The organism is Bacillus sp. JH7 (assembly GCF_001563515.1).
Classification (GTDB): Bacteria; Bacillota; Bacilli; order Bacillales; family Bacillaceae_G; genus Bacillus_A; species Bacillus_A cereus.
In genome coordinates this window covers 863193-978535 of sequence record NZ_LPUS01000001.1, presented here as the reverse complement: position 1 = coordinate 978535, position 115343 = coordinate 863193, and the positions used below count along the sequence as shown (strand labels likewise).

Below are 115343 nucleotides of genomic sequence, written 5' to 3'. Positions count from 1 at the left end.
TCCCATCAATAGCTTGAATTGTATCATTCTCTTTCAATCCAGCTTCCTGTGCTGCACTGTTATCCATCACTTTTCCGACCATTGGTTTGTCAATAGGGACCCCTTGTACAAATCCAAGAATCACAAAAATAACAAATGCTAAAATGAAGTTCATTGCAGGACCCGCAAAGATTGTTAAAGCGCGTTGCCCTAGTTTTTTCGAGCCAAATTGTCTATTATACGGGGCAATTTGAATTTCTTCCCCCGCAGTAATAATACGAGCCTTTTCATTCACTCGGAATGTTTGAAGCTCTTCCTCGTACTCTTCATAGCCCGAAATTGTTAAATTATGCTCCAAATCAGCTTGTTCGACTTCAATAACACGAACATTTGGATACTTTTCATATCCATCAAAAACTAATTTCACAACTTCGTCTTTTTCATTTAATACAAGGCCAACCTTTTTCCCAGGCTTTAACTCAACTGTGTCCGCATCCTCGCCAGCCATTCTTACATAGCCACCAAGGGGCAGTAATCGAATCGTATACACCGTTTCATTCTTTTCAAATGAGAATATTTTCGGACCAAAACCAATCGCAAACTCGCGGCATAAAATACCTGCTCTTTTTGCGAAATATAGATGCCCTAGCTCATGGAAAAATACGAGTGCACCGAAAATTAATATAAAGGCAATCGCTGTATTCAATTCCATAACCACCTTTGCTAAATTTGTTCCATCACAAACCGTCTTGTGGCCGCATCAATTTCCAAAATTTCCTCTAAGCTCGGTCGTGCAATGACATTGTGATGGTTCATTGCTTTTTCAATGAGGTCTTCCACTGTTAAGAAATCAATTCTCTTTTGTAAAAAGGCTTCAACAGCTACTTCATTCGCTGCGTTCATTACAGCTGGCATACTTCCACCTGCTTTTCCAGCTTCATACGCAAAACGTAAACAACGGAATCGTTCTTGGTCCATTTTCTCAAAATGCAACGTCCCTATTTCCCATAAGTTTAACTGTTTTGTGTCTGAAAGAGGCAATCTATCAGGATATGTAAGTGCGTATTGAATTGGTACTCGCATATCAGGTGAACCAAGCTGCGCCATTACACTACGATCTTCAAATTCAACCATAGAATGGATAATACTTTCTTTATGTAAAACAACATCGATTTGCTCATAAGGGATACCAAAAAGCCAATGTGCTTCAATTACTTCTAGTCCCTTATTCATCATTGTAGCAGAATCAATTGTAATTTTCGAACCCATTGACCAGTTTGGATGTCGAAGCGCATCTTCTACGGTCACACGATGCAATTCATCCCTCGTTTTATCGCGGAAACTTCCACCAGAAGCCGTTATAATAAGACGAGAAATTCTTTTTTCATTTTCACCATTCAAGCATTGAAAAATAGCCGAATGTTCACTATCAACTGGAAGTAACGAAACATTATGTTTTCGTGCTGCTTCCATTACAAGATGTCCTGCAGTTACTAACGTTTCTTTATTTGCAATTCCAATTGTTTTTTTCGCCTCAATTGCACGAAGTGTTGGTAACAACCCTACGCTACCTACAACAGCATTTACTACAATCTCCGCATCTGGATGTAATGCTACTTCTAAAAGTCCTTCACTACCATATACAATTTTTGTATTACCAGAAACAGATTGTAATTTTAAAACATCTTCCTCTCTTTGCACAGAGACGATTTGCGGAGAAAATTCTTGAATTACCTTTACTGCGTAGTCAATATTTTTCCCTACAGAAAAAGCAACGAGACGGAATTGGTCTGGGTGCGAGCGTAATACATCTAAAGTTTGTGTACCAATTGATCCGCTTGCACCTAATAAACTAATGTTTTTCATGACTCCAACCCCTCGTTCATTTATTAATTGTATTGTAATAAGAAGTAGAGAATTGGTAAAACGAATAACCAACTATCTGTTCGGTCTAATATACCACCATGCCCAGGTAAAATTGTACCTGAATCCTTTACGCCATAATGACGTTTAAAAGCAGATTGTACTAAATCACCAATTTGTCCAAAAATAGAAATGATAATTGTCAGCACAATTAAAATTACTACATTCGATTCGACTGGGAAGAACACGTTGTAAACAAGTGCCACAATAATTCCACAAACGATGCCCCCTAATGAACCTTCAATCGTTTTATTTGGACTGATTTCTGGCCACAATTTTCTCTTGCCCAATGCTTTTCCTACGAAATATGCGCCTGAATCAGTAGCCCATATAACAAATAATGCGCAAAATACATATTTAATTCCTAATATTCTCGTTTCATTTAAATATAAGAATCCCATTGCCACATATGTCGTTGCCATCAGTAAAAATGAAGCATTATCAAAAGTAAATGTATTCTTAGAAAGGACTGTATATGATAAAAGTAATAAAACAATCACAAATGTGATTTCCAATTTACCTAATCCAATCCATGTAAACAGTTCTGATGCACTACTTGGAATTAAAAGAATCCACAATAATACTGCAGCTAAAACTGTCGGTACTGAAATAAGCGTAAGCTTATTCATACGAATTAATTCATATAAACCTATAGAAGCAAGTGCATACACTAAAACCGTAAAAGGCACGCCACCGTATATTACGATGGGAATGAATAGCGCGGCAGCAACCACTCCAGTAATAATTCTCTGTTTCACTACCAAACCCTCTCTTTCTACACGCCTCCGAATCTGCGCCCTCTATGTTGAAAGTCAGTAATCGCATTTAGCAAATGTTCTTCTTTGAAGTCTGGCCAATACACGTCTGTAAACCAAAACTCCGAATATGCAATTTGCCATAACATGAAATTACTAATACGTAGCTCTCCGCTTGTTCGGATTAACAACTCTGGATCAGGTAAAGAACTCGTCATTAAGTAGGAGGAAAGCATTTCTTCACTTACCTCTTCAGAACGAATTTTTCCTTCCTCATTATCTTTCATCATATGTTGCACAGCAGAAACGATTTCATCTCGACTTCCATAGTTTAACGCGAAATTAAGAATTAATCCCGTATTCTCTTTCGTATCTTCCATGGCTTTCTCCATCGCTCTGCGTGTATGCGTAGGAAGACGATCTTTTTGCCCTATTACTCGGACTTGTACGTTTTCTTCAATCAATTCTGGTAAAAATGTACCTAGAAATTCTTCTGGAAGCTTCATTAAATAATCAACTTCCTTTTTCGGTCTTTTCCAGTTCTCAGTTGAAAAAGCATAAAGAGTTAACACTTTCACATTAAGTTTACTTGCAAATTTTGTAATTTTCTTTACAACTTGCATACCTTCATGATGTCCCGCAATACGAGGCATTGCTCTCCTCTTTGCCCATCTTCCATTCCCATCCATAATGATGGCAATATGTTCTGGGATATATCCTTTTTTCACTTCTTCAACGAGATGATCAAACGATGTGTCCTTTTTACCTTTAAAAAAAGGAAAGTTTTTAAACATCATTCATACCCTCCAGCAAGCAGACGTATGCCTAAAAGTGTAAAAAGACCCCCTTAAGAAGAGGGTCATAATTGCGAAGTTATCGCTATTACACTTCCATGATTTCTTTTTCTTTGTTTTTTGCGATTTCGTCAACTTTTGCAATATATTTATCTGTTTCTTTTTGGATATCTTCAGTATATCCTCTTAAATCATCTTCTGTAATCTCGCCAGCTTTTTCAAGCTTCTTAAGATCATCATTTCCGTCACGACGTACGTTACGAACAGCAACTTTAGCTTCTTCAGCATATTTTTTCACAACTTTTACAAGATCACGACGACGTTCTTCTGTTAATGCAGGGAATGCAATACGAATTACAGTTCCATCATTAGAAGGATTTAAGCCTAAATCTGCTTTTAAAATTGCTTTTTCAATATCACCGATAGAAGTTTTATCATAAGGTTGAATTACTAGTAAACGCGCTTCTGGAACTGTAATGTTCGCTAATTGCACAACTGGTGTTGGTGCACCATAGTAATCAACTTGTACCTTATCTAATACAGACGCGTTTGCACGGCCAGCACGAACTGTTGCTAATTCACGAGAATAAGCAGCAACTGCTTTTTCCATTTTTTCATTTGAAGACTTCAATACTTGTTGTCCCATATTTATTTCCCCCTTACCACTGTTCCGATATTTTCGCCTAAAACGGCACGTTTAATATTACCTTTTTCCATAACTGAGAATACAATTAATGGAATATCATTATCCATACATAGAGAAGAAGCTGTAGAATCCATTACACCTAAACCTTCTTTTAATACGTCTAAGTAAGTAAGCGTTTCATATTTCGTAGCTGTTGGATCAATAGATGGATCCGCATTATATACACCATCTACATTGTTTTTTGCCATTAAAATTACATCTGCTTCAATTTCTGCCGCACGTAATGCTGCTGTTGTATCTGTAGAGAAGTATGGGTTACCTGTACCTGCTGCAAAGATAACAACACGTTTTTTCTCTAAGTGACGAACTGCTTTACGACGAATGTAAGGTTCTGCAACTTGACGCATCTCAATTGAAGTTTGTACACGAGTTTGAATTCCGATATTCTCCAAGCTATCTTGAAGAGCTAATGAATTCATAACTGTCGCTAACATGCCCATGTAATCTGCCCCTGCACGATCCATGCCCATTTCACTTCCAATTTTCCCACGCCAAATGTTACCGCCACCAACAACAACAGCAACCTCTACATCAAGTTCTGCAATTTCTTTTACTTGTTCCGCAACTGACTTAATAACAGTTGGGTTAATTCCAAATCCTTGCTCTCCAGCTAAAGCTTCTCCACTTAGCTTTAAAACGACACGATTATATTTCGGTTTACTCATAATGAACCTCCAATTGCTTACATCTTTATTTTAAAAAAGGGAACACAATGTGTTCCCTAATCTGTATTAGTTGCTACCTTTTACTTGGTTCATTACTTCTTCAGCAAAGTTGTCTTCGCGTTTTTCGATACCTTCACCAACAGCGTAGCGAACGAATCCTTTTAATGTTCCGCCTTTAGACTCAACGAACTGACGAACTTTCATATCAGGGTTTTTAACGAATGCTTGGTCAAGTAAGCAAATCTCTTCGAAGAATTTGCCTAAACGGCCTTCAACCATTTTTGCAACGATTTTCTCAGGCTTGCCTTCGTTTAATGCTTGTTGTGTTAATACTTGACGCTCATGCTCAACTTCTTCAGCTGTTACAGCATCGCGGTCGATGTATTTAGGGTTAACTGCAGCGATGTGCATTGCAACATCTTTAGCAGCAGCTTCATCAGTAGAACCTTCAAGAACTGTTAATACACCAATGCGTCCACCCATGTGTAGGTAAGCGCCGAATGCATCTGCATCAGTTTTTGATACGATTTCGAAACGACGAAGTGTAAGTTTTTCACCAATTTTAGCGATTGCTTCGTTGATGTGCTCTTCAACTTTTTTACCGTTTTCCATTGTTTGAGCCATAGCTTCTTCAACGTTAGCTGGTTTGTTAGTTAATAAGTGAGCAGCTAATTCTTTAATTAGTGTTTGGAAACCTTCGTTTTTCGCAACGAAATCAGTTTCAGAGTTTAATTCTAAGATTAAAGCATCGTTACCGTTTGTTTCGATGAAAGTTAAACCTTCAGCAGCAATGCGGTCAGCTTTTTTAGCAGCTTTCGCAATACCTTTTTCACGTAAGAAGTCAATTGCCTTCTCCATGTCGCCGTTAGTTTCTGTTAAAGCTTTTTTGCAGTCCATCATACCTGCGCCAGTTTTTTCACGTAATTCTTTTACCATTTGAGCAGTGATTGCCATACTTTTCATCCTCCTAAAATATGTATTTATACCTTTTATAAAGGTGTTTATACCTTAAAAAAGGTGATAAAAGGCCGAACCCCTTATCACCTTTCCAACTTTGTTACGCAGTAACAGTTTCTTCACCTTGTTTTGCTTCAAGGATCGCGTCTGCCATTTTAGATGTAAGAAGTTTTACAGCACGAATTGCATCATCGTTTGCTGGGATAACGTGATCGATTTCGTCTGGATCACAGTTTGTATCAACGATACCGATGATTGGAATGTGTAATTTGCGTGCTTCAGCAACTGCAATACGCTCTTTACGAGGGTCTACTACGAATAATGCACTTGGAAGACCTTTCATATCTTTAATACCGCCTAAGAATTTCTCAAGACGCTCTAACTCTTTTTTAAGTTGAACAACTTCTTTCTTAGGAAGTACTTCGAAAGTACCATCTTCTTGCATTCTTTCGATGTCTTTAAGACGCTTGATACGCTTTTGGATTGTTTGGAAGTTTGTTAAAGTTCCGCCTAACCAACGTTGGTTAACGAAGTACATACCAGCACGAGTTGCTTCTTCTTTAATAGCTTCTTGTGCTTGTTTTTTAGTACCTACGAATAAGATGTCTCCGCCTTCAGCAGCGATGTCGCGCATCGTTCTGTAAGCTTCCTCAACTTTTTTCACAGTTTTTTGTAAGTCGATGATGTAGATACCGTTACGCTCTGTGAAAATGTAACGCTTCATTTTTGGGTTCCAACGACGAGTTTGATGTCCGAAATGAACACCAGCTTCAAGCAATTGCTTCATAGAAATTACTGACATAATATAGTTCCTCCTAAATGGTTTTTGATATCCTCCGTTTACTTCATCTCTAAGCGAAACTACAAACGTAGCACCAACACTTAAATCAGTAAACGTGTGTACTTTGTACTGACACCACTGCTTACTATATCATACTGAAATATTACAATCAAGTCGAAAATGCGAACAATGTAAAACTTTCTTTGTGCATACTCGAATTCTAGTATTACCAACCTTCATTTCTTTTAAGCAAAAAAATAAATACAATTAATAGTTTTCTCAGAAAACACGCTTATGACACTTTTCACAAGCACCATCTATCCATTGCACATAAAAAACTCTCCTCGATTGAGGAGAGTTTTTTACAAATTAGTTTGTTTTTAATTTAGCAAGTTCCTGTAGAAACTTGTCGTTTAGCACTTTAATGTATGTTCCTTTCATACCTAAAGAACGAGACTCAATAACACCAGCACTTTCTAATTTACGTAGTGCATTTACGATTACAGAACGAGTAATTCCTACGCGATCAGCAATTTTACTTGCAACAAGTAAACCTTCTGTTCCATTTAATTCTTCGAAGATGTGCTCAATCGCTTCTAACTCACTGTAAGATAATGAGCTGATTGCCATTTGAACAACAGCTTTACTACGTGCTTCCTCTTCGATTTCTTCTGCTTTTTCACGTAAGATTTCCATACCTACAACAGTTGAGCTGTACTCAGCAAGGATTAAATCATCATCTAAGAACTCTTGACCAAGACGAGCTAATACTAATGTACCTAGACGCTCACCGCCACCAACGATTGGTACGATTGTAGTTAAACCTTGACCAAATAATTCTCTGTTTTCTACTGGGAATGCTGTGTAAGCACTGTTCACATCTAAGTTTGAAGATGTTTCTGTAATGTTGAATAAGCTTTGTGTATATTCTTCTGGGAATTGACGTTCTGCAAGCATTTGCTTCATGCGTTCGTTTTCGATTTGTTGGTGAATTGCATAACCTAGTAATTTACCACGACGGCTAACTACGAATACGTTTGCTTCGATTACTTCACACATTGTGTCAGACATTTCTCTAAAGTTTACAGGCTTCCCTGCTGCGCTCTGTAATAACGCATTTAATTTTCTCGTTTTTGCTAATAATTCCATTTCAAAAGTTCCTCCTACATGTTACTCACATATTTTTTCATCACTTGGAAACTAGGGCGAGTCACCTGATGACACTATTACAAAATAAACTGGCTCACATCTTTATTTTTAGCAATTGTTGCTAATTTCTCCTCAACGTATTGAGGTGTTATCGTTATTTTCTCTAACGTAATTTCAGATGCTTCAAACGATAAATCTTCAAGGAGCTTCTCCATAATCGTATGAAGTCTTCTTGCTCCAATATTATCTGTATCCTGATTAACTTGATAAGCAATCTCAGCAATCTTACGAATAGCTTCGTCTGAAAATTCAATTTCTATACCTTCAGTCGCTAATAATGCCATATATTGTTTAATTAACGCATTGTCAGGCTCGATTAGTATTTTAACAAAATCGTCTGTCGATAATTTTGTTAATTCTACTCGAATCGGAAATCTCCCTTGCAATTCCGGAATTAAATCCGACGGTTTAGACATATGGAACGCTCCAGCTGCAACGAATAAAATATAATCCGTTTTTACTGATCCGTATTTTGTCGCAACATTCGACCCTTCTACAATCGGCAAAATGTCACGTTGCACACCTTCACGTGATACATCTACGCTATTCGACTGCTTACCAGCAATTTTGTCAATTTCATCGATAAAAATAATCCCGAGCTGTTCAGCACGATAAACAGCCTCTTGTGTAACTTCATCCATATCAATTAAGCGCTGTGCCTCTTCATTTGTCAAGAGTTTTCTTGCTTCTTTTACAGAAAGTTTACGTTTTTTCGTTTTTTTCGGCATAAAACTTCCTAGCGCATCTTGGAAATTCATTCCCATTTGCTCCATGCCAGTTCCTTGTAACATATCAAACATGGAAGACTGTTGTTCAGTCACTTCAATCGATACAATTTCGTCTTCAAGAAGCCCTGCAGCAAGCTTTCTCTCCACATCTTGACGCTTCTTTTCGATTTCAACATCTTCTTGTGTATCAGACGTTTGATTCGAATTTTGAGTGCCTCCAAAAAGCATCTCTAATGGATTTTTGAATCCAGATTGTTTCTCTGGACTCGGCACTAAAATTTCAACAAGACGTTGATTCGCTTGCTCTTCGGCTTTATCTTGAACTTTCACTACCATTTCTTCTTTTACGATACGAACCGATGTTTCCACTAGGTCACGTACCATCGACTCTACATCTCTACCCACATATCCAACTTCTGTGAATTTTGTAGCCTCAACCTTAATAAAAGGTGCTCCAACGAGTTTCGCCATTCGTCGTGCTACCTCTGTTTTCCCAACACCTGTCGGTCCAATCATTAAGATATTTTTAGGTGCAATTTCGTCACGTAAATTTTCAGCTAATTTACTGCGACGATATCGATTTCTCAACGCTACAGCAACCGCTTTCTTTGCGTCTTTTTGACCGATGATGTATTGATCTAATTTTTCCACAATTTGGCGCGGAGTAAAATGTAAATGCATATAAAATGCCTCCCTTACGATTCTACAATTCTTCAACAATTATGTTGTGATTCGTATAAACACAAATATCGCCAGCAATCTCTAAACTCGCTTTCGCAATTTGCTTCGCTGTTAAGTGTTCACTTGCATATTGCTTTAAAGCACGACCTGCAGAAAGTGCATAATTCCCACCAGATCCAATTGCTAAAATACCATCATCCGGTTCAATTACTTCTCCTGTACCTGAAACAAGGAGCATAGTTGTTTTATCCATGACAATGAGCATTGCTTCTAGCTGACGTAACATTTTATCGCCACGCCATTGTTTGGCCATTTCAACAGCAGCACGCTGCAAGTTGCCATTATACTCTTCTAATTTCCCTTCAAACATTTCAAAAAGAGTAAATGCGTCAGCAACTGATCCTGCGAAACCAGCCAAAACTTTACCTTGGAAAAGTTTACGAACTTTACGAGCTGTATGTTTCATTACAACAGCATTTCCCATTGTCACTTGGCCATCTCCAGCCATTGCACATTCTCCATTATGATGAACTGCAAATATCGTTGTAGCGTGGAAATTTCCCATAGAAAAAACTCCTTTATTTGTTTTTATAGCTTTTAAAGCAATTTATGCCCGCGGGTGATGCTTCATGTAAACAGAACGCAATCTTTCTTTAGAGACATGCGTATAAATTTGTGTCGTCGACAAATTTTCATGGCCTAATAACTCCTGTACAGTACGTAAATCCGCCCCTTCATCTAGCATATGTGTAGCAAATGTATGCCTTAACATATGGGGACTTATCCGCATTGTCAGCGAAGCCTTTTTAATGAGTTCATTTAAAACATAACGAACTCCACGACTTGTTAGCGGTTTACCTTTCGCATTTAAAAATACCATATGAGAGTCTTCGTCAGTCTTATTAACTAACTGTTTTCTCCCATTCTCTATATAAGTAATTAAAGAATCTTGCGCATAGCTTCCGAACGGAATATACCTTTGTTTTTTTCCTTTTCCCATTACTAAAATTGTTCCCACCGCAAAGTCAATATCGGTAAGTTGTAAATTGACACATTCACTCACACGGATCCCAGTCGCATACATCAACTCTAACAAAGCTTGATTCCTTTGACCTAATGGTGTTTCTGTGTCAGAAACTTCAAATAATTCCTCTAACTCTTCAGCATATAAAAACTTTGGGATTGACAATTCTTTTTTGGGGAGTGACGCAAGTGCAAACGGATTATCCTTTCGATAACCTTCACGCATCAAAAAACGATATAAACTTCGTAAGCTTGATACTTTTCTTGCGACAGATTTACGGGCTAACTTCTCATCGTGCAACGTCGTTAAGTACAAACGAACATCCGCGTATGTAACGTCTAAAAAAGAGGATATGCCTTCTCGTTCCATAAATTGCACAAAATGTTCTAAATCATTTTGATAACTTGCAATTGTATATTTTGAATAATTTCTTTCAATTTGTAAATATCCAACGAATAATTGTAACAATTTCTTCACATTCACACAACTCACCTCAATAAAGGCTACTAAATCGTATCACAACTTAGTAGCCTTTGCAAGAAATTTAACTAAATATTTACAAAATTTCGAATCGTTTCTAAAGCGCGTGCTGCGTACGCTTCATTTCGTTCTGCTTTCTTTTTAATCTTCTTCTCTAACGGTGCAAATAGACCGAAGTTCGCATTCATCGGTTGGAAGTTTTTAGCGTTCGTTGCCGTAATGTAATTTGCCATGCTACCCATCGCAGTTACTGGCGGTAATACAACTGGCTCTTCACCTTGCACAAGACGCGCAGCATTAATTCCTGCTAATAATCCTGATGCTGCCGATTCAACATATCCCTCTACTCCAGTCATTTGACCAGCGAAGAATAAATCATCCCGTTGTTTATATTGATACGTTGGACGAAGCAAATTAGGTGAATTAATAAACGTATTACGATGCATTACACCATAACGTACAATCTCTGCATTTTCCAATCCTGGAATTAACTGTAGCACTTCTTTTTGCGGTCCCCACTTTAAATGTGTTTGGAAACCTACGATATTGTATAAAGTTCCCGCTGCATCATCTTGACGTAACTGAACAACAGCATATGGCGTTTTCCCTGTTTTTGGATCTTCCAATCCAACAGGTTTCATAGGTCCAAATACTAACGTCTGTCTCCCTCTACTTGCCATAACCTCTACTGGCATACAACCTTCAAAGAAAATTTCTTTTTCAAACTCTTTTAAAGGCACTGTCTCAGCAGCAATTAGAGCCTCATAAAAACGATCAAACTCTTCTTCTGTCATTGGGCAATTTAAATATGCAGCTTCACCTTTGTCATAACGCGATTTTAAATATACTTTATTCATGTCAATGCTGTCTTTTTCTACGATTGGGGCTGCAGCATCATAGAAGTAGAAATAATCTTCTCCTGTTAATTCTTTCAATTTTGCAGAAAGATCAGGAGATGTTAATGGACCTGTAGCAATAATTGTCGGTCCCTCTGGAATATCTGTAATTTCTTCATTCATTACAGTTACATTTGGATGGTTCTTTACGTATTCTGTTACTTTAGCTGCGAACTCATGACGGTCTACAGCTAAAGCGCCTCCAGCTGGTACAGAGCACTCATCCGCCGCACGAATAATTACAGAATCCATTAAGCGCATTTCCTCTTTAATAACTCCAACTGCATTTGTTAAAGTGTTTGCACGAAGTGAGTTACTACATACTAATTCAGCGAATTTATCTGTGTGATGAGCTGGCGTTTGCCTTACCGGTCTCATTTCATATAATCTAACTTGGACACCACGTTTTGCAATTTGGTAAGCTGCTTCACTTCCTGCAAGACCTGCGCCAATGACGTTTACTACTTGTGTTGTCATTTATATCACCTTTCCTTTTCTTCCCGAAAAAAATGTGAGCAGTTACGCTCACATTTGTTGTTCTTCTTCATAATCGCACGAAATACATTGTACTTGCACGCCTTTTTTCAACTTTTTCTCTACAAGCATGCCTTCGCACTTCGGACACTTACGACCAATTGGCTTATCCCAAGATACAAAGTCGCATTCCGGATACGTACCGCACCCATAGAAAAGACGTTTCTTTTTATTACTACGGCGTTCAATAATTTGACCCTTATCACACTTTGGACAAGTAACACCGATTTCTTTCACAATCGGCTTTGTATTACGACAATCTGGGAAATTCGAGCAAGCCATAAATTTCCCGTATTTACCCATTTTAAAGACCATTGGGTGATTACATAATTCACAATCTTCCCCAGCTGGTTCATCTTTAATTTCCACTTCACGCATTTCTTTTTCCGCTTTTTCTAAACGCGGTTCAAAACCTACGTAGAAATCATCAACAATTTTTACCCAATTCGCATTTCCTTCTTCTACTTCATCAAGGCTTTGCTCCATATTGGCAGTAAATTCAATGTTAATAATTTCTGGGAAAAACTCTAAAATAAGTTCAATTACTATTTCACCAAGTTCAGTCGGAACGAAGCGTTTATTATCCAAGCCTACATACCCACGCTTTTGAATCGTTTCAAGTGTAGGTACATATGTCGACGGTCTTCCAATTCCAAGTTCTTCAAGTGTTCTTACTAGGCGAGCCTCTGTATAGCGCGGAGGAGGTTGTGTAAAATGTTGCTTTGGTTCTAAATCCTTTGAAAATACAGTTTCCCCTACTTCTAAAGGCGGCAACATCTTATCCTTTTCTTCAGCACCATCATCTTTTGACTCTACATACACTTTCATAAATCCTGGGAACTTTACAACCGATCCACTTGCACGGAACTGAACATTGTTATTAATGAGTCTCGCTGTCACAGTATCCATTATAGCAGACGCCATTTGACTTGCAACAAATCGCTCCCAAATCAATTTATATAATCGAAGTTGATCACGACCTAAGAAACTTTTTAGTTCCTCTGGCTTTCTCATTACCGAAGTAGGACGAATTGCCTCATGCGCATCTTGTGCATTTGACTTTTTCGTTTCTTTCTTCTTTTCTGTTCCTATGTATTCCGTACCATACGCTTCAGTGATGTAAGTACGAGCCTCTGTTTGAGCTGTTTCTGAGATACGTGTTGAATCAGTTCTCATATACGTAATAAGACCTACAGTTCCTTGTTTTCCAAGATCTATCCCTTCATACAATTGCTGTGCAAGCATCATTGTTTTCTTTGCTCGCATGTTTAACTTACGGGCTGCTTCTTGTTGCAAGGAAGATGTTGTAAACGGTAATGCAGGGTTACGTTTTCGCTCTTTGCGCGTTACATTGTCAACTGAAAACGCATTGTCTTTCATCTGTTCAATTATTTCATTCACTTGCGTTTCATTTGTTAATTGAACTTTTTCACCATCTACACCGTAAAAGCTTGCTTCAAATGTGTCTTTTCCTTTTACAAATTCTGTTTTAATTGTCCAGAATTCTTCAGGTTCAAAGTTTTGAATTTCCCTTTCACGCTCGATGATTAAACGAACTGCTACAGATTGTACACGTCCTGCACTTAATCCTTTTTTTACTTTCTTCCATAATAAAGGACTAATATTGTAACCAACAAGACGATCAAGTATACGTCTTGCTTGTTGTGCATCCACTAAATCCATATTAATTGCACGAGGATGTTTAAATGATTCTTTGATTGCATCTTTCGTAATCTCATTAAACACAACCCGACAATCTGATTCAACGTCCACATTTAACGTATTCGCTAAATGCCAAGCAATCGCTTCCCCTTCACGATCTGGATCGGCCGCGAGATAGACTTTCTTTGCTTTTTTGGCCGCTGATTTTAAATCTTTTAAGACGGGACCTTTACCACGAATGGTAATATACTTCGGGGTGAAGTTGTTCTTTACTTCTATCCCCATTTGACTTTTTGGCAAATCGCGAACATGTCCCATAGACGCGACAACTTTGTATTTTTTCCCTAAATATTTCTCAATGGTCTTCGCCTTAGAAGGCGACTCCACGATTACGAGGTAATCTGACATGCTAGTGCCTCCTTAAGAGGTGGATTCAAGTCTTCATTAATCTTATTGATTTCTCTTGTTTTTGTCAATCAAGAATGAATATACCATACAGTGCCAATCTACCATTTGTCAATAATTGTTTAATAAAAACATAAAAATATAAAGTTAATTTAAAATCTCTTCCAAGATATCTTCTGCATTTCTTACTAGTTTTGCTCCTTGCTGAATAAGATGATTCGTTCCCGATGCCCCCTCTATAAATATAGGTCCAGGAAGCGCAAATACCTCTCTACTTTGCTCTAACGCAAGGTCCGCAGTAATAAGTGTTCCACTTCTCGATTTCGCTTCTACAACTAAAACACCTTTACTTATACCACTAATAATCCGGTTTCTTTTTGGAAAATACCATTTTTTCGGTGCATAGTGCGGCGGATACTCTGTCAATAACAATATATATTCCTTCCACATTTCATATAAAGGTCTATTTTCTTTCGGATACATAAAAGACAATCCATGCCCTAATATCGCAATAGTCGGGCAATGATGCCTTACTGTAATCTCATGAGACATTGTATCTATCCCTTTTGCAAACCCACTGACAATAAGCCACTCTCTTTCTAATAAAGGGTGTAAAATAAACTTCAAACTCTCATGACCATATAATGATGGTTCTCTCGTTCCAACAACTGCTAATTTATTTACTTTATTCAGGAAATCTTTCTCTCCTTTTCCATATAAAACGAAGGGAGGATCTTGTATTTCACGTAATAATTGCGGATAATTTTCATCCCATATCGTTATATAAAAAATACGATTTTTCTCTAAATAAGATATATATTGCGGAAGATTTGAACTTTGAAGAAATTTTACTAGTTCTGAAGATTTTTTCGAGGATATTCCAGTGTAGTGTTCCATTTGTTTTTCGTTAAAATTATATATGTTCTCTAATTCTGGATCGACATATAGTAGCCTCTCCATCGCTTTCCAATAATCTGCTAGCAAGTAATGAAGATGTAATAATCTCTCTCTTTTCATCTTGGTTCTCCTTACCCATAATTTTTATTATGTAAACAGAAAAAGTCTAAAAAGACACCCTCAAGTAAGAAGGTGTCTTTCAACAGATTAATAGTTTTTACAAGTCTCAAATAAACCTTTTTCTTTTAAAACAGAGATTAGCGTTTCTCCCATAACTGCTGGAGTTTCAGCTACTTTAATGCCACAAGCTTCCATTGTTTTAATCTTTTCAGCAGCAGTTCCTTTACCGCCAGAAATGATTGCACCAGCATGGCCCATACGTTTGCCAGCAGGCGCTGTTTGACCACCAATGAAGCCTACAACAGGTTTTGTCATATTAGCTTTTACCCATTCAGCTGCCTCTTCTTCTGCTGTACCGCCGATTTCACCAATCATAATTACAGCATGTGTTTCTTCATCTTCATTAAATGCTTTTAAAGCATCAATAAAGTCTGTACCGTTAACAGGGTCTCCGCCGATACCTACAGCAGTAGATTGGCCAATACCTTCTTGTGTTAACTGATGTACAGCTTCATACGTTAATGTACCAGAGCGAGATACGATACCAACATGACCTTTTTTATGAATATATCCTGGCATAATACCAATCTTACATTCATCCGGTGTGATTACACCTGGGCAGTTTGGTCCAAGTAAACGTGTATGTTTACCCGCCATATATCTCTTTACGTTTACCATATCTAATACAGGAATCCCTTCAGTAATACATACTACTAAATCAATTTCTGCATCAACAGCTTCCATAATTGCATCTGCCGCAAAAGCGGGTGGAACGTATACAACTGAAGCGTTTGCGCCTGTTGCTTTCACTGCATCTTCTACTGTATCAAATACTGGTACACCTTCAATATCAGTGCCGCCCTTACCTGGTGTTACACCACCGACAATTTTCGTACCGTATTCAATCATTTGTTTTGTATGGAATAAACCTTGAGAACCTGTAATACCTTGAACAATAACTTTTGTATCTTTATTAACTAATACGCTCATTTTTCTCCCCCGCTTTCTATTAGCCCACTAGTGAAACAATTTTTTGTGCACCGTCTGCCATAGATTCTGCTGCAACAATATTTAAGCCAGACTCATTTAAAATTTTCTTACCTAGTTCTACGTTTGTACCTTCAAGACGTACAACTAAAGGTAACTCAAGACCTACTTGTTTCGTTGCTTCAATAACACCTTCTGCAATAACATCACACTTCATAATGCCACCAAAAATGTTAACAAAGATACCTTTTACATTTTTGTCAGAAAGGATAATTTTGAATGCTTCTGTAACTTTTTCTGCAGTTGCACCGCCACCAACATCTAAGAAGTTAGCTGGGTCACCGTGGTAATGTTTAATGATATCCATTGTAGCCATCGCTAAACCTGCACCATTAACCATACAACCGATATTTCCATCTAAAGGAATGTAGTTTAAGTCGTATTTTGAAGCTTCAATTTCTTTTGAATCCTCTTCATCAAGATCACGAAGCTCTAAAATGTCTTTATGGCGATATAATGCATTAGAATCAAAGTTTAATTTTGCATCTAATGCCATAACTTTACCTTCACCTGTTGTAACAAGTGGGTTAATCTCAGCGATAGAGCAATCTTTTTCGATAAACGCACGGTATAAGCCCATCATAAACTTCACAGCTTGTCCTACAAGCTCTTTTGGAATATTGATGTTAAATGCGATTCGGCGCGCTTGGAAACCTTGTAAGCCTACTGCTGGATCAATATATTCTTTAAAGATTTTTTCAGGTGTTTTTTCTGCTACTTCTTCAATTTCTGTTCCGCCTTCTTCAGACGCCATTAAAACAACTTGAGAAGTTGCACGATCTAAAACTAGACCTACATAATATTCTTTTTTAATATCGCAACCTTCTTCGATAAGTAAGCGTTTTACTTCCTTACCTTCAGGACCTGTTTGATGTGTCACAAGTGTAGTTCCTAAAATGCTTTCTGCATATGTACGAACTTCATCTAAATTTTTTGCAACTTTTACTCCGCCAGCTTTGCCGCGTCCACCAGCGTGAATTTGTGCTTTCACTACACATACATCTGTTCCTAATTCTTTCGCCGCTTCTACAGCTTCTTCTACTGTAAATGCAACCTTCCCGTTCGGAACGCTAACCCCATAGCTTCTAAGGACTGCCTTACCTTGGTACTCATGGATATTCATGGTCCCATCCTCCCCTGTTTTCCTGTTTTACTCGAAAAGTTTTTTAATGTTTAAAAAACATTACATTGCCATTGTATAAGATGATTGGCACGCTGTCTACAATAAAGTGTCAGAAAACTGAAATCGCTTTATTCTTTTTCGGAAATAGTAATGTTTATATGCCAAAATAAAAAAATAAGCTGTATATTTACAGCTTATTTTTGAATCATATCTTTAATTGGTGCGAATGACTTGCGGTGTTCATCTAGTACTCCATGCACTTGAATTGCCTCTAAATGTTGCTTTGTGCCATATCCCATATGTTGCTCAAATCCATATTGAGGATACTTCTCTCCCAGTTCTTTCATCATACGATCTCTCGTTACTTTTGCGATAATGGATGCTGCTGAAATCGAAACACTTTTCGCATCACCTTTAATAATTGATGTTTGCGGAATTGGTGTAGGAAGCTTCATCGCATCAATTAATAAATGTTGGGGTGTACAAGATAAATTTGCAACTGCATCTAACATCGCTTGTTTCGTTGCTTGGTAAATATTAATGTCATCAATAACTTCTGGTGATACAATTCCTACTCCAATTGCAATTGCTTGTACTTTTATTTCATCATAAAAACGCTCACGTTTCGCTTCACTCAACTTTTTCGAGTCATTTAACCCTGGAATATAAAAATCCTCAGGAAGAACGACAGCTGCCGTCACAACAGGCCCAGCCAATGGCCCGCGCCCTACTTCATCAATACCCGCGATATATGTGACCCCTTTTTCACGCAAAGCATTTTCATACTTGGACATTTCAAAAAACTTCTCTTTTTCTTTCTGTTCTAACTCTTTTTGTTTATACCACTTCAAAACGAGCTTTTGAACACCTTTTCGATCATCTTTCATTAACAGTTGAAAGCGATCATCTTCTTCATTCATAATTTCTTTCAATACATTTTCTGCTTCTTTTATCGTCATAGTTTGCATTTATACAAGCTCCTTTTTAAACATATCCAAAAAGAAAAGACGCACAAACGCACGTCTTATACTTCTTCTATTTTTTCCACATCTTCTACTTGCTCTGCAAACTCTTCCGGTGTTTCAAACGTCATTTTTCCCAGTTTGCCACCACGAAGCTCACGAAGCACAAGCTCAGATGTCTTATCATAATCAATCATTCCGCCGCCCATTAAGCAGCCTCTATTTTTTCCAATTGCATCGAATAATTCCACAATATCTTCTGGAATCTCATTTAAATTATAGCGTTCTTTCAAGCGTTCTGGATAATGTTTCTCCATAAAACGTAATGCGTAAACAGCTACATCTTGTAAATTTAAAATTGAATCTTTAATTGCACCCGTTGTCGCTAAGCGAAGACCCACTAATTGATCTTCAAATTTAGGCCACAGAATACCTGGTGTATCTAACAATTCCATTTCCTTCCCAACTTTAATCCATTGTTGAGCTGTTGTCACACCTGGACGATCTCCTGTTTTAGCAATATTTTTCTTTGCCAATTTATTAATCAATGTAGATTTACCAACATTTGGTATGCCTACAATTAATGCACGAATCGCTCTCGGTCTAATACCTTTTGCAACCATTTTATCAAATTTTTCTTTAACAAGCACTTTACAAGCTGCTGCAATTTCCTTCATACCTTGTCCAGCTTGCGCGTTAATTGAAATTGCCATATGGCCTTTTTCTTTAAAATATGCGATCCATTGTTTTGTTAAACGATCATCTGCCATATCCGCTTTATTTAAAACAACAAGCCTTGGCTTATGTGTAATGATTTCATCAATCATTGGGTTTCGAGATGATAATGGTAATCGAGCATCTACAAGTTCAATTACAACATCAATTAATTTTAATTTCTCCGTTACTTGGCGTCTAGCCTTCGCCATATGCCCTGGAAACCATTGAATTACCATGTTGCCACCTTCTTTTTCATTTATTTCACAATACGTGCGTCTTCTAACGGCCAATATAACATATTAGCTTTACCAATTACTTGATCCATTGAAATCGTACCGATTGAACGGCTATCTTTACTAAAACGACGATTATCACCTAAAACAAATAATTGATCTTTTGGAACGGTTTTCTTGCCTGTCATTTCTTCAAGATTAAAATCATATGTAAGCGGTCCGTCAGCAATTTGCTTTTTCTGCTTGTCTAAATACGGCTCCTCATAAGCCTTTCCGTTAACATACAGTTTATCATTACGATACTCTATTTCATCGCCTGGCAGGCCTATAATGCGCTTAATGTAATCTTTATCTTCTGTTGCTCGAAATACGATAATATCAAAGCGTTTTGGATCTCCAATGTGATAACCAATTTTATTCACAATCATTCGATCACGATCATGTAAAGTAGGTGCCATCGATACCCCGTCTACGAGAATTGGCGCAAAGAAAAACTGTCTAATAACACCAGCTAATACAACAGCAATCAAAATTGCTTTAATCCATTCCCAAAGTGAACTCTTCTCTTTTTTCATGCATTTCCCCTCCACGGTTATGTAAACTGCTCGTATTATACCAAAATTTCATATAGATTGGAAAAAGGGAGCTTGTGCATTTACAAGCTCCCATACATGTCTTATCGAATTTCTTTAATACGTGCTTTTTTACCGCGAAGGTTACGTAAGTAGTATAACTTAGCACGACGTACTTTACCACGGCGAAGTACTTCGATTTTCGCGATTCTTGGCGTGTGAACTGGGAATGTACGCTCAACACCTACACCGTAAGAAATCTTACGAACTGTGAATGTTTCACTGATTCCGCCACCACGACGTTTAATTACAACACCTTCGAAAAGCTGAATTCTTTCACGAGTTCCCTCAACAACTTTTACGTGTACACGTAAAGTGTCACCAGGACGGAATGAAGGAAGGTCAGTTTTTAATTGGCCTTTTGTAATTTCTGCGATTAATTGTTGCATATTAAATTCTCTCCTTTAAACAGATGCTCTTATAAAGTCTTAATAAATTACAGCGGAACATCGTTAATACGGCTACTGATTTCAGTAGCACAAATGTTATAATAGCATATTACTAGGCCTGTTGCAATAGCAAATATATGAAGTTATTACTGCTCTCGCTTTATTTCCTCAAGCCATTTTTTCTCTTGTTTAGATAGCTCTCTCTCATCTAATAAATCAGGTCTACGCGTATACGTTCGGCGCAAAGATTCCTTATGTCGCCATTCATCAATGTTTTTATGATTCCCTGACATTAATACATCCGGTACCTTCATACCACGAAAATCAGCTGGACGTGTATAATGAGGATGCTCTAATAAACCTGTACTAAACGAATCCTCTACTTGTGAAGCATGATTTCCTAGCACACCTGGCAAGAGACGTACCACACTATCAGTAATAACCATAGAGGCTAATTCTCCGCCCGTTAATACATAGTCACCAATAGAAATCTCATCCGTTACGAGATGCTCACGAATTCGTTCGTCATATCCTTCATAATGCCCACATACGAAGATTAAATGTTCTTCCCCTGCAAGCTCTTCCGCTTTCTTCTGCGTAAATCTTTCGCCCTGCGGACACATTAAGACAACTCTCGGCTTACGCTCTGTCTCTTTCGTCAAATCTTCTACAGCATCAAAAATAGGCTGAGGAGTAAGCACCATACCAGCTCCTCCGCCGTAAGGATAATCGTCTACGCTATTATGCTTACTTGTTGTATAATCACGAAAGTTAACAACACGAAGGTTTACCGCTTCTTTTTCTTGCGCCTTCTTTAATATAGAAGATCCAAATACACCGGTAAACATGTCTGGGAACAACGTTAAAATATCAATTTTCATTATAGCAGCCCTTCCATTACATGAATGGTTACTAATTTATTTTCAATATTAACTTGAAGTACAACATCATCGATATAAGGAATTAAGAGATCTTGACCCTTCGGGCGTTTAATTACCCAAACATCATTTGCACCAGGAGATAGAATCTCTTTGATTGTCCCTAGCGCTTCTCCTTCTTCCGTTACAACACTGCAACCAATAATTTCATGATAGTAGTATTCACCTTCAGCAAGTTCGCCTAACTGCTCTTCTGGTACTTTTATTAAAGAACCTTTAAACTTCTCTACTTCATCTACATTGTTATATCCTTCAAATGTTAATAAATCGAATGTCTTATGTTGGCGATGAGAAGTTACCTTCACCGGAAGATAGTCTGTGCCTTTCTCATTCGATATGTATAGCGTGTTTCCTACTTTATATCGCTCTTCTGGAAAATCAGTACGAGAAATAACACGGATTTCTCCTCTTACGCCATGAGTATTTACAATTTTCCCTACGTTAAACCATTTTGTCATAAATAGTATGTCACCCCTGGTTTCTATATAAATTAAGCATCTCCATTTCGCAGATGGAACATGCAATCTCTATTTAAATGTTAAAAAAGGGAGAGGAATAACTCCTCGCCCTTTTTACGTTTATTGAATTTCCAGTGTTACTTTTTCATCATTATGATGTCCCACTGAATACAAGAGCATTCGAATCGCTTTCGCAACTCTCCCTTGCTTTCCAATGACTTTTCCAACATCCTCAGGATGTACAGTTAATCGATACTTTATCTCTCCGTTGCAAAGTTCCTGTGTAACTTTTACATCTTCAGGATAATCGACAAGAGGCTTGACAATCGTCTCGACTAACTTCTTCATAGTCATTGCCTCAATTACTTACCTTGTTTAGATAAGTGGAATTTCTCCATGATACCTTGGTTAGAGAATAAGTTACGAACTGTATCAGATGGTTTAGCACCATTTCCTAACCATTTTAATGCTGCTTCTTCGTTGATCTTAACTTCAGCTGGTTGAGCAACTGGATTGTAAGTTCCGATTTCCTCAATGAAACGTCCGTCACGAGGAGAACGAGAATCTGCAACAACTACACGATAGAAAGGAGTTTTTTTAGCTCCCATACGTTTTAAACGAATTTTAACTGCCATTTATAAAGCACCTCCGAATTTATTTCACACAGATAATTATATTAGCAAAAAGACTATTGCTTTGTAAAGTATTTTTTCTTAACAGAGCCATCTTTTTTTCCTTACATGAATGGAAACTTCAATCCACCTAGTCCTTTTTTCTTACCTTTTTGCATTCCCGTCATCGTCTTCATCATTTTTTTCATGTCATCGAATTGCTTAATTAGACGATTGATTTCTTGTACAGTTGTACCGCTACCTTTGGCAATGCGCTTTTTGCGACTAGCATTGATTATTTCCGGTTGTTCTCGTTCTAATTTAGTCATAGAACGAATAATTGCCTCAATATGCCCAATTTGTTTTTCATCAACTTGCGCATTTTTCAGCCCTTTAATTTTATTTGCACCAGGAAGCATTCCTAACAATTCATCAAGCGGCCCAAGTTGGCGCACTTGTCCAAGTTGTTCTAGGAAATCGTCAAGCGTAAACGAAAGCGTACGCATTTTTTGCTCAAGTTCTTTTGCTTTCTCTTCATCAACTGTAGCTTGCGCTTTTTCAATTAACGTTAAGACATCGCCCATCCCTAAAATACGGGATGCCATACGCTCTGGATGGAACGCTTCAATTGCATCTAGTTTTTCACCCATACCAGCAAATTTAATCGGCGTGTTTGTTACAGCCTTAATAGATAATGCAGCACCACCGCGCGTATCACCATCTAATTTCGTTAATACAACACCTGTTAAACCTAACTGTTCATGGAAACTTTGTGCAACATTTACCGCGTCTTGCCCCGTCATCGCATCGACAACAAGGAAAATTTCATCCGGTTTCGCAACTTCTTTCACTTTCGCTAATTCATCCATTAATTCTTCATCAATATGCAGGCGACCCGCTGTATCGATTAAAACATAATCGTGATGATCTTCTTTTGCTTTTGCAATCGCTTGTTTCGCAATTTCAACAGGACTTACTTGATCTCCTAAAGAAAATACAGGCATGTCCAATTGCTTCCCTAATGTTTCAAGCTGTTTAATCGCTGCTGGACGGTAAATATCCGCTGCAACAAGCATCGGTTTACGATTATGCTTTTTACGAAGCAAATTCGCAAGCTTACCTGTCGTCGTTGTTTTACCCGCACCTTGCAGACCAACCATCATAATAACAGTCGGTGGCTTATTAGCAACAGCAATTTTGCTTTGCTCTCCGCCCATAAGTTCTGTAAGTTCTTCCTGTACAACTTTAATTACTTGTTGTCCAGGTGTCAAACTTTTCATTACATCTTGTCCGACAGCACGTTCAGACACACGCTTCACAAAATCTTTTACTACTTTAAAGTTAACATCCGCTTCTAAAAGAGCTAGACGAACTTCTCTCATCATTTCTTTCACATCGGCTTCAGAAACTTTTCCTTTGCCGCGGATTTTTTGCATTGTCTGTTGAAGTCGGTCGGCTAATCCTTCAAATGCCATATTGCCGCCCTCCTAATCTAATTTTTCGATAGCTTCAACAACTTGTTTCATTTCTTCATTCACATGCTCTTCTTCGCTGATTAGCTGTTTTAGCTTTGCAACAAGTCGCTGTCGCTCTTGAAACTTTTGAAGTAATACTAATTTTTCTTCATATTCTTCAAGCATCGCTTCAGTCCGTTTAATGTTATCATACACGGCTTGGCGACTTACATCAAATTCTTCCGCAATTTCACCAAGAGATAAATCATCTAGATAATAAAGCGACATATAACTTCTTTGTTTTTGCGTTAACAACGATTGATAAAAATCAAATAAATAGTTCATTCTCGTTGTTTTTTCGAGCATGTTGGATCATCCTTTGTTAAGTGATTTCCCTTTACATGAATTAGTTTACATGTAGTCCAAAAGAGTGTCAAGTTTTTTTCTTAACATCATATATTTTTTATAGAAAAAGAAGCGGAAATACCGCTTCTTTCGCTTATACTTCTTCTGTTTCTACTAAGTTCGCAAATAAACCATACACATATTGTTCTGGATCAAACTGCTGCAAGTCATCCATTTGCTCTCCTAATCCAACAAACTTCACCGGTACATCCATTTCGTTACGAATCGCTAATACAATACCACCTTTAGCAGTTCCATCTAACTTCGTTAAAACAATACCAGTTACATTCGTTGCTTCACGGAATGTTTTCGCTTGGCTTAAACCGTTTTGTCCTGTTGTTGCATCAATAACAAGCAATACTTCATGAGGAGCACCTGGTACTTCACGCTCAATTACACGCTTCACCTTCTCTAACTCTTTCATTAAGTTCACTTTATTTTGCAAGCGTCCTGCTGTGTCACATAGTAATACATCTACCTTACGTGCTTTCGCTGCTTGTACAGCGTCATACATAACCGCCGCTGGATCAGATCCAGATCCTTGTTTAATCACTTCTACACCAACGCGATCGCCCCATACTTCTAATTGTTCAATCGCTCCAGCACGGAATGTGTCTCCTGCCGCCAATAGGACTGACTTACCTTCTGATTTAAACTTATGCGCCAGTTTACCAATTGTCGTCGTTTTTCCTACACCATTAACACCAACAAATAAAACAACCGTTAATTGGTCCTCTTGCATATTAATTTCGTTACTAAAATCGCTGTCACCTTTGTAAATTCCTACTAGTTTTTCTGAAATAACAGCTTGTACTTCTTTTGGATCTTGAATGTTACGACGTTGTACTTCTTCTTTCAATTGGTCAATTAATTCCATTACCGTCGCAACGCCAACGTCTGCACCGATTAAAATTTCTTCTAACTCTTCGAAGAAATCTTCGTCCACTTTACGGTAACGATACACTAAATCATTCACTTTATCCGCAAATGAATTTCTCGTTTTTTCTAATCCTTGTTTAAATTTCTCTGTAACTGTATCCGTTTGTTTTGAAATTTTTTCTTTTAGTTTTTTAAAAAAACTCATACTTTCCCATCCTTCCTATTCACTTGCAATAAGTTCTTCTCCGGCGTCTAAACGAACCGAAACAAGTTTAGATACCCCCGATTCTTGCATTGTTACACCGTACAACACATTAGACTCTTCCATTGTACCTTTTCTATGTGTAATTACAATAAACTGCGTCTCATCACTGAATTTCTTTAAATACTGTGCAAAACGAGCTACATTCGCCTCATCAAGGGCTGCCTCTACCTCATCTAGTACACAGAACGGTACTGGGCGTACTTTTAAAATACCAAATAAAAGCGCAATTGCTGTTAAAGCACGCTCTCCACCTGAAAGTAAACCTAAGTTCTGCAATTTCTTCCCTGGCGGTTGTGCTACAATATCAATACCCGTATTTAGTAAATCCTCTGGATTAGTCATTACTAAATCCGCTCTACCGCCTCCAAATAATTCAGAGAATACCGATTGAAACTCCATTCTAATGCCTTCAAACGTAGTAGAAAAGCGTTTTTTCATTTCTTCATCCATTTCGGTAATAAGCTGGTGCAATGTCGCTTTCGCTTCTTCTAGGTCGTCTCTCTGCTCTAGTAAGAATGTATGACGCTCCGCTACACGTTCATATTCATCAATTGCCCCTAGGTTCACTGTACCTAACTCTTCTATGGATAATTTGATTAATTTTACTTTCTTACGCGCATCTTCTGCAGGCATTGTCATTGTATATTTTAGTTTTGCCGCTTCAAATGAAATCGTATATGTTTCACGTAAATGTTGTAATCTATTTTCCAACTCTACATCCAGTCGATTTATTCTCACTTCTTGATCTTTCAACATTTCAAGAACATATTTATGTTTACCTGTCGTTTCTTTCAAATTGCGCTCTAAATGTTCTACTCTCTCTTGCAACGATACACGTTGTTCACGACGAGAGCGAATTAATTCTGAAGTTTGATTACGATCATATGCTTTCTTCTCAATCATATTCGTAATTTGCTCTTCACCACTTGAATTAGATGTCATTTCTTGTTTTAAGAACGCTAAATCCTCTTTCGTTTTTACAAGTGTCGCATCCGTTTCTTTTTTTTCCTTCGTCAATCGTTCAACTTTTTCTTTTTGATTAGATAAGCGTTGTTGCTTTTCAGCTGCCAGCACTTTTAACTCAGTCATTTCTTTTTGAACTTTTTCTTTCGAAGAATGTTGCTCACTTTTTTGTTTTGTTAAAGCTACAATTTTACTATCTAACTTAGTGATTTCAGCTTGAAGATTCGTTAAAACCCCTTCTAACTCCTCTTTACGCCCTTGCATTTTTACTCGATCTTGTAAAAACCCTTCAATCTCTAAATCATAAATAGACAACCGATCATTAATACGATGTTCTTCTAATTCTAAACGATTAATCTCTTCTCTTAATTTCTGCTCATCTACACGATCTGCTTCTACAGTTTGCCTTAGTTCGCGTATTTTCACTTCTTTTTCTTGAATCTCTTGTTTTACTGCTTTAACAAAGTTTTCTAACTTCGTTGTTTTTTCTTCCATATCAGTTAACTTGCGAGTCCACTCTTCCAGTTCACGTTGGCGTCCTAATAAAGAAGATTTCGCTTGCTTTACCGCCCCACCAGTCATAGAACCGCCAGGATTCACTACGTCACCTTCGATTGTTACAATGCGATAACGGTATTGCAGTTGTTTCGCCAACTCATTTGCTCCACGTAAATCTTTCGCAACAATAACAGTACCTAATAAATTTGAAACTACATTTTCATATTTATTGTTGTACTGCACAAGTTCTGCCGCCACACCTACAAACGATGGGTGTTGATTTGCAATGCGTAATTGCTCAAATGATAACGATCTGCTTTTAATAACAGCTTGCGGTAAAAACGTTGCACGTCCATGTTTATTTTGCTTTAGAAATGCAATCGCATTACGAGCATGTTCCTCTGTTTGTACAACAATATGCTGCATCGCTGCACCTAGAGCGATTTCCATTGCAACTTCGTATTCTTTCGGTACCGTTAACAGTTCCGCAACAGCACCCTCGATACCTTGCAACCTATTTTCTCTAGCTTTCAATACTTCACGTACACCTTGATAGAATCCAGAATAATCTTCTTGCATCTCTTCAAGCATTTCTTTTCGAGAACGTGCCTGTTGCACAAATTGATATGCTTGATACAGTTTTGTTTCATTTTCACTATACTGCGTCTTACATTTCCCAAGCGCCGCCTCTGTCTTCTGTATATTTGAGAGAATGCCAGCTACTTTTTCTTTCGCTTGTTCGTAACTTTCTACAAGTTTCGTCTTTTTCGCTGTAATTCCCATACGCATTTCTACATATTTCGCATTCTCTTCATCTAGACGCTCGTTTTTAGACGTTTGCTGTTTCGATTGTTCTTCAATCATAGATAATTCATTACGATGACTAGCTTGTTGATTTAAAAGCTCAATATAGTCACCTTTTAAATTCTCAATCTGTTCCTCTAAATTGTCAGCAAAAGTAGCAAGCAGTTGCTCATTATCATGCAATTTTTGCTCCAACTCTTTTACTTCATTCACAAATTGCATTAAAGATTCTGTACTTGACTCAATCTCACCATCGTAACTTTTAGCTTTCTCAGTTAATTCAACAATTAACTGCTCAAGTTGCGCACAATGCGTCGTAGCATTTTGCTTTCTTTCTTTTAACAACTCACGCTGCCCTTCTAGTTTTTCTAGCTCTTTACTAGAAAGAAGAAGTACTTCTTGCAACGAGTCTACAGACTCGTCTACCGCTTGTAATTGTCCTCGTAATTCCTCAAGCTCTTCTTCACTTTTTTGTAAATCCGTTGACATTTTAGCTTCTTCGTTTTTATTATGCCCAAACTGATTTCGAAGCGCTTCCCATTTCTCATGCAATTCTTCAATTTCATGAACAATAAGCGCAGCTTCTACTTTCTCTAATTCTTCTTTATTCTCAAGATAATCTTTCGCAATAGAAGCTTGTCTTTCTAAAGGTTCTACTTGACTACTTAATTCATGAATTATATCTTGTACACGATTTAAGTTTTCTTGTGTTTCTGCTAGTTTCCCTTCAGCTTTCTTTTTGCGAAGTTTGTATTTTAGTACGCCTGCCGCTTCTTCAAATACACCTCGACGCTCTTCTGACTTACTACTTAAAATCTCTTCCACTTTCCCCTGGCTAATAATTGAAAAAGCTTCTCTTCCCATACCAGAGTCCATAAATAAATCGATAATATCTTTCAATCTACATGATTGTTTATTAATATAAAAATCACTATCACCTGAACGAGATACACGACGTGTTACACACACCTCATTGTATTCAATTGGTAAACGTTGATCTTCATTATTTAAAGTTAATGTTACTTCAGCAACATTAACCGCTCTCCTCGTATCACTGCCTGCAAAAATAATATCCTCCATCTTTGCACCACGTAATGATTTTGCAGATTGTTCACCAAGTACCCAGCGAATTGCATCAGTAATATTACTTTTCCCGCTTCCATTAGGTCCTACTACAGAAGTTACACCTGGGACAAAATCAACAGATACACGCTCAGCAAAAGACTTAAACCCTGCTATTTCTAATCTTTTTAAAAACACGAAAGGCCTTCCTCCTATTCTCCGTCGTTATAAATGTTCTCTATACAAAAACAAGTATTATACGGATTTACCTTCTTTTTCTTTATAAACAAAAAGAAAGTTTCATTCTATGCATAAGGAATCCCCCTCATTCAAAGGGGGATTCCTTATAGTTGTTCTTTTAATTTTTTCAATGCTTCTGCAGCAGCTTGTTGCTCTGCTTCTTTTTTCGACTTACCACTACCAAGACCTAAAGCTACGTTATTTAACGTAACACGTGACACAAATTCTCGATTGTGAGCTGGTCCTTTTTCTTGCAAAATTTGATACTCAACATTGCCACTGCCATCACGCTGAATCAATTCTTGCAACTGACTCTTATAATCCATCACATGAGAAAAAGCACCCTCATTAATTTTCGGATATACAATTTCTTTTAAGAATTCCCAAACTGTTTCTAGCCCTTGATCAAGATAAAGGGCACCAATAAACGCTTCAAAGACATCCGCTAATAAAGCTGGTCGTTCACGTCCACCTGTCATTTCTTCACCTTTTCCTAATAAAACGAGGCTGCCAAATGACAATTCGTTCGCAAAACGAACAAGAGATGGCTCACATACAATAGCTGCACGTAGTTTTGTTAACTCTCCTTCGCTCATTGTCGGATATTTTTGAAACAGATACTGTGATACAGTCAGTTCCAATACTGCATCTCCAAGAAATTCAAGACGCTCATTATCTTCATGCGGTTTTTTTCGATGCTCATTCACATACGATGAATGCGTAAATGCTTGAATCAATAATTTTTCATCTGTAAACGTAATACCTATCTTTTCTTGAAACACTTTAAATGCTTCACGATATTTTGTTTCGTATTTTTTTTCTCTATATTTTCGGTACGGCATAGGTCCCTCCAGATATAAGCCAGAAAGCCCCGCTAAAAAACGGGACTTCACTTAAGCATTATAGATGACTCTCTATGTAAGTCACAGCATCGCCAACAGTAGCAATCTTTTCAGCATCTTCATCAGAAATTTCCATTTCGAATTCATCTTCTAATTGCATTACAAGTTCTACTACATCTAGGGAGTCTGCTCCTAAATCTTCCTTGAAGCTTGCAGCTGGTACTACCTCAGTCTCTTCTACTCCTAAACGATCAACGATGATTTTTGTTACGCGCTCTAAAACATCTGCCATTCCATTCACCTCCCCTCAAATATTATATTAAATATTGACCAAAAAAACTAGGTGAAATCGATTCTTTTATTACATTACCATACCGCCATCAACATTTAACGTTTGACCTGTAACATATTTGCTTTGATCAGAAGCAAAAAACGTTACAGCATTCGCGATATCTTGCGCTTCACCAAATTGAGCAGCTGGAATAACTTTTAACATTTCGGCTTTAATATTCTCATCTAGTACATCCGTCATATCAGTCGCAATAAAGCCTGGCGCAATTGCATTCACAGTAATATTTCGACTTGCTAACTCTTTTGCAGATGTTTTTGTTAATCCAATAACACCCGCTTTAGCAGCAACATAATTAGCTTGCCCTGGGTTTCCTATAACACCCACAACAGAAGCGATATTTATAATTCTACCGTGACGTTGACGCATCATATAACGAGATACTGCTTTTGTACATAAGAATACACCTTTTAAGTTTGTATTAATAACTGTATCCCATTCTTCTTCTTTCATACGCATTAATAAATTATCTTTTGTTACACCAGCATTATTTACAAGAATATCAACTTGTCCAAATGTATCTACTGTTTGTTTCACCATATTTGTAACATCATCAGCATTTGCAACATCTGCTTTTACCGCAATTGCATCAGAACCTAATTTCTTAATTTCATCTACTACTTCATTTGCTTTTTGTTCATTACCTGCATAATTTACTACTACATTTGCCCCTTGTTTCGCTAAATCGATCGCAATCGCGCGACCAATTCCACGTGAAGCGCCAGTTACTAATGCTACCTTCCCTTTTAACATCAGTTTTCTCCTCTCAAATTTGAAATGGTATCTTTTAATGTCTCTTCATCGTATATCGCATATGCTTTCACTGATGAATCAATTGACTTCATAAGTCCAGCAAGTACTTTTCCAGGCCCAATTTCAATAAATGTATCTACTCCCTGCTTCACCATACATTCAATAGACGGGTACCATAATACAGGCGAATAAAGCTGTTCGATTAACTTTTCTTGAATGTCGGCACCACGCGTAATAACATCCGCCGTAACATTTGCAATAACAGGAATATTCGTATCATGAATTGTAATTTCATTTAAAACACTTTGGAACTTCTCAGCTGCCGGCTTCATAAGTGAAGAATGGAATGGCCCACTTACTTTTAGTGGAATTGCTCTCTTTGCACCATTTTCTTTCGCTCTTTGAGAAGCAACCTCTACGCCTTGCTTCGTTCCAGAAATTACAATTTGCTTCGTACTATTCATATTAGCGATTTGCACTGCATATCCTTCACTTGTTACTTCTTCTGTAACTTGTTTCAGCATATGTGGGTCAGCACCTAATATAGCTGCCATTGCACCTTCCCCGCCCGGAACAGCTTCTTCCATATATTCCCCGCGTTTCCTTACAGCATATACCGCATCTTCAAAAGTTAATGCACCAGCTGCTACAAGAGCGCTATATTCACCTAAACTATGACCAGCGACAAAGTCAGGTGTAATGTCATACTCTTTCAAAGCTGTCAAAATAGCAAAACTCGTTGTTAATAATGCAGGCTGCGCATTTGTTGTTAATGTAAGCTTTTCCTGCGGGCCTTCAAAAATCACTTCTGAAAGTGACTCTTGTAACACCTCATCTGCTTTTGCAAACACTTTTGCAACCTCTTTATTATTCTCTGCTAATTGTTTACCCATTCCAACTGCCTGTGAACCTTGGCCCGGAAAAAGAAATGCTATTTTTCCCATTTCAAATCCTCCTCTTATTGGAGTGACTCTTTCTCCATTACGCTTGAAATTGTAGGAATTACTTCTTTCGCTACCATTTCTCTCGTTTGACGAATCGCACTAAATATCGACTGGTCATTAGAAGAACCGTGAGCCTTAATGACAGGTGCTTTCAATCCAAATAATGCAGCTCCCCCATACTCCGAATAATCCATTTTATCTTTTAATACCATAAGTTTTGGCTTTAATACCGCCGCTGCTAATTTGCTCGTAAACGAACTCATTAGTTGTTCTTTCAACATAGAGAATAGCGCAAGTGCTGTTCCTTCTAATGATTTCAACGCTACATTCCCTGTAAAACCATCACATACAACAACATCTGCTACACCTTGCAATAAATCTCTCGATTCAACGTTCCCAACGAAATTAATTGGCGCATCTTTAAGCATTGCAAATACTTGCTTTGAAAGCTCGTTTCCTTTTCCATCCTCTGTTCCAACGTTTAATAGTCCAACACGAGGATTTTCAATTCCTCTTACCTTCTCAGCATAAACAGATCCCATTACTGCATATTGATATAAATGAATTGGTTTTGCATCAACATTTGCTCCAACATCTAACATAACAAAACCTTTTCCATCTACAGTCGGCATTGTAGGCGATAAAGCTGGTCGCTCAATTCCTTCCATACGACCGACAACAAATAATCCAGCTGCCATTAAAGCTCCTGTACTACCTGCGGATATACAAGCGTCTGCTTCTCCATCCTTTACTTGTTGTGCCGCAAGCACCATTGAAGCTTGTTTTTTTCGACGAACCGCTCTTACTGGTTCCTCCGTTGATTCTATTTTTTCGTCTGTATGAAGAATAGTAATTCGTTCATCACTCGTTAAGTATTGACGAATTTCCTCTTCTTTCCCTACTAACGTAATATGTAAATCAGAATATTCCTTAATAGCTTTCATTGCCCCTAATACTACAGCCTTTGGAGCGTGATCTCCGCCCATTGCATCTATTGCGATTTTCATAAGTTGTTACCTTCCTCACTATAATTACTAGATCGATACATTTCAAAAGTGCCTGTAAAAACAAGTTCTTCTCCAACGAAGCTACGCACTTTGACAACCGTCCGTCCCTTATCATTCTCTACATCTTCAACGCGCGCTTTTGCAACAACACGCTCTCCTAATTTTACAGGGCGAATGTATCGAATGGTAGACTTTGCAGTTAAAGCTAATTCTTCATCAATAACCGCAACAGCTAGTGAGTTTGCTTGCGCAAACAGATGATGCCCACGGGCAATTTGATTTCTTTTAAATACATGTTCTACCTTTACTTCAAAGATAGAGATTGCATGTCTATCTAATTCAATATCAATAATTTCTCCAACAACCTCTTCTAACGGTAAAGATTTCACATCTTCTTCATGTTGCTTTGTAGCTACATGTTTAATTCTCTCTCTTAATTCAGGAATAGACAATTCCATACGATCAAGTCGTACTGTCTGTATACTCACTTGAAATTTTTCCGCTAAATCTTCATCCGTAATAAAAGGATTTGATTCGATTGTTTGTTGTAATAACTCTTGTCTTTCTTTTTTACTTCTTCTTTTTTTCATACCGCACCATCCATTTTTATGACTAGGTACTAACAGTAGTATATAATCATTAAAAGTAGAATGCAACAAAAACTTTTGTTGACTCCCTTTAATCGAGCTTCTCTCCTTGGAACACACCTGTCCCATCAAGATACGTACGCAAGGCAGCGTACTGATCATTGTGCCAAAACGCTTCTGAATCTACTAGTATCGCCGCATCTTGCCTTGCTGTTTCTAACGCTCGATAATCATGTACCATGTCAGCAACCTTAAATTCTGGTAAGCCACTTTGCTTACTCCCAAAGAAATCTCCAGGACCTCGTAATTCTAAATCTTTTTCTGACAATACAAATCCATCATTTGTTTCAGTCATTATGCGCATTCTTTCTTTCCCTGTTTCTGATTTAGGGTCTGCTATTAATAAACAATATGATTGTTCACTACCACGGCCGACACGCCCTCTAAGCTGATGAAGCTGCGATAAACCGAAACGTTCTGCATCATAAATAACCATTACAGTCGCATTCGGTACGTTCACACCTACTTCAACAACTGTTGTCGATACAAGAATTTGCACTTTATTTTCACTAAACTGTCCCATTATCTCTTCTTTTTCCTGAGACGATAATCTCCCATGCATCAATCCAACTTGGCATTTCCCTTGGTAATGATGCGTCAGCATACTATGTAAGTCGATAGCATTTTGCACATCAAGTTTCTCAGATTCTTCAATTAGAGGACAAATAACGTATGCCTGTCTTCCTTTTTTTATCTCCTTTTCAACAAAACCGAGAACGCGATCTAACATATCATGTTTTGCCCAATATGTTTCAATCACCTTTCTACCTGCTGGCATCTCATCGATTATCGAAACATCCATCTCTCCAAATGCAGTAATTGCAAGCGTACGCGGAATTGGTGTCGCTGTCATAAATAATACATCTGGACTTTCACCTTTCTCCCGTAAAACTCGGCGCTGCGCTACACCAAATCGATGCTGTTCATCTGTAATAACGAGACCCAATCTATGAAATATAACTTCATCTTGAATTAAGGCATGCGTTCCAACAAGAATATCTATTTCTCCTTGTTCTAACTTCGCTAAAATTTCTCGACGTCTCGCACCTTTAACAGAACTTGTTAACAGTTCCACCTTCATACCAAAATGCGAAAACGTTTCAGCAAGCGACTGATAATGTTGCTCAGCTAAAATTTCTGTAGGAACCATTAAAGCACCTTGATAATGAGCTAATTTCGATGCATAAAGGCTAATCGCAGCAACAACTGTTTTCCCAGAACCAACGTCACCTTGCAATAGTCGGTTCATCCGATAAGGAGATGTCATATCTTTCAAAATTTCATCTACAACTCGGCGCTGCGCACCCGTTAATGGAAACGGCAGTGCATCGATAAATTCTTGTAATTCTACTGACGGAATCTCTTTCTTCGTCCCTTTTGAATTTTCCCTCTCCATTTTCCGGAGCGTTTGCATTTTCAGCTGAAATAAGAAAAATTCTTCATATACAAAACGGCGACGCGCTTGCTTCAAATCTTCCTGTCCTACCGGAAAATGCAATGCCCTAAGCGCTTCATATCTTGGTAATAATTTATATCGCCCTAACAAACCATCCGGTAACACTTCGACTATAGAATCTCCATATTCCTTTAACGCTTGAGCAATAAAACGACGCATCTGTTTTACTGTAAGTTTCCCCTTTACTGAATAAACAGGTTCCACTTCTTGTTGACGTACAACCGGCCCAAAATGAAGTTCTGATACAGCAATTGTTTGACGATGTTGATCCCATTTACCAGTAATCGTTACCGTTTCATCTAACTTTAATTTTTGCTTATAGTAAGGCCTATTAAAACATACCGCCGTAATTAAATAACGACCAACGAGAACACGAACTGTTAAACGCGATTTCTTCTTACCATAATATTGCAGCAAAGGAGCACTATGAATCTTCCCTTCAACCGTTACACGTTCATCATGCTTTACTTCAGCAAGATCTTTCATCGCATAATCTTCATAACGGTACGGAAAATGTTCTAATAGATGAGAAACTGTATAAATACCCATCTCATGTAGTAACTCAGATGTTTCTCCTCCTATCCCCTTTACATCCGTAACAGGAACTTGTACAACATCATTCAAGATTCTCACACCCCGTCACATTATTTTCTTTATTGCATTTTATTTGAGTACCAATTAGCATCTGTAATCGCTCTCTTTCACCTTATATATTCTATCATAGGCATTCTAAGAGAAACTACTCAAATCCCTTATATAAAACAAGTAAAAAAGAGCCTCACTATTAGCAGCAAGGCTCTTTTCTCTCTTCAATATGCTAGCCTTTTGAATAAAAACTAGTAATAAACTTCATATTACTACTTCTTATCCATTAGCAAGTAAGTAATCCATTTATTTTCAAAACGAATCTTATCTTATTCTACAGAGAAGATGAAAGAATACACTGGTTGGTTTCCAGCATGCACTTCTACTTCTGCATCTTCAAATTTCTCTTCTACAAATTCAACTAACTCCGCTACTTCTTCGTCAGTTGCATCTTCACCTTGTAGAATCGTTACGATTTCAGAATCTTCATCAATAAGCGCTTCTAGCAATTGCTTCGCAGCTCCTACTTTTTCAGCATTTGTAGATACAATTTTCCCATCTGCAATACACATGAAATCATCTTTTTGAATTGCTACACCATCAATTTCCGTATCACGTACAGCATACGTAATTTGACCTGTTTTCACATGAGATAAAGCTTCTTGCATGTTTTCTTCATTCTCTTCTAACGTTCCAACTGGGTTAAATGCTAACATTGCTGCCATACCTTGAGGAACTGTTTTCGAACGAACAACAATAACTTCTTGATCTACAACTGATGCCGCTTGTTCTGCTGCCATTACAATATTTCCGTTATTCGGTAAAATAATGATTTTTTCAGCATTTGCTTCTTCAATTGCCTTCACGATATCCTCCGTACTTGGATTCATCGTTTGACCACCTTCGATAACTTTCGTTGCGCCGATGCTCTCAAATAAAGTTTTAATACCAGACCCCATAGCTACAGTTACGATACCATATGGTTGTTTTTCTTTCGATTGAGCTGGTTGTTCAGGAACCATAGTAGGTTCATCTAATAAAGCAGTATGCTGTTCACGCATATTTTCTACTTTAATCTTAATTAAACTACCGTATTTTTGCCCGTAGTTCATAGCGTCTCCAGGATGTTCTGCATGGATATGAACTTTTACAATTTCATCATCAGACACAACTAGTAGAGAATCACCATATACACTAATATCTTCACGGAATTTTTGTTCAGAGAAATTATGCTCTTTCACCTTTTCAGCCTCTAATTTCACCATGAATTCCGTACAATATCCATACTTAATATCTTCTGTACTCAATTGGCTTTGTACACTACGGTGATGTTCTGCGCGTACCATTTCATTCATAGATGGTTGCGTCGGTGCATCAGAAGAAATCGTTTCTCCTTTTAAGTCAGCTAAAAATCCTTCGTATACCACTACAAGACCTTTACCACCGCTATCTACAACGCCAACTTGTTTTAATACAGGTAATAAATCTGGCGTACGATTTAACGATGCGTTTGCTTCTTTCACAACGTCTTCCATAAACAAAACAAAGTCGCGCTGTTTTTTCGCAACTGTTACTGCATATTTACCCGTTTCTCTTGCAACCGTTAAAATCGTTCCTTCAATCGGTTTCATAACCGCTTTATAAGCCGCCTCTACTCCAGCTTCTAGTGCTGCAGCAAAATCAACTGTTGTTAATTCTTCTTTTTGTTCAATGGATTTAGAGAAACCACGGAACAACTGAGATAAAATAACTCCAGAGTTACCACGAGCTCCCATTAATAATCCTTTGGCTAAACTTACGCCGACTTTACCAGCATGCTGTGAAGAGTTTGCTTTCACTTCACGCGCACCTGAAGTCATAGATAAGTTCATGTTTGTACCGGTATCGCCATCTGGAACTGGAAATACGTTTAATGCATCAACAAGCTGAACATTGTTTGTTAAATTATTCGCTCCTTGCATGATCATTTGTGATAAACGTTTTCCATCAATTTTTTGAATTGACACAGATTTTCCTCCTTAATGCACATTACAAGTTTATTACTTTAACTCCTTGTACGTAGATGTTTACAGAATCTACTGCTAGTCCTACAGTTTGATCTAATGTATATTTCACTTTCGTCTGCACATTATGTGCCACTTCTGAAATTTTCGTACCATAGCTCACAATAATATACATATCAATATGTACTTCATCTTCATCTTTACGAACAATAACACCTCTAGTGAAGTTTTCTTTTCGTAAAATGTCTGTTAATCCATCTTTTAACTGATTTTTTGATGCCATACCTACGATACCGTAGCAATCTACCGCGGCACCTCCAGCAATTGTTGCAATTACATCTGTACTAATATCAATTTGACCGTACTTCGTTTTAATTTCAATTGACATCTCGTTTCCCCCTTCATAAATGGTGAAAGTGAGCTAGACTACTTTAGTTACTATCATATAATCTTTTTAAAGAAAATTCCATCGTTCTTTCTTTTCACTCTCATATTTTATGTTTTAAATTACACTTTTTTATGATGAGCAAAATAGTCCATTGTTATTATACAACATGTACCACTATAATATGTCAAGCAATTTTTATGGATTTCAACTTTTCTTCATTGACATATAGTGTCAAGTAAATTTTCTTGATTTCTTTTTTCTACGGTGTTGCATTCTCTTTTTAGTTGTGTTAAATTATAGTAGTGTTTTTAGCATCGCATAAAAGACTAACATTGAAAAATTACGTATGGTAAGGTATCAAGGGAGGGAAATATAAATGGCTCGTGTTTGTGCTATTACTGGAAGAAAAGCTCGTTCTGGTAACTCTCGTTCTCACGCAATGAACGCTACAAAACGTAAGTGGGGCGCTAACCTTCAAAAAGTTCGCGTACGCATCGACGGAAAAGTTCAACGTGTTTACGTTTCTGCTAGAGCATTAAAATCTGGCAAAATCGAACGTGTTTAATAATAAAAAAAAGAGCCGATAGGCTCTTTTTTTACTATAACAATGGAAAAAGCACCGGTGATAGGTGCTTTTTTTAATCTTTTTTGAAGGTATTTAACATTGCACGAACTATTCCACCAAGAAATTTAGGTAACTTAATTGTATAAAATCTCATGGTTTCCCTCCTAATCCCCATTACTCCACTTGGTCACTATATGATGTAAGGAGCAAAATTGTTTCTTCAATCAGTGCTTCTTATCAACATTAATATGCCAGAAGTAAATGAAAAAGTACCTTTTTCCTCAACGAGTTCGTTACTAATACAAAGTGTTGATCCCCACTCTATTGTTTTATTAGTAAGAGGGTACTTAAAACCAAACAATGTAATCCCTTCCACTATTTCAGTAACTGGTACAAAAGATACATAAGGAAAATTTTTATTTTCTTCAATTATATGTGTACCCATTTTTTTAACTGTTATTTCATTTTTATTGTCCACAATACACATTTCTATCTCTACTTCTAACCCTTTTAAAAGCATCTGTATATTTGCCAAACCGTGATCAAGCCTTCCACCAGTAGCACCAAAAATACGAATTAGTGCCGGCTTCTGTTCTAATGCCCAGTTGATTGCAATTTCTAAATCCGTTTGATCTTTTTCCCGCGGAACAATATGTAATTCGTTCGTTTGCTGTCCCATCCATACTAATTCTTCTTCAGTAACTGAATCGTAATCTCCAAACGCAACAGCCGGGATAATTCCTTTCTTTAATAGACGGTATACTCCCCTATCAACCGCTGCCCACACTACTTCCTCATTCTCGTATCGAGCAAAATCTGCGCAATATTCCGAAGGTCCTCCTGCCAAAATATGAATAATCATTTTTTCTTCTCCTTCCATTGTAAAAAGGCAATCTGCCATTCGGTAGATTGCCTTTTTACATATTTTTATCCTATCCTATAAATGCCTTACTAGGATAAAAGTTCATCACTACCCACGAATTACGCGAATTGCTTCACCGCGGTCTTTTTGATTGTATACTGCTGACCCAGCTACAAGTACATTTGCTCCTGCTTCCACACAAAGTCTTGCTGTTTCAGCATTTACACCACCATCAACTTCAATTTCCACTTCTAGATTGCGCTCTTTCACCATGTCTGCAACTTGTTTAATTTTCGGTAATACAGAATGGATAAACTTCTGTCCACCAAATCCAGGGTTTACTGTCATAAGTAATACCATATCTATATCTTCTAATACATGCTCAATCACTGAAACTGGCGTATGTGGATTTAATACAACGCCCGCTTTAATACCATGAGATTTAATTAACTGAATTGTACGATGTAGATGCGGACACGCCTCTACGTGAACAGTAATAATATCCGCTCCCGCTTGTGCAAAAGTCGGGATATAGTTATCAGGATTTTCAATCATTAAATGTACATCTAATGGTAATGATGTAATCGGACGGATTGCTTCTACAATTAACGGTCCAATCGTAATATTTGGTACGAAATGTCCATCCATTACGTCAACGTGAATGTAATCCGCTCCGCCCTTTTCTACATCTTTAATCTCTTCCCCTAATTTTGAAAAATCTGCTGATAAAATCGATGGTGCAATTTTAATCATAACTAATACCTCGGCTTTCTCTCTCTAATTTCTTCTACGAATTGTTTATAGTTCTTATAGCGATATTCTGTAATCTTCCCTTCTTCAACCGCAGCTTTCACCGCACATTTCGGTTCAGAAAGATGTGTACACCCTCTAAATTTACAGTATTGGCTCGCTTCTTTCAACTCTGGAAAACAATATGTAAGATCTTCTACTTCTATATCAATGAAATCTAGTGAACTAAAACCCGGTGTATCTGCTACAAGTCCACTCCCAATTGCAATTAATTCTACGTGTCTTGTCGTATGCTTCCCGCGTCCTAAATGGGAGGAAATATCATTTGTTTTCAGCTCTAATTCTGGACGTAGCACATTAAGCATTGAAGATTTCCCAACACCAGATTGACCCGCAACGACAGAAACACAATTTTCTAAGTATGGTTTTAATATATCAATACTTTCTGACGTATTAATAGAAGTAAATAAAACATCATAACCCATCTCACGATAATCATTCGCATAAGCTTCAACAGTTGCTTTCATCTTTTCATCTACTAAATCCATCTTGCTAATACAAATAATTGGCTTAATGTTATGATATTCAATCAGCACTAAAAATCGATCTAACAGTCCAGGATTAAAATCTGGTTCTACTGCAGAGAACACAAGGATCGCTTGATCGACATTAGCAATAGGAGGTCTAACAAGTTCATTTTTTCGATCAAACACTTCAAGCACATAACCTTCAGTTGGATTATCTGCCTGAAAAACAACTTGGTCTCCTACAAGTGGTGTAATTTTATTTTTTCTAAATACACCTCGCCCACGACATTGCGTAACCCCTTCTTCATGCTGCACGTAATAAAACCCACTTAAAGCTTTTATAATTTTTCCTTCTGGCATAGAATTCTCCTTTTTTGTATAAGGTGATGCTGAATTTAAAAATGAATGGATTTAAATTTTCCAAATAACGATTTCAAAACCTACCATATATACTTTCGCTAATATACATTGAATTTCCCATTAAATGCAAAAAAATATTTACAGCTGCATCACTTTACTAGCTTTTTGAATCATATATTTTTGCCTGCTATACCGTCCACTTTGTAGACAGCATAACAGGCAATAATAATAAGTAGACTTTCACTATTATTGAGTTGGATATGGTACTTCTTTATCAATAATCGTTACTCCATCCCGTACAATTTTATAGTGTCCCTTTGAACCTTCTTGAATTACAAATTCTAAAGAAATAGTCGCTGATTCAGTAATTGTTCTCGTTTCAACCGGTCTATCCATTTTTTGCTGCATGTCTTCTTTATAAATTTCTATTGTTTGCGGCTTTTTTTCACCTGTTACAGCAGGCTCATATGGGATAGAGATATTGTCCACTTTTACCGTTTTAGTCACTTTAGGCTTTTGACCATCAGAGATAATAATAGTTACTTTATCTCCCTCTTTTAATGGTGTACCTGGTTTTGGAAATTGCGAAATTACAAGTCCTTTTTCGACTGTATCTGAATACTCTCGTTTTATATCTGACGTTAGTTTTCTCTCATTCAAATAACCAGTTACACTATTTTCAGTCCACCCCGAAAAGTCACCTGGTCTAATTTGATAAGGCCCTTTACTTACCCAGATTTTCAGTTCTTGCTCCGCTTCTATAACCATCTGATCAGGCGTCGGAATTTGTTCTACAATTTCACCTTTCGGCTTATCATTTTCAATATAATTTACCGTAACTTGTTTATATTTTTCTTCTAACTCAGCTTTTACACTCTCAAAGTTTTGACCTGTGAAATTTGCCATCTTACTTTTCTTTTTTCCACCTGATTGATAGATAGTAATTTTAGCGTTTTCTTTTACGACTCTTCCTGCTACAGGGTCCGTTTTTATTACATCCCCAACTTCAACATCATCTGTATATACAATATTAGGCTCCGTCACCTCAAAGCCCTTTTCTACTAATGTATTTACAGCTGTCGTGTATTTCATACCAGCCACATCAGGAACTTTCACATCTTTCGGAATAAATAATCCTGGAATAACCGTAAGTGCTAATGTTATTCCTATTGCTAAAAATAAAAATGTTGAAATTAAAACTTTAAGCCACTTGTTACTCCGTTTTTTCTTCTTATCTAACTCAGCTGCTTCTGCTCTTATCGGTTCTTCCACCTTACTCCCTTTTAAAACAATCGTTTCATCACTTACATTTTCAAATAATTGTTCTTGTTGAATAATCGGAATCGCTTTCGTCGCTTCCATATCTTCCGGTATGTAAAATGGTTGCTCATTTATCCTCTCTGGATATAGCGCAGTTTCAATATCTCGCTTCATCGCATTGGCAGATTGATATCGGTGAAACGGATCTTTTGCAGTTGCCTTTAATATAATATTTTCAACACTTTGCGGAATATTTTCATTCCATCTTTTTGGTGATGGGATTTCACTTTGTAAATGTTTTAAAGCTATAGCAACAGCAGATTCGCCAGAAAACGGTTGTCTTCCTGTTAACAATTCAAACATAACTATTCCAAGAGAATAGATATCTGATTGTTTATTTGCTATCCCGCCACGTGCCTGTTCTGGTGATAAATAATGGACTGAACCGAGCACTGAATTTGTATGTGTAATTGTTGTTGCACTTGTAGCTGTCGCAATTCCAAAATCTGTTACTTTTATTATTCCATCAGCTCGAATTAAAATATTGTGCGGCTTTATATCACGATGCACAATTTCAAAATGATGGGCATGTGCCATAGCGGATGTTAACTGCTCCATAATATCAAGAGCTTCTCCTATAGGTAACATCCCTCGCTCAATTATGTATTGCTTCAATGTTTGCCCTGGTACATATTCCATGACAAGATAGTATATACCATCTTCTTCTCCGACATCATACATATTCACAATATTTGGATGCGACAACGTTGTAACAGACTGCGCTTCTCGATGGAAACGTTTAATAAACTCTTCGTTATTTGAGTAGTCGAGTCTTAATATTTTTACCGCTACATCTCGGCCAAGTATATCATCATGAGCTAAATATACATTGGCCATTCCGCCACCACCAATCATTTTCAGCAGCTTATAACGGTCATTTAAGCGTTTTCCAATCAGCACGTTGCACTTCACCTACTTTCGTTTGTCGAACCCGCATAATCAATAAGAACAAGTGTGATATTATCTTCTCCACCGCGATCATTTGCCAATTGAATGAGACACTGCCCTTTACCTTCAAGCTGTTCATTTAACTGTAAAATTTGTCGCATATCATCAATAGAAACTTTGTTTGATAACCCATCAGAGCAAAGAAGTAATTGATCATCTTCCTCAACCACCAACGTTTTAACATCTAACCCAACTTTTTCTTCTGTTCCTAATGCTCTTAATAACACATTCTTTTTCGGATGATACTCTGCGTCTTCCTTTGAAATTTCACCATGTTTCACAAGCTCATTTACAAGTGAATGATCTTCCGTTACTAGCGTCATTTCTCCTTCTGATACCATATAGCAACGACTATCTCCTATATGCCCTATTGTCACAAAGCTTGGTGTACAAACAGCTATTATAAGCGTTGTTCCCATACCATTACATTCTGCATTTTGCTGAGCGTATTCATATATACGCTCATTAATAATCCCAACACTAGTATGTAACCATTGTTCTACTTTTTTCGGCTCATTCATATTATGTGTTTGCTTCCAATAATCATGGAATAATTGAATGGCCATCGAGCTAGCTACATCACCAGCTCGATGACCTCCCATTCCATCTGCTACTACCGCTAATACATTTCCATCTAAATTGTGAAAAACTCCTGCACTATCTTCATTATGTTGACGAACTTTTCCTTTATCCGATAGAAATACGGCTTTCATCTCGTCACCTCGTCTCTTCTTTGCGCTCCTTCGCACGCAACTGACCGCAGGCTGCATCAATATCATGACCTTGTTCACGGCGAATCGTTACATTCACTCCACGATCTTTTAACGTTTTCTCGAACAAGAAAATTTGTTCACGTGGCGTACGTACATAATCACGTTCAGGTACGTAGTTTACCGGAATCAAGTTCACATGACATTTTACACCTTTTAAGAGCGCAGCAAGCTCTTCAGCATGCTCTACTTGGTCATTTTCTCCTCCAAATAATCCATATTCAAAAGTAATACGACGCCCTGTTCTATTTACATAGTATTTAATAGCTTCCATTAAATCTGGTAATTTATAAGCACGGTTAATCGGCATTAATTTTGAACGTAATTCTGAGTTTGGAGCATGCAATGAAATCGCAAAATTAATTTGTAGATCTTCTTCAGCAAACTTATAAATTTTCGGGATAATTCCACTCGTCGAAACAGTCATATGTCTCGCACCAATATGAAGTCCTTTTTCATGGTTAATGATGCGTAAGAATCCCATTAAATTATCATAGTTATCAAATGGTTCTCCAATCCCCATAACAACAAGAGAACTTACACGTTCTTCTGTTTCATCAAGCGCGCGCTGAACTTCTACTACTTGCGCTACGATTTCTCCAGCTTCTAGGTTTCGCTTTAATCCACCAAGTGTCGAAGCACAGAACGTACACCCAATACGACAACCAACTTGCGTTGTTACACAAATGGAATTTCCATATTCGTGTCGCATTAATACCGTTTCAATAGAATATCCGTCATATAATTGGAATAAGAATTTAATTGTTCCATCCGAAGACGTTTGTTTTACTAACGTGTTTAAAGTAGTAATATCAAAGGAATTCGACAATTTATCACGCAATCCTTTAGAAAGGTTTGACATATCCTCATAATTTTTTACACGTTTTTTATATAACCAATCAAAAATTTGTCCAGCACGGAACTTCGGTTCTCCTTGTTCCTTTAACCAATCTTGCATTTCATGAAGTTGTAAAGAGTAAATTGATGGTTTCTTCGTTTCTAAATTTTTCTTTTGTTTTCTTACAGTCGTTTCCATGATGCTACACCTTCTTCCTTAAACAAGCAATATAAAAGCCATCCGTCGCAAAATAATGCGGTAAAATTTGTACTTGACCTTCATCAATATACGGAGTTAATTTTTCTGGCATACGCTCTTTAAGCGTAGTATCCCATTCAAATTCAGGATGTTCTTGTAAAAATTTCTCTATTACTTGTTCATTTTCTATTTTCTCAATTGTGCACGTACTATAAACAAGACGACCGCCTTGTTTTAATAATGGTGCTATTTTTTCTAGTATTGCAATTTGAATCGTCGATAATCTTTCACTATCACCTTTATCTTTTCCTAACTTAATATCAGGTTTACGTCTAATTACACCAAATCCAGAACACGGTGCATCTACCAATATTTTATCAAACGTTTCATTTGCAAAGTGCTCTTGCACTTTTCTAGCATCTAGCGCTTTTGTTTCGACATTTTCTAGACCAAGTCGCTCTGCTTGCTGTTTAATTAAACGTACTTTGTGTGCATGTAAATCAAGGGACATGACCTTACCAGTTCCCTTTAATCGTTCCGCGATATGCGCTGTTTTTCCGCCTGGAGCAGCACAACTATCAAGAACTGCATCTCCCGTATTCGGTTCTAAAGCGCGTGCTACAAGCATAGAACTTTCATCTTGAATAGAAAGAAATCCTTTTTTAAACGCTTCTGTATGCGCTACATTTCCTCTTTCAATCTGAATTGCATCATCTGACAAGTCACCACGTTTTGCTTCTATACCTTCACTTGCCAACAACTCAATCGCTTCTTCTACCGTTACCTTATCAACATTCACACGTGCTGTTGGTACAGGTGGTAACATGTTTACTTCGCACATTTTCTCTGCAGTTTCTAAGCCATATGCAGAAGTCCACTCTTGTACAAGCCAAACTGGATGACTCGTCGCAATTGCAAGACGTTCTACTGGATCCTTGATTTCATCTACAGAAGGTACACCTTCTCTCTGAATCGAACGTAATACACCGTTCACCATACCAGCAATTCCTTTATGCCCGCGACGCTTTGCAATCTCAACCGCTTCATGAATAGCCGCTCTTTCTGGCACTCGGTCTAAATAAATCATTTGATATAAAGATAAGCGAAGCAATACTCTTACCCACGCCTCAACCTTCTTTTTTAAAAAAGGCTGTAAATAATAATCTAATGTGTCACGACGTTGAATCGTTCCATATACAATTTCAGTTAATAAACCAATATCTTTTCTATCAATTGTACTTTTTTCAATTAGATTATTTAAAAGTAAGTTGCTATATGCACCACTTTTTTCCACTTGAATTAAACCATCAAGAGCTAATTCACGAACATTTTGTCTCATGCATTTTCTCCTAACTTCGTTCCAATTTCAGGTTTTGTTCCACGTAAAAATTGTGAACAACTCATACGCTTTTTACCAGAAGGTTGCAATTCAGTAATTTTAACACCTGTTTCATTACTAGTTGCTACAACAAAACCATCTTCTTCGATTGCAACAATCGTACCTGCTTCAGCCGGTTCAGTTACAGGCACTTTTTCTCCCCACCATACTTTAACAACTTGTCCTGCTAAAGTTGTATAAGCAACTGGCCATGGATTCAATCCGCGAATGTGATTGTATACTTCTTCACCTGTTTTTGTCCAATCAATTTTCTCTTGCTCACGTTTTATATTGTACGCAAACGTTACTTCTTCTTCGTTTTGTTTAATCGGTTCTAACTTACCTTGGATTAATAAAGGTACTGTTTTAGATAGAAGGTGTGCTCCTGCTTCACTTAATTTATCAAATAATGAGCCTGTCGTTTCACGCTCTTCAATTTCAACTTCCACTTGCGTTAAGATATCACCAGCATCCAATTTTTCTACCATATACATAATTGTAATACCTGTTTTTTCTTTACCTTCCATAATTGCATAATGAATTGGTGCACCACCACGAAGTTCAGGAAGTAAAGAAGCGTGAACATTAATACATCCATACTTCGGTGCTTCTAAAATTTCATTTGGTACAATCTGCCCAAATGCAGCTGTTACAATTAAATCTGGCTCTAATGCCAATACTTTTTCATATTCATCTTTTTCACGAATTTTTAACGGCTGTAACACAGGGATACCATGTTTTTCCGCTTCAACTTTAACAGGTGTAGGTGTTAATACTTTTTTTCTACCTACTGGACGATCAGGTTGCGTCACAACACCTACTACCTCATAGCCATCTTCAATAAGACGACGAAGCACCGGCACTGAAAAGTCCGGTGTTCCCATAAACACTACTTTTATCATTTAAAAACCGCTCCTTTTAACACCTATTCTAGTTCGTTTTCTTCATAATATCTTGTCACTTTCGATGTAAATAAAACACCGTGTAAATGATCGATTTCATGTTGAATTGCACGCGCTAAAAATCCTTCCGCTTCTAATAAGAATACTTTCCCACGGCGATTTTGTGCTCTTACTTTAATATAATCGGCACGTTCTACTTCACCATAAAGTCCCGGGAAGCTTAAACAGCCTTCGGGACCTACTTGTTCACCACGTTTTTCTAATATTGATGGATTGATTAACTCGATTTTCCCAGTATCATCATCGACATCAACAACCGCTACTTGCAAGCTTACACCTACTTGAGGCGCAGCTAAACCGACTCCGTCCGCAATTAACATTGTTTCATGCATATCTTTCAACAATTTCACTAACTTTTTATCAAAGTTAATTACTCTTTCGCATGGTGTTTCTAACACTTCATTTGGATGCTTTATTATTTCTAAAACTGCCATATTTCCCTCCGCTACATTAACATTGTTGGATTAAAATCAATTGAGATTTGTAGCTCTTTTTGCATTTCTGCTTGATAATGTTCATTTACCATTTTGAGCACGTTCTTTAAGTTTGGTTCCCGTTTGTATTTTATCATGCATTGATAACGATATCTATCTTTTATCCTTGGAATCGCTGAAGCAACTGGTCCTAGCACCATTGTTTGCTGTGAGCAATGCGTTCGTAAATACGAGGCAATTTTTTCCGTCACTTGTACCGCTTTTAATAATTCAGGATGAGATACAGTTACGAGTACAACATAGTAATATGGGGGATATTGTCTTGTTCGTCTCATTTGCATTTCTTGGTCAAAAAACACATCATATTGTTGGTTCTTCGCTAACTCTATACTGTAATGTTCTGGCGTATACGTTTGAATCACAACTTCCCCTGGCAATTCATGTCTACCCGCTCGTCCACTTACTTGCGTCAATAGCTGATATGTCTTTTCACTCGCCCGAAAATCAGGTAAGTGAAGCATCGTATCTGCAGTTAACACCCCAACAAGCGTTACTTTCGGAAAATCTAATCCTTTAGCAATCATTTGTGTTCCGAGTAATATATCTGCTTTTTCTTCCCCGAACGCCTTTAATAATTTTTCATGCATTCCTTTTCGACTTGTCGTATCTACATCCATTCGAATGACTCGTGCCTCTGGAAATAGTTTTGTAATTTCTTCTTCTACCTTTTGTGTACCTGTACCAAAGAAACGAATGTATGTACTTTGACAAGCTGGACACTCAGTTGGCATATTCTCTTCGTAACTACAATAATGACATTTTAAACGATGATTCATTTTATGATATGTCAATGAAATATCACAATGCGGACATTGAACAACATACCCACAATCACGGCACATAACAAATGTAGAATGACCTCTTCTATTTAAAAAGAGTACCATTTGTTCTTTCTTTTCTAATCGATCTGCTATTTTTTCATGCAGCGCCTTAGAAAACATTGATCGATTCCCGTCACGAAGTTCTTCTCGCATGTCAACAATCTCTACCGTTGGTAAAGCTTGTTCATTCATACGTTTTTCCATTGTTAATAGTTCATAAACACCTTTTTTCGCCCTTGCAAACGATTCAAGTGTTGGTGTCGCACTACCAAGAACGATAGGACATTTATGATATTGTCCTCTCCAGACAGCTACATCTCTTGCATGATACCTCGGATTATCTTCTTGTTTGTAACTTGATTCATGCTCTTCATCAATAATAATAATCCCTAAATTCTCAAAAGGCGCAAAAACAGCTGAACGCGCACCAACTACAACTTTCACTTCTTTTCTTAAAATCTTACGCCACTCGTCATACTTTTCTCCAACAGACAACGCACTATGAAGAACTGCAACTTGTGAGCCAAACCTACCTTTAAAACGATCCACCATTTGGGGCGTTAGTGCAATTTCAGGAACAAGAACGATAGCTTCTTTTCCTTTCTTGAGCACTGCTGCTATAGATTGTAAATATACTTCTGTCTTTCCACTTCCTGTAACACCATATAGTAAAAATGGATTATAAGTTTCATTTGTAATTGATGATAAAATCGGTGTAATAACTTGTTTTTGTTCCTCCGTAAGCGGAAATGGTTTTGTTTGTTCAAAATCATCATCGTCATACGGATTTCGGTATACTTCCACATACTTTTCTGAAATGAATCCCTTTTTAACAAGTGCTTTTATTGGAGCATCTGTTATTTGTAACTCTTCTGTAATTACTTTCAACGGTGCACTTTTATAATTTTCCACAAAATAATAAAGTACATCTTGTTGTTTTTTACTTTTCAGTTCAAATGCCGCTAATTCCAATTTATCTTCTGGCAACTCCGGCTGAACCACTCTTTGCTTCTTCTTTTGTACTTTATCTTTCACTTGATAAACGACTTCAACCGTACCATTTTTAATTTCTTGTTGAATAGTTCGGTATAAATGTGGCTGTTGCTCGATTACTTCAAAATCAATTGCTTCTTTATCCTGAAATAAATATAGTATTTCAGGTGCTATTTCTTCCTGTTTACAAAGTTGTAGACGTTTTTTATACGTTGCTTTTATCGCAGTTGGAAGCATCACTTGAAAAGCTGAAATCATGTAGCATAACGTTTCACTTGTAAGCCAATATCCAAGCTTTAATAATTCATCATTTAAAACCGGTGTTACATCTAATATTTCATGGATTGTCTTTAACTTCTTACTTTCTACATCCACCGAATCTTTAATCCCAATAATAAAACCTTGCAATTTTCTTGGGCCAAACGGAACTACTACACGCATTCCTGTCTGTACAATATCTTCCCATTTTTTAGGGATAATGTAATCAAATGGTCGATCTGTCTGACGAGCAGGTACATCAACAATTACACTTGCAAATTTCATAAACGATCATCTTCTAACATCATTTCAATTTGCTTCAATATTTCACGAGCTACCTCTTTTTTCATTAAAAGTGGCAACTCAATAACTTTTCCATCTTTTCTATACATTGTTACAATATTCGTATCCGTGCCAAATCCAGCTCCTTGCGCTTTTACATCATTCGCGACAATCATATCTGCATTTTTCTCACGTAGTTTTTTCGTTGCATATTCCTCTACATTTGTCGTTTCAGCAGCAAAACCGATAAGTAACTGTTTATCCTTTTTCTGACCTAACGTTTTTAAAATATCCACCGTTCTTTCAAGTTCAATGACAGCATCACCATTTTGCTTTTTCATTTTATTCTCATGAACATATTTCGGACGATAATCTGCAACTGCTGCTGTTTTAATGACAACGTCTACGTTTTTATAATGTTGAAGAACCACTTCTAACATATCTTGTGCAGATTCCACTTGCACTGTCGTTACATGTAACGGTGGATTTAATGCTGTCGGTCCTGAAACGAGTATAACATCAGCGCCTAAATTCGCTGCCACTTCCGCAATCGCATACCCCATTTTTCCAGAAGAAAAATTTGTCATAAAACGAACTGGATCAACCTTTTCACGTGTTGGGCCAGCAGTTATTAATATTCTTTTTCCCTGCAATGGTTTGTGTTCTGAGAAAGCTTCCTCTAACCGTGCAATAATTGCTTCAGGTTCTTCTAGTCGTCCCTTCGCTACATATCCACATGCTAAAAAGCCTTCCCCAGGCTCAATAAATGTATATCCTAGCGTTTTCAATGTCATCATATTTTTTTGAACTATTTTATTTTCATACATATGCACATTCATAGCAGGCGCAATCCATACCGGAGCTGTAGTAGCTAACAAAGTAGTTGTAATCATATCATCTGCAATACCACCAGCTAACTTTCCAATACAATTGGCAGTAGCAGGTGCGACAAGTACAACATCCGCCCAATCTGCTAAATCAATATGAGCAATAACAGCTGAGTCTTTCTCATCAAATGTATCCGTATATACATCATGGCGAGAAAGCGCTTGGAATGTAAGAGGCGTAACAAACTTCATTGCCGACTCACTCATCATTACTTTTACAATCGCGCCAGATTGTGTCAATTTACTCGTTAACGCAGCTGCTTTAAAAACCGCAATGCCTCCTGTTACACATAGAAGTATCTTTTTCCCTTTTAGCATATGACTCGTCCTCTTTCTTTTTCAAACTTATAATACTGAAATAGAATTCTCAGCTCGTCAGTACCAATATTTCATTCCTTTCGTAAAAAAATAACAACCTACTTGTAAATAGGTTGTTACCGTTACATAGAAAATTATAAAGTCTATGTTTTATTTTGTCGAAGGCAAAGGCTTATTCAGCTACTTTATCTTCACTTGGTACGTAGCTTAATGCTTCTGCATCGATTTCTTCTAATGCTTTACCTACACATTTATGAGAAACAGGTTTTTCTACAACACAGTTATTAGCAAGTTGCATTTCACGCGCGCGTTTTGCAGCTACTGTTACTAATGTGTACTTAGAATCGATTTTTTGTAGTAATGAGTCAATTGATGGATTTAACATAATTATAGACCCTCCGTCATTTCTTTATAATATTTTGCTACCCTTTCGCGGCGGCAATGTTCGCCAACCACAATTGCTTTAATTCTATCACAAGCTAATTCAACTTGATCGTTTTCTACTACATAGTCGTAAGCGTCCATCATCTCGATTTCTTCTTTCGCTACAGTTAAACGATTTTCAATAACATCTTCAGTCTCTGTACCACGTCCGACAATACGGCTTTTTAGTTCAGATAAACTTGGAGGTGCTAAGAAAATAAATACACCTTCTGGGAAAGCTTTCTTAACTTGAATTGCTCCTTGCACTTCAATTTCTAAGAATACATCTTTTCCTTCTTGTAATGTTTTTTCAACATAGTCAATCGGTGTTCCGTAATAATTACCTACGAACTCAGCCCACTCAAGTAATTTTTCATTACGAATCATTTCCTCGAATTCTTCTCTTTCTTTAAAGAAATAATCCACACCATCTACTTCACCTTCACGCGGCTTACGTGTCGTTACTGAAATAGAGTACTGAAAACGTGTATCCTCATGGCTAAACAGCTCTTTACGAACCGTCCCTTTTCCAACCCCAGAAGGCCCTGAAAGAACGATGAGCAATCCTCTTCTACTTCTCATAAATATGTAAAACCTACCCTTCCTCACTTAAATCTTCTTTATTATTCAAACGATGTGCAATCGTCTCTGGTTGAATTGGACTTAATACAACATGCCCATCATCCATAACAATAACCGCCCTTGTTTTTCTCCCATACGTAGCATCAAGCAAAGCATTATGTTCGCGTGCTTCCTGTACTGTTCGTTTAATAGGAGCTGACTCCGGACTTACAATAGCAATAATTCGATGAGCAGATACAATATTTCCGTATCCAATATTTAAAAACCGCATGGCCATAGTTTGCGCCTCCTAGTAAGTCTATCCGATTTCTCCACCACGTATAACTTTATATATTTTTTGAAAGCTACTCAATATTTTGTACTTGTTCACGAATTTTTTCAAGGTTATTTTTCATTTCTACAACATATTTTGAAATTGTTAAGTCATTTGCCTTAGAACCAATCGTATTAATTTCTCTATGCATCTCTTGCACGATGAAATCCATTTTCCTTCCAACAGGCTCTTCAATCTGCAATGTTTCACGAAATTGCTCTAAATGACTTTGCAAACGAACTAACTCTTCATGAATATCACAACGCTCTGCAAAGATTGCGACTTCTGTTAGCAATCTTTGTTCATCTAGATCTTGATTATGTAATTCTTTTAAGCGATTTTCTAATCGTTCACGATATTTTTGTGTAACAATTGGTGCATGTGGAATAATTGCATTTACACAATTGCTAATCTCTTGTAAACGATACGCTATATCTTTATGTAATCGTTCTCCTTCGCCATCTCTCATCGTTTTCAACATATGAGCAGCTTGACGAACAGCCTCATATAAACTGTTCTCAAAATGTTCATTTACATTTTCTATTTCTTCAATTGCTGTTACTTCTGGCATTGCCATTAATTGCTGAAGTGTAATAGAATCTTGTAATTGAAATTTCCCTTTTATATCTTCCATCATCGATTGGTACTGCTCAAGAAGTGACCAATTCACACTTAATTTTCTTTCAACAAGTCCTTCACCCGCTATACTAATAGACACTTCAATGCGTCCACGTCGAACTTGCTGTGCAATTATTTTACGAATTTTGTCCTCAAATACCATCATTTGCTTAGGAAGTCGAATACTCATCTCTAAAAAACGGTGGTTCACCGATTTCATTTCTACTGTAATTTGAAAAGTATCACTTTCTACTTTCGATCTTCCAAACCCTGTCATACTAGAAATCATTTTTATCACATCCAAGCCATAAAATAACTCAATGAAAAAGGTAATAGAGACAAGGCTCTACTACCTTCTGTAAATTATATCACATTTTCATAACATTGACTATTTCAAGTTTAATCCCTTCTTATATAATATCGGCTTTTTCTTCTTAGTCTTTTTCCCTGTTAATAAAGAACCTACTAGTAAGAAAGTCGGAATTGATGATAAACCTCCAATTAATAACCAATCTCTTGCTTGTATCGGCATTGTGCTAAAGATTGGTTGTAACGGTGGATAATATATAACCACTAGCATGAGTAGTAACGAAATAATAACCGCCCCTACTAAATACACGTTCCCAAATGGATTACGGTGAAAGACAGAATGCTCACTACGACAATCAAATACATGAATAAGCTGAGCAAGTACCAACGTCGCGAACGCTACAGTTTGTGCATATTTCAGTTCATTTGGATGTTGGTTATACGCAATAATAAACGCCACTAACGTCACTGCTCCAATTAAAAACCCTCGACTTATTATTTTCCACGCAAGCCCTCTAGCGAATACCCCTTCTTTCGGGTGACGCGGTGTTCTCTTCATCACATCTCCTTCAGCCTTATCCAAACCTAATGCCATCGCTGGTAAACCATCAGTAACTAAGTTCACCCATAAAATTTGAATAGGAACCATCGGCAGTGGTAATGCAAGTAACATCGCAAATAACATAACTAAAATTTCTCCAACATTTGACGCCAATAAGTAGCGAATGAACTTACGTATGTTCTCATATATATTTCTTCCTTCTTTAATTGCTGATTTAATTGTAGCAAAATTATCGTCTAGTAAAACAAGTGAAGAGGCTTCTTTCGCAACATCTGTCCCTGTAATTCCCATCGCTATCCCAATATCCGCTGTTTTTATCGCTGGAGCATCGTTCACTCCATCACCTGTCATCGCTACTATATGTCCTTGATTTTGCAGTGCCTTAACAATTTTCAATTTATGCTCAGGTGATACACGAGCGAATACATACGTATCTTCTACAACATTTTCTAATTCCTCCACATCCATATTCGCGAGTTCTACTCCTTCAACAACGCGTCCATCTGGTGGTAAAACTCCTAATTGTTCAGCAATCGCCATTGCTGTCACTTTATGATCACCTGTAATCATTACTGTTCGAATACCAGCTTCTTTACACTCTTTTACCGCCTGCGCCACTTCTGGCCTTGGCGGGTCAATCATACCTTGTATTCCAACCAACATAAAATCTTTTTCAACGTCTCTTTCATGTTCAATAGAATCCGTGACTTTTAAAGGTTTAAACGCAACTGCAATTGTTCGAAGCGCTTGACTACCTAAGCTATGAATAGCCGCCTGTACTTCTTTTCTATATAGCTCACTTAACGGCTGCTGCTTATCCCCCCATAAGATTGTTTGACTCAGTTGCAAAAGAACATCCGGTGCTCCTTTCGTAACAATAAACTTTTTCCCCTCTCGATCTCGTACAATAACACTCATCATTTTTCGAGTTGAATCAAAGGGGAATTCACGAATAATTTCAAATTTCCCTTTTAATGCCTCACGTGTTATCCCAGCTTTCATTGCTGCAGCTACAAGCGCTCCCTCTGTCGGATCTCCATCTAATACGTACGCCTTTTTCTTTTGAATAATATTTGCATTGTTACATAGTGAACCAAATGTAAGTAGCTGATAAAGTGATTTTGTCTTAGCTGGATTCACTTCTTTTTCACCTTTCATAAAAGAGCCATTAGGTTCATATCCTTGCCCTGTCACTTTCCACAATTCTCCGCCTGACCACATATGTGTTACCATCATTTTGTTTTGCGTCATTGTTCCCGTTTTATCAGAGCATATAACAGAAGCGCAGCCTAACGTTTCTACGGCCGGTAACTTCCTTACAATTGCTCTCTTTTTTATCATACGCTGTACACCAAGTGATAAAGCTACTGTAACAATTGCTGGCAATCCTTCTGGAATAGCCGCAACAGCTAGCGATACGCCAGCTAAAAACATATGATATACTTCATTCCCTTGATACACACCAGCCAATACAACGAGCGCTGTCAAAATAAGAGCTACAATAATTAATATTTTTCCGAGCTGTTCTAACCTTCTTTGCAGTGGTGTTTCCATTTGCTCTGCATTTTGCAACATATTTGCAATTTGCCCCATCGCTGTATTCATACCAGTTGCTACAACGACTCCTGTACCAGATCCTCGCGTAATCATTGTCCCCATAAAAGCCATATTTTTTTGATCCCCAATTGCAACATCTTGCCCTTGCAATGCTTCTACCTTCTTTTGTACAGGTACGGACTCCCCTGTCAAAGCAGACTCTTCAATATATAAACTTGATGCCTCAACAAGACGCACATCAGCCCCAATACGATCACCACTGGAAAACTTAATAATATCACCTAAAACAAGTGCTTTAGATGGTGCTTTTACCCACTTTCCATTCCGCATTACAGTAACTTGCGGAGCGGCTAGTTCCTTTAAAGCTTCCAATGATTTTTCAGCTTTTCTTTCTTGAAAAAAGCCGAGAATACCATTGATAATAACAATGGCAACAATAGCAATAGAATCAATGTATTCACCTAAAAACGCAGAAACAATTGTTGCTCCAAACAAAACGAGTACCATGAAATCTTTAAACTGTGCTAAAAATACCATTAGTGCAGAAGGCCTTTTTGCTTCTTCTAATTCATTAGTACCAAATTTCTTTACTCGCCCTTCTGCTTCTTTCTCTGTAAGTCCAACCTTTACATTCGTATTCGTTCTTTCTTCCACTTCATGTGCTCGCATTCCATACCAGTTCATCCTGCTATCGACCTCCTGATTCCAGACATACTCTATTGAAAGCTTATTCAGCCTCGTCCAAAAAAATGCTATAATTAACATTTAGTTAGAAAGGAGTGTTCATTTATGGCATTCGATGGATTATTTACAAGAGCGATTACACATGAAATTGAAAATTCTCTTTACACAGGAAGAATTTCCAAAATATATCAACCTTCAAAATACGAGATTTTATTACATATTCGAGCGAATGGAAAGAACCAAAAACTAATTCTTTCATCTCATCCTACATATGCGCGTATGCACTTAACGAATCAAAACTACGATTCGCCAGCAATACCGCCGATGTTCTGTATGCTTCTTCGCAAACATTTAGAAGGTGGATTTATTGAAAAAATTGAACAAATCGACTTAGAACGCATTATTCAAATTACTGTTCGCAGTCGTAATGAAATCGGAGACGAATCATTAAAAACATTAGTAATTGAAATAATGGGACGACATAGTAACATTATCTTATTAGATACGAAAACAAACGTGATTTTAGATAGCTTAAAACACGTTTCATTAGCCGTAAACCGTCACCGAACTGTATATGCTGGTGCTGAGTACGTCGCGCCACCAGCCCAACATAAAATCAATCCTCTGCAAATTGAAACCGCAGATGATTTTATTAGACCGCTAGACTTTCTATCTGGAAATATGGATAAACAACTGGTCGGTGCTTTCATGGGAATATCCCCATTATTTGCAAAAGAAATAGTAAAGAAAGCCGGTATGGTAAACGAGAAAGCATTATCAGAAGCATTTTTCTCTATACAAACACCATTACTATCTCATGCATATACACCTACAATGATTACTGCAAATGGAAAAGAATTCTTTTATCTTTTCCCTCTTACACACTTGCAAGGAGAAGAAAAAACATTCTCATCAGTAAGCGAATTGTTAGATCGTTTCTTCTTTGGCAAAGCAGAACGTGATCGTGTAAAACAACAAGCTCATGATTTAGAACGCTTTATGCAAAACGAAAAAAATAAAAACGAGAAAAAACTCATTAAACTCCAAAAAACACTGCAAGATGCTGGAAAAGCAGATAAATATCAACTATTTGGAGAGCTACTTACAGCCAATATGTACGCTTTAAAAAAGGGCGATAAAGATATTGAGGTCGTTAATTATTACGATGAGAATGGTGGAACTGTAAAAATTACATTAGATCCTTTAAAAACACCATCTGAAAATGCACAACGCTATTTCCAAAAGTATCAAAAAGCAAAAAATTCAGTTGTTGTTGTAGAAGAACAAATCGAAAAAACAAATGAAGAAATTCTTTATTTTGATAGCTTACTTCAACAAATGGAAGCTGCTTCTTCAAAAGATATTGAAGAAATTCGTGAGGAATTAGCTGAAGAAGGTTATGTGCGCAATCGTAAAACGAAAAACGCAAAGAAAAAGCCTACTAAACCAGTATTAGATAAATATGTAGCAAGTGATGGCACAGAGATTTTCGTTGGTAAAAACAATAAACAAAATGATTATTTAACAACGAAGTTTGCCCGCCGTGATGAAATTTGGTTACATACGAAAGACATACCTGGCTCTCACGTTGTCATTCGTTCTTTAGAACCTGCTGAAGAAACTTTACTAGAAGCTGCCAAAATTGCTGCCTATTACAGTAAAGCGAAAGAGTCTAGCTCTGTACCTGTTGATTTCACCAAAATACGCCATGTCAAAAAACCGAGTGGTGCAAAACTTGGTTTTGTTACGTACGACAATCAGCAAACCGTATATGTAACACCAGATGCTGATATTGTAATGAAATTAAAAGCGTAAATAAAAAATGCGTTGCTTATAAGCAACGCATTTTTTTATATTCGTTCACACTAATTCATATACCCATTTACTAATTCATAACACCTTGCTTTTGTCATCTTATATTTCTCTTCTGAGGCTTCGATACGCCTCATCGTTCCGTTATTTGTATCAGTACCAATTGCTTTAACTTTACTTTCTTTTTCTTTAACCCACGCAATTTGTTTCGTTTTTAACGACTGGAACGCATCAGCTGACATCGTACTTTTTAATGTACTGTAAATTTCATTTAGTTTATTATCCCACAGTTCATAATTTCCTTCTATTTCATTTACTATATCATTGGTTGACATAGCATTCGTATGTTTTTCTTGTTTATCTATAGCAGCTAATTCGCTTAAAACATTTGCTCTATCTATCTTTGAAGAAGATTCTTTTTGCGATTGTTTCTCGTCTTTTGAGCCTGTATACGCACTGGAATCCTTTCTCTGTACTTGTTCTGTTTCTTGAATATTTCTTTCTTTCGTTACTTTTTCATACCTATTTTCATCTACATTGTATGAAATAAGAGATGTTTTCGCATTTACAGTAATTAATCCGTTACTATCTTTGAATATATATTTCTTATCGCCACTATTTTCTTCACTTACAAATGACACATTCTTATCGTCTGGCATTTGTAAAATTCTATTTGCTTCTTCTTTTGTAAGTTTTAAATCTTCAGGAAAAACGAATGACCATTTATCCATTAACCATTCCCCTTCTTTATACACCAAATGAAATTCCCATTCTTGGGCCGCATGACCTATTTCATCTTCTAAACTTAATGTATGTACCGTTAAATTTTCTTTATCTTGTGAAGAAGAAAATCTTATTTCAGATTGAAAATAATTTGGGAATGGTAACATATCAGTCTCTCTCGATCTATTAAAGTTATTAAGCAATTCAGGAAGCTGATTCTCTACAAACTTTTTTGAAACTAATCCCTTAACTCCTTTTTTAACTGTCTCTAAATCCCCAGGATTATTTCGGCTCCATCCATTTTCTTTTTCCATCTCACTAAACGCGTTTGCTATTCCATCTACACTCTTTCTTACAATCTTTTTTGCTTCTTTTTCTGTCACTTCTGGCGCTTCATCAAGCTGGTCAATCATTTTATTCACTTGAACTTTGTTTTCACTTGTTTCACACCCCGTTATAACAAGCATACTAGCGGCCAAACAAAATGACATTACTTTACTTAATTTCTTCATACATTCACATTCCTTAACTCAATTTTTTCGTTACATCTCTTTACCTACAAAAAAACGTAACAATCCCTCATTATACCAATCTTTTAATTTGTTTATATAAAAAATATAATATTTAAATTAAAAAGATTTTGTTTGCAAGTTTACATTATTGTTCATTCACATAAAAACTTACTGTAAAAATTATATATATATTTATTTTACATCCGTCTAGTTTTTTTGACACACAGCTACCCTCTTCTCTTTTATTCTAAATAAATATATTGGCACAATTCTTGCTTTATTAATATAAAAAGGAGGAATTAAAATGAATATAAGAATAACTAACATCCAAAAACAACTACATAATTACGGAATCGACGGGTTACTTATTACAAAGAAAGAAAACCGTCAATATGCAACAGGCTTTACAGGTAGCGCTGGCGTCGTCTTAATCTCTGCCGATCAAGCTGTTTTTATCACTGATTTCCGCTATGTAGATCAAGCGAAATCACAAATAAAAGATGCTGAAATTATTATGCATAAAGGAAATTTAGAAAAAGAAATTGCACATCAAGTATCGAAATTAAACATTCAAAAACTTGGAATTGAAGAAAACAACATGACATTGCAACAATATAAAAACTTGCAAAAATACGTACAGGCGGAAATGATTCAAGTGTGCGAAATTATCGAAAATATTCGTATCATTAAAGACACGCCTGAAATAGAAACAATGAAAATTGCAGCTAATATCGCGGACGAAGCATTTCACCACATTCTTACGTTTCTAAAACCAGGAATAAGTGAAAATGCTGTACGAGATGAATTAGAATTTTTCATGCGAAAAAAAGGGGCTACATCTTCTTCATTCCAAATCATTGTAGCCTCAGGCGTTCGTTCTTCACTTCCCCATGGAGTTGCATCAAATAAAATAATCGAACGAGGGGATATCGTTACATTAGACTTCGGTGCACTTTACGACGGATATTGTTCCGATATAACACGTACTGTAGCAATAGGGGAACCATCGGAAGAATTCAAAAAAATATACAATGTTGTACGAGAAGCGTTAAAACGTGGGACTGAAGCGATTAAGCCTGGAGAAACTGCGAAAAGTATCGATGATATAACGAGGGATTACATTACAGAACATGGATACGGTCAATACTTTGGCCACTCTACTGGGCACGGTCTTGGGTTAGAAATACATGAACCGCTTCGCCTATCCCAAGAAAGTAAGGTAACTTTACAAGAAGGTATGGTTGTTACAGTTGAGCCGGGCATTTACATACCGAACTGGGGCGGTTGTAGAATTGAAGACGATATCGTCATTACAAAAGAAGGCTATGAAGTTATTACAAAATCAAATCGGGAACTAATTGTAATCCCTTGTTAATAACAAAACTTTTTCTTTGCACATAGAATTCCTTCTCTGGAGTATTCATTTAAAGAGGGGGAATTTTAATTGAATTTTATAATTGAGAAAATAGAGGGTTTACAAGGAGAATTTTCAAATCTTGTTTCCATGATGAATTACGCTCGCTATACAACAATGCAAGCAGTGGAAGGTTTAACAATTGAAGAACTTGATTATTTATATGATAAGGACGCAAATTCAATTGGTATGTTATTGTACCATATGGCTGCTATTGAATTTTACTACCAAATTCATACCTTTGAAGACCGTGAACCGACGGAAGCTGAATTAGAACATTGGTTACCTGCTATTGAGTTAGGGAACCTTGGACGCGAGAAAATAAAAGGAAAATCTATAAAATTTTACATCAATACATTACAAGAAGTACGTTCCAAAACGATTGCAACATTTCAATCATTACCTGATGAATGGCTGTTTAAAACAACAGACTTTTGGTATGACAAACCAGCTAACAACTACTTTAAATGGTTTCACGTTTTTGAAGATGAAATCAATCATCGCGGACAAATTCGTTTAATTAAAAAAATGCAAAAATCTCATTCAGTAAAATGAGAAAATGCCACCGAATAAGGTGGCATTTTCTTTTATTCATTAACGAATAACTTTTCGTTTACTTTTTTAACGATTACCACTACCGACATTAATATACATATTAAATACAGCATTTTCGCAATAAATAACCACCTTGAAACATTACAATTCCATCTAGTATCTCATTTCCTTTCAATAGCAAAAACGGAATTGTGCTGATTATAATGACAAACTCAATGCTGAAAACAATTTTCTTCTTTCGACTATATACTTTCCATTCCTTCCAGCGATACATAGGTGCAAAAATCAATGCTCCTATACATAATATAATCGGTATCCATTCACTTTTAAGAAATTGCCCTGAAATAACTGATAATAGTAAACAAACGAGCACACCATAATACCCTATTTTCTCTCTCATTCATACTCCCCATTCTACTTCTCCTTTAATATGTAACTTGCTATGCTTATAACAATTTTCAGAAAAATAACAACGACAATTACAATATAAAGACCTTTTGCAGACGACATCCATTCTTGAAAAATAGAGATTTTTTCCATTCGTTTCTGCCCTTCTATTAAAATAACTCCTATAAAAAATGAGCAAACAACAATGACACCTATCATAATTCCGATACTTTTCTTACTATATTGTTTCATATCATTCCAGTTATATAACAGTACAAAAACAAAGCCGAAAACAGGTATGATACTGATCCATTCATTGTTTGTAAACAAATTTAAAGTGATTAATAGACTACAAGATATAGTAAATCCCCAAAACCCAATTTTTTTGCGCATAAGCCCTCCTCGAATTCCATTTTTAGGATTATTTGTATTGTAACATCCATTTATCGTTCTTACCATTACAGTACATGAAATTTTACTTTTTTCTTTTTCCTATACTCACATACTTTCATTGCTTTCATACAATAAACTACACGAATGCCTAAAGGATGTGAATGTTATGGGAGTTGAATTAACGCTATTACACGCTCTCTACATTATTTGTTTACTCACTATTATTACCTTTTTTATTCTCCGAAAAGATACGACTATCATTTGTATTGTTTTTATCTTTTTATTAGCATTAACTGCAACAAGTTCTATCCCTCTTGCCATTAGCGGAATTTTTCAAAGTTTCATTTACGCCATTACTGAGCTATTACCAACTATATTAATCATCTCCATTATCGTATCAATGAGCAATTTACTCGTTCATACTGGCATAAATGATACGATGATTTCACCATTTACAAAAATGATTCGTACACCTACACTCGCCTACTGGATTATCGGCCTTTTAATGATGACCATTTCTTTCTTCTTTTGGCCTTCTCCAGCTGTCGCCTTAATGGGAGCTATTTTATTACCGGTTGCTGTACGTGTCGGCCTTCCTCCAATTGGGGTTGCAATTGCTATGAACTTATTTGGACACGGCATCGCCTTATCTGGAGACTTCGTTATTCAAGGTGCACCGAAATTAACTGCAGACGCGGCTGGTCTCCCTGTTTCCAGCGTCGTATCTGCAAGTGTTCCACTCGTTATCGTTATGGGCATTGTGACAACTTCTGTCGCTTTTTTCTTCTTACGAAAAGAGTTTCATACAGGCTTATCTATACAAGAAGCTATTCCATCAACTGAGTTTTCTAAAACGCTCACTTCATTATCTCCTCGCATAAAAAAATGGCTCGCTATTTGTATCCCTATCATATATATCATTGATATCCTTTGCATGATTCAATTTAAATTACAAGGAAGCGACGCAACTGCACTTATCGGCGGAACGACTGTTATTATGATTATCATCATTTCCCTCATCGCCTACAAAGGAAATGGACTGAATAAAACGACCGATTATTTCATAGAAGGGCTCCAATTTGGCTTTAAAATTTTCGGACCAGTTATTCCTATCGCTGCACTCTTTTATTTAGGAGATAGTGGATTTGTAAAAATTATCGGTGACTATTTACCGAAAGGTTCACACGGAATCATTAACGACTTAGGCATCGCTTTATCTCAAACTGTTCCTTTAAATCAATATGTATCGGCAGGGACATTAACCATCGTTGGTGTCATTACCGGCTTAGATGGATCAGGTTTTTCAGGTATATCACTTGCTGGTTCCATTGCCAATCTTTTTGGAACAGCACTTGGCCATGGAACAGCTACATTAACAGCACTCGGGCAAATTGCAGCTATATGGACCGGGGGCGGGACGTTAATTCCTTGGGCGCTTATTCCTGCTGCTGCAATTTGCAAGGTAGATCCATTTGAACTTGCACGCCGAAACTTTTTACCTGTTATTATCGGTTTAATTGTCACCACTATCTTTGCGATGTTTATTTTATAACGTAAGCAAGTGTTCTCTTGCTTACGTTTTTTCTTGTAAAATTCATCATGAATTACTGGTTTTCAACAGGGATTCGTTATCCCTTAGCGAAATTATATTAGGAGAGTAATTTTTTCAAAACGTTTACGAGAAACAGATTACTTCAATTAGAAAAGGGGACATAACTATGAATGAATTGATTTTCGTCTTATTAATTTGTCCGTTACTTATCTTTATCGTTTCTGTTATTGGAACGCGCAAGACGAAAACGTATTACGTAATGCCGATTGTAACGTTTGCTAGTTTTTTAATAATAGGTGTTATCGCCTTTACTCCAAAATTTTTCTTTTGGGTCGGCATGTATAGCATTTTCTCATTTATTGTTTCTTATGTGACTCTATTGTTTGTAAGAGGATATAAGCTTGCAGAAAGCGCTAAGTAGTTAAGGAGATTGTAATATGATTTTCTTTGATATTGATGGAACTTTACTTGAAATTATAACAATGATATAAAAAAACGACCGCGTTCCCCCGCGGTCGTCTTTTTTCGTGTTACGCTGTGATCCAAGCTTCGTTAGCTGGATTTTTACGCCACTCTTGTAATTTCTTCGTTTCAGCTTGTCCAATCATACCTTTTTCTGCTGCAACTTCAGTTAATGCACTGTAATCACTTAAAGAATATGATGCTACGTTCGCTGCTTCTAACTTTTCTTTTCCTGCTTCTAGCTCGTATGTGAAGATTGATACGATCCCTAATACTTCACAGCCAGCTTCGCGAAGTGCTTCTACACATGTAATTGCACTACCGCCAGTTGAAATTAGGTCCTCTACTACTACTACTTTTTGACCTTTTTCAGCTTTTCCTTCGATTTGGTTCCCTTTACCGTGACCTTTTGCTTTACTACGTACGTAGCACATTGGTAAATCCATACGATCGCTTACCCATGCAGCGTGCGCAATACCAGCAGTTGCTGTTCCTGCAATAACTTCTACAGTTGGGAAGTGCTCTTTAATTAACTCTTCTAATCCAGCTGCAATCGCTTGACGTACTTTTGGATAAGATAAAGTTAAACGGTTATCACAATAAATTGGTGATTTCATACCTGAAGACCATGTGAATGGATCGTTTGGTTGTAAAAATACTGCTCCAATTTCTAATAAATGCGATGCGATTTCTTTTTTCATACTGTTACACCTTCCCACTGTTGTTTTACTGTTTTATACGCTTCAAGCGGATTTTCTGCTTTTGTAATACTACGTCCAACTACGATGTAGCTTGAGCCAAGTTCCCTCGCACGTTTCGGTGTTGCTACGCGCACCTGGTCATTTACATCATCGCTTGCAAGACGAATCCCCGGTGTTACTGTTACAAATTCATTTCCGCATACTTCACGTAATTTTGGAACTTCAAGTGTTGAACAAACAACGCCATCAAGTCCACTTTCTTTCGTTAGTTTTGCATAATGAGCAACTGCTTCTTCTAACGTTTTCTCAATGCCGATCTCTTTTTTCATCATAGCTTCCGAAGTGCTTGTTAGTTGTGTAACTGCAATACAAATCGGTCTCTCTTTTCCTTCTTGCTTACCTTCCTCTAATCCCTCAATCGCAGCTTTCATCATACTGCTTCCCCCAGCAGCATGAACATTTACCATATCAACATCTAGACTAGCTAGGCTACGCATAGCGCTTTTTACTGTATTCGGAATATCATGAAGTTTTAAATCCAGAAAAATCTTATGTCCTTTTTCTTTTAAGTACGTAATAATCGCAGGGCCTTCTTTGTAAAATAACTCCATACCAACTTTGACAAATAACTTTTCCCCTTCAAAGTGGCGCAAGAATTGTTCTACATCTTGTTTCCCTGGAAAATCTAATGCAACGATTAACGACTGTGACATGTTTGCTTCCAGCTCCTTCCTTGACATTCCGAAATGTGATCAAATCCTAATTCATCTAGTAATGCTGGTAACTCTTCAATAATTGTCGGACATACGAACGGATCAATAAAGTTCGCTGTACCTACTGCAACTGCGCTTGCGCCAGCATAGAAGAATTCAATTACATCTTCCGCTGTCTCAATACCACCCATTCCGATAATCGGAATGTTTACCGCTTGGCTTACTTCATGTACCATACGAATTGCTACTGGCTTAATCGCAGGACCTGATAATCCACCTGTACGGTTTGCTAAAATTGGTTTAGCTGTTTTTAAATCTAGACGCATACCAAGCAATGTATTAATCATCGTTAAACCATCTGCACCTGCATTTTCAATCGCTTTTGCAATTTCCACAATGTTTGCCACATTCGGTGACAACTTCACGTATACAGGTACTTCAGAAACCTCTTTTACTCGCTTCGTTAAATCAGCAGCAATTTCAGGATTTGTACCAAAGGCGATACCACCTGTTTTTACGTTCGGACAAGAAATATTTAATTCTAGTGCATGGACATTAGGCGCTTTAGAAATTTCCTTCGCAACCGCTACGTAATCCTCAGCTTGTGAGCCTGCAACGTTCGCAATAATTGGAAGGTCAAATTGTTCTAACCATGGTAATTCAGAATTCATTACTTTGTCTAATCCCGGGTTTTGAAGTCCGATTGCATTTAACATACCGCCCGGTGTTTCAGCAACACGAGGCGTTGGATTTCCATAACGTGGTTGTTCTGTCGTCGCTTTAATCATGATTGATCCTAGTACACTTAAATCGTAAAACTGTGCATATTCACGACCAAACCCAAAGCATCCAGATGCCGGTATAATTGGATTTTTTAATGATAATCCTGGTAATTCAACTTGCAATCTGTTCATAGTACAACCTCCCCGATTGGAAATACTGGTCCGTCGCTACACACCTTCTTGTAAGAATGTCCACTTGGATCTTCTTGTAAGTGGCATACACATGCGAAACAAGCTCCAATACCACAGCCCATACGTTCTTCTAAAGAAATATAAGCTTTTTTCTCTTTGTAACGTCCTTCTAATGCACGAAGCATCGCTAACGGACCACATGAATAAAGAATATCAAAGTCAATTCCGTAATTATCAATTACATCTGTGACAAATCCTTTTGTACCGTGTGTACCGTCTACTGTCGCAACGTACGTATCACCAAGTTCTGCAAATTTTTCTTCATAGAAAACTACATCTTTCGTTTGAAAACCTAAGATGTGAATTACGCGTACCCCTTTTGCAACGAGGCGCTGTGATAATTCATAAAGTGGTGGTACACCAATTCCCCCGCCTACTAGTAAAGCTGTTTGACCAGCTTCTGCTTCTTCTACAGGAAAACCATGTCCTAGCGGTCCTAGTACGTCTACCATTTCACCTTGTTTTCTAGTTGCTAATGTTTTTGTCCCTTGTCCTTCTGCACGATATAGCATTGTAAATTCGTTCTTCTCTTGATCTACATTACAAATACTAATTGGGCGGCGCAGAAGGGGCGCAATGCCCTCTGCTACCTTAATGTGTACAAACTGCCCTGGTTCGTTCATTTGCTGTACTAACGTTCCTTGAAGCACTAATTCGTAAATATTTTTTGCGATTTCTTTTTGATTAACGACGATCATATTTTGCTTTTGCATCATGCATGTACCACCTCGTGACGCTTTGTTTGCGTAATTTCTTTCATTGAATGAGCTGAGAATGTCATAGATTCTAATACTCGTAAGATTGCTCTCGTTGTATCAAGTGATGTTAAGCAAGCCACACCATTTTCTACTGATTCACGGCGAATGCGGAAACCATCACGCGCTGGTTGTTTACCTTTTGTTAATGTGTTAATTACAAACTGTGCTTTTCCTTGACGGATAATATCTAGTAAGTTGTAGTCTTCAGAATCAATTTTGTTTACAACTTGTACTGGGGTATTTTGCTCTGCTAACGATTGTGCTGTTCCAGCTGTTGCTAATAAGTTATAGCCGATTTCGTGGAAACGTTTTGCAATTTCCATTGCCTCTTCTTTATCTTTATCCGCTACAGTAATGATTACTGAGCCGTGCGTTGGGATGTTAATTCCAGAAGCAACTAATCCTTTATATAATGCTTTTTCAAGCGTTAAGTCTTTACCCATTACTTCCCCTGTTGATTTCATTTCAGGTCCTAATGTTGTATCAACTGAGCGTAGTTTCGCGAATGAGAATACCGGAGCTTTTACATATACTTCTTTCTCTTCTGGGTGATAGCCAGTTCCGTATCCTTGCTCTACTAGGTCTTGCCCTAAAATAACTTTCGTTGCAACATTCGCCATCGGTACGCCTGTAATTTTACTTAAGAACGGTACTGTACGGCTTGCACGTGGATTTACTTCAATTACGTACACTTGATCTTTGAATACTACAAACTGGATATTTAGTAATCCAACAATGTTTAATCCTTTTCCAAGTGCAATTGTATGTTCAATGATTTGTTCTTTTAGTTTTTCAGATAAACTTTGTGGTGGATATACTCCAATTGAGTCACCAGAGTGAACTCCAGCGCGTTCAATATGTTCCATAATACCTGGAATGAATACATTCTCACCATCCGAAATTGCATCTACTTCAATTTCTTTACCAACCATGTAACGGTCGATTAATACTGGGTGATCTGCATGAACTTTAACTGCATTTTTCATGTAGTGCAGCAGTTCTTCTTGACGATATACGATTTCCATTGCACGTCCACCTAGTACGTAAGATGGTCTTACTAATACTGGGTAACCAATTTCTTCTGCGATTGCTACCGCTTGTTCTACAGTCGTTGCTGTTTTACCAACTGGTTGCGGGATGCCAAGTTTTGTTAAAGCAGCTTCGAATTTATCACGATCTTCTGCACGGTCTAAGTCTTCAAGTGATGTTCCTAAAATTTTCACACCGTGTTCTTCTAGTTTCGCTGCTAAGTTAATTGCCGTTTGTCCACCGAACTGAACGATAACACCTTCTGGTTTTTCTAAATCGATAATGTGCATTACATCTTCAATCGTTAATGGTTCAAAGTATAATTTGTCAGAAATACTGAAGTCTGTTGAAACTGTTTCTGGGTTGTTGTTAATGATAATTGCTTCATATCCAGCTTCTTTAATTGCCCATACTGAGTGAACTGTTGCGTAATCAAACTCAACACCTTGACCAATGCGGATCGGACCAGATCCTAGAACTACTACACTCTTACGATCTGTTACAATCGATTCATTTTCGTCCGCATATGTGCTGTAGTAATATGGCGTTGCAGATTCAAACTCTGCCGCACAAGTATCTACCATTTTGAATACTGGCATCATATTATTTTCTTTACGCATATCGTAAATTTCGCGCTCCGTTTTGTTCCAAGCTGCTGCAATGTAGTGATCGCTGAAGCCCATTTCTTTTGCAGTTTGTAGTACTTCCATATTTCCTACGTTCGCTTTTACTTCACGTTCCATATTTACGATGTTTTCAACTTTTTGTAAGAAGAAGAAGTCCATTTCACACCATTCATTGATTTCTTCTTTCGTTACACCTTGGCGAATTGCTTCTGCTACAATAAACAGTCGTTCATCATCCGCTTTAATGATACGTTTTTTCATCGTTTCTTTATCAAGTTCTTTTAAGTGGTCTAATTCTAAGTGATAAATGCCAAGCTCTAAAGAACGAACTGCTTTTAGTAATGATTCTTCTAAGTTACGTCCGATTGACATAACTTCACCAGTTGCTTTCATTTGTGTTCCAAGCGTTCTGTTCGCTGATTCAAACTTATCAAACGGCCAACGTGGAATTTTTGAAACAACATAGTCTAACGCTGGCTCGAAACAAGCGTAAGTTTTTTGTGTTACTGGGTTTACAATTTCATCTAACGTTAAGCCGACTGCAATTTTTGCTGCTAATTTCGCAATTGGATATCCAGTTGCTTTAGATGCTAGTGCAGATGAACGACTTACACGTGGATTTACTTCGATTACATAGTATTGGAAGCTATATGGATCAAGCGCAAGCTGAACGTTACATCCGCCTTCAATTCCTAGTGCACGAATAATTCGTAATGAAGTGTTACGTAACATTTGATATTCACGGTCGCTTAGCGTTTGGCTCGGTGCTACTACAATCGAATCACCTGTGTGAACACCAACTGGATCGATGTTTTCCATGTTACATACTACAATCGCGTTATCATTTGAATCACGCATTACTTCATATTCAATTTCCTTACAGCCAGCAATACTTTTCTCTAATAAACATTGTGTTACTGGACTATGTTTTAAACCACTTGTTACGATTTCAATTAGCTCTTCTTCGTTATGGCAAATTCCGCCGCCCGTTCCTCCTAATGTGAACGCTGGTCGAACGATTACTGGGTAACCAATTTCATTTACAAATCCATATGCTTCATCAAGGTTATGAATAATTTCACTTGGTGGTGTTGGTTCATTTAAATCTTGCATTAATGTACGGAATAAATCACGATCTTCCGCTTGCTCGATTGCTGATAATTTTGTTCCTAAAATTTCAACTCCGCACTCGTCAAGTACGCCTGATTTTGCAAGTTCAACAGCCATGTTTAAACCTGTTTGACCACCTAATGTTGGTAGGATTGCATCAGGACGTTCTTTACGAATAATACGGCTTACGAATTCTAATGTTAATGGCTCGATGTATACTTTATCTGCTGTTGCAGTATCCGTCATAATTGTTGCTGGGTTAGAGTTAACAAGGATTACTTTGTAACCTTCCTCTTTAAGAGATTGACAAGCTTGTGTACCAGAGTAGTCAAACTCCGCTGCTTGCCCAATTACAATTGGTCCTGATCCGATTACTAAAATTGTGTTAATGTCTAGGCGTTTTGGCATAACTCTTCCCCTTCTTTCTTGAAGTTTTCAATCATTGTTAAGAAATCTTCGAATAAATCATTTGCATCTTCTGGTCCCGCTGAAGCTTCTGGATGGTATTGTACTGTAAATGCTGGGAACTTCTTATGACGAAGACCTTCTACCGTTCCATCGTTTAAAGCAACATGTGTAATTTCAAGATCTGTATTTTCAACTGATTCTTCTTCTACTGCGTATCCGTGGTTTTGAGATGTAATTGCTACTTTTCCAGTTGCAAGATTTTTTACTGGATGGTTTAAACCACGGTGACCAAATTTCAACTTACTTGTATTTGCACCTGATGCTAGAGCGAACAATTGATGTCCTAGGCAAATTCCGAATAAAGGAACTTTACCGATAATGTCTTTTAACATTTCAATTGCTTCTGGTACATCTTTCGGATCTCCAGGTCCATTACTTAACATAATTCCATCTGGGCTAAGGCGTAAAATTTCTTCTGCTGTTGTGTTGTAAGGAACTACAATTACATCACAGTCACGCTTATTTAATTCTCGTAAAATACCATGTTTCATACCGAAGTCTACTAGTACAACTCGGTGACCACGACCTGGGCTTGGGTATGGATCTTTCGTTGATACGCGTTTTACATGATCTGTAAATACTGTCGCTTTTAATTGACTTACAATGTACTCTACATCTGCATCCATATTACAAAGGCGTCCGCGTAATGTACCGTATTGACGAATTTTTCTCGTTAATTTTCTCGTATCAATCCCTGCTAATCCTGGGATATTTCTTTCTTTCAAGTAATCATTTAACGAAATTTCATTACGGAAGTTTGATGGATAATCACAAATTTCGTTTACGATTAAACCATTTACAGATGGGTGAATGGATTCAAAATCGTCACGGTTAATGCCGTAGTTTCCGATTAATGGGTACGTGAATGTTACGATTTGACCGCAATATGATGGATCAGATAATGTTTCTTGATATCCAGTCATTCCTGTTGTAAATACAACCTCACCTGACTTTTCGATTTCGCCTCCGAAACCTGTTCCAATTAATACTGTTCCATCTTCTAAGATAAGTTGTCTTTTCATACTAATGCACTCTCCTTTTGCCATGCGATCTTACCACCAACGATTGTCATTACCGGCCATCCTTGGCATTTCCAACCTGCGAATGGTGTATTTTTTCCTTTTGATAAGAATGTTGTTGGGTCAATCTCTTCTTCTTGTTCTAAATCAATGATTGTAATATCAGCTGTTCTACCTTCTTTCAGGCGACCTGCTTCTAAGCCGAATGTATCAGCTGGCTTTTCTGTTAAGAATTGAATTAATTGTTCTAATGTAATAATTCCTTTTTTCACAAGGTTTGTGTATAGAAGTGGGAATGCTGTTTCAAAACCAGTAATTCCAAACGGTGCTCTTTCAATTCCTTGTGCTTTCTCTTCCGCTGTATGCGGTGCATGGTCAGTTGCAATCATATCGATCGTTCCATCTAATAAACCTTCAATTAATGCTGCATGGTCTTCTTTTCCACGAAGCGGTGGGTTCATTTTAAAGTTAGGATCAGCTGATGGGATATCATCTTCACATAACACTAGGTGATGCGGTGTTACTTCTGCTGTTACTTTAATTCCAGCGCGTTTCGCATCACGGATTACACGTACCGAACCTTTCGTACTTACATGACATACGTGATAGTGGCAATCTGCTGCTTCAGCAAGCAGTATATCCCTTGCAATATGTACAGATTCACATACTGATGGGATACCGTTTAATCCGTGTTTCTCAGAAAACTTCCCTTCATGTACACAACCTTTATTAATAAGCGTATTCTCTTCACAGTGCGCAACTACTGCCATATCTAATTTTGCTGCACGTTTCATAGCCGCTAACATCATGCTCGCATCTTGTACGCCTACGCCGTCATCTGTGAAAGCAAATGCTCCAAGTTCTTTTAATGTTTCGAAATCTGTCATTTCAGAACCAGCTTGACGTACTGTAATTGCTCCGTATGGTAGTACGTTAACATGAGCTTTTTCTTCAATACGTTTTTGCAAGTCTTCCATATGTTCTCTGCAATCTGGTACCGGACGTGTATTTGGCATTGCGCAAATTGTAGTGAATCCACCTTTTGCCGCTGCTAGTGTACCTGTTTCAATTGTTTCTTTATGTTCACCACCTGGTTCACGAAGATGTACGTGTACATCTACTAATCCAGGTGCGATTAACTTTCCGTTCACATCGATTACTTCAGCATTATCTGCCGTAATATTTTCTGCTACCTTAGCGATTTTACCGTCTTGTACGAGAAGATCCGTTGCTACGATTTTTCCTTCTTCATTCATATAACGACCATTTTTAAACAAATAATTCATGTTTCATTCCTCCTAATACATTTGGTAAGGCGCGTTTTAGTACAGCCATTCTTACGTAAACTCCATTTTCCATTTGTTTAAATATGCGTGAACGCTCACACTCAACAAGTTCACTTGCAATTTCAACATCACGGTTTACAGGAGCTGGATGCATAATAATGCTTCCTTCTTTCATACGCTTTTCTCTTTCTACTGTTAATCCGTGTTTCTCATGATATTCTTTCATAATGTCTGTTTCATAATGATCATGACGCTCATGTTGTACACGGAGTAACATCATTACATCAACTTCTGGAACAAGTTCATCTAATGGTTTGTATGTTCCAAATGTGTTGTCTTCATCTTTCCACTCTTCTGGACTTGCAAAGTAAATTGTTGCACCAAGCTTCGTTAATGCTTCTGCATTAGAACGTGCTACTCGGCTATGACGAACATCTCCTACTATTGCAATCTTCAAACCTTCAAATCTTCCAAACTCTTGTTTAATTGTAAGAAGATCGAGTAGGCACTGCGTTGGGTGGTTTCCGCATCCATCTCCAGCGTTTAAGATTGGAATATTCACCTGATCTTTTAGTTCATCGAAGTAGCGATCTTGCTCGTGGCGGATGACCACTGCTTTTGTTCCGATTGATTCTAGTGTTCTTATCGTATCGTATAAAGTTTCTCCTTTTTGTACGCTAGATGCATCAGCTGAAAAGTTTAAAACATCAAGTCCTAATCTCTTCTCAGCAACTTCAAAGCTAAATCTCGTTCTCGTACTATTCTCAAAAAACAAGTTCGCAACAAAAGTTTGCTCTGTCGTTTTGCTCTCTTTTCCATTCGCAAAATCTTCTGCATCTTTTAGGATTTCTGAAATTTCTACTTTCGATAATTCACTCATCGTTAACAAATGGCTCATCGTCATCCCTCATCTTTCTGATTTTTATGTTACCACTTTTGAATTTTTATAACAACCTTTGCATAAAAATACCCTAGTCATGTGAGACTAGGGTGCAAGAAAGAAGCCACCCTTTCCGGTCTCACAGGACTGAATTAAAAGGTTATTATTATGAAGCAATCTGCTTAGATTGTTTTATTTGTTTCGTTTCCGGTAGTAGTAGATTTAACAGTACACCTACAATTGCTGCTAGTGCCATTCCTTCTACTTGGAATGATTCTCCTACGTGAAGTACCGCTCCACCAATACCGATTACTAATATTACTGATGCAATCATTAAGTTTCGTTTGTCACTTAAATCTGTTTTATCATCTACCATCATGCGTAATCCGCTTGATGCGATTACACCGAATAGTAAGATTGATACACCACCCATAACTGGTGTTGGGATCGAATGAATCAGTGCAGAAATCTTACCGATAAACCCGAACATGATTGCGAATACTGCTGAACCGATGAATAAGTATACACTGTATGCTCTCGTAATTGCTAGCACGCCGATGTTTTCACCATACGTTGTATTCGGTGGCCCACCGATTAGTGACGCAATTAATGTTGCTACTCCGTCACCGAAGATTGAACGGTGTAAACCTGGTTTTTCAATTAAATCTCTTTTAATAACATTTCCAAGAACAATTTGATGTCCGATATGTTCTGATATTGTTACTAGTGCAACTGGTACCATCAAGAGTACAATCTTCCATGAAAACTCTGGTGTATATGTTACAAATGGTACTGTGAAATCTGGTACCACAAACCATTTTGCCTCAGCTACCGGCTTTAAGTCTACTAGCCCTTGGAAGTAAGCGAAGATATATCCGCCGATAATGCCAAGTAACACTGGTATGATACTGAAAAATCCTCTTCCAAATATCGAGCATATAATTGTAATTGCTAATGTTACTAACGCTACTGAAAAGTGTGTAAAGCTATATTTGCCATCCGCACCGTTCATCGCCATATTAACTGCTGTATGTGCTAAAGCTAGACCGATTACCATTACTACTGGACCAACTACGATTGGTGGTAGTAATTTCATAATCCACTCTGATCCTGATTTCTTAATTCCTAGTGAGATTAAGATGTACACAAGTCCTGCTAGCAAACCACCAAGCATTGCTGCTCCCGGTCCACCTGCCGTTTTCGCTGTTATAATCGGTGCGATAAAGGCGAATGATGATCCTAGATAGGCAGGTACTTGACCTTTCGTTATAAGAAGGAACGCTAACGTTCCTAATCCACTTGATATTAATGCTACTGATGGATTCAATCCTGTTAAAAACGGAACAAGCACTGTTGATCCAAACATCGCGAACAAATGTTGTATACTTAAAAATAACCATTTTCCCGGTTTCGGTACTTCATTAACGTCTAACACTGGCTTTTGTTCCATTGTTACATCCTCCTTCAGTTTAAATCTTTGCAATAAAAAAACTCTTTGTGCCTGTGCACAAAGAGTCCTACACTTTCGTATGCCAAATTTGACATATGAAAGCCAAGACCCTTTGGCAGCCTCACAGGACTACATTTAAAAGGGCTTTACTTATCGTATATGCTTACTCGATCTTGTTGATCTGTCTCTTGCAAATCAACTTCGATACGCTCTTCACTTGATGTTGGAATGTTCTTCCCTACATAATCAGCGCGAATTGGTAATTCGCGATGACCTCTATCAACAAGAACCGCCAATTGGATTTGAGATGGTCTACCTAAATCCATAAGAGCATCCATTGCTGCTCGAACTGTTCTTCCTGTATATAATACGTCATCCACAAGGATAACTTTCTTCTTCGTAATATCTACAGGGATATCAGAACCTTTTACAAGTGGTTCTTTATTTTTCGATTGTAGTGTTAAATCATCACGATATAACGTAATGTCTAACTCTCCAACTTCCATTTCTTTTCCTTCAATTTGACCAATTCGTTCTGCCAAACGTTGTGCAATAAAAATTCCACGAGTTTTAATTCCGACAAGAACACAATTATCGACACCTTTATTTCGTTCCACGATTTCATGACTAATTCGTGTTAAAGCGCGGCGAATCATTTGGTCATCTAAAACGACAGCTTTCTCTTGCATGCTCTACACCTCCAAGCTTTTTTCTTGCGTGAGAGTAATGGTATAAAAAAAGTCCTCTCAGCGTGTGCGAGAGGACTTTTGAAAAAAGGGTACAACATACCCTAAGTATTTCAAACCGTTACCTTCTCAACCTCACGGGGCTGTGTTAAAGGATCATTATTTAACTGTTGTCAGTATCTCAGTTTTCTTATGATTTGTCAATACTATTTTCGTAAAATATTTAATACGTCTTCAAACACTTCTGGAATCGGTGCCTCAAACTGAATATATTCACCAGTACGAGGATGATCAAAGCCTAAAATACCCGCATGAAGTGCTTGTCCATTCATATCTAACGTTTTCTTCGGACCATACTTCGGATCTCCTGCAAGTGGATAGCCAATATATTTCATATGAACACGAATTTGGTGCGTACGTCCCGTTTCTAAGCGACATTCTACAAGCGTAAAGTCTTTAAAGCGTTCTAACACTTGGAAGTGCGTAACAGCGTTCTTACCATTTTCATCAACTGTCATACTTTGACGCTCTTTCTTATCACGAGCAATCGGAGCATCAATCGTTCCCTTATCATGCGGAATCACACCGTGTACAATCGCTTTGTAACGTCTCGTTACTGTTTTTGCTACAAGCTGATTTACAAGCGATTCATGTGCCATATCATTTTTAGCAACCATTAATAGTCCAGATGTATCTTTATCGATACGATGCACGATACCTGGACGCATTACACCGTTAATGCCTGATAAGTCTGTACAATGGTGCATAAGGCCGTTTACAAGTGTACCACTTGTATGCCCTGGTGCTGGATGTACAACCATACCACGTGGCTTATTTACAACAAGCACATCTGCATCTTCATAATAAATTTCTAAATTTAAATCCTCTGGTTGAATATCTAACTCTTCTGGTTCAGGAATTGTTACTGTAATTTCATCTTCTTCTTTTACTTTATAATTCCCTTTTACCGCTTTTCCGTTTACTGTCACAACGTCATCTTTAATCCATTGCTGCACTTGCGTACGTGACCATTCGTTATTTATCCCTGCAACGAATTTATCAATTCGCTCGTTTTTTTGCTCTGCTGCAACTGTTACTTGTACTACTTCACTCATTCAATTACTCCTTCGCTTTCTTGCCTTCTAATAATGTTTGAATAATAATTAATACAACACCAATACATAATGCTGAATCAGCTATATTGAATACTGGATAGTTGTACGAGAAAATATACACGTGAATGAAATCCACTACTTCTTGTCTAAATACACGATCAATAAAGTTACCAATTGCCCCGCCCAAAATTAGGCTTAACGAAATACCTAGAAGCTTGTCTGTTTTCGCATACTTTTTCATATAAAATACAATAAACACTACAAAAACAACTGTAATAATGTAGAAGAACCACATTTTATTTTCTAAAATACCCCAAGCAGCGCCTCTATTTCGATGTGATGTTATGTATAATACATTGTCGATAATCGGAATACTCGTACCCAATTCCATGTTCTTTACAATTAACCACTTCGATATTTGATCGATAGCAATGACGAATAACGCTATTACATAATATATCATTTTCATTTCCCCCACAAAGACAGTGTACCTCAAAATTTTAGCATAGCTGCTACCTTTTCACAATGAACCTTTATAGAAGAATAAAATAAATTTAAAAAGGTAATATAATATCGTTGTGCGTATTCATACATTTACCTTTTCGTAGAAGAATTCATGAATCGTACGGGCAGTCGGCATTGTCTTCATTTGCTTTGTCGAAATTAATCTCCCCGTCTCTTCACAAATACCATACATGTCTATTTCCATTTTAAATAATGCGCGTTCTACATCCTTTAAATCCTCTTTTATATCATGTAATAGCAATTTTTTCTTTATCTCTTCCTTAATTTCATATCCAAGCTCTTGGCTGAACTCGACATCATATTTGTGCATTACTTCTTTAGCTAGTCTCTCTTGCAACTCTTTTCTCATCAATTGCAATTCTTCTTTTATTTCCATGTAAATTTCATTCACGTGTACATTCCTCCTAGCTGTAATGTACAGTTAGTGTGTCCGAAATTTATTTGCTTACCTCACACACATTTTTCCTTCACAGGAAAGAGTCTGAAAGTGATCTTGATATGCCATCAACAAAAAAACTGACCGCATCAATAGCAGTCAGTTTTTTATTATTTTACATAGTTTTCTTTAACAACTGTTGCACAACGCTCACATAATGTTTCATGTTCAGCATCTTTACCAATTGTTTCTGAAACTACCCAACAACGTTCACATGTTTCACCAGTTGCTTGAACAACAACAACCGCTGTATGTTCATACTTCGGTGCATCTGCTGGCGCTTCATCCATCATACCACCAAGTTTATACTCAGAAACGATGAATAATTGCTTTAAGTCTTCGCTAATAGACTCTAACATAGCTTTCATTTCTGCAGTTGGATATAGCGTAATGCTTGCATTTAATGACTTACCGATTACTTTTTCATTACGAGCTACTTCTAGTGCTTTTAACACGTCATCACGTAATGTCATAAATGCATCCCATTTTGTTTTTAACGCTTCCGCGTCATCTAATTGTACAGCTTCTGGCATATCAGTTAATTGTACACTTTCTTCTGTTACGCCTGGAATATATGGCCATACTTCATCAGCTGTGTGCGGTAAGATTGGTGTTACAAGTTTCGTTAACGCAACAAGAACATCATATAATACAGTTTGAATTGCACGACGATCTTCGTGGTTTGCACCTTCAATGTATAAAATGTCTTTTGCAAAGTCTAAGTAGAATGAACTTAAATCAATTGTACAGAAGTTATGAATTGCATGATACACAGCAGCGAAGTCGTATGTCTCATATGCTTCTTTAACTTTTGTAATCAAGTCATTTAATTTTACTAACATGTAACGATCTACTTCACGAAGTTCAGCTACAGCTACTGCATTTTCACTTGGCTTAAAGTCGTCTAAGTTTCCTAATAAGAAACGGAATGTGTTACGGATTTTACGATACACTTCTGCTACTTGTTTTAAAATATCATCTGAAATACGTACGTCAGATTGATAGTCAACAGAAGATACCCATAAGCGTAAAATGTCTCCGCCTAATTGATCCATGATTTTCTTCGGTACGACGATGTTTCCAATCGACTTACTCATTTTACGTCCTTCACCATCTAGTACGAAACCGTGGCTTAGTACGCCTTTATATGGAGCTTTACCTGTTACAGCAACTGCTGTTGATAATGAAGAGTTAAACCAACCACGATACTGGTCAGATCCTTCTAAATATAAATCAGCTGGACGCTGTAAATCTTCGCGCTCTTCTAATACCGCTTGGTGAGAAGAACCTGAATCGAACCATACATCCATGATGTCTGTTTCTTTACGGAATTCACCATTTGGGCTACCTGGATGTGTAAATCCTTCTGGTAATAGATCTTTCGCTTCACGCTCGAACCATACGTTAGAACCGTTTTCACGGAATAAATCTGCTACATGGTTAATTGTTTCATCCGTAATAATTGGATCACCATTCTCAGCATAGAATACCGGAATTGGCACACCCCATGCACGCTGACGAGAAATACACCAGTCACCACGGTCACGAACCATATTATGAAGACGAGTTTCTCCCCATGCTGGTACCCATTTTGTTTCTGCTACAGCTTCTATTAATTCTTTACGGAATGCTTCAATAGATGCAAACCACTGTGCTGTCGCACGGAAAATAATTGGTTTTTTCGTTCTCCAATCATGTGGGTATGAATGTGTAATGAATGTTAGTTTCAGTAACGCGCCTACTTCTTCTAATTTTTCTGTAATTGGTTTGTTAGCTTTATCATAGAATAAGCCTTCAAATCCAGGTGCCTCATTTGTTAATACACCTTTATCATCGACTGGGCAAAGTACTTCTAATCCATACTTTTTACCAACAACGAAGTCATCTTCCCCGTGTCCTGGTGCTGTATGAACACAACCTGTACCTGCATCTGTTGTTACGTGATCTCCTAGCATAACTAATGAATCACGATCGTAGAATGGATGTTTTGCAACTGTATACTCAAGTTCGCTACCTTTTACTGTTTTCATAACTTCAGCATTTTCCCACTCTAACGTTTTTGCAACTGTCTCAAACAGCTCAGAAGCAATGATATATTTCTCATCATTTACTTTTACAATGCTATATTCAAGCTCTGGATGAACAGAAATACCTAAGTTTGCAGGTAATGTCCAAGGTGTTGTTGTCCAAATGATGTACTTTTCATCACCTTCTAATACGTTCTTTCCATCTTTTACAGGAAATGCTACGTAAATAGAAGCTGATTTTTTATCTTGATATTCAATTTCAGCTTCCGCTAAAGCAGATTCACTCGTTGGAGACCAGTAAACTGGTTTTTGACCTTTATAGATATAACCTTTTTTCGCCATGTCACCAAACACTTTAATTTGTTGTGCTTCATAAGCTGGCTCTAAAGTAATATATGGATTATCCCAATCTGCACGTACACCTAGACGCTTAAATTGTTCACGTTGACGTTCTACTTGTTCATATGCATACTCTGCACATAACTTACGGAACTCAGCAACTGTCATTTCTTTACGTTTTACACCTTTATTTGTTAAAGCTTGTTCAATTGGTAAACCGTGCGTATCCCATCCCGGAACATATGGCGCACTAAAACCAGTCATTGATTTATAACGAACAATAAAGTCTTTTAATACTTTATTTAATGCATGTCCCATATGAATGTCACCATTCGCATATGGAGGTCCATCATGCAATACAAATAAAGGACGACCTTTTGTATGTTCTTGTACTTTTTCGTAAATATTCATTTCAGCCCATTTTTCTTGCATTGCAGGCTCACGTTTTGGTAAATTCCCACGCATTGGGAACTCTGTTTTTGGCATCAGTAATGTATTTTTGTACTCCATGCTCAATTCCTCCTTACATGTATAAAAGAAATACTTAAAAAACGGAATAAAAAAGAGACCTTCTCATCCCAAAAAGGGACGAGAAAGTCTCCCGCGGTACCACCCTAGTAGATCATATACATATGTATAGAATCCTCTTTATATTCTTAACGCGAATACACGCCTACGCTTACTCTATTTGTTCAGCGCGGAACTCCAGGGTGATATTCCCACTATCTCCTTATCCTGAGCTTACACCATCCTCAGTTCGCTATATAAGGTTTGAAAAGGTACTTATCCCTATCTTCGTTTTTCTTAATAAATATGTTGTTTAAAATTATATGTAATAATGAGAAAAACGTCAAGCTTACACTGTTTCTTCTTTTTTCAACAGTTCATCTACTTCGTCTTCTAATTCAATTAGTTTATCCCAATCATCGTTGTTTAACATCTCAAGCTGTGTTTCTAATAACATACGGAAACGAGTTCGGAATACTTTCGCTTGTTTCTTTAGCTCTTCAATATCAAAAGCAACTTTTCTTGATTTTACTAATGCTTCGTTAATAATACGATCAGCATTCTTTTCAGCTTCACGCACAATTAATTTCGCTTCTTTTTGCGCATTACGTTTTACTTCTTCCGCTGCTTCTTGTGCAACAACGATAGATTTGTTTAACGTATCTTCAATATTAGAGAAATGATCTAACTTCCCTTCTAACTGCGCAACTTTTTCTTCTAAAGCTTTTTTCTCACGAATGACCAATTCATAATCTTTGATAATTTGATCAAGAAACTCATTTACTTGATCTTCATCATAGCCACGGAATCCGCGACCAAATTCTTTGTTATGAATATCTAATGGTGTTAACGGCACAACGCCACCTCCAAGTAGTTATCTAAATTTCCTCTTTCAATTATATCTTTTCTTCGACAAAATAGGAGGATTTCCTTCTAAAAAACCAATCATTTTAGTATACCATACAAAATTCTCCATTTGTCGCGTTTTGTTCTACCTTCTACAGAAAATAATTTACTTCGGCCATATCCTCTAACAGAAAAAACATCTCCTGGATAACATTCATAAGAAGTTTGCTCCACTGTTTTCCAATTGACTTTTACTAAACCATTTTTTATGAAAGGTTGTACTTTCTGTCTAGATAAATGTAACATTTCAGCTAACATAACATCTAAACGAAGTGAAGAAACCGTTCCAGATTTCTCTCCCCACGTTTCATGTATCTGTAGAATTTGTTCTCCTTGCACTGACGCTAAAGAGACTTTTACTTTCCCTATTGATTGTAAGTTCATCTCAATATACGATACAATTTCTTTCGCAACTACAATTTGGGCACGATTTTCTTGCAGCAAAATATCACCACATTTTTCTCTTGTTAAACCAAGAGACATAAATGTACCTAATATTTGCCTATGTTCTAGCGTATAAAACTTGGAAGGATAGTCAATTTCTAATACTTCTACTTGAAATTCTTCTTCATTTAATTCTAGATAGTCTGGATAAATAAGTGCTCTTTTACGCTCTGCATTAGGCGTTGCACCACCAAATTGCACAGCAACATCACCTTGTCCTATTACCATAGAAACAATTTGTTGTTGCCTAGGATCGAGAAAATCCGTTAACTTCACTTGATGGTACTCCGCCGCTCGCTTCCACTCTAGCACTTTATCCACAAAGACCTCCTCATCAGGCCTAAAATGTTCGTAGATGCTCATGTATTTACCTTCTTACTATAAGAAATAGCTTAATAAACTGAACAAACCAGTTTTAGCAAGTTTCAACGCAAAGATCGCAACGATTGGAGAAATATCAATCATTCCAAGCGGCGGAATAAAGCGGCGGAATGGTTCTAAATACGGTTCACAAATACGTGCCAGGAACTCTCCAAAAGATGATTCCTTTGCACCAGGAAACCATGATAGGAGAATGTAAATAATAAGTGCCCACGAGTAAATCTCGATAGCATAACTTAACACTATAAAAACTGTTGTCATGGCGTATTACCACCTCTTTATATTTGTTTCTTCTTCTTCACCGAATAACTCTGAAATCGCACCAACAATATCTACATTTTCAGGTGTACACATAAATGTTTTCGGCCCTATTTTTTGAATATCCCCGCCTATAGCGTATACAGTACCACTTAAAAAGTCAACGATACGTACCGCTTGATCAGTAGACATTCTCTGCAAATTAATTACAACAGCTCGTCTACCTTTTAAGTGGTCCGCAATCCCTTGTGCTTCCGAATATGTGCGTGGTTCTAATAAAACAACTTTTGAAGATTGTTTTGCTGTTTCAATACTCACAACGTTTTGCTTCGGTTGCGCTTTCGGAAACGTAACGTCTTGTTGTTCTGGTGGATCTTGCTGCTTTTTCATGTCTGTTTGCTCCTTTTCATAACCATATTGAGCTGCTTCTTTTTCTTCCGGTGTATCAAAAAAGAAGTATTTTACTTTTGACCAACTCATAATAAGATTCTCCTTCCTTTTACGCTTTTCCTACTAAAATCGTTCCCAAACGAATATATGTAGCCCCTTCTTCAATTGCAATCTTGTAATCGTTGGACATTCCCATTGATAATTCTTTACATGGCGCATGTAATAACTCTAGCTCCTGCACCTCTGTTTGCAGCATACGTAATTCCTTAAAACAGCGTCTGATTTCTTCCTCTTCTTCTGTAAATGGAGCCATCGTCATTAGTCCAACCACTTCAATTTTATCGAATTCTTGCAAACTTTGAATAAAAGAAACAACCTCTTCTATTGCCAATCCTTGCTTCGATTCTTCAGATGAGGTTTTCACTTGAATAAAGCATTTCACTTTCTTATCAGCACGTTTCTGAATTTCTTTCGCCAGTGAAAGACGATCTAACGAATGTAAATAATCAATTTCATTAATGATTTCTTTTACTTTTCTCGTTTGTAATGAGCCAATAAAGTGCCAATTAACTTTTGAACCGAAATGCTCGTATTTCTGTAAGAAACCTTCATTTCTATTTTCACCTAAATCGATAACTCCAGCTTCAATTACTTCGTTTGTTTTTTCAATCCCTACAGTTTTTGTAACTGCAACAAGTTTAATATCTTGCAACGAACGTCCAGCTCGAGCGCAAGATTCTTTAATAGCTTCGTTTACAATTACTAAATTTTCTTGTACTGTCACTTGCTTTCTCCCTCCTTAAAACCTATGAAACTCAACATTCTTCCTGTCTTACCTTGATCACGACGATGAGAGAAAAATAGTTGCTCTTCACAGCTTGTACAAAGAGATGACATTACAATATGCTCTTCTTTTATGCCTGCTTGTACACATAATATACGATTAATTTCTTTTAAATTAATTGCGTACTGCCCGTCAGAAATTTTTTGATGAGGAACAGCACCCCTAACTACTTCCTGTGCTGCTGTTAATACACGATCATCCACAACATAACAACAAGATCCGATCGACGGCCCAATTGCAACATGAATTTCATCACTTGAAATACCTTCTGCATTCCACTTTTGAATCATTTCCTTTGCAATCTCTTGTACAGTGCCTTTCCATCCAGCATGCGCAAGTCCTATCATACCATGCGATGGTGCATAAAAATAGAGCGGAACACAATCCGCGTAACAAGACGTTAACAGAACATCTTCATTACTCGTATAAATGCCATCTGTTTTTGAAATGCCGTCCTCATATGAATAGACACCACTTCCCTTTTCCTGTTGCCCTACTTTTTTAACATGATGAGCATGAACTTGTTCAGAGCAAATCCAATTTTCTAATGGTTTTTGTAACTTATTTGCTAAAATGCGTCTGTTTTCATGAACGTTCTCCACGATATCATTCACATGTAATCCTAAATTCATCGCATGAAAGGAGCCCGTACTTATCCCACCATCTTTTGTCGTAAATCCAGCAGTAATGTTTCCAAGTTCTTTCCACGCTTGTAAATACAGTATACCGTCCACATATTTAAATGGTTCTCTCATAATAAAGCGGCTCCTTTTAATTAAAATAACAGAAAAAAGCATGGTACTTCCTGTCTATTTTACCATACTTTTATTTTTTCATAATCCTAACAGAAAAAAAAGAGGAATTTGTAATATTCTTTATGAAATTGTCGGTGTTTGTATTGATTCTGTTACAGAATTAACAGGATTTACTCTTACAAGTATGACATCTTCCCCAATTTTCACAATTTCCTTCCAAGGAATTACAATCTCAACATCTTTTCCAAAAATACCTAGCATACGTGTCTGTTTGGAAATAATAACAGAACAAATTTTCCCTGTGTTCATATCAATTTCAATATCTCCAATATTCCCAATCCTTTTTCCATCTGAAATATTTATAACATCCTTCATCTGTAACTCTGAAATTCGTATCACCATTTTCATCCTCTCCCTTATATGACAAATTGGAAACTGTTTCTCATATTTACAGGAAGCCACCTATACGAAATTATATGAACACTAATCCCCTACTATGAGCACAAACCATATTACATATAAAAAGGTCTCACCATAATTGGTGAGACCTTATCCTTGAATCGTTTTATTCATTTGTTTAATGGCTGACTTCTCTAAACGTGATACTTGCGCTTGGGAAATCCCAATTTCTTCTGCAACTTCCATCTGTGTCTTTCCTTGGAAGAAACGTTTTCTAATAATCATTTTCTCTCTATCATTTAAACGCTTCATTCCTTCTTTCAATGCTAATTCTTCAACCCACTGCTCGTCCTTTTGTTTTTCATCACTTAACTGATCCATAACAAAGATAGGATCTCCCCCATCATTATAAATCGGTTCAAATAATGAAACTGGATCTTGAATTGCATCTAAAGCAAATACTATCTCTTCATGAGTTACTTCTAGCACTTTTGCAATATCCATTGCTGTTGGTTCTTTTGAATTTTCTGCAATCAACTTTTCTCTTACTTGCAAAGCTTTATACGCAATATCTCGCAATGAGCGCGATACGCGAATCGGATTATTATCACGCAAATATCTGCGTATTTCCCCAATAATCATCGGCACAGCATACGTTGAAAATTTTACATTTTGGCCTAAATCAAAATTATCAATTGATTTCATAAGTCCGATGCAACCAACTTGAAATAAATCGTCAACATATTCTCCTCTGTTATTAAATCTTTGGATGACGCTCAGTACAAGACGTAAGTTTCCATTCACTAATTTTTCTCTTGCGCTTATCTCTCCACTTTGCATTTCACGAAATAATTTACGCATCTCTTCATTTTTTAATACTGGAAGTTTAGCTGTATCAACACCGCAAATTTCTACTTTGTTTCTCGTCAAAGTGTTCCCTCCTATCGGGAGTTGCTGTACAGTGTAAAGTATTTCCTTTGAAGGGGATTTTATGCATGTGGTTTTTTCACGATTTGTTATTTAAATTATCTTTCCTGATACAACTAAATAGAATAAGACCAGCCTACATAACGGCTGGTCTTATTCTTTACACCATTTTATTAAATTCTTTTCGTAATCTTTTTATAATTCTTTTTTCTAAACGCGAAATGTATGACTGTGAAATCCCAAGCATATCAGCCACATCTTTTTGCGTCTTTTCCTCTCCTCCAGCAAGCCCAAACCGAAGTTCCATAATTTGTTTTTCACGATCATTTAATTGGTGTAATGCTTTCATTAAAAGGTGACGATCTACAGTAGCTTCTAAATCTTTTGTAATAATATCATCATCTGTACCTAACACGTCAGACAATAACAGTTCATTCCCATCCCAATCAATGTTTAGTGGTTCATCAAAAGAAACCTCCGAACGATTTTTGTTATTTCGACGTAAATGCATTAAAATTTCATTTTCTATACAACGCGATGCATATGTTGCTAATTTTATTTTCTTTTCTGGATTAAATGTATTTACCGCTTTAATAAGGCCGATTGTTCCTATACTAATCAAATCTTCAATATTTATCCCTGTATTTTCAAACTTTCTTGCTATATATACAACAAGCCTTAAGTTACGTTCAATAAGTAATGACCTTGCTGCCTGATCTCCTTTTGGCAATTTATTCAAAAGAACTTCCTCTTCTTCTTTTGTTAACGGTGGTGGCAACGCTTCACTTCCACCAATATAATAAATTTCATCGGTCTTAATTCCTAATTTCAGCAATACTTTATACCAAAGGTATACTAAATAAAATTTTAATTTCATCATATTATCCCGCCTCTCATTATTAAGCGATTACCATTTTTTGTGAAATCAACATTTTTGGATGCACAATACATTGATACTCCCCATTAGTAGAAAGCTGTTGTGTATTTAATCCAATTAATACTTTGTTTACAACAATAGAACTACCTTCATGGTCAACTTGCACACTATCAGGCTTAATTGCCCACAAAAATTGACTCTCTACTCCTACTGCACGGAAAGGAATTAAGCGTAATTTTGTCGCCCAACCAGAATCATTTTCTGGTATTTGAGGAATTTCTGTTTTGGAATAAATTTGTTCTGTTAACCAAGATGGTAAGCAATGTTCTAATGATGAAACATGCATAATCATAACGGGTGTTTTTGTTAATGGGTCATAAAGTTGGTTCCCACTGTCAATAAGACCTGCCAGTTCTAGTTCTTCTTCTGCTAATTGAATTTTTACTTTCACAATTTGATCATAGTGTATTTTCGTGACCTCTACGCTTTCAATACGCTTTTTAGAAAAATAATAAATTACTGGAAAACCAAAAATAACAAATAACCAACTAATTGGATCACCGTAAGAAATTGACTGAGATTGAACCAATCCATTTACCATTTCATTCGTTTGCAAAAAGAAATGAGTTCCAATTAATCCTCCGCCAACCATAAAGGTTACAAAGTAAAAAGTAAAAACAGTTTGTGCATAATTTCTAAATGTTGTAAACCCAAATGCTGTATACACAATAAGTAACGAGTACAGTAGTTTCATAATTGGATGTGTCATCATAGAAGCAAAAGGAGTAAAGGCAAAAATAACAATAGTTGAACCTATAAATGCCCCTAACACAAGCCTCCATTTTTTGATTTTCTTTTTTAACACGGTAGCTGTTAATAAAAGCAAAAGAAAATCAATGCAGGCGTTTAACAACCAAACAACGTCGGCGTAAACAACCAAACAATTCACCTCTTTTTTCAAGTTGAGACTAGTATAATGCATATCCAATAGGAAAGTGTGTCAATTTGCGGAGGTGTTTTTTTGTTATTTTGTGATTTCTAGACATAATCTGTCGGTAAAAAATAAAAGTACAAATTCATAGAATGATATACTCTTATTTTCACCAACAAAATATACCAAATAAAAAAAAGACCTGCTTAGCAGGTCTTTTCCATTTAAAAAACAAAAAAGGAGCATGAAAGCTCCTTTTTTTATCGTCTACGACGGTTACGTAAAAATGCTGGAATATCGATATCATCTGAATCTGAATGACGCTCATGTACAACTGGCTCTTCACGCTTCATTTCACGTTTTACTTCACGTTGTTTTGAAGGTTGAGCTACTGGTTGTTGCTGTTGTTGCGTGTGGTTCGCATTCGGACGAATAATTGGTTTTGGTGGTTGAGTTGCAATGCTATCATCAAAACCAGTTGCAATTACAGTTACAACGATATCATCTTTTAATCCTTCGTTAATAACAGAACCGAAGATCATATTTACTTCTGGATCTGAAGCTGAAGCTACGATATCTGCCGCTTCTTGTACTTCATATAAGCTTAAGTTAGCGCCACCCGTAATGTTCATGATAACACCTTGAGCTCCATCAATAGATGTTTCTAGTAATGGACTAGAAATCGCTTTTTTCGCAGCTTCTGCAGCACGATTTTCCCCGTTACCAGAACCAATACCCATTAAAGCAGAACCTCTATTAGACATAATTGTCTTTACGTCTGCAAAGTCTAAGTTAATTAAACCTGGCGTTGCAATTAAATCCGAAATACCTTGAACACCTTGACGTAATACGTTATCAGCTTCACGGAATGCTTCTAACATTGGCGTATTTTTATCAACAATCTCTAATAAGCGATCGTTTGGAATTACAATAAGAGTATCTACATTTTCTTTAAATGCTGCAATACCAGATGCTGCTTGCGTCGCACGCTTACGTCCTTCAAAAGTAAATGGACGTGTTACAACACCAACTGTTAAAGCACCTAATTCTTTTGCAACTTGAGCAACAACTGGAGCTGCACCAGTTCCAGTTCCACCGCCCATACCGGCAGTTACGAAGACCATATCCGCACCACGAAGTGCTTCTTGGATCTGTTCTTTACTTTCTTCTGCAGCTTTTTTCCCTACTTCAGGGTTTGCGCCTGCACCAAGTCCACGCGTTAATTTTCCACCAATTTGCATTTTTGTTTCAGCTTTTGATAGATTTAATGCTTGTGCATCAGTGTTCACAGCGATAAAGTCTACACCTTGTACACCGTGTTCAATCATACGGTTTACAGCATTGTTTCCGCCACCGCCGACACCGATAACTTTTATATTCGCTAATTGATCTTGAGTAGTATCAAACTCTAACATGTCGAAATCCCCCTAGAACCTCATTTTTCGTGTCCAATTTTAATCCCATAAATAACGGAATACACGTTTTACTTTTGACATCATGCGGTCATCATTTTGATTATTATTGTTTTGATTACGAGTTTTTTGTTTCGCGGGTTGCTGTTGTACCGGCGTTGGTGCTGGTGCTGGTACTGGTTCAAAATGCTCTTGCTTTTCCTGCACATTTTTCCCACGTAATTTAGCTTTTTGATAAGAATGTTTAATTAATCCAACTCCACTTGTATATTGAGGCTCACGCACACCAATATAATCAGGAGTTGCTACACGAACATTTTCATGTAAAATATCATATGCAAGATCAAGAACACCTGGCATAGAAGCAATTCCGCCAGTTAGTACATAACCAGAAGCCACTTGCTTTACTCCTAACTTACGCACTTCATCTTGAACAAACATTAAAATTTCCTCTACACGAGCCTCTATTATATCCGATAATTCCAACTGAGAATATTGTTCTGTTTGATCACTTCCCATAATAGGAACCGTAAACATCTCTTCTTCAGATGCTGTATCATAAAAAGCATGTCCATATTTCAACTTAATTTGATCTGCATTTTCTGTTGAAGTTTTCAACCCAATCGCAATATCTTTCGTTATATGGTCTCCACCTAATGGTAATACGCTCGTCGCTTGTAACTCTCCATCTTTAAAAATAGATAAAGTTGTAGATCCTCCCCCCATATCAACAAGGGCTACTCCTCTATTTTTTTCATCTGAAGATATAGCAACTGTTGCAGCCGCTAAAGGTTGAAGACAAATATCAACAATTTCAAGACCTGCTTTTTCTACACAACGAAGTAGGTTATGTAGTAAAGTTCTCGAGCCTGTAATAAGTGTACCTTCCATTTCTAATCTTACACCGATCATCCCGCGTGGATCGTTAATCTCGTCAAGACCGTCTACGATGAACTGTCGAGGTACCACATCAATAAACTCACGTTCTGGAGCAATTGACACAACTTGTGCTGCATCTAGAACGCGTAAGACATCTTCATTCCCGATTTCACGATCCTCATTTGAAACAGCGACTACTCCGTGACAAGGAAGTAGCTGTACCTGGTTTGCATTGACACCTACTACAACTTGCTCAATGTGGATTCCCACCATGCGCTCAGCTTGTTCAATTGCTTTTTTAATTGATCGAACAGTCTCGTCTATATCAACTATCGATCCCTTCTTTAAACCATTTGATTTTACATTTCCAACACCAATAATGTTTAAGCTGTCATTAACCATTTCACCAATGATGACTTTAACATTGGATGTACCGATGTCAAGACTAACATATATTTCATTGCTGTTCATTCTTTGGCACCTCCTTCTTTATTTATACCATACAACTCAATATATGGAACAACAATCGCAACTTTACTATTTATAAGAAAAATATTCAACGTCTTTATACGTTTCCCTTTTTTAACCCTATATTTTTCTTATTTTTATTTAGCATTCAATTAAGAATATCGCAGTAAACTATGAATAACTGCTTATCTTGAAATAATTCTATTTCGAGTGTAAAGTTTACCGCCAAGTATAAGTCTACACTAAGATGTACTCATAGAAAAGTGAAACTTGTACCAATACTAGTATGAATCTAAGAATTTTTACATATTTTTCATCAAATGAACCATTCTTCTAAATTCGTATACATATAATAGAACATTCGTTTCGTTTTTTCTGCTATAAGCAACGAAAACTACCATTCTATTCTTTTTTTTCTTCCGCACCTAATTCTTTCGTATATGCACCTACTTCTAAGTCAATTAATACCTTCTTACCTGGCTCAATTGTTTTTAAAATAAGTGGATAGGCTTCCATACGTTTTGCGAAATTTTGAATCGTAGTGCTCACTTCATAACCTTCATTCATATATAAAGTAAGATGATCTTCATTCGCATTCGTTGGTGAATAGCGAATCTCCGAAATAGATTTTAAAATAGCTGGTGTTAATTTTTCTAGTTCAGCGATTAACTCCTTCATTTTCTCTTCTTTAAAAGGTTCAAAAATCGGTGCTGCAACAGGAAGTTTTCCATTAGGTAGTACATCAAGCGTTTTTCCATTTTCTAATAACGGTTGTAATTTTCCCTCTTTATTTATATAACCAATCGTTAAATATTCTTCGATATGAATATCAATCTTGTTTGGAAAACGTTTTTTTACATTTACTGCTTTAATTTCTTTTCGCTTCGTTAAGTTTTCTTCAGCTTTATGTGCTGTCACTCGGAAATAACTTGTATCATATGTCACGCCTGAATCCTTCATTACTTGCTCATCCGTCATATAGTGATTTCCAAACACACTAATCTTTTTTATATTACTAAGCGGAGACCGAAAATAAATTAAAAAGAGCACTAATAAAAATAAAATTGATATGTATAAAATCAATCGATGATTAACATTTTTTTTGTTTTTTTTCTTTTGATTTTTCAATTTTGGTACACGATCTTGTAGTTTAATCACTTTACTATTATTCATGTACGATCCCCCTATGTAACATAAAGAACGGCATGTTCCTCATGCCGTTCTTATCTTCTTATTATAACATAAATGATAATGAGCGGAACGAATAACCGTTATCTTCCAATGATTTCTACTTCTGTGTGCATATCTACATCAAATTTATCCTTAATTGTATGTTTTATTAATTCAATTAAAGACAATACATCTTGCGCTGAAGCTCCCCCGGTATTAACAATAAAATTGCCATGCATTTCAGAAATTTGAGCTCCACCAATCCTATAACCACGAAGCCCTGCTTTTTCTACTAAATCTCCTGCAAAATGTGGGATTGGATTCCGAAATATACTTCCTGCACACGGATGATTCCATGGTTGCGTTTCACGGCGGTAGTCTTTATTATTTTGCATGCTACGTACAATTTCTTCACGTTTTCCCGCCTGTAATTGAAACTCCGCCTCTAAAACAATACCAGGACGTTTCGTTTGCAATACAGATGACCGATAAGAAAACTCCAGTTCTTTATTCGTTAACCAGGCAATTGTACCGTCTTCAAACAGAATGAGAGCCTTCGATAATACACTCGATATATCCGATTTATGTGCACCTGCATTCATGTATACTGCACCACCGACACTTCCTGGAATACCGCTCGCAAACTCCAATCCAGCTAACCCTTGACGACTAAGTAAAGTTGACAATTTAATAAGAGGATATCCACTACCAACTCTTACCTTATGTTTTTCGACCTCTAAGTGATCTAATCCTTCTCCTAAACGAATAACAACACCTTCTATGCCTTGATCAGATACAAGAAGGTTTGAACCGCGACCAATTACAGTCCACTTCGTTTTGTATTGCTTTACTAACTGTAATGTTTTTTCAATACCGGCTACATGCTTTGGCACAATTAAAATATCCGCTGGTCCACCTATTTTCATAGTTGTATAACGTGCTAACGGCTCGTTAACTAAAACACGACCAACGTCTGCTTCTATAAGCTCATTTACTAATTGTTCCATAGACAATCTCCCCCATATTAAGTCTCCTTATGACAATAATATGCAGGGCGTTCACCTAACGTTATCCCCCTATTTACGGGCAGTACAGCTCCTAAATCAAAATTCGGCGATAACAAAGAAATTAGGCGGAATCAGGATGTCAGTAAACATCCGATTAGTGAAAGATAATAATCAACGAGAGAGAATCACTCCCCACTAATTAAAGCCTCACTTTATTTTTTTACAAGCTTATTCATTACTTCATACAGCTTATTTGCTGCATCTGGAATACCTAGTTGCTTAGCCGCTAGCTTCATATTTTGTAATGTTTGTGCATTCAATAAAATCTCATCAATATCACGAATAAGCGTTTCAGCTGTTAAATCTTTTTCAAGTAACATTTTTGCCGCTCCTTTATCAACAACTGAACGTGCATTCTTTTCCTGATGATTATTTGTTACATACGGACTCGGTATTAACACACTTGGTTTTCCTAACGCTGTTAATTCTGCAAGTGTTGTTGCCCCAGCCCTTGAAACAACAAGGTCTACACCAGTTAGTACCTCTGGCATATTATGAATGAACGGCTTAATAATAACATTGCTTGGGTTCCCTTTTTGCTTCACGGCTTCCATCACTTTATCATAATGTACTTCACCCGTTACATATAGTATTTCGTAGCTTTTGTTCCCAAACTGTTCAATTGCTTCAACGAAGGCATCGTTAATCGGTCTAGCCCCACGACTTCCACCAAATATAAGTACAGACTTTTTAGGAAGAGAAAGCCCAACTGAACGTTTCCCCTTCATTCCATTTTGATCCATTACCTCTGATGCTCGTGGATTACCTGTCATTACCACTTTTGACTCTGGAAAATGCTCTATAGCTGCTTCAAAACAAACAGCAACTTTATCAACATAACGGCTTAAAAACTTGTTCGTTACACCTGGTACACTATTTTGTTCATGTACAATAGTTGGAATACCTAATTTGGCTGCAGCGTATACAACTGGTCCACATACATATCCACCCGTTCCAATTACGATATCCGGATTAAAACGACGAATGTATCGTTTACTATCCTGTACACCTTTTAGAAAACGCATTACTGTTTTCACATTATCTAATGATATTTTTCGTTTAAATCCACTTATAACAATAGATTGAAATGGTATACCTGCTTTTGGAACGATTGTACTCTCTAGTCCATTTTCCGTACCAATATATAAAAATCTCGCTTCTGGATTTAACTTTTTTATTTCTCTAATTAAAGCAAGAGCTGGATAAATATGACCACCAGTACCCCCACCACTCACTAATACACGCACTACTAACTCCTCCGCTTCTCTTTTCTTATTTCCATTATACTTATTTCTATATACATATTGCATTTTTACACACATACGAAAAACCCTGTCTTATAAACAGGGTTTAGTAGCGAGAATGGCGACTTATATTTAATAATACACCTACTGCCATTAACATTAATGTCAAACTTGATCCACCATAACTTAAAAACGGCAAGGTAATACCCGTAACAGGCATCAGTCCTGTTACAACACCAACATTAATCATTACTTGAATCGCAATCATCGCCACAATACCTACTGCTAAAAACGTACCATATAAATCTGGCGCTCCTAATGCGATACGAATCCCGCGCCATAATAATAGACTAAATAATAATAACACAAATGAACCACCAATAAAACCTAATTCCTCGGATAAGATCGCAAATATAAAGTCAGTTTGTGGTTCAGGTAAATAAAGAAATTTTTGTCTACTTTGTCCAAGTCCAAGCCCAAATAATCCACCAGGTCCAATTGCAAGTAATGATTGGATAATTTGAAATCCACTCCCGAGCGGATCTGACCACGGATCTAAATATGATGTAATGCGTTTCATTCGATACGGTGCTGATGCAATTAACCCTACAAATCCTGCTACACCAATCAAACCAAACATTGCAAAGTGAAAGACTCTCGCTCCCGAAATGAATATCATAATGATACATGTCCCAACCATTACCGTTCCTGTCCCAAGGTCTGGCTGTAACATAATCATCCCAAAAGCAAGAAACACAAAACTAAGGGCCGGTAATAAACCACGTTTAAAAGATGTAATCAATTTTTGCCGTTCTGCTAAAAACTTTGCCAAGAAAATAATCATCGCAAACTTCATAAATTCTGACGGTTGAATCGAAAATGCTCCGATTCCAATCCAACTTCGTGCTCCTCCTCGAACAAGACCTACTCCAGGAATAAGAACGAGAATAAGAAGAATGAAGCAAACTAGCAAAATCACTTTTGAATACGTACGCCACACCCAATAATCAATTTTCATAATAAAAAACATAGCTACTACACCAAGACCCGCAAACAGTAATTGTCTTTTTGCAAAAAAGAATGAGTCCCCCATTTTATAAGAGGCCCAAACTGCACTCGCACTATAAACCATAATCATTCCGATTGTCAACAATGAAAGTGTTACGATGATGAGAATAAAATCAGGCGTTTTCTTCATTACCCACAAACACCACCTCTTTAGGCAGAACCTTTTGCCCTATGTAACAAAACATCAGTAGGTGTTAGCCTACTGATGTTTTGATTTACTTTATATAAGTTTATGCACAGCTTGTATAAAAATGTCTCCTCTTTCTTCAAATGTTTTAAATTGATCCCAGCTTGCACACGCTGGAGAAAGAAGAACAACATCGCCATCTTTAGAATGAGCATAAGCTTTCACCACTGCTTCATCTAAAGTATCGACACTTTCAATTATATCTAATCCCGCTTTTTCTGCCGCTCTTACTAGTTTGGGAGCTGTTTGTCCAAATGTTACAATCGCTTTTACATTTTTGAAATACGGAATTAAATCATCGAATTCATTTCCGCGATCAAGCCCACCTGCTAGTAACACAATCGGTTGTGTAAACGCAGATAGTGCTTTCTCAGTCGCTAACATATTCGTTGCTTTTGAATCGTTATAAAACTTACGGTTGTTAATCGTTGTTACATATTCTAAACGATGTTTTACACCCGTAAAACGTTTTAACACGACCGTAATTGCTTCATTAGAAGTACCTAATAATTTCGCAATACTCATCGCAGCTAAAATATTTTCTAGATTATGTTGACCAGGTAAAACGATATCGCTTACTTCAACAACTTTTTCACCTTTGAAATAAAGAGCGTTATCTTTTATACACGCGCCATCTTCAATTTCTTTCGTTGTCGAAAACAGGATTTTTTGACCTTTAGAATACGCAGACAAAGCCATCACATCTGCATCATCCGCATTTATTACACTATAATCATTTTCTGTTTGGTTTTTAAAAATATTTGCTTTCGCTAAACCATATTCTTTCTTCGTCCCATGATAATCTAAGTGGGCCTCAAATAAATTTAAAAACGCAGCAATTTTAGGTTGGAACAATTCTACTCCCATCAATTGAAACGATGAAAGTTCTGTAACTACAACTTCATTTTCTTTTGCATCCTGTGCTACTTCACACGCTACAGTTCCAATGTTCCCTGCAATTACAGGATGCTTTTGTCCTTCTTTTAGCATTTCAAATGTCAGCATTGTCGTCGTCGTTTTACCGTTAGACCCCGTAATCCCAACAAATGGTGCTTCTGAAATACGATATGCTAATTCAACTTCCGTAACAATCGGAATTTGCTTTTCTTTCGCAGCAACTAATATTGGATTAGAATACGGGATTCCTGGATTTTTTACTACAAGAGAAATATTTCTCTCTAATAATTCTAAAGGATGACCACCGCATACAACGTCCATTCCTTTTGTTTGTAATTCTGCAGCAAGTACATTCTCTGCTAAAGGCTTTCCGTCATTTACAATAACATTTGCCCCTAACTTTTGTAACAATGTAGCTGCTGCATAACCACTTTTTGCAATGCCTAATACAAGAATATTCTTATTTTGAAATTCAGTTACAGTTTTCAATTACATCCACACCCCGATATAAATTCCTAACACAGCTAATAAAAATCCTGCAGACCAAAACGTCACAACAACACGCCACTCTGACCAACCACATAATTCATAATGATGGTGTAATGGACTCATTTTAAAGACACGTTTTCCTGTTGTTTTAAATGAAATGACCTGAATGATAACCGATAAAGTTTCCATTACGAATACTCCGCCGATAATTACAAGTAGCAATTCTTGTTTTAATAAAATCGCTACAGCTGCAATGGCTCCACCTAAAGCTAATGAACCTGTATCTCCCATAAACACTTTTGCTGGATTCGCATTGAATACTAAAAATCCAAGTACAGCTCCTACAACTGCCATACAGAATATCGCCACTCCAAATTGCTCTTGTGCCACAGCAATAATACTAAATGCTCCAAATGCAATAGCAGCTGTTCCTGATAATAAACCATCTAAACCGTCAGTTAAGTTAACTGCATTTGATCCACCAATAAGCATAAATAGTACAAGTACGAAATACGCCCAACCTAATTCAAACTTAACATCCGTTCCCGGAATCATGATGTATGTGTGGAACGCTTGCCCTTTTCCAATTAAAAAGAATGCAATAGCAATAACAAGCTGACCTACTAATTTTTGTTTTGATGTTAAACCAAGATTTCTCTTCTTAACTACCTTTATGTAGTCATCTAAAAATCCAATCAAGCCGTAACCAAACGTCACTAATAGTAATAACGAAACCTCTGCACCTAAATAATTAAACTTAATCGCCATAATAAGTGAAGTTACCATCATAGATACGTATATGACGATACCACCCATTGTCGGTGTCCCTGATTTTTTTTGATGTGACTTTGGTCCCTCATCACGAATACTCTGTCCGAACTTTAATTTTCTTAAAAATGGAATAAACAATGGCGAAAGGGCAACAGAAATTAAGAATGCTACCCCAGCCGTTACTAATAAACCTTGCTCAAGCACATGTAGTCCTCCTCTCACGTTGTTACTCTTCGTTGCTTAAACGCCCTTTAATTGCTTCTTTAGCAACTTCACGATCATCAAAATGATGAACTTCTTTACCAATAATTTGATACGTTTCATGACCCTTACCAGCAATAATAATGATATCATCTGCTTTCGCTTTAGTGATTGCATGGTGTATCGCTTCTTTTCTATCAATAATCACTTCATAATTTTTCCCACTTGCACCATGTACCATATCATCTAAAATAGCCGCTGGATCTTCACTTCTTGGATTATCTGATGTGTAAATTGCATGAGTTGCATATTTTGTTGCAACACTTGCCATTATCGGTCTCTTCGTTCGGTCCCTATCGCCGCCACAACCAACGATACAATACACATCACCTTTTGCAAATTGTTTTGCAGTTTTTAATACATTTTCTAAACTATCCGGCGTATGTGCGTAATCAACAATAACTGTATAATTTTGTCCTCCATCAACAACTTCAAAACGCCCTGGAACCCCAGCTAGTTCTTTTATAACAGCAATGATTGTTTCTAATTTCACACCCGAAACAAGTCCTGCTGCTGTTGCTGCAAGTACGTTATATACATTAAATTTACCTATTAATTTCATCGTAACATTTACACTTTCATATGGTGTGACAAGCGTAAATGTAGTCCCGCCACTCGTCATAACGATATTTTTTGCCATAATGTCACTTGTTGTATCAATACCATATGTTACAACTGTTGCTGCAGTACTTCTCATATACTCTTCTGTTACATTATCATCGCTATTCAGCACAGCGTACTTTTCGCCATTATGATTATAACTATTGCCAAGCTGTGCAAATAGTAACCCTTTTGCATGTTTATATTCTTCCATCGTTTGATGATAGTCTAAATGATCTTGTGTTAAATTCGTAAACACCGCTACATCGTAATCACATCCGTGTACACGACCAAGATCTAACGCATGTGACGAAACTTCCATTACCGTGCTGTCCACACCTTGTTCAACCATTTTTGAAAACGTCTGTTGAAGTGTTAGTGCATCTGGTGTTGTATTTTTCACCTCAAATGTTTCATCACCGATTTTCATATTAATCGTTCCAATTAGCCCTGTTTTATGACCATGTGCTCGCATAATCTCATCCATAATATGCGATGTTGTTGTCTTTCCATTTGTACCTGTAATTCCGATTAAATGTAACTTGTGTGTCGGTTGACCATAAAAATAATCAGCTAAAACCGCTAACGAACGAAAAGTATTTTTCACAAGTACAACTGGAACGTCAACATCAATTGGTCTTTCCGCAACAATAGCAGCCGCTCCTTGTGCCGCTGCTTGCTTAGCAAAATCATGGCTATCAACCGTATATCCTTTCATACATACAAATAAGCTTCCCTCTTTCACTTTACGTGAATCAGCTTCTATAGATGTGATTTCTGGATTTTCTTTTGGAACAACTGGAAAATCATGCAAACATGATACAAGTGTATGCAACTTCATTTCACTAAACCCTCTCTACATTGTTTATTTATCTTTTTTCAGTAAGCAACACATTACCTCCTATATAAGGAGGTAAGTGCTACTGACCTATTTATGAATGAGACACTTACTGTCTCAAATTAAGTAACTGTTCTATAAAGAACTCACTTCCACCAATTGTACCATAAAACGTACTATGTTACCTTTAATTCCCGAAGTAAATTCTAATTTTTGAGCCTTCTTTTACTTTAGCTCCCGCTTCTGGTGATTGTTTAATTACTTTCTCTCCATCTCCACTTATATCAAGCTTCAAATCGACGAGTTGTGTTTGTAAGTCTTTCTTTTTCATTCCAATTAAATTCGGAACTTCCACAGTTGGTGTATCGCCCCATTTATATTCTTTCTCAACTTGTTCTTTTCTCGGTTTCACTCCCATAACAGGAAGCGCATCTCGAAGGATATTCCCGACAATCGGAGCTGCTACCACTCCACCAAACTGTGTAACCCCTTTTGGATTATCAACAGCTACATACACAACAATCTCTGGATCATCCGCTGGAGCAAATCCGATAAAAGATACTATATAATTATTCTCTAAATATTTACCATCCTTCACCTTTTGAGCAGTACCCGTTTTTCCACCTACGCGATATCCATCAATATAAGCACCTTTACCAGAACCTTTCGCTACAACATTCTCTAATGCATAACGAACTTTTTCTGAAGTTTCCTTGGAAATAACTTTTCTTTTCTCAACAGGTGTCTTTTTACTAACAACTTGATTATTTTTCGGATCAATAAACTCCTTAGCTATATACGGCTGATACAATGTTCCACCATTTACAGCCGCCGCTACAGCTGCTACTTGTTGAATCGGTGTAACAGAAACCCCTTGGCCGAATGAAGTTGTTGCTTGCTCTACTGGACCAACTTTATCTAAATTAAATAAAATCCCACTGCCTTCACCTTGCAAGTCAATTCCAGTCTTCTGCCCAAAACCAAAATTACGAATGTATTTAAATAATCGGTCTTTACCAAGGCGATCACCAAGTTCAATAAATCCCGGGTTACATGAGTTTTGAACGACTTCTAAAAACGTTTGACTGCCATGACCTCCTGCTTTCCAGCATTTCAATCTAGCTCCACCTACTTCAGCTGCTCCATCATCATAAAACGTATCCTTCTCTAAGTCTACTAAATTTTCATTCAATGCTGCAGCTAATGTAATGATCTTAAATGTTGAACCAGGCTCATACGTACTCCATACAGGTAGATTTCTGTTATACACTTCTGGAGAGACACTTTGAAAATCCGCTGGGTCAAAACTCGGTCGACTAGACATCCCTAAAACTTCACCATTTTTAGGGTTCATTGCAATCGCAATCATACCGTCAGGATTATAAGTTGACTCCGCAATATTCATTTCTCTTTCCATAATCCTTGTAATACGCGCATCGATTGTTAATCCTAAATTTAAACCGGCTTCTGGCTTTTTGAAATCATCACCAACATTAGGCATCCTTTGTCCTTTCGCATCTGCAAAAAAACGCACATGACCTTTGTCCCCATTTAGCTCTTTATCATAATATTTTTCTAGTCCCATAAGACCTTGGTTATCGCTACCTGCAAAACCTAATACATGTGATAAAAAGTTTCCAAATGGATAGTACCGGATAGAATCCTCTGCGATATACACGCCCTTCAGACTTAATCCTCGTACTTCTTTCGCTTTGTCATGTGATATTTTCCTTCCGCCTTTATCTAACCTTACAATCGATTCTTTTTTTGTAATCCTTTTATAAATCTCATCTTTTTCCACACCTAATACTGCAGCTAACTTCTCTGCAGTCTCTGCTGGTTTTTCAATTTGCCTCGGTACAACAAAGACAGTTGGAGCACTTTTATTCGTGGCAAGTTCCACACCATTTCGGTCTAAAATTTTCCCACGTTCGGGTTCAAAAGTAATATTACGACTCCATGAATCTTTCGCACGATCCGTTAACATATTCCCAAGAAAAAATTGCACATATCCAAGACGAATATCGATAATCGTGAAAATAAGTATACCTGATATAAGTATAAAAATAAGTCGTTTTCTAACTGTTACATTTGATACACGCATATCGGAACAAGCCTCCCTTACGCCTAGCTTGTTCCAATATATGCTTGTACTTATTTAATTAGAACTTATTCTCTTTTACCATTACGGCTTTTCTGCTTCTTGCTGTGGTTCGAGTGGCGGTACGAGTGTGACACCTAATTCTGTACCAGGTTGTAATAATGTTCCTTCCGCCACACTTTGTTCTGTTACGTATCCTGTACCAGAAGGTTTCAAGTTAAGCTGTAATGTCTTCGCTAAATTCATAACATCACGCAGTGCCCATCCTTGTATATTTGGCATTGTAGGCTTATCTCCTACCAAGAAGACTCGGTCGCCTTTTAATGTTTGTTCAGTCGCTTTTGGTACTTGTTGCTGTACTTTCCCTTCACCTAGTACGATTGGACGAAGTTTTGCTTTATCAATCGCTTTCCCCGCTTCAGCCATCGTTTTACCATTTACATCCGGAACAGTAGTTTGTTGTTCTTTCAGATGTTTTTTCGGATCTTTCACTTCATTTGGCTTAATCTTTAAATACTCTAAACTATTTTTTGTTACATATTTAAAAATATCAGCTAACGGTTGTGCACCGTTCTCATCATCTTTTAATTTCGGCTGTTTAACAGCTACATACACAACAAGTTGTGGATCGTCCATTGGTGCCATACCTAAGAATGAGAATATATAATTCTGTCTCCCTGTCATATAGCCGCCTTTTCCATCCGGAATTTGCGCTGTACCTGTTTTACCACCAACTGAATATCCATCAATTTTATAAGCTGTCCCTGTACCTTTCGGAGATGTAACAACACGTTCTAATAATTGTCTTACTTGCGCTGCTGTTTCCTTTGTAACAGGTTTTCCTACTTCTTCTGGCTTATGTTCTAATTTTACTTTGTCTGTTATCGGATCTACAATTTTATCAATTGCATAAGGTTTCATCATTTTCCCATCATTTGCAATGGCCGTTGCAGCTTGTACAAGCTGAATTGGTGTTACAGTGGAACCTTGTCCAAAAGCTGTTGTCACTTGTTGTATTTGCTGATCAAATAAAATTGTATTCGATCCTTCACCTGATAAATCAATGTTCGTTTTTTCATCTAATCCAAAACTATGAATATATTTTCGGAAACGTTCTGGACCAAGTTTTTGATCTCCTAAAATTGCAAACGCTACGTTTGAAGAACGCTCTACCCCTTCATCAAACGTGATAGAGCCCCAACCAGCACCACCGTTATGATCTTTTATTTTCCTATTTCCGACTTGATATGTCCCGGACTGATAATAATCTTGGCCTTTGTACACACCTTCATTAATAGCTGCCGCTAACGTGAAAATTTTCATTGTTGATCCAGGTTCAAATGCATTGGCAATTGCGTCATTATAAAAGTATTTATTATTCTCTATGTTCGGATCATAACTAGGTTTACTAGACATTGCTAATATTTTCCCCGTTTTCGGATCCGCCACAATTCCAATTAAACTTTCCGGCTCATAATGTTGACTCGCCGATTTCATCGCGTCTTCTAAATAACTTTGAATACGTTGATCCATTGTCAAATATACATTATCTCCATTTTTAGGTGCCTTCACATTCACTTTCCCACCGTCAAGAGATACCCCCCTACGATCACCTGTATAAGCTACCTCTCCATTTGAAGCTCCTAAATATTTATCCAAACTTTTTTCTAATCCAAATTGACCTACTGCAATTCCATCTTCATTCGGTTTCGCATGCCCTATAACATAAGATGCGAAATCACCATTTGGATAAACTCTCGCATTTTCCGTAATAAAAGAAACCCCTGGCAATTTCAATGCTTCTATTTGTTCTTTCTTTTCTTTCGTCAAGCCCTTACCTATCTTCCCAAATTCCACTTGACTTTTATCTTTATTTAACGTCGCTAAAATATCCTCTTCGCCTTTTCCAAGTACTCCTGCAATTTTCTTTGCATTATCTTCTTTATTCTCAACTGAGTTAGCACCTTTTAGTGCAGCTACCATTTTGTAAGAGTTTGCGTCTTGCGCTAACACATGACCGTTTTGATCATAAATGGTTCCTCGGTTCGCTTCAAGAACTCCTTTTTTACTATGCTTTTGTTTAGCAAGTGCATCTAAATCCTGATTATGAACTGTTCCTGTTGATTGTATGTAAAAAAATCGGGCTAATAACAGCAAAAAGAGCAGGAGGAAAAATATCATAAAATAACCTGCTCCCTTATTGGTATGAAATTTAGTCATATTCTTCTTCATCGTTCCTTCACACCTATTGCCTTATTTGAGGCCTTTCACATTATTCGCATTAATTTCTAGCCCGTGTTTTTTTGCAACTTCAGCGATTCGTTCATAGCGACTTAACTTCTCTACTTCAGCTTGTAATTCTTGATTTTCTTTTTGCTGCTGTACAATTTTTTCTTCTATCGTCGCTGCTTCTACATTAACTTGATAAAGGCCTGCTTTATTTCCAATAAACGCGACACAGGCATACAATAAAAAGCCAATAAACGCTACATACAACAGTTTTTCGATTCTTGTAATTTTCGCTTTAACCTTCGGCTTAGCCATCTGCTGTGGGGGCGTTTGAATTTGCACCTCTTCTTGCGCTTGTTGTTTGTACTTTACAGCTAAATTAGTCATACCTCTCTCTCCCTTTTATCGTTTTTCAGCGATTCTCAACTTCGCAGAACGCGCACGATTATTTTCTTCTAGCTCTATATCAGAAGGTAAAATCGGTTTTCTTGTAATAAGCTTTAATTTCGGCTTAAATTCATCAGGAATAATCGGTAATCCTGGCGGCAATTGTGGCGTTGTACTATTTCGCTTAAACGTTGTTTTACAAATACGATCTTCTAATGAATGGAATGTTATAACACTAACCCTTCCACCTGGCTTAACCATCTCAATAGCAGATTCCAATGCTTCTTCAAATACTTTTAATTCATCATTTACAGCTATACGAATTGCCTGAAACACTCGCTTAGCAGGATGCCCACCCGTTCTACGAGCTGGAGCCGGAATACCTTCTTTAATTAGCTCTACTAATTCTCCTGTCGTTTCAATAGCTTTATTCTCACGATAAGCTTCAATTTTTCTTGCAATTTGTTTTGAAAATTTCTCTTCACCGTATTGGAAGAAAATCCTTACAAGTTGTTCATATGACCAGCTATTTACAACATCATACGCTGTTAATGGGGCATCTTGATCCATCCGCATATCTAGCGGTGCATCATGATGATAACTAAAGCCTCGTTCTGGTGTATCTAATTGTGGGGATGAAACACCTAAATCAAATAAAATACCATCTACTTCTGTTATACCTATTTCCTGCAGTTTTTCAGCTAAATAACGGAAGTTACTCTTTACTGTTATAAACTGTTCACCGTATGAAGAGAACTTTTCTTTCGCGTTTTGAATCGCTATCTCATCTTGATCAAACGCTATTAATTTTCCACCTTCAGTTAATTGGGATAATAAATAAGAACTATGTCCTCCTCCCCCCAGTGTACAATCTACATATGTACCATCTGGCTTTATATCTAAGCCGTCTACTGTTTCCTTTAAAAGCACTGTTACGTGTTTAAACATTGTTGCACCTACTCTTTTTCCAATTAATTATGTTGAATGTATCCCTTCCTCTAAACACATATTTCACGCTTAGAGAATGAAATAATACGAAAGAACGACTCATTTAACTTACCAACAAAGGCAACATACTATACAAATCGCTATTTTCTTTTATTATATACTAAATTTTATCATCTTTTGCGGGAATTTAAATAAAAAACTGTCGAAAAAGCGAATAATACGTTTACATTTTGTGCTATTTTGTCATATATTTAAGTATCCAATACAATTGCCATATCTAACATTTTTTGATTGATAATTCAGAAAAAAATCACTTCACAGTAAATTCAACGGAATAAAAATAAAATCCTGCTCCAAAGAGCAAGATTTTATAGTTTTATAACATGATGTTTTCCATCCCAAGAAAAAGGGTTTTCCATTACACGATCAACGAAATCCAAACCAAACTGATTTAAATAATAACATACATTCCACACACGTTCTTGCGGTGCACCTAATGGACGAAGTGCGAATTGTATACGGCGGAATTTATTTAGCTGAACCTCATACTTTTTCTCAACATTTCTTTTCAACATTCTTTCCAACAGTTCAATTTGTTCATTAATTTTCAATTCGTTTTTCCCTGCAAACGCACCTAACCCTGGCTCTATTTTCTTTACAAATTGCTGTAAAGATGTATGAATATCGGCAATTTCTTTTTTCGCCTTTTCAAAATGATCATCAATCGGTTCCTCTATTTGATTAGACAACCAGTTTTCACGCAGTTTATCGACATCATTTAAAAACGGATCAATTTCTCTCAATTGCAGATCGAATAAATCTGTCGCTATATCTCTCTCCACATAAGTAATTGTAAGACGAGGAACGACAGGTGGCATTTGAAAACCGACAGTATGGAATACTTGTTGTAATTCACTCCAATAAGCTAATTCCCCTGGACCTCCAATAAATGCGAGCGTAGGAAATACATACTCTTGCATAAGAGGACGTGTTACAACATTATTACTAAAACGTGCCGGATTTCTCTCCATCTCTTCAATCAACTCTTCGTATGAAAAGGAATGCGCCCCATCCTTTCCAACAAACTTACCTTGATGCTCTTCAAGCAATACTCGTTCATTATCTATTTCCATGAATATATGCACTGCATGAGACTTCGTTTCAATAATCGGTTTGTATCCTAGTTCTTTAATTACTTCCTGCTGATTACGAAGGCCCTCTTGTACCTCTTTATACTTACTTATAATTCGCTTGAAAAATGGAATTTCTAACTTTCTTAATTCAGGATGATGTGAATCAACAAGGATTAAACCAGAATTAGCAAAGATTTTCGTAATAAGATGAGCAAAGAAATCTACATACGTATTCGATTTTTTCAAGGCATCATCAACAAATTTTAATACATCTTTTGTAAAATTTGTTTCTGGGTATGTTTTAAAAATCTCTTCAATCCAATTTCTACAATCTTCAACAGAAAGTTCAGACTCAGAAGCACTTGCCTTTTTCGGATTACGGTCATAAAAAATAGTTTTTTTCATCTTTTTATTTTTCGCTACAAAAGTATGATTAATCTCATCCATATCATGGTCTTCACCCGCAATCCAGAAGACAGGGACAACTTTAACTCCTAAACTTTCTTCCTTTTCCTTTGCAAGCTGTAAAATTGAAATAACTTTATGAATTGTATAAAGCGGTCCAGTTAATAACCCCGCTTGTTGTCCAGCTATAACAACATATGTATTTTCATCTCCAAGCGCTTTTACATTTTGAAGTGTAGATTCTCCCGCTTGTAATTTTGTATTATATTCTAATAAATGCGCTACTAAATCTTGGCGGAAAAACTCCCTTTCACGCAAATCATGTAAACGTTGTTTAAAAGCATCTTCTGTTAACATATAATCAAAACATGACTGTATCTCTTTTTTACCGTTCATATAGTCCGCTACAATACCTTGTTGCGGAACAGAGATTTCTTTTATCTCCATATAATTCTTCCTTTCGTATCCAGTTCTCTCACCAATCCACATTGTAGTCAATGTTTCACGTAAAAGCAAAGAATAACACTTATACTCTTGTTTCTAAACCTTTTATTGCATCGAACAAAAATTGAAGTGTCGGAACTGGTCGTTGCTGTTTCTTAGCTTCTTCTAATACATATCCAACAATCGCATTAATTTCCGTCTGTCTACTCGCTCTTACATCCGCTAGCATAGAAGATGTATTACGAGACGTTCCTTCACACACATTTCGTACCATTTGCCATACCATTTCTTTTTCTCCTCTAATAAGAAATGCTGCCTCCTGAAACACTTGCTCCATCATTTGATAAAAAAAACGATTCGTGATTAATTCACCATTCTTAACTCCCAATAGTGCTGTCAACGGATTGATACATACATTTACTACTAATTTTTTATGCATAATCTCTTCCCAATCCGTTTCTATTTGAACTGGAAAATAAGCAAAAGGAAAATAATTGAATATTTTTTTCAAATGTATAGATTGACCACAAACCACTCCAAATTTTGTTATCCCTATCCCAGTATGATGAACGATATGCCCTCCCTCTTTTTTCGCACCATGTTCTACAATACCAACAGCTATATTTTTACTCCCTATGTTCAGCATCTTTTGAAGATGCGACATTCCGTTTTGCAAAAAGATTAATGATGATGCCCCTTCCACAAACGGTAGTACGTCATCTATATGATATTGCTTCACAGCAATAAATATATAATCTAAATTTTGCGCTACCATACTTTCTATCGGTAAAACAGATGGATATACTGTTTCACATCTTCCATCTCTAATACAAGTTACACCTGTTTCATTTAATTCTTCAGCTTGCTTAGCTGTTCTTGTAAACAACGTAACATCTTGGTTATTTTTTTGTAAATAAAATGTATACAATAGACCAATAGCACCTGGTCCGACAATTCCAATTTTCATTTTTACACAAGGAATTCACACTAAGTGCCCTTGCCTTCCCCCCTTTATATCTTTTTAAAGCACCTGAGTACGCCCTATAATTCCGCTGTCCTCTGCCCAACAAATATACTCTCATTTTTCACTATGTATGTACCACCTATTAATACGCTTCTACTCTTAGTTTAGCAAATCCTCAAAAAAATAAAAAAAGAAATATACTATCTTCTTCATAAAAATAAAAAAATGAGTTATACTATTATTGTAAATATTTTTACTTTTCTGCATTCAACGAGACAAGAAAAGGATGTGATGTAATGGGATTCCCAAAAGTTGAGCGCTTGCTCATCAATTATAAAACGTTAGATGAATTCAAAAAATTTAAAGGGTGCGGAGCCCAGGAACTATCTATGCTGGAAGAATTACAAGCAAACATTATTGAAAACGACAGTGAATCTCCATTTTACGGTATTTATTATGGCGGATCACTAATCGCACGTATGAGTCTATATATGAAAAGAAACGGTGGAGAACCATTCGAAATTACAGGTCCCTACCTAGAACTTTATAAACTTGAAGTATTACCAACTTTTCAAAAACAAGGATTCGGGCAAATGCTTGTAAATCATGCGAAACAAATGCAATTTCCTATTAAAACGATAGCACGTATTCATTCAGCTGGTTTTTGGGATAAATTAAATTTCAACCCCGTATCAGTAACTGATGGAGATTTTTATATTTGGCAGCCAGAAGCAAATTTGAATGCGGTTACAAACGAAGAATCGGCTTAAGAAATAAAAAAACAGCTGTATAACAGCTGTTTTTTATTTCTTAAGCTTCTCTAACTTCTCATTCGAGCGAGCATTGTTTCTTTCCGCTACCATTACACTTCTTTTTTGATCGATATAATCAAGTAGTGTTCTATACTCTTCTTCATATACTGATAATCGCTCCAGAAGACGCTCTCTTTCTGTTTGTAATGATTCAACTTGTTGTTGCAACACCGTTAAAGAGTTTTCATCTTTATAATTTTGCAAGAAATCAATAACATCATTCAACGTAATTGACGTAGGTTCTAACACCTTTGTCTCTTTCACTTCATAATTTTCTACTTTACGAAGTTGCTTTGCTTCCTCAATACGTTCTTTATATTGCTTTCTTACGTAAGAATTCCATCTAAACCCACATGCTGCTGGTGTACGAGATAAATTTTTCCCCACTTCCTTAAAGGCAGAAAGTTGTGTTCCACCTTCTCGAATATGCCGGAGTACTACTTCTGCCAGAAGCAAATCTTCATCATCAGTCCAAGCATCTTGTCTTGTTGTCGCCATCTCTCTAGTCCTCCCTATGCATTTTTTATTAAGCATATGCAGTTACTAGAAAAGATAGAATACAACAACTAAAGATTAAGACAAAAAAAATAAACGCAGAAGATATCTTCTGCGTTTATTTTCCCGCAATTACTTGCTGATTACTTCTTTACCTTTGTAAGTACCGCATGCTTTACATACACGGTGAGCTAATTTCGCTTCACCACAGCTTGGGCACTCTACCATACCAGGTACTGATAATTTGAAATGCGTACGACGCTTTCTTTTTACTGTTTTAGAAGTTCTTCTAAAAGGTACAGCCATTCTTCCCACCTCCTTAAAAGAAATAGTTATTTTCATATGAAGGCCTGAACCAGTCTTCCGATTATTTGTCAAAAAACTTTGCAAGTCCTGCCAATCTTGGATCAACAGTCTTTTCTTTGTCTTCTTCCGAAATCACTTGCCAGTCTTGACCTTGCGTCGGTGCTCCACCAGAAACATCATCACTGAAAATTTGCATTGGAATCTCCAAAAGTATATTTTCCTTGATTACGGGCAGTAAGTCAAGTACTTCTCCTTCTAAAGAATGAATTTCAGCTTCAGTTTCAAATTCTTCTTGTGAAGTTTGGAACACCTCAGTTGTTTTAATGTCAAATGGTAATGTCACATCTACTAAAGAGCGAGAACATGGTAAAACCATGCTTCCAGTTATATGTAGATGAAACGTAAACTTACCGGAGCCAAAATCAACTCTTCCCGTTACATGAACAGGATTAATTTCACGAATATCTTTCTCGACCTCTTTTAGCTCACTTACATCTACCATCTCATCCAATGTCAATCCTTTATTTCTCAATTTATTCAATTGATGGATGGACCATTTCATATCATATCACCTCAAGGCAACAAACAAAATTATAGCTAGCCATTTTATATTTGTCAATGTTTTTTCTTTACACTATAATGAAGTCATCATAGTAAATAATATATAGAGTATCACGTTTTTCAAAAAGATGCTACATCGAAAGGAGAGATTACCATAAAAGCTGGTGGTATTGTTGTTGAATATAACCCTTTTCATAACGGTCATCTTTATCATGTGCAACAGACAAAAAAGTTAACACAATCTGATATAATAATTGCCGTTATGAGTGGTCCTTTTTTACAGCGTGGTGAGCCCGCACTCATTTCCAAATGGTATCGCACTAAAATGGCCTTAGCAAACGGCGTAGACCTTGTTGTAGAGCTTCCATACGTCTTTGCAACACAAAAGGCTGAAACCTTCGCAAATGGTGCTATTTCCATTTTAAATGCCCTACGTGTTTCTGAAATTTGTTTCGGTAGTGAGGATGGACAAATCGAAAATTTTTATAATACCATCTCCGTACAAAAAAACGAAGAAGAGACTTTTAACTACCTTGTAAAACAATTCATGGACGCTGGTAATAGTTATGCAAAAGCAACATCGGATGCTTTCTCACACATTTTAACATCTGAAAAAAACATAGATATGTCACAACCAAATAATATTTTAGGCTTCCAATATATGAAAGCAATTCTGTCACAAAATAGCTCTATACAAGCTCAAACTATAAAAAGATTTGCCTCTCATTATCATGATGAAACATTTAATGACCAACATATTGCAAGCGCAACAAGCATCCGAAAACAACTCTTTAGCGAAGAAGGATCATTTACAACAATTAAACCTTTTCTCCCACAGGCAACCACTTCGCTTTTAGCAAATTACAAACAAAACTACGGGATATTACATAATTGGGAACAATACTTTTCATTTTTTAAATATAGACTCATGACGATGTCTCCAGGGGACTTACGACATATATATGAAATAGAAGAAGGTTTAGAGCATCGTATTTTATCAAAAATACAAAATAGTTCCTCCTTCTATTCATTCATGGAAGCATTAAAAACAAAACGTTATACATGGACTAGATTACAAAGAGCTTGTACACACATTTTAACAAACACAACAAAAGAAGAAATACGTAGCGCAAATATAGAACAACACGCACCATATATTCGCCTGCTAGGCATGTCACAAAAAGGACAAACTTACCTTTCAAAAAACAAGAAAAAAATCGAACTTCCAATCCTTACTCATACAAAAACATTCGACCATGCCGCTTTAGATATAGAGAAAAAAGCAAACTCTGTATATTTCTCCATCATGCACGAACCGTTACGCACACAACTATTAAAACAGGATATAACACACCATCCTGTTCGCTATGATGAAACAACTACAAAATTCCTATAAAAAACCTCTCTATTTCAGAGAGGTTTTTTCCTTATCCATCTTTTCTAAATATGTTAACGCATCATCCAGCGTATCTACTGGTACAATTTTCATTTTTGTTTTAATATCCTTTGCAGTCTCAAGTGCATCTTTATAGTTCGATTTCTCCGCACCTTTTTCATTTGGCGCAAAGAACACTTCAGCCCCCGCATCGCTAGCAGCCACCACTTTTTGATTTATACCACCAATTGGGCCCACTTCTCCTTTTTCATTAATTGTACCTGTTCCAGCTATTTCATGTCCTTTCGTTAAGTCTTCTTCCACAAGTTGATTGTATATTTCTAATGTGAACATTAAACCTGCGGACGGTCCACCAATTTCATGAGAATTAATTTTCACTTTCGGATCGACCACTAATTCTCTTTCCGTAACGATAGAAACACCTATACCGACACGTCCATTCCCATTAGGAATCGTCTTTACATTTAAATTCTCTTTCAATTGTTTTCCATTTCTCATGTACTCAATACTTACAGCATCGTTTTCTTTTTTCCCTGTCATATATTCAATAAATTGCTCCGTCTTTTCAAATGTTTTTCCGTCAACAGCTATAATAACATCACCAAGCTTAAGCTTTCCTTCTGACGGCATTCCTTTTGCCACACCAGCAACTAATACACCTTTATTTTCAAAAGATACTGAACGATTTGCACGTTTATATGCATTATAAATTGCTGCATTTTGCGAATCTTTCATCGCATAATTTTGGCGAAATTGATATTCTTCATCACTCTCACCTTTTTGCAATATTTCTTCCGCTTTCGAAATATGTGTATATTTATTAAACTGTGCCGCTATTAAATTCACCACATTTGCTGGTCCCATTGAAACCGTAACAAGCATAAAATCACCAGATTCTTTCGTTCCACCCTCAACTTGAACATAAGGCTCTAATTTGGCAGCCATTCCTGGTTTTGTTATATAATACGGTAAACGTACGTAAACAAGTAACATCGCCAATATAACCCCTATTAAGATTGCATATATAAACCGAAAACGCTTAAACATTATGTTTCTCCTTCCACTGCTCAATTAATAAATAAATATTTGCAACATGTTTTTCTGCTTCTACTTCTCCAACTCGAATAATGTCTTCAATGTTTGTAAAAGCACGTGAACTAAATTGCTCTACAGCTGGTCGCATCATTAAATCCGATGCAATTTGCCGATTCATTACAAGCTCATGCTGCATAATTTCAATACTTTGCATGATTACGTCATAAATGGACGTAACATCGCCATTCACCTTAATTGGAGATACATCAACAGCGATAACAATATCGGCCCCTAACTCTTTCACAACCGATACTGGGATGCGATCAATGACTCCACCATCCACTAATAATCTTCCATCTATTTTTTCTGGTACAAACACTCCAGGAACAGATATGCTAGCCCTCACCGCATCTGCAACTGGCCCACTTGTAAAAACCACTTTTTCCCCCTTCAATATGTCAGTAGCCACAACAGCCGTCGGGATATCTAACTCTTCTAATTTTTTATTATATGTAAACATTTTAATCATATCTTTGACACGTTTTCCAGCAATAAATCCCATTTTCGGTACCGTGAAATCTAAATAATACTTCCGCTTAAAAACAGATGCCAATTTATACAATCTTTCAACGTTACTACTTGCCGCATAAAACGTACCTATTAGCGCCCCCATACTACTTCCTGCAATCATGTGAATAGGGATACCAGCTTCCCTTAAAACCTTTATTACACCAATATGAGCAAACCCTTTGGCTCCTCCAGACCCAAGTGCTAAACCAATCTTTGGTTCTTTCATTTTTCTCACCCTTTAATTTTTTTCATTCCTTTTTCATACTTATGGTCTAAATTCACTACGTATCCACGTATACTGAAATGAACGTTTTTTGGGACAAAGGGGGATTTACTTACATGTATGAAAAATGGAAAACCGCTTTCCTTACCATATCAACGCTATTTTTAACCTATTCTCTTGTACTCCACCCCCAAGCCGCTTTGCAAGCTTCTATTCGCGGGTTAAATATATGGTGGGAAGTTGTATTCCCTTCACTACTACCGTTTTTCATCATTGCGGAACTTCTAATTAGTATCGGTGTTGTAAAATTTATTGGCGTTATATTAGAACCACTCATGCGCCCACTTTTTCGCGTTCCAGGGATAGGCGGATTTGTTTGGGCGATGGGAATGGCTTCTGGTTTCCCTGCAGGCGCCAAATTAAGCGCTAGACTACGAAAAAGCAATCTTTTAACTCAGATTGAAGCGGAGCGCCTCGTTTCTTTCACAAATTCTTCTAATCCACTTTTTATTTTCGGTGCTGTGTCTATCGGTTTTTTTAATAATCCGAAATTAGGAATTATATTAGCCGCTGCCCATTATTTCAGTAATTTTGCTGTCGGATTAATTATGCGTTTTTACGGCGATAATACCGCTTACAAAAATAATACACACACTACAAAAAAACGTCGCTTTCAAAACCCTTTTTTAATTCTTCACGAGACACGCTTACAAGAAAAAAGACCAATTGGTAAATTACTTGGGGATGCCATTGTTTCTTCTATTCAAACATTACTTATGATTGGCGGATTTATTATTTTATTCTCTGTGTTAAATAAAATGATTACTGTATTCCACATTACAGCAGCTCTTTCTTTTATTATGCAACATATTTTATCATTCTTCCAACTAAGTACAGATTTTAGTATACCTATATTATCAGGTATTTTCGAAATGACACTCGGAAGCCAAATGATTAGTCAAATAAATGAAACACCGCTCTTACAACAAGCTATGGTAACAAGCTTCATTTTAGCATTTAGCGGTCTTTCTATTCAGGCACAAGTTGCTAGCATATTAGCTGAAACAGATATCCGATTTAAACCCTATTTTTTCGCACGAATTATTCAAAGTATTCTTGCCCCTATTTTTACATTTGTATTTTGGAAACCATTTTATGAGAAAGTGAGTTCTTTCTCACCTATGCCAAAAGATATTCCTGTATTTTTATCCGAGCATCCTTCTATACTACATGAAATTTGGACATCTTTTATACATTATGGACCAATTTTTACATTATTTTGTCTATACTTATATGTTATTTTATTATTTTTGCGCACGTATAAAGAAAAACCCCGTTCACTTTAACGGGGTTTGAAACTTTTCTTTTAAAGCACGCTCTACAATAGGAGGTACAAGATCCACTACACTTCCTCCATACCTCGCAACTTCTTTTACAATACTCGAGCTTAAAAATGAATATTGGTTGTTTGTCATAATAAAAAATGTTTCAATATTTTCATCTAATTTTCGATTCATAGAAGTAATTTGCATCTCATATTCAAAATCAGAAACTGCTCGTAAACCACGTAATATTGCATTTGCATTACGCATTTTTGCATACTCTACTAATAGCCCACTATGCGAATCTACCTTTACATTCGGGATATCCTTTGTCGCTTCTCGAATTAGTTCTAATCGCTCTTCAACTGAAAAAAATGGTTTTTTTGATGAATTGTTTAAAACGACTACGTACACCTCATCAAATACTTTTGCTCCCCTTTTAATAATATCCAGATGCCCAAGGGTAATTGGATCAAAACTTCCTGAAGAAATAGCTATACTTGTCATTCTGTCCCCTCACCTTCATACTTATAAATCGATATTGCAGTAATCCCATAATTCTCAGCTCGTACTTTTACAAGCCTTCCTATAGAATTAGGTAAAACTACATCATTACCATGCTCTGCCATAATTAATCCATCACTATGTAGCAATCCATGTT

The 115343-nt window shown here is 37.0% G+C and carries 112 protein-coding genes, 1 pseudogene and 1 other annotated feature (2 of these 114 cut by a window edge); of the genes and pseudogenes, 9 read left to right on the top strand and 104 right to left on the bottom strand.

Features of this window, described 5'->3' with window-relative positions; all coding sequences use genetic code 11:
• From rseP to AU379_RS05070, 38 genes are all read right to left on the bottom strand, one after another.
• On the bottom strand, positions 1 to 685 hold the 5' portion of the coding sequence (gene rseP / locus AU379_RS05255; protein ID WP_061138986.1) for an RIP metalloprotease RseP. Its footprint begins 572 nt before the window's first position; only the first 685 of its 1257 coding nucleotides appear in the window; its start codon is at positions 683 to 685; its stop codon lies off the left edge, out of view.
• Between the two features lie 17 nt (positions 686 to 702).
• Positions 703 to 1845, bottom strand: coding sequence for a 1-deoxy-D-xylulose-5-phosphate reductoisomerase (gene dxr, locus AU379_RS05250; protein WP_000790375.1), 1143 nt, complete (start codon positions 1843 to 1845; stop codon positions 703 to 705).
• 23 nt (positions 1846 to 1868) lie between these two features.
• Complete coding sequence (cdsA, locus tag AU379_RS05245; protein WP_000813592.1) at positions 1869 to 2660, bottom strand: phosphatidate cytidylyltransferase; 792 nt, start codon at positions 2658 to 2660, stop codon at positions 1869 to 1871.
• A gap of 17 nt (positions 2661 to 2677) precedes the next feature.
• The gene (gene uppS / locus AU379_RS05240; protein ID WP_000971296.1) at positions 2678 to 3454 is read right to left on the bottom strand and encodes an isoprenyl transferase; all 777 of its coding nucleotides are present in this window, start codon (positions 3452 to 3454) and stop codon (positions 2678 to 2680) included.
• 85 nt (positions 3455 to 3539) lie between these two features.
• On the bottom strand, positions 3540 to 4097 hold the full coding sequence (gene frr / locus AU379_RS05235) for a ribosome recycling factor (protein WP_000531501.1): 558 nt from the start codon (positions 4095 to 4097) through the stop codon (positions 3540 to 3542).
• A 2-nt stretch (positions 4098 to 4099) separates the two neighbouring features.
• A complete protein-coding gene (gene pyrH, locus AU379_RS05230) occupies positions 4100 to 4822 on the bottom strand; it encodes a UMP kinase (RefSeq protein WP_000042668.1) in 723 nt (240 codons plus the stop codon).
• Positions 4823 to 4888: 66 nt separating this feature from the next.
• Positions 4889 to 5776, bottom strand: coding sequence for a translation elongation factor Ts (gene tsf / locus AU379_RS05225; protein WP_001018578.1), 888 nt, complete (start codon positions 5774 to 5776; stop codon positions 4889 to 4891).
• Between the two features lie 103 nt (positions 5777 to 5879).
• Entirely contained in the window at positions 5880 to 6581 is a 702-nt protein-coding gene (gene rpsB / locus AU379_RS05220) for a 30S ribosomal protein S2 (protein WP_000111485.1), read from the bottom strand.
• A 348-nt stretch (positions 6582 to 6929) separates the two neighbouring features.
• Entirely contained in the window at positions 6930 to 7709 is a 780-nt protein-coding gene (codY, locus tag AU379_RS05215; protein WP_000421290.1) for a GTP-sensing pleiotropic transcriptional regulator CodY, read from the bottom strand.
• Between the two features lie 77 nt (positions 7710 to 7786).
• Entirely contained in the window at positions 7787 to 9178 is a 1392-nt protein-coding gene (gene hslU / locus AU379_RS05210; protein ID WP_000550087.1) for an ATP-dependent protease ATPase subunit HslU, read from the bottom strand.
• A gap of 22 nt (positions 9179 to 9200) precedes the next feature.
• Positions 9201 to 9743 carry an ATP-dependent protease proteolytic subunit HslV gene (hslV, locus tag AU379_RS05205; RefSeq protein WP_000526272.1) on the bottom strand — a complete coding sequence of 181 codons (543 nt, stop codon included), beginning with the start codon at positions 9741 to 9743 and terminating at the stop codon, positions 9201 to 9203.
• Positions 9744 to 9785: 42 nt separating this feature from the next.
• Positions 9786 to 10685 carry a tyrosine recombinase XerC gene (gene xerC / locus AU379_RS05200; protein ID WP_001101241.1) on the bottom strand — a complete coding sequence of 300 codons (900 nt, stop codon included), beginning with the start codon at positions 10683 to 10685 and terminating at the stop codon, positions 9786 to 9788.
• 65 nt (positions 10686 to 10750) lie between these two features.
• Positions 10751 to 12055 (bottom strand): FADH(2)-oxidizing methylenetetrahydrofolate--tRNA-(uracil(54)-C(5))-methyltransferase TrmFO, encoded by a 1305-nt coding sequence (trmFO, locus tag AU379_RS05195; RefSeq protein WP_000213002.1) that lies wholly within the window; start codon positions 12053 to 12055, stop codon positions 10751 to 10753.
• A 48-nt stretch (positions 12056 to 12103) separates the two neighbouring features.
• Positions 12104 to 14182, bottom strand: a complete 2079-nt coding sequence (topA, locus tag AU379_RS05190) for a type I DNA topoisomerase (protein WP_001286960.1) — start codon at positions 14180 to 14182, stop codon at positions 12104 to 12106.
• 144 nt (positions 14183 to 14326) lie between these two features.
• A complete protein-coding gene (gene dprA / locus AU379_RS05185) occupies positions 14327 to 15196 on the bottom strand; it encodes a DNA-processing protein DprA (protein WP_000818039.1) in 870 nt (289 codons plus the stop codon).
• An 87-nt stretch (positions 15197 to 15283) separates the two neighbouring features.
• On the bottom strand, positions 15284 to 16186 hold the full coding sequence (sucD, locus tag AU379_RS05180; RefSeq protein ID WP_000115178.1) for a succinate--CoA ligase subunit alpha: 903 nt from the start codon (positions 16184 to 16186) through the stop codon (positions 15284 to 15286).
• A 19-nt stretch (positions 16187 to 16205) separates the two neighbouring features.
• Entirely contained in the window at positions 16206 to 17366 is a 1161-nt protein-coding gene (sucC, locus tag AU379_RS05175) for an ADP-forming succinate--CoA ligase subunit beta (protein WP_001020791.1), read from the bottom strand.
• Between the two features lie 194 nt (positions 17367 to 17560).
• A complete protein-coding gene (locus tag AU379_RS05170) occupies positions 17561 to 18334 on the bottom strand; it encodes a ribonuclease HII (RefSeq protein ID WP_001194262.1) in 774 nt (257 codons plus the stop codon).
• Between the two features lie 56 nt (positions 18335 to 18390).
• Entirely contained in the window at positions 18391 to 19281 is an 891-nt protein-coding gene (gene ylqF, locus AU379_RS05165; RefSeq protein WP_000236702.1) for a ribosome biogenesis GTPase YlqF, read from the bottom strand.
• Positions 19282 to 19301: 20 nt separating this feature from the next.
• A complete protein-coding gene (gene lepB, locus AU379_RS05160; protein WP_000711853.1) occupies positions 19302 to 19853 on the bottom strand; it encodes a signal peptidase I in 552 nt (183 codons plus the stop codon).
• Positions 19854 to 19954: 101 nt separating this feature from the next.
• Positions 19955 to 20299 (bottom strand): 50S ribosomal protein L19, encoded by a 345-nt coding sequence (gene rplS / locus AU379_RS05155; RefSeq protein WP_001186516.1) that lies wholly within the window; start codon positions 20297 to 20299, stop codon positions 19955 to 19957.
• A 146-nt stretch (positions 20300 to 20445) separates the two neighbouring features.
• Positions 20446 to 21180 (bottom strand): tRNA (guanosine(37)-N1)-methyltransferase TrmD, encoded by a 735-nt coding sequence (trmD, locus tag AU379_RS05150; protein WP_000686903.1) that lies wholly within the window; start codon positions 21178 to 21180, stop codon positions 20446 to 20448.
• Positions 21180 to 21695, bottom strand: a complete 516-nt coding sequence (gene rimM / locus AU379_RS05145; RefSeq protein ID WP_000170278.1) for a ribosome maturation factor RimM — start codon at positions 21693 to 21695, stop codon at positions 21180 to 21182. Before rimM ends, trmD begins: the two co-directional genes overlap by 1 nt.
• 120 nt (positions 21696 to 21815) lie before the next feature.
• Positions 21816 to 22043: a KH domain-containing protein gene (locus AU379_RS05140; protein ID WP_000737401.1), complete on the bottom strand. Its 228-nt coding sequence runs from the start codon at positions 22041 to 22043 to the stop codon at positions 21816 to 21818.
• Positions 22044 to 22057: 14 nt separating this feature from the next.
• Positions 22058 to 22330 (bottom strand): 30S ribosomal protein S16, encoded by a 273-nt coding sequence (rpsP, locus tag AU379_RS05135; protein ID WP_000268750.1) that lies wholly within the window; start codon positions 22328 to 22330, stop codon positions 22058 to 22060.
• Positions 22331 to 22431: 101 nt separating this feature from the next.
• Positions 22432 to 23781, bottom strand: a complete 1350-nt coding sequence (ffh, locus tag AU379_RS05130) for a signal recognition particle protein (protein ID WP_000863460.1) — start codon at positions 23779 to 23781, stop codon at positions 22432 to 22434.
• Positions 23782 to 23793: 12 nt separating this feature from the next.
• Positions 23794 to 24126 (bottom strand): putative DNA-binding protein, encoded by a 333-nt coding sequence (locus AU379_RS05125; protein WP_000891062.1) that lies wholly within the window; start codon positions 24124 to 24126, stop codon positions 23794 to 23796.
• A 133-nt stretch (positions 24127 to 24259) separates the two neighbouring features.
• The gene (ftsY, locus tag AU379_RS05120; protein ID WP_000007655.1) at positions 24260 to 25249 is read right to left on the bottom strand and encodes a signal recognition particle-docking protein FtsY; all 990 of its coding nucleotides are present in this window, start codon (positions 25247 to 25249) and stop codon (positions 24260 to 24262) included.
• 15 nt (positions 25250 to 25264) lie between these two features.
• Entirely contained in the window at positions 25265 to 28834 is a 3570-nt protein-coding gene (smc, locus tag AU379_RS05115) for a chromosome segregation protein SMC (protein WP_061138985.1), read from the bottom strand.
• A 146-nt stretch (positions 28835 to 28980) separates the two neighbouring features.
• Positions 28981 to 29718 carry a ribonuclease III gene (rncS, locus tag AU379_RS05110; protein ID WP_001146875.1) on the bottom strand — a complete coding sequence of 246 codons (738 nt, stop codon included), beginning with the start codon at positions 29716 to 29718 and terminating at the stop codon, positions 28981 to 28983.
• Positions 29719 to 29776: 58 nt separating this feature from the next.
• Positions 29777 to 30010 carry an acyl carrier protein gene (acpP, locus tag AU379_RS05105; protein WP_000786062.1) on the bottom strand — a complete coding sequence of 78 codons (234 nt, stop codon included), beginning with the start codon at positions 30008 to 30010 and terminating at the stop codon, positions 29777 to 29779.
• 69 nt (positions 30011 to 30079) lie between these two features.
• Positions 30080 to 30820, bottom strand: coding sequence for a 3-oxoacyl-[acyl-carrier-protein] reductase (gene fabG, locus AU379_RS05100; protein ID WP_000911769.1), 741 nt, complete (start codon positions 30818 to 30820; stop codon positions 30080 to 30082).
• Positions 30820 to 31764 carry an ACP S-malonyltransferase gene (gene fabD, locus AU379_RS05095; RefSeq protein ID WP_000515910.1) on the bottom strand — a complete coding sequence of 315 codons (945 nt, stop codon included), beginning with the start codon at positions 31762 to 31764 and terminating at the stop codon, positions 30820 to 30822. Before fabD ends, fabG begins: the two co-directional genes overlap by 1 nt.
• Before the next feature lie 14 nt (positions 31765 to 31778).
• Positions 31779 to 32771: a phosphate acyltransferase PlsX gene (plsX, locus tag AU379_RS05090; RefSeq protein WP_000684100.1), complete on the bottom strand. Its 993-nt coding sequence runs from the start codon at positions 32769 to 32771 to the stop codon at positions 31779 to 31781.
• Entirely contained in the window at positions 32768 to 33361 is a 594-nt protein-coding gene (gene fapR, locus AU379_RS05085; protein ID WP_000747349.1) for a transcription factor FapR, read from the bottom strand. Before fapR ends, plsX begins: the two co-directional genes overlap by 4 nt.
• An 88-nt stretch (positions 33362 to 33449) precedes the next feature.
• Complete coding sequence (gene recG, locus AU379_RS05080; protein WP_001000815.1) at positions 33450 to 35498, bottom strand: ATP-dependent DNA helicase RecG; 2049 nt, start codon at positions 35496 to 35498, stop codon at positions 33450 to 33452.
• Between the two features lie 290 nt (positions 35499 to 35788).
• On the bottom strand, positions 35789 to 37465 hold the full coding sequence (locus tag AU379_RS05075; RefSeq protein WP_061138984.1) for a DAK2 domain-containing protein: 1677 nt from the start codon (positions 37463 to 37465) through the stop codon (positions 35789 to 35791).
• 22 nt (positions 37466 to 37487) lie between these two features.
• Entirely contained in the window at positions 37488 to 37850 is a 363-nt protein-coding gene (locus AU379_RS05070; protein ID WP_000021109.1) for an Asp23/Gls24 family envelope stress response protein, read from the bottom strand.
• 376 nt (positions 37851 to 38226) lie between these two features.
• On the opposite strand from AU379_RS05070, the gene rpmB reads away from it, so the two are divergent.
• Positions 38227 to 38415 carry a 50S ribosomal protein L28 gene (rpmB, locus tag AU379_RS05065; protein ID WP_000124776.1) on the top strand — a complete coding sequence of 63 codons (189 nt, stop codon included), beginning with the start codon at positions 38227 to 38229 and terminating at the stop codon, positions 38413 to 38415.
• 73 nt (positions 38416 to 38488) lie between these two features.
• On the opposite strand, the gene spoVM is transcribed toward rpmB, so the two are convergent.
• The 17 genes from spoVM to AU379_RS04980 all read right to left on the bottom strand — a co-directional run bounded on the left by spoVM (position 38489) and on the right by AU379_RS04980 (position 56429).
• A complete protein-coding gene (spoVM, locus tag AU379_RS05060; protein ID WP_001213599.1) occupies positions 38489 to 38569 on the bottom strand; it encodes a stage V sporulation protein SpoVM in 81 nt (26 codons plus the stop codon).
• A gap of 66 nt (positions 38570 to 38635) precedes the next feature.
• Positions 38636 to 39316: a thiamine diphosphokinase gene (locus AU379_RS05055; RefSeq protein ID WP_033683160.1), complete on the bottom strand. Its 681-nt coding sequence runs from the start codon at positions 39314 to 39316 to the stop codon at positions 38636 to 38638.
• 69 nt (positions 39317 to 39385) lie between these two features.
• Positions 39386 to 40030 carry a ribulose-phosphate 3-epimerase gene (gene rpe, locus AU379_RS05050; RefSeq protein ID WP_000589974.1) on the bottom strand — a complete coding sequence of 215 codons (645 nt, stop codon included), beginning with the start codon at positions 40028 to 40030 and terminating at the stop codon, positions 39386 to 39388.
• Positions 40031 to 40032: 2 nt separating this feature from the next.
• The gene (gene rsgA, locus AU379_RS05045) at positions 40033 to 40914 is read right to left on the bottom strand and encodes a ribosome small subunit-dependent GTPase A (protein ID WP_001113932.1); all 882 of its coding nucleotides are present in this window, start codon (positions 40912 to 40914) and stop codon (positions 40033 to 40035) included.
• Between the two features lie 246 nt (positions 40915 to 41160).
• Positions 41161 to 43134: a Stk1 family PASTA domain-containing Ser/Thr kinase gene (gene pknB, locus AU379_RS05040; RefSeq protein WP_000904748.1), complete on the bottom strand. Its 1974-nt coding sequence runs from the start codon at positions 43132 to 43134 to the stop codon at positions 41161 to 41163.
• Positions 43135 to 43142: 8 nt separating this feature from the next.
• Positions 43143 to 43895, bottom strand: a complete 753-nt coding sequence (locus tag AU379_RS05035) for a Stp1/IreP family PP2C-type Ser/Thr phosphatase (protein WP_061138983.1) — start codon at positions 43893 to 43895, stop codon at positions 43143 to 43145.
• Between the two features lie 4 nt (positions 43896 to 43899).
• Positions 43900 to 44988, bottom strand: coding sequence for a 23S rRNA (adenine(2503)-C(2))-methyltransferase RlmN (gene rlmN, locus AU379_RS05030; protein ID WP_000450541.1), 1089 nt, complete (start codon positions 44986 to 44988; stop codon positions 43900 to 43902).
• Between the two features lie 4 nt (positions 44989 to 44992).
• A complete protein-coding gene (gene rsmB, locus AU379_RS05025; RefSeq protein WP_001249682.1) occupies positions 44993 to 46327 on the bottom strand; it encodes a 16S rRNA (cytosine(967)-C(5))-methyltransferase RsmB in 1335 nt (444 codons plus the stop codon).
• The gene (fmt, locus tag AU379_RS05020) at positions 46324 to 47268 is read right to left on the bottom strand and encodes a methionyl-tRNA formyltransferase (protein WP_000598805.1); all 945 of its coding nucleotides are present in this window, start codon (positions 47266 to 47268) and stop codon (positions 46324 to 46326) included. Before fmt ends, rsmB begins: the two co-directional genes overlap by 4 nt.
• Before the next feature lie 23 nt (positions 47269 to 47291).
• A complete protein-coding gene (gene def / locus AU379_RS05015; RefSeq protein ID WP_000279455.1) occupies positions 47292 to 47762 on the bottom strand; it encodes a peptide deformylase in 471 nt (156 codons plus the stop codon).
• A gap of 11 nt (positions 47763 to 47773) precedes the next feature.
• The gene (gene priA, locus AU379_RS05010; protein WP_000666715.1) at positions 47774 to 50179 is read right to left on the bottom strand and encodes a primosomal protein N'; all 2406 of its coding nucleotides are present in this window, start codon (positions 50177 to 50179) and stop codon (positions 47774 to 47776) included.
• The gene (coaBC, locus tag AU379_RS05005; RefSeq protein ID WP_000911751.1) at positions 50176 to 51381 is read right to left on the bottom strand and encodes a bifunctional phosphopantothenoylcysteine decarboxylase/phosphopantothenate--cysteine ligase CoaBC; all 1206 of its coding nucleotides are present in this window, start codon (positions 51379 to 51381) and stop codon (positions 50176 to 50178) included. The genes priA and coaBC overlap by 4 nt, the downstream gene beginning before the upstream one ends.
• A 172-nt stretch (positions 51382 to 51553) precedes the next feature.
• Positions 51554 to 51766 carry a DNA-directed RNA polymerase subunit omega gene (rpoZ, locus tag AU379_RS05000; RefSeq protein ID WP_000933960.1) on the bottom strand — a complete coding sequence of 71 codons (213 nt, stop codon included), beginning with the start codon at positions 51764 to 51766 and terminating at the stop codon, positions 51554 to 51556.
• A 2-nt stretch (positions 51767 to 51768) separates the two neighbouring features.
• The gene (gmk, locus tag AU379_RS04995) at positions 51769 to 52386 is read right to left on the bottom strand and encodes a guanylate kinase (protein WP_001257741.1); all 618 of its coding nucleotides are present in this window, start codon (positions 52384 to 52386) and stop codon (positions 51769 to 51771) included.
• A 13-nt stretch (positions 52387 to 52399) separates the two neighbouring features.
• Positions 52400 to 52663, bottom strand: a complete 264-nt coding sequence (locus tag AU379_RS04990) for a DUF370 domain-containing protein (RefSeq protein ID WP_001251456.1) — start codon at positions 52661 to 52663, stop codon at positions 52400 to 52402.
• A 67-nt stretch (positions 52664 to 52730) separates the two neighbouring features.
• Positions 52731 to 53606: a YicC/YloC family endoribonuclease gene (locus AU379_RS04985; protein WP_000625869.1), complete on the bottom strand. Its 876-nt coding sequence runs from the start codon at positions 53604 to 53606 to the stop codon at positions 52731 to 52733.
• Positions 53607 to 53705: 99 nt separating this feature from the next.
• Complete coding sequence (locus tag AU379_RS04980) at positions 53706 to 56429, bottom strand: calcium-translocating P-type ATPase, SERCA-type (protein WP_001104777.1); 2724 nt, start codon at positions 56427 to 56429, stop codon at positions 53706 to 53708.
• A 105-nt stretch (positions 56430 to 56534) separates the two neighbouring features.
• On the opposite strand from AU379_RS04980, the gene AU379_RS04975 reads away from it, so the two are divergent.
• Positions 56535 to 58244 (top strand): NFACT RNA binding domain-containing protein, encoded by a 1710-nt coding sequence (locus AU379_RS04975; RefSeq protein ID WP_000863278.1) that lies wholly within the window; start codon positions 56535 to 56537, stop codon positions 58242 to 58244.
• A gap of 50 nt (positions 58245 to 58294) precedes the next feature.
• On the opposite strand, the gene AU379_RS04970 is transcribed toward AU379_RS04975, so the two are convergent.
• Positions 58295 to 59476: a lysozyme inhibitor LprI family protein gene (locus AU379_RS04970; RefSeq protein ID WP_000736527.1), complete on the bottom strand. Its 1182-nt coding sequence runs from the start codon at positions 59474 to 59476 to the stop codon at positions 58295 to 58297.
• A gap of 304 nt (positions 59477 to 59780) precedes the next feature.
• On the opposite strand from AU379_RS04970, the gene AU379_RS04965 reads away from it, so the two are divergent.
• Together AU379_RS04965 and AU379_RS04960 are read left to right on the top strand one after the other, a co-directional pair.
• Positions 59781 to 60851, top strand: a complete 1071-nt coding sequence (locus AU379_RS04965; RefSeq protein ID WP_001026208.1) for a Xaa-Pro peptidase family protein — start codon at positions 59781 to 59783, stop codon at positions 60849 to 60851.
• Between the two features lie 69 nt (positions 60852 to 60920).
• Positions 60921 to 61445 (top strand): DinB family protein, encoded by a 525-nt coding sequence (locus AU379_RS04960; RefSeq protein ID WP_001009251.1) that lies wholly within the window; start codon positions 60921 to 60923, stop codon positions 61443 to 61445.
• Positions 61446 to 61477: 32 nt separating this feature from the next.
• Here AU379_RS04960 and AU379_RS04955 read toward each other — a convergent pair.
• Both AU379_RS04955 and AU379_RS04950 read right to left on the bottom strand, forming a co-directional pair.
• Positions 61478 to 61845 (bottom strand): annotated as a pseudogene (locus tag AU379_RS04955) (YoqO family protein).
• Between the two features lie 14 nt (positions 61846 to 61859).
• Positions 61860 to 62225 (bottom strand): YoqO family protein, encoded by a 366-nt coding sequence (locus AU379_RS04950; protein WP_001227566.1) that lies wholly within the window; start codon positions 62223 to 62225, stop codon positions 61860 to 61862.
• 166 nt (positions 62226 to 62391) lie between these two features.
• Between AU379_RS04950 and AU379_RS04945 the strand changes: the two genes are divergently transcribed.
• A complete protein-coding gene (locus tag AU379_RS04945) occupies positions 62392 to 63777 on the top strand; it encodes a hypothetical protein (protein ID WP_000537868.1) in 1386 nt (461 codons plus the stop codon).
• 166 nt (positions 63778 to 63943) lie between these two features.
• Positions 63944 to 64198, top strand: a complete 255-nt coding sequence (locus tag AU379_RS04940; protein ID WP_001003936.1) for a YbeF family protein — start codon at positions 63944 to 63946, stop codon at positions 64196 to 64198.
• Positions 64199 to 64307: 109 nt separating this feature from the next.
• Here AU379_RS04940 and pyrE read toward each other — a convergent pair whose 3' ends face one another.
• The 39 genes from pyrE to panE all read right to left on the bottom strand — a co-directional run bounded on the left by pyrE (position 64308) and on the right by panE (position 107965).
• Positions 64308 to 64940: an orotate phosphoribosyltransferase gene (pyrE, locus tag AU379_RS04935; RefSeq protein ID WP_000711449.1), complete on the bottom strand. Its 633-nt coding sequence runs from the start codon at positions 64938 to 64940 to the stop codon at positions 64308 to 64310.
• The gene (gene pyrF / locus AU379_RS04930) at positions 64937 to 65653 is read right to left on the bottom strand and encodes an orotidine-5'-phosphate decarboxylase (RefSeq protein ID WP_000083505.1); all 717 of its coding nucleotides are present in this window, start codon (positions 65651 to 65653) and stop codon (positions 64937 to 64939) included. Before pyrF ends, pyrE begins: the two co-directional genes overlap by 4 nt.
• Positions 65638 to 66567, bottom strand: coding sequence for a dihydroorotate oxidase B catalytic subunit (gene pyrD, locus AU379_RS04925; RefSeq protein WP_001081049.1), 930 nt, complete (start codon positions 66565 to 66567; stop codon positions 65638 to 65640). The genes pyrF and pyrD overlap by 16 nt, the downstream gene beginning before the upstream one ends.
• The gene (pyrK, locus tag AU379_RS04920; RefSeq protein ID WP_000983359.1) at positions 66564 to 67343 is read right to left on the bottom strand and encodes a dihydroorotate oxidase B electron transfer subunit; all 780 of its coding nucleotides are present in this window, start codon (positions 67341 to 67343) and stop codon (positions 66564 to 66566) included. Before pyrK ends, pyrD begins: the two co-directional genes overlap by 4 nt.
• The gene (gene carB / locus AU379_RS04915) at positions 67340 to 70558 is read right to left on the bottom strand and encodes a carbamoyl-phosphate synthase large subunit (protein ID WP_061138982.1); all 3219 of its coding nucleotides are present in this window, start codon (positions 70556 to 70558) and stop codon (positions 67340 to 67342) included. The genes pyrK and carB overlap by 4 nt, the downstream gene beginning before the upstream one ends.
• Entirely contained in the window at positions 70543 to 71640 is a 1098-nt protein-coding gene (locus AU379_RS04910) for a carbamoyl phosphate synthase small subunit (RefSeq protein ID WP_061138981.1), read from the bottom strand. Before AU379_RS04910 ends, carB begins: the two co-directional genes overlap by 16 nt.
• Positions 71637 to 72923: a dihydroorotase gene (pyrC, locus tag AU379_RS04905; RefSeq protein ID WP_001108366.1), complete on the bottom strand. Its 1287-nt coding sequence runs from the start codon at positions 72921 to 72923 to the stop codon at positions 71637 to 71639. The genes AU379_RS04910 and pyrC overlap by 4 nt, the downstream gene beginning before the upstream one ends.
• Positions 72907 to 73821, bottom strand: coding sequence for an aspartate carbamoyltransferase (pyrB, locus tag AU379_RS04900; protein ID WP_061138980.1), 915 nt, complete (start codon positions 73819 to 73821; stop codon positions 72907 to 72909). Before pyrB ends, pyrC begins: the two co-directional genes overlap by 17 nt.
• Positions 73822 to 73969: 148 nt before the next feature.
• Positions 73970 to 75253: a uracil permease gene (uraA, locus tag AU379_RS04895; protein ID WP_000435928.1), complete on the bottom strand. Its 1284-nt coding sequence runs from the start codon at positions 75251 to 75253 to the stop codon at positions 73970 to 73972.
• Positions 75254 to 75399: 146 nt separating this feature from the next.
• Entirely contained in the window at positions 75400 to 75942 is a 543-nt protein-coding gene (pyrR, locus tag AU379_RS04890; RefSeq protein ID WP_001156491.1) for a bifunctional pyrimidine operon transcriptional regulator/uracil phosphoribosyltransferase, read from the bottom strand.
• A gap of 203 nt (positions 75943 to 76145) precedes the next feature.
• A complete protein-coding gene (locus AU379_RS04885; RefSeq protein ID WP_000005830.1) occupies positions 76146 to 77054 on the bottom strand; it encodes an RluA family pseudouridine synthase in 909 nt (302 codons plus the stop codon).
• A 4-nt stretch (positions 77055 to 77058) separates the two neighbouring features.
• On the bottom strand, positions 77059 to 77517 hold the full coding sequence (gene lspA, locus AU379_RS04880; RefSeq protein ID WP_000642184.1) for a lipoprotein signal peptidase LspA: 459 nt from the start codon (positions 77515 to 77517) through the stop codon (positions 77059 to 77061).
• 123 nt (positions 77518 to 77640) lie between these two features.
• Complete coding sequence (locus AU379_RS04875; protein WP_001002956.1) at positions 77641 to 77970, bottom strand: molecular chaperone DnaK; 330 nt, start codon at positions 77968 to 77970, stop codon at positions 77641 to 77643.
• 155 nt (positions 77971 to 78125) lie between these two features.
• Positions 78126 to 80891, bottom strand: coding sequence for an isoleucine--tRNA ligase (ileS2, locus tag AU379_RS04870; RefSeq protein WP_000455949.1), 2766 nt, complete (start codon positions 80889 to 80891; stop codon positions 78126 to 78128).
• A 71-nt stretch (positions 80892 to 80962) separates the two neighbouring features.
• Positions 80963 to 81186, bottom strand: a binding site (T-box leader).
• Between the two features lie 51 nt (positions 81187 to 81237).
• A complete protein-coding gene (gene divIVA, locus AU379_RS04865; protein WP_001131611.1) occupies positions 81238 to 81744 on the bottom strand; it encodes a septum site-determining protein DivIVA in 507 nt (168 codons plus the stop codon).
• An 89-nt stretch (positions 81745 to 81833) separates the two neighbouring features.
• The gene (locus AU379_RS04860; protein ID WP_002098127.1) at positions 81834 to 82601 is read right to left on the bottom strand and encodes an RNA-binding protein; all 768 of its coding nucleotides are present in this window, start codon (positions 82599 to 82601) and stop codon (positions 81834 to 81836) included.
• A gap of 15 nt (positions 82602 to 82616) precedes the next feature.
• Complete coding sequence (locus AU379_RS04855; RefSeq protein WP_000214233.1) at positions 82617 to 82880, bottom strand: YggT family protein; 264 nt, start codon at positions 82878 to 82880, stop codon at positions 82617 to 82619.
• Between the two features lie 6 nt (positions 82881 to 82886).
• Complete coding sequence (locus tag AU379_RS04850; protein WP_000119129.1) at positions 82887 to 83357, bottom strand: cell division protein SepF; 471 nt, start codon at positions 83355 to 83357, stop codon at positions 82887 to 82889.
• 19 nt (positions 83358 to 83376) lie between these two features.
• On the bottom strand, positions 83377 to 84051 hold the full coding sequence (locus tag AU379_RS04845; protein ID WP_000218007.1) for a YggS family pyridoxal phosphate-dependent enzyme: 675 nt from the start codon (positions 84049 to 84051) through the stop codon (positions 83377 to 83379).
• The gene (gene pgeF, locus AU379_RS04840) at positions 84048 to 84866 is read right to left on the bottom strand and encodes a peptidoglycan editing factor PgeF (protein ID WP_061138979.1); all 819 of its coding nucleotides are present in this window, start codon (positions 84864 to 84866) and stop codon (positions 84048 to 84050) included. The genes AU379_RS04845 and pgeF overlap by 4 nt, the downstream gene beginning before the upstream one ends.
• Positions 84867 to 84986: 120 nt before the next feature.
• The gene (locus AU379_RS04835; RefSeq protein ID WP_000236745.1) at positions 84987 to 85268 is read right to left on the bottom strand and encodes a YlmC/YmxH family sporulation protein; all 282 of its coding nucleotides are present in this window, start codon (positions 85266 to 85268) and stop codon (positions 84987 to 84989) included.
• Positions 85269 to 85415: 147 nt separating this feature from the next.
• A complete protein-coding gene (gene sigG / locus AU379_RS04830; protein WP_000197755.1) occupies positions 85416 to 86195 on the bottom strand; it encodes an RNA polymerase sporulation sigma factor SigG in 780 nt (259 codons plus the stop codon).
• Positions 86196 to 86352: 157 nt separating this feature from the next.
• A complete protein-coding gene (sigE, locus tag AU379_RS04825) occupies positions 86353 to 87072 on the bottom strand; it encodes an RNA polymerase sporulation sigma factor SigE (RefSeq protein WP_000976948.1) in 720 nt (239 codons plus the stop codon).
• Between the two features lie 19 nt (positions 87073 to 87091).
• On the bottom strand, positions 87092 to 88009 hold the full coding sequence (spoIIGA, locus tag AU379_RS04820) for a sigma-E processing peptidase SpoIIGA (protein WP_000261970.1): 918 nt from the start codon (positions 88007 to 88009) through the stop codon (positions 87092 to 87094).
• A gap of 251 nt (positions 88010 to 88260) precedes the next feature.
• Positions 88261 to 89415 carry a cell division protein FtsZ gene (gene ftsZ / locus AU379_RS04815; protein ID WP_000888984.1) on the bottom strand — a complete coding sequence of 385 codons (1155 nt, stop codon included), beginning with the start codon at positions 89413 to 89415 and terminating at the stop codon, positions 88261 to 88263.
• Between the two features lie 39 nt (positions 89416 to 89454).
• A complete protein-coding gene (ftsA, locus tag AU379_RS04810) occupies positions 89455 to 90762 on the bottom strand; it encodes a cell division protein FtsA (protein WP_001087557.1) in 1308 nt (435 codons plus the stop codon).
• Positions 90763 to 91161: 399 nt separating this feature from the next.
• Positions 91162 to 91932: a cell division protein DivIB gene (gene divIB, locus AU379_RS04805; protein WP_001065789.1), complete on the bottom strand. Its 771-nt coding sequence runs from the start codon at positions 91930 to 91932 to the stop codon at positions 91162 to 91164.
• 98 nt (positions 91933 to 92030) lie between these two features.
• On the bottom strand, positions 92031 to 92936 hold the full coding sequence (gene murB / locus AU379_RS04800) for a UDP-N-acetylmuramate dehydrogenase (RefSeq protein ID WP_000437021.1): 906 nt from the start codon (positions 92934 to 92936) through the stop codon (positions 92031 to 92033).
• Positions 92937 to 93148: 212 nt separating this feature from the next.
• On the bottom strand, positions 93149 to 94243 hold the full coding sequence (gene murG, locus AU379_RS04795; RefSeq protein WP_021728036.1) for an undecaprenyldiphospho-muramoylpentapeptide beta-N-acetylglucosaminyltransferase: 1095 nt from the start codon (positions 94241 to 94243) through the stop codon (positions 93149 to 93151).
• Positions 94244 to 94346: 103 nt separating this feature from the next.
• A complete protein-coding gene (spoVE, locus tag AU379_RS04790; RefSeq protein ID WP_000753520.1) occupies positions 94347 to 95438 on the bottom strand; it encodes a stage V sporulation protein E in 1092 nt (363 codons plus the stop codon).
• Between the two features lie 90 nt (positions 95439 to 95528).
• On the bottom strand, positions 95529 to 96881 hold the full coding sequence (gene murD / locus AU379_RS04785) for a UDP-N-acetylmuramoyl-L-alanine--D-glutamate ligase (protein ID WP_061138978.1): 1353 nt from the start codon (positions 96879 to 96881) through the stop codon (positions 95529 to 95531).
• Complete coding sequence (gene mraY, locus AU379_RS04780) at positions 96882 to 97856, bottom strand: phospho-N-acetylmuramoyl-pentapeptide-transferase (protein WP_000893060.1); 975 nt, start codon at positions 97854 to 97856, stop codon at positions 96882 to 96884.
• A 22-nt stretch (positions 97857 to 97878) separates the two neighbouring features.
• A complete protein-coding gene (gene murE / locus AU379_RS04775) occupies positions 97879 to 99354 on the bottom strand; it encodes a UDP-N-acetylmuramoyl-L-alanyl-D-glutamate--2,6-diaminopimelate ligase (RefSeq protein ID WP_000766319.1) in 1476 nt (491 codons plus the stop codon).
• A gap of 184 nt (positions 99355 to 99538) precedes the next feature.
• The gene (locus tag AU379_RS04770; protein WP_001266237.1) at positions 99539 to 101455 is read right to left on the bottom strand and encodes a stage V sporulation protein D; all 1917 of its coding nucleotides are present in this window, start codon (positions 101453 to 101455) and stop codon (positions 99539 to 99541) included.
• Positions 101456 to 101536: 81 nt separating this feature from the next.
• Complete coding sequence (locus tag AU379_RS04765) at positions 101537 to 103633, bottom strand: penicillin-binding protein (protein ID WP_061139504.1); 2097 nt, start codon at positions 103631 to 103633, stop codon at positions 101537 to 101539.
• A gap of 72 nt (positions 103634 to 103705) precedes the next feature.
• Positions 103706 to 104068, bottom strand: a complete 363-nt coding sequence (gene ftsL, locus AU379_RS04760) for a cell division protein FtsL (RefSeq protein WP_000182804.1) — start codon at positions 104066 to 104068, stop codon at positions 103706 to 103708.
• Positions 104069 to 104083: 15 nt separating this feature from the next.
• Positions 104084 to 105016, bottom strand: a complete 933-nt coding sequence (gene rsmH / locus AU379_RS04755; RefSeq protein ID WP_000472508.1) for a 16S rRNA (cytosine(1402)-N(4))-methyltransferase RsmH — start codon at positions 105014 to 105016, stop codon at positions 104084 to 104086.
• A gap of 368 nt (positions 105017 to 105384) precedes the next feature.
• Complete coding sequence (gene bshC / locus AU379_RS04750) at positions 105385 to 107001, bottom strand: bacillithiol biosynthesis cysteine-adding enzyme BshC (protein WP_000403027.1); 1617 nt, start codon at positions 106999 to 107001, stop codon at positions 105385 to 105387.
• Between the two features lie 79 nt (positions 107002 to 107080).
• Positions 107081 to 107965 (bottom strand): 2-dehydropantoate 2-reductase, encoded by an 885-nt coding sequence (gene panE, locus AU379_RS04745; protein ID WP_000690047.1) that lies wholly within the window; start codon positions 107963 to 107965, stop codon positions 107081 to 107083.
• Between the two features lie 293 nt (positions 107966 to 108258).
• Here panE and AU379_RS04740 point away from each other — a divergent pair, with 293 nt between their 5' ends.
• On the top strand, positions 108259 to 108732 hold the full coding sequence (locus AU379_RS04740; RefSeq protein WP_000506695.1) for an N-acetyltransferase: 474 nt from the start codon (positions 108259 to 108261) through the stop codon (positions 108730 to 108732).
• A 33-nt stretch (positions 108733 to 108765) separates the two neighbouring features.
• Here the strand turns inward: AU379_RS04740 and AU379_RS04735 are convergent, their stop codons facing one another.
• From AU379_RS04735 to AU379_RS04725, 3 genes are all read right to left on the bottom strand, one after another.
• Positions 108766 to 109272, bottom strand: a complete 507-nt coding sequence (locus AU379_RS04735; protein ID WP_000246468.1) for an RsfA family transcriptional regulator — start codon at positions 109270 to 109272, stop codon at positions 108766 to 108768.
• Between the two features lie 129 nt (positions 109273 to 109401).
• On the bottom strand, positions 109402 to 109575 hold the full coding sequence (gene rpmF, locus AU379_RS04730; protein ID WP_001984764.1) for a 50S ribosomal protein L32: 174 nt from the start codon (positions 109573 to 109575) through the stop codon (positions 109402 to 109404).
• 61 nt (positions 109576 to 109636) lie between these two features.
• Positions 109637 to 110137 (bottom strand): DUF177 domain-containing protein, encoded by a 501-nt coding sequence (locus AU379_RS04725; protein ID WP_000872149.1) that lies wholly within the window; start codon positions 110135 to 110137, stop codon positions 109637 to 109639.
• A 213-nt stretch (positions 110138 to 110350) separates the two neighbouring features.
• Here AU379_RS04725 and AU379_RS04720 point away from each other — a divergent pair, with 213 nt between their 5' ends.
• Positions 110351 to 111532 carry a nucleotidyltransferase gene (locus AU379_RS04720; protein ID WP_061138977.1) on the top strand — a complete coding sequence of 394 codons (1182 nt, stop codon included), beginning with the start codon at positions 110351 to 110353 and terminating at the stop codon, positions 111530 to 111532.
• Positions 111533 to 111541: 9 nt separating this feature from the next.
• Here AU379_RS04720 and AU379_RS04715 read toward each other — a convergent pair whose 3' ends face one another.
• Positions 111542 to 112579: a SepM family pheromone-processing serine protease gene (locus AU379_RS04715; RefSeq protein ID WP_000476280.1), complete on the bottom strand. Its 1038-nt coding sequence runs from the start codon at positions 112577 to 112579 to the stop codon at positions 111542 to 111544.
• Complete coding sequence (locus AU379_RS04710) at positions 112572 to 113363, bottom strand: patatin-like phospholipase family protein (protein WP_030027658.1); 792 nt, start codon at positions 113361 to 113363, stop codon at positions 112572 to 112574. Before AU379_RS04710 ends, AU379_RS04715 begins: the two co-directional genes overlap by 8 nt.
• 113 nt (positions 113364 to 113476) lie before the next feature.
• Between AU379_RS04710 and ylbJ the strand changes: the two genes are divergently transcribed.
• Complete coding sequence (gene ylbJ, locus AU379_RS04705) at positions 113477 to 114706, top strand: sporulation integral membrane protein YlbJ (protein WP_061138976.1); 1230 nt, start codon at positions 113477 to 113479, stop codon at positions 114704 to 114706.
• On the opposite strand, the gene coaD is transcribed toward ylbJ, so the two are convergent.
• Together coaD and rsmD are read right to left on the bottom strand one after the other, a co-directional pair.
• Complete coding sequence (gene coaD, locus AU379_RS04700) at positions 114698 to 115189, bottom strand: pantetheine-phosphate adenylyltransferase (protein WP_000200601.1); 492 nt, start codon at positions 115187 to 115189, stop codon at positions 114698 to 114700. The genes ylbJ and coaD overlap by 9 nt on opposite strands.
• Positions 115186 to 115343 carry the 3' end of a 16S rRNA (guanine(966)-N(2))-methyltransferase RsmD gene (gene rsmD / locus AU379_RS04695; protein ID WP_001266981.1) on the bottom strand. 409 nt of this gene lie beyond the right edge of the window, so only the last 158 of its 567 coding nucleotides appear in the window; its start codon lies beyond the right edge, outside the window; its stop codon occupies positions 115186 to 115188. The genes coaD and rsmD overlap by 4 nt, the downstream gene beginning before the upstream one ends.

Excerpts from the sequence above, each read along its gene's own strand:
- dxr (WP_000790375.1), bottom strand. The coding sequence starts at position 1,845 with ATGAAAAACATTAGTTTATTAGGTGCAAGCGGATCAATTGGTACACAA.
- uppS (WP_000971296.1), bottom strand. The coding sequence starts at position 3,454 with ATGATGTTTAAAAACTTTCCTTTTTTTAAAGGTAAAAAGGACACATCG.
- frr (WP_000531501.1), bottom strand. The coding sequence starts at position 4,097 with ATGGGACAACAAGTATTGAAGTCTTCAAATGAAAAAATGGAAAAAGCA.
- pyrH (WP_000042668.1), bottom strand. The coding sequence starts at position 4,822 with ATGAGTAAACCGAAATATAATCGTGTCGTTTTAAAGCTAAGTGGAGAA.
- tsf (WP_001018578.1), bottom strand. The coding sequence starts at position 5,776 with ATGGCAATCACTGCTCAAATGGTAAAAGAATTACGTGAAAAAACTGGC.
- rpsB (WP_000111485.1), bottom strand. The coding sequence starts at position 6,581 with ATGTCAGTAATTTCTATGAAGCAATTGCTTGAAGCTGGTGTTCATTTC.
- codY (WP_000421290.1), bottom strand. The coding sequence starts at position 7,709 with ATGGAATTATTAGCAAAAACGAGAAAATTAAATGCGTTATTACAGAGC.
- hslU (WP_000550087.1), bottom strand. The coding sequence starts at position 9,178 with ATGCATTTACATTTTACTCCGCGCCAAATTGTGGAAAAATTAGATCAA.
- hslV (WP_000526272.1), bottom strand. The coding sequence starts at position 9,743 with ATGGGAAATTTCCACGCTACAACGATATTTGCAGTTCATCATAATGGA.
- trmFO (WP_000213002.1), bottom strand. The coding sequence starts at position 12,055 with ATGACAACACAAGTAGTAAACGTCATTGGCGCAGGTCTTGCAGGAAGT.
- topA (WP_001286960.1), bottom strand. The coding sequence starts at position 14,182 with ATGTCAGATTACCTCGTAATCGTGGAGTCGCCTTCTAAGGCGAAGACC.
- dprA (WP_000818039.1), bottom strand. The coding sequence starts at position 15,196 with ATGAAAAGAGAGAGATTATTACATCTTCATTACTTGCTAGCAGATTAT.
- sucD (WP_000115178.1), bottom strand. The coding sequence starts at position 16,186 with ATGAGCGTATTAGTTAATAAAGATACAAAAGTTATTGTTCAAGGTATT.
- sucC (WP_001020791.1), bottom strand. The coding sequence starts at position 17,366 with ATGAATATCCATGAGTACCAAGGTAAGGCAGTCCTTAGAAGCTATGGG.
- AU379_RS05170 (WP_001194262.1), bottom strand. The coding sequence starts at position 18,334 with ATGCAAACTATGACGATAAAAGAAGCAGAAAATGTATTGAAAGAAATT.
- ylqF (WP_000236702.1), bottom strand. The coding sequence starts at position 19,281 with ATGGTAATTCAATGGTTTCCAGGGCATATGGCGAAGGCTAGACGCCAA.
- lepB (WP_000711853.1), bottom strand. The coding sequence starts at position 19,853 with ATGAAAAAAGAGAAGAGTTCACTTTGGGAATGGATTAAAGCAATTTTG.
- rplS (WP_001186516.1), bottom strand. The coding sequence starts at position 20,299 with ATGCAACAATTAATCGCAGAAATTACAAAAGGCCAATTAAAAACTGAC.
- trmD (WP_000686903.1), bottom strand. The coding sequence starts at position 21,180 with ATGAAAATTGATATTTTAACGTTGTTCCCAGACATGTTTACCGGTGTA.
- rimM (WP_000170278.1), bottom strand. The coding sequence starts at position 21,695 with ATGACAAAATGGTTTAACGTAGGGAAAATTGTAAATACTCATGGCGTA.
- AU379_RS05140 (WP_000737401.1), bottom strand. The coding sequence starts at position 22,043 with ATGAAGAAGTTAGTCGAGACGATTGTCAAGCCTCTTGTCGATTATCCT.
- rpsP (WP_000268750.1), bottom strand. The coding sequence starts at position 22,330 with ATGGCAGTTAAAATTCGTTTAAAACGTATGGGAGCTAAAAAAACTCCT.
- ffh (WP_000863460.1), bottom strand. The coding sequence starts at position 23,781 with ATGGCATTTGAAGGATTAGCCGACCGACTTCAACAGACAATGCAAAAA.
- AU379_RS05125 (WP_000891062.1), bottom strand. The coding sequence starts at position 24,126 with ATGCTCGAAAAAACAACGAGAATGAACTATTTATTTGATTTTTATCAA.
- ftsY (WP_000007655.1), bottom strand. The coding sequence starts at position 25,249 with ATGAGTTTTTTTAAAAAACTAAAAGAAAAAATTTCAAAACAAACGGAT.
- rncS (WP_001146875.1), bottom strand. The coding sequence starts at position 29,718 with ATGCCGTACCGAAAATATAGAGAAAAAAAATACGAAACAAAATATCGT.
- acpP (WP_000786062.1), bottom strand. The coding sequence starts at position 30,010 with ATGGCAGATGTTTTAGAGCGCGTAACAAAAATCATCGTTGATCGTTTA.
- fabG (WP_000911769.1), bottom strand. The coding sequence starts at position 30,820 with ATGTTAAAAGGGAAGGTAGCATTAGTAACTGGCGCTTCACGTGGAATT.
- fabD (WP_000515910.1), bottom strand. The coding sequence starts at position 31,764 with ATGGGAAAAATAGCATTTCTTTTTCCGGGCCAAGGTTCACAGGCAGTT.
- plsX (WP_000684100.1), bottom strand. The coding sequence starts at position 32,771 with ATGAAAATCGCAATAGATGCAATGGGCGGAGATCACGCTCCAAAGGCT.
- fapR (WP_000747349.1), bottom strand. The coding sequence starts at position 33,361 with ATGAAAAAAAGAAGAAGTAAAAAAGAAAGACAAGAGTTATTACAACAA.
- AU379_RS05070 (WP_000021109.1), bottom strand. The coding sequence starts at position 37,850 with ATGTCAATTGAAATTAAAACGAAGTACGGTCAAATTGATATTAGTACA.
- rpmB (WP_000124776.1), top strand. The coding sequence starts at position 38,227 with ATGGCTCGTGTTTGTGCTATTACTGGAAGAAAAGCTCGTTCTGGTAAC.
- spoVM (WP_001213599.1), bottom strand. The coding sequence starts at position 38,569 with ATGAGATTTTATACAATTAAGTTACCTAAATTTCTTGGTGGAATAGTT.
- AU379_RS05055 (WP_033683160.1), bottom strand. The coding sequence starts at position 39,316 with ATGGCAGATTGCCTTTTTACAATGGAAGGAGAAGAAAAAATGATTATT.
- rpe (WP_000589974.1), bottom strand. The coding sequence starts at position 40,030 with ATGATTAAAATTGCACCATCGATTTTATCAGCAGATTTTTCAAAATTA.
- rsgA (WP_001113932.1), bottom strand. The coding sequence starts at position 40,914 with ATGCCAGAAGGAAAAATTATAAAAGCTTTAAGTGGGTTTTATTACGTG.
- AU379_RS05035 (WP_061138983.1), bottom strand. The coding sequence starts at position 43,895 with ATGAAAGCCGTATTTCTATCGGATAAAGGAAAAGTTCGTCAACATAAT.
- rlmN (WP_000450541.1), bottom strand. The coding sequence starts at position 44,988 with ATGGAAACGACTGTAAGAAAACAAAAGAAAAATTTAGAAACGAAGAAA.
- rsmB (WP_001249682.1), bottom strand. The coding sequence starts at position 46,327 with ATGAGACAAAATGTTCGTGAATTAGCTCTTGATGGTTTAATTCAAGTG.
- fmt (WP_000598805.1), bottom strand. The coding sequence starts at position 47,268 with ATGATAAAAGTAGTGTTTATGGGAACACCGGACTTTTCAGTGCCGGTG.
- def (WP_000279455.1), bottom strand. The coding sequence starts at position 47,762 with ATGGCAGTTTTAGAAATAATAAAGCATCCAAATGAAGTGTTAGAAACA.
- priA (WP_000666715.1), bottom strand. The coding sequence starts at position 50,179 with ATGAAATTTGCAAGTGTAATTGTTGATGTACCTGCTCGTCAGACAGAT.
- coaBC (WP_000911751.1), bottom strand. The coding sequence starts at position 51,381 with ATGCTAAAAGGGAAAAAGATACTTCTATGTGTAACAGGAGGCATTGCG.
- rpoZ (WP_000933960.1), bottom strand. The coding sequence starts at position 51,766 with ATGTTAAATCCATCAATTGACTCATTACTACAAAAAATCGATTCTAAG.
- gmk (WP_001257741.1), bottom strand. The coding sequence starts at position 52,386 with ATGAGAAGTAGAAGAGGATTGCTCATCGTTCTTTCAGGGCCTTCTGGG.
- AU379_RS04990 (WP_001251456.1), bottom strand. The coding sequence starts at position 52,663 with ATGGCCATGCGGTTTTTAAATATTGGATACGGAAATATTGTATCTGCT.
- AU379_RS04985 (WP_000625869.1), bottom strand. The coding sequence starts at position 53,606 with ATGATTTCTAGTATGACAGGGTTTGGAAGATCGAAAGTAGAAAGTGAT.
- AU379_RS04980 (WP_001104777.1), bottom strand. The coding sequence starts at position 56,429 with ATGAACTGGTATGGAATGCGAGCACATGAAGTGGAAGAAAGAACGAAT.
- AU379_RS04975 (WP_000863278.1), top strand. The coding sequence starts at position 56,535 with ATGGCATTCGATGGATTATTTACAAGAGCGATTACACATGAAATTGAA.
- AU379_RS04970 (WP_000736527.1), bottom strand. The coding sequence starts at position 59,476 with ATGAAGAAATTAAGTAAAGTAATGTCATTTTGTTTGGCCGCTAGTATG.
- AU379_RS04965 (WP_001026208.1), top strand. The coding sequence starts at position 59,781 with ATGAATATAAGAATAACTAACATCCAAAAACAACTACATAATTACGGA.
- AU379_RS04950 (WP_001227566.1), bottom strand. The coding sequence starts at position 62,225 with ATGCGCAAAAAAATTGGGTTTTGGGGATTTACTATATCTTGTAGTCTA.
- AU379_RS04945 (WP_000537868.1), top strand. The coding sequence starts at position 62,392 with ATGGGAGTTGAATTAACGCTATTACACGCTCTCTACATTATTTGTTTA.
- AU379_RS04940 (WP_001003936.1), top strand. The coding sequence starts at position 63,944 with ATGAATGAATTGATTTTCGTCTTATTAATTTGTCCGTTACTTATCTTT.
- pyrE (WP_000711449.1), bottom strand. The coding sequence starts at position 64,940 with ATGAAAAAAGAAATCGCATCGCATTTATTAGAAATTGGAGCAGTATTT.
- pyrF (WP_000083505.1), bottom strand. The coding sequence starts at position 65,653 with ATGTCACAGTCGTTAATCGTTGCATTAGATTTTCCAGGGAAACAAGAT.
- pyrD (WP_001081049.1), bottom strand. The coding sequence starts at position 66,567 with ATGAACAGATTGCAAGTTGAATTACCAGGATTATCATTAAAAAATCCA.
- pyrK (WP_000983359.1), bottom strand. The coding sequence starts at position 67,343 with ATGATGCAAAAGCAAAATATGATCGTCGTTAATCAAAAAGAAATCGCA.
- carB (WP_061138982.1), bottom strand. The coding sequence starts at position 70,558 with ATGCCAAAACGCCTAGACATTAACACAATTTTAGTAATCGGATCAGGA.
- AU379_RS04910 (WP_061138981.1), bottom strand. The coding sequence starts at position 71,640 with ATGAAAAGACAACTTATCTTAGAAGATGGAACAGTATTAATTGGAACA.
- pyrC (WP_001108366.1), bottom strand. The coding sequence starts at position 72,923 with ATGAATTATTTGTTTAAAAATGGTCGTTATATGAATGAAGAAGGAAAA.
- pyrB (WP_061138980.1), bottom strand. The coding sequence starts at position 73,821 with ATGAGCCATTTGTTAACGATGAGTGAATTATCGAAAGTAGAAATTTCA.
- uraA (WP_000435928.1), bottom strand. The coding sequence starts at position 75,253 with ATGGAACAAAAGCCAGTGTTAGACGTTAATGAAGTACCGAAACCGGGA.
- pyrR (WP_001156491.1), bottom strand. The coding sequence starts at position 75,942 with ATGCAAGAGAAAGCTGTCGTTTTAGATGACCAAATGATTCGCCGCGCT.
- AU379_RS04885 (WP_000005830.1), bottom strand. The coding sequence starts at position 77,054 with ATGAGTGAAGTAGTACAAGTAACAGTTGCAGCAGAGCAAAAAAACGAG.
- lspA (WP_000642184.1), bottom strand. The coding sequence starts at position 77,517 with ATGATATATTATGTAATAGCGTTATTCGTCATTGCTATCGATCAAATA.
- ileS2 (WP_000455949.1), bottom strand. The coding sequence starts at position 80,891 with ATGGAGTACAAAAATACATTACTGATGCCAAAAACAGAGTTCCCAATG.
- AU379_RS04860 (WP_002098127.1), bottom strand. The coding sequence starts at position 82,601 with ATGAGCATCTACGAACATTTTAGGCCTGATGAGGAGGTCTTTGTGGAT.
- AU379_RS04855 (WP_000214233.1), bottom strand. The coding sequence starts at position 82,880 with ATGACAACAGTTTTTATAGTGTTAAGTTATGCTATCGAGATTTACTCG.
- AU379_RS04850 (WP_000119129.1), bottom strand. The coding sequence starts at position 83,357 with ATGAGTTGGTCAAAAGTAAAATACTTCTTTTTTGATACACCGGAAGAA.
- pgeF (WP_061138979.1), bottom strand. The coding sequence starts at position 84,866 with ATGAGAGAACCATTTAAATATGTGGACGGTATACTGTATTTACAAGCG.
- AU379_RS04835 (WP_000236745.1), bottom strand. The coding sequence starts at position 85,268 with ATGGTGATACGAATTTCAGAGTTACAGATGAAGGATGTTATAAATATT.
- sigE (WP_000976948.1), bottom strand. The coding sequence starts at position 87,072 with ATGATGAAATTAAAATTTTATTTAGTATACCTTTGGTATAAAGTATTG.
- ftsZ (WP_000888984.1), bottom strand. The coding sequence starts at position 89,415 with ATGTTAGAGTTTGATACTACTCAAGATCAATTAGCGAATATAAAAGTT.
- ftsA (WP_001087557.1), bottom strand. The coding sequence starts at position 90,762 with ATGAACAGCAATGAAATATATGTTAGTCTTGACATCGGTACATCCAAT.
- divIB (WP_001065789.1), bottom strand. The coding sequence starts at position 91,932 with ATGAATAATAGTAAAGTGATTAAACTACAAGATCGTGTACCAAAATTG.
- murB (WP_000437021.1), bottom strand. The coding sequence starts at position 92,936 with ATGGAACAATTAGTAAATGAGCTTATAGAAGCAGACGTTGGTCGTGTT.
- spoVE (WP_000753520.1), bottom strand. The coding sequence starts at position 95,438 with ATGAAGAAAACGCCTGATTTTATTCTCATCATCGTAACACTTTCATTG.
- murE (WP_000766319.1), bottom strand. The coding sequence starts at position 99,354 with ATGAAGTTGCATACACTTGTATCATGTTTGCATGATTTTCCAGTTGTT.
- AU379_RS04770 (WP_001266237.1), bottom strand. The coding sequence starts at position 101,455 with ATGCGTGTATCAAATGTAACAGTTAGAAAACGACTTATTTTTATACTT.
- AU379_RS04765 (WP_061139504.1), bottom strand. The coding sequence starts at position 103,633 with ATGATATTTTTCCTCCTGCTCTTTTTGCTGTTATTAGCCCGATTTTTT.
- ftsL (WP_000182804.1), bottom strand. The coding sequence starts at position 104,068 with ATGACTAATTTAGCTGTAAAGTACAAACAACAAGCGCAAGAAGAGGTG.
- rsmH (WP_000472508.1), bottom strand. The coding sequence starts at position 105,016 with ATGTTTAAACACGTAACAGTGCTTTTAAAGGAAACAGTAGACGGCTTA.
- bshC (WP_000403027.1), bottom strand. The coding sequence starts at position 107,001 with ATGGAGATAAAAGAAATCTCTGTTCCGCAACAAGGTATTGTAGCGGAC.
- panE (WP_000690047.1), bottom strand. The coding sequence starts at position 107,965 with ATGAAAATTGGAATTGTCGGACCAGGTGCTATTGGTCTATTGTATACA.
- AU379_RS04740 (WP_000506695.1), top strand. The coding sequence starts at position 108,259 with ATGGGATTCCCAAAAGTTGAGCGCTTGCTCATCAATTATAAAACGTTA.
- AU379_RS04735 (WP_000246468.1), bottom strand. The coding sequence starts at position 109,272 with ATGGCGACAACAAGACAAGATGCTTGGACTGATGATGAAGATTTGCTT.
- rpmF (WP_001984764.1), bottom strand. The coding sequence starts at position 109,575 with ATGGCTGTACCTTTTAGAAGAACTTCTAAAACAGTAAAAAGAAAGCGT.
- AU379_RS04725 (WP_000872149.1), bottom strand. The coding sequence starts at position 110,137 with ATGAAATGGTCCATCCATCAATTGAATAAATTGAGAAATAAAGGATTG.
- AU379_RS04715 (WP_000476280.1), bottom strand. The coding sequence starts at position 112,579 with ATGTTTAAGCGTTTTCGGTTTATATATGCAATCTTAATAGGGGTTATA.
- AU379_RS04710 (WP_030027658.1), bottom strand. The coding sequence starts at position 113,363 with ATGAAAGAACCAAAGATTGGTTTAGCACTTGGGTCTGGAGGAGCCAAA.
- ylbJ (WP_061138976.1), top strand. The coding sequence starts at position 113,477 with ATGTATGAAAAATGGAAAACCGCTTTCCTTACCATATCAACGCTATTT.
- coaD (WP_000200601.1), bottom strand. The coding sequence starts at position 115,189 with ATGACAAGTATAGCTATTTCTTCAGGAAGTTTTGATCCAATTACCCTT.